General features: G+C 31.8%; 106 protein-coding genes (1 of these 106 only partly in view). 42 read left to right on the top strand and 64 right to left on the bottom strand.

Annotated features, from left to right (window positions below; all coding sequences use genetic code 11):
* Positions 1-62: 62 nt before the first annotated feature.
* From FUA26_RS13100 to FUA26_RS13070, 7 genes are all read right to left on the bottom strand, one after another.
* A complete protein-coding gene (locus FUA26_RS13100) occupies positions 63-704 on the bottom strand; it encodes an O-methyltransferase (RefSeq protein ID WP_147136964.1) in 642 nt (213 codons plus the stop codon).
* The gene (locus tag FUA26_RS13095) at positions 704-1789 is read right to left on the bottom strand and encodes an amidohydrolase family protein (protein ID WP_147136961.1); all 1086 of its coding nucleotides are present in this window, start codon (positions 1787-1789) and stop codon (positions 704-706) included. Before FUA26_RS13095 ends, FUA26_RS13100 begins: the two co-directional genes overlap by 1 nt.
* Positions 1790-1831: 42 nt before the next feature.
* Entirely contained in the window at positions 1832-2374 is a 543-nt protein-coding gene (locus FUA26_RS13090; RefSeq protein ID WP_147136958.1) for a 3-hydroxyanthranilate 3,4-dioxygenase, read from the bottom strand.
* 60 nt (positions 2375-2434) lie between these two features.
* Entirely contained in the window at positions 2435-3217 is a 783-nt protein-coding gene (locus FUA26_RS13085) for an SDR family oxidoreductase (protein WP_147136956.1), read from the bottom strand.
* Between the two features lie 6 nt (positions 3218-3223).
* Complete coding sequence (locus tag FUA26_RS13080; protein WP_147136953.1) at positions 3224-4624, bottom strand: FAD-dependent oxidoreductase; 1401 nt, start codon at positions 4622-4624, stop codon at positions 3224-3226.
* A 14-nt stretch (positions 4625-4638) separates the two neighbouring features.
* Positions 4639-5907: a kynureninase gene (gene kynU, locus FUA26_RS13075; RefSeq protein WP_147136950.1), complete on the bottom strand. Its 1269-nt coding sequence runs from the start codon at positions 5905-5907 to the stop codon at positions 4639-4641.
* A 241-nt stretch (positions 5908-6148) separates the two neighbouring features.
* Positions 6149-6796 carry a hypothetical protein gene (locus FUA26_RS13070; protein ID WP_147136948.1) on the bottom strand — a complete coding sequence of 216 codons (648 nt, stop codon included), beginning with the start codon at positions 6794-6796 and terminating at the stop codon, positions 6149-6151.
* A gap of 34 nt (positions 6797-6830) precedes the next feature.
* On the opposite strand from FUA26_RS13070, the gene FUA26_RS13065 reads away from it, so the two are divergent.
* Positions 6831-7631 carry a class I SAM-dependent methyltransferase gene (locus FUA26_RS13065; RefSeq protein WP_147136945.1) on the top strand — a complete coding sequence of 267 codons (801 nt, stop codon included), beginning with the start codon at positions 6831-6833 and terminating at the stop codon, positions 7629-7631.
* A 145-nt stretch (positions 7632-7776) separates the two neighbouring features.
* Entirely contained in the window at positions 7777-10044 is a 2268-nt protein-coding gene (locus FUA26_RS13060; RefSeq protein WP_147136942.1) for a PVC-type heme-binding CxxCH protein, read from the top strand.
* A gap of 3 nt (positions 10045-10047) precedes the next feature.
* Here the strand turns inward: FUA26_RS13060 and FUA26_RS13055 are convergent, their stop codons facing one another.
* The 4 genes from FUA26_RS13055 to FUA26_RS13040 all read right to left on the bottom strand — a co-directional run bounded on the left by FUA26_RS13055 (position 10048) and on the right by FUA26_RS13040 (position 13939).
* A complete protein-coding gene (locus FUA26_RS13055; protein WP_147136939.1) occupies positions 10048-11202 on the bottom strand; it encodes a right-handed parallel beta-helix repeat-containing protein in 1155 nt (384 codons plus the stop codon).
* Between the two features lie 82 nt (positions 11203-11284).
* Positions 11285-11944: a peptide-methionine (S)-S-oxide reductase MsrA gene (gene msrA / locus FUA26_RS13050; RefSeq protein WP_147136936.1), complete on the bottom strand. Its 660-nt coding sequence runs from the start codon at positions 11942-11944 to the stop codon at positions 11285-11287.
* Positions 11945-12061: 117 nt separating this feature from the next.
* On the bottom strand, positions 12062-12841 hold the full coding sequence (locus FUA26_RS13045) for a zinc ribbon domain-containing protein (RefSeq protein WP_147136933.1): 780 nt from the start codon (positions 12839-12841) through the stop codon (positions 12062-12064).
* A gap of 3 nt (positions 12842-12844) precedes the next feature.
* Complete coding sequence (locus FUA26_RS13040; RefSeq protein WP_147136930.1) at positions 12845-13939, bottom strand: Nif3-like dinuclear metal center hexameric protein; 1095 nt, start codon at positions 13937-13939, stop codon at positions 12845-12847.
* A 127-nt stretch (positions 13940-14066) separates the two neighbouring features.
* Here FUA26_RS13040 and lpxK point away from each other — a divergent pair, with 127 nt between their 5' ends.
* Positions 14067-15074, top strand: a complete 1008-nt coding sequence (lpxK, locus tag FUA26_RS13035; RefSeq protein WP_147136927.1) for a tetraacyldisaccharide 4'-kinase — start codon at positions 14067-14069, stop codon at positions 15072-15074.
* On the opposite strand, the gene FUA26_RS13030 is transcribed toward lpxK, so the two are convergent.
* Genes FUA26_RS13030 through FUA26_RS13000 form a run of 7 tightly spaced genes read right to left on the bottom strand, consistent with a single transcriptional unit; the run spans position 15061 to position 22383 of the window.
* A complete protein-coding gene (locus tag FUA26_RS13030) occupies positions 15061-17301 on the bottom strand; it encodes an ATP-binding protein (protein ID WP_147136924.1) in 2241 nt (746 codons plus the stop codon). The two genes, lpxK and FUA26_RS13030, sit on opposite strands and share 14 nt — an antisense overlap.
* A 29-nt stretch (positions 17302-17330) precedes the next feature.
* The gene (gene gap / locus FUA26_RS13025) at positions 17331-18347 is read right to left on the bottom strand and encodes a type I glyceraldehyde-3-phosphate dehydrogenase (protein WP_147136921.1); all 1017 of its coding nucleotides are present in this window, start codon (positions 18345-18347) and stop codon (positions 17331-17333) included.
* Between the two features lie 6 nt (positions 18348-18353).
* On the bottom strand, positions 18354-19232 hold the full coding sequence (gene lipA, locus FUA26_RS13020; protein WP_147136918.1) for a lipoyl synthase: 879 nt from the start codon (positions 19230-19232) through the stop codon (positions 18354-18356).
* A 49-nt stretch (positions 19233-19281) separates the two neighbouring features.
* The gene (locus tag FUA26_RS13015) at positions 19282-20523 is read right to left on the bottom strand and encodes an NRAMP family divalent metal transporter (RefSeq protein WP_147136915.1); all 1242 of its coding nucleotides are present in this window, start codon (positions 20521-20523) and stop codon (positions 19282-19284) included.
* Positions 20520-21068, bottom strand: coding sequence for an RNA polymerase sigma factor (locus FUA26_RS13010; RefSeq protein WP_147136912.1), 549 nt, complete (start codon positions 21066-21068; stop codon positions 20520-20522). The genes FUA26_RS13015 and FUA26_RS13010 overlap by 4 nt, the downstream gene beginning before the upstream one ends.
* A complete protein-coding gene (locus tag FUA26_RS13005; RefSeq protein ID WP_186826918.1) occupies positions 21059-22171 on the bottom strand; it encodes a glycosyltransferase in 1113 nt (370 codons plus the stop codon). Before FUA26_RS13005 ends, FUA26_RS13010 begins: the two co-directional genes overlap by 10 nt.
* An 8-nt stretch (positions 22172-22179) precedes the next feature.
* Entirely contained in the window at positions 22180-22383 is a 204-nt protein-coding gene (locus tag FUA26_RS13000; protein ID WP_147136909.1) for a membrane or secreted protein, read from the bottom strand.
* Between the two features lie 132 nt (positions 22384-22515).
* Here FUA26_RS13000 and FUA26_RS12995 point away from each other — a divergent pair, with 132 nt between their 5' ends.
* Entirely contained in the window at positions 22516-23349 is an 834-nt protein-coding gene (locus FUA26_RS12995; RefSeq protein ID WP_147136907.1) for a mechanosensitive ion channel family protein, read from the top strand.
* Between the two features lie 77 nt (positions 23350-23426).
* On the opposite strand, the gene FUA26_RS12990 is transcribed toward FUA26_RS12995, so the two are convergent.
* From FUA26_RS12990 to FUA26_RS12975, 4 genes are read right to left on the bottom strand one after another with little or no spacing between them, the layout of a single operon-like run.
* Entirely contained in the window at positions 23427-24215 is a 789-nt protein-coding gene (locus FUA26_RS12990) for an anti-sigma factor domain-containing protein (protein WP_147136905.1), read from the bottom strand.
* A 12-nt stretch (positions 24216-24227) separates the two neighbouring features.
* A complete protein-coding gene (locus FUA26_RS12985; RefSeq protein ID WP_147136902.1) occupies positions 24228-24758 on the bottom strand; it encodes an RNA polymerase sigma factor in 531 nt (176 codons plus the stop codon).
* A 55-nt stretch (positions 24759-24813) separates the two neighbouring features.
* Positions 24814-25827: a UDP-N-acetylmuramate dehydrogenase gene (gene murB / locus FUA26_RS12980; RefSeq protein WP_147136899.1), complete on the bottom strand. Its 1014-nt coding sequence runs from the start codon at positions 25825-25827 to the stop codon at positions 24814-24816.
* Positions 25827-27017: a pyridoxal phosphate-dependent aminotransferase gene (locus tag FUA26_RS12975; protein WP_147136896.1), complete on the bottom strand. Its 1191-nt coding sequence runs from the start codon at positions 27015-27017 to the stop codon at positions 25827-25829. The genes murB and FUA26_RS12975 overlap by 1 nt, the downstream gene beginning before the upstream one ends.
* A gap of 114 nt (positions 27018-27131) precedes the next feature.
* On the opposite strand from FUA26_RS12975, the gene FUA26_RS12970 reads away from it, so the two are divergent.
* A complete protein-coding gene (locus tag FUA26_RS12970) occupies positions 27132-28469 on the top strand; it encodes a PDZ domain-containing protein (RefSeq protein WP_147136893.1) in 1338 nt (445 codons plus the stop codon).
* Positions 28470-28524: 55 nt separating this feature from the next.
* Here the strand turns inward: FUA26_RS12970 and FUA26_RS12965 are convergent, their stop codons facing one another.
* Positions 28525-28956 carry a DUF1573 domain-containing protein gene (locus tag FUA26_RS12965; RefSeq protein WP_147136890.1) on the bottom strand — a complete coding sequence of 144 codons (432 nt, stop codon included), beginning with the start codon at positions 28954-28956 and terminating at the stop codon, positions 28525-28527.
* Positions 28957-29193: 237 nt separating this feature from the next.
* Here FUA26_RS12965 and FUA26_RS12960 point away from each other — a divergent pair, with 237 nt between their 5' ends.
* Entirely contained in the window at positions 29194-31830 is a 2637-nt protein-coding gene (locus FUA26_RS12960) for a valine--tRNA ligase (protein ID WP_147136887.1), read from the top strand.
* Positions 31831-31896: 66 nt separating this feature from the next.
* On the opposite strand, the gene FUA26_RS12955 is transcribed toward FUA26_RS12960, so the two are convergent.
* From FUA26_RS12955 to rsfS, 7 genes are all read right to left on the bottom strand, one after another.
* A complete protein-coding gene (locus tag FUA26_RS12955) occupies positions 31897-33033 on the bottom strand; it encodes a DUF6786 family protein (RefSeq protein ID WP_147136884.1) in 1137 nt (378 codons plus the stop codon).
* 16 nt (positions 33034-33049) lie between these two features.
* The gene (locus FUA26_RS12950; RefSeq protein WP_147136882.1) at positions 33050-33316 is read right to left on the bottom strand and encodes an acyl-CoA-binding protein; all 267 of its coding nucleotides are present in this window, start codon (positions 33314-33316) and stop codon (positions 33050-33052) included.
* Complete coding sequence (locus FUA26_RS12945) at positions 33317-33967, bottom strand: phosphatidylserine decarboxylase family protein (protein WP_147136879.1); 651 nt, start codon at positions 33965-33967, stop codon at positions 33317-33319.
* Positions 33957-34778, bottom strand: a complete 822-nt coding sequence (locus FUA26_RS12940; RefSeq protein WP_147136876.1) for a phosphatidate cytidylyltransferase — start codon at positions 34776-34778, stop codon at positions 33957-33959. The genes FUA26_RS12945 and FUA26_RS12940 overlap by 11 nt, the downstream gene beginning before the upstream one ends.
* Entirely contained in the window at positions 34779-35387 is a 609-nt protein-coding gene (locus FUA26_RS12935) for an LUD domain-containing protein (RefSeq protein WP_147136873.1), read from the bottom strand. It abuts the gene before it with no gap.
* A gap of 125 nt (positions 35388-35512) precedes the next feature.
* The gene (ftsH, locus tag FUA26_RS12930; protein WP_147136870.1) at positions 35513-37519 is read right to left on the bottom strand and encodes an ATP-dependent zinc metalloprotease FtsH; all 2007 of its coding nucleotides are present in this window, start codon (positions 37517-37519) and stop codon (positions 35513-35515) included.
* Positions 37520-37527: 8 nt separating this feature from the next.
* Complete coding sequence (rsfS, locus tag FUA26_RS12925; RefSeq protein WP_147136867.1) at positions 37528-37899, bottom strand: ribosome silencing factor; 372 nt, start codon at positions 37897-37899, stop codon at positions 37528-37530.
* Between the two features lie 92 nt (positions 37900-37991).
* On the opposite strand from rsfS, the gene FUA26_RS12920 reads away from it, so the two are divergent.
* The gene (locus FUA26_RS12920) at positions 37992-38723 is read left to right on the top strand and encodes a biotin--[acetyl-CoA-carboxylase] ligase (RefSeq protein WP_147136864.1); all 732 of its coding nucleotides are present in this window, start codon (positions 37992-37994) and stop codon (positions 38721-38723) included.
* On the opposite strand, the gene FUA26_RS12915 is transcribed toward FUA26_RS12920, so the two are convergent.
* Both FUA26_RS12915 and pyrE read right to left on the bottom strand, forming a co-directional pair.
* Positions 38720-39115, bottom strand: a complete 396-nt coding sequence (locus FUA26_RS12915) for an SRPBCC family protein (protein ID WP_147136861.1) — start codon at positions 39113-39115, stop codon at positions 38720-38722. The genes FUA26_RS12920 and FUA26_RS12915 overlap by 4 nt on opposite strands.
* A 29-nt stretch (positions 39116-39144) precedes the next feature.
* The gene (gene pyrE / locus FUA26_RS12910) at positions 39145-39789 is read right to left on the bottom strand and encodes an orotate phosphoribosyltransferase (protein ID WP_147136857.1); all 645 of its coding nucleotides are present in this window, start codon (positions 39787-39789) and stop codon (positions 39145-39147) included.
* Between the two features lie 131 nt (positions 39790-39920).
* On the opposite strand from pyrE, the gene FUA26_RS12905 reads away from it, so the two are divergent.
* The 3 genes from FUA26_RS12905 to FUA26_RS12895 all read left to right on the top strand — a co-directional run bounded on the left by FUA26_RS12905 (position 39921) and on the right by FUA26_RS12895 (position 42773).
* Entirely contained in the window at positions 39921-40505 is a 585-nt protein-coding gene (locus FUA26_RS12905; RefSeq protein WP_147136854.1) for an NUDIX hydrolase, read from the top strand.
* A 135-nt stretch (positions 40506-40640) separates the two neighbouring features.
* Positions 40641-41024: a hypothetical protein gene (locus FUA26_RS12900; protein WP_147136851.1), complete on the top strand. Its 384-nt coding sequence runs from the start codon at positions 40641-40643 to the stop codon at positions 41022-41024.
* 129 nt (positions 41025-41153) lie between these two features.
* Positions 41154-42773, top strand: a complete 1620-nt coding sequence (locus FUA26_RS12895) for a SulP family inorganic anion transporter (protein WP_147136850.1) — start codon at positions 41154-41156, stop codon at positions 42771-42773.
* 47 nt (positions 42774-42820) lie between these two features.
* On the opposite strand, the gene FUA26_RS12890 is transcribed toward FUA26_RS12895, so the two are convergent.
* Genes FUA26_RS12890 through FUA26_RS12875 form a run of 4 tightly spaced genes read right to left on the bottom strand, consistent with a single transcriptional unit; the run spans position 42821 to position 45453 of the window.
* Positions 42821-43267 carry a HEAT repeat domain-containing protein gene (locus FUA26_RS12890; RefSeq protein WP_147136847.1) on the bottom strand — a complete coding sequence of 149 codons (447 nt, stop codon included), beginning with the start codon at positions 43265-43267 and terminating at the stop codon, positions 42821-42823.
* A gap of 59 nt (positions 43268-43326) precedes the next feature.
* Positions 43327-43782: a pantetheine-phosphate adenylyltransferase gene (gene coaD, locus FUA26_RS12885; RefSeq protein ID WP_147136844.1), complete on the bottom strand. Its 456-nt coding sequence runs from the start codon at positions 43780-43782 to the stop codon at positions 43327-43329.
* A 31-nt stretch (positions 43783-43813) separates the two neighbouring features.
* On the bottom strand, positions 43814-44419 hold the full coding sequence (locus FUA26_RS12880) for a zinc-ribbon domain-containing protein (RefSeq protein ID WP_147136841.1): 606 nt from the start codon (positions 44417-44419) through the stop codon (positions 43814-43816).
* Positions 44420-44478: 59 nt separating this feature from the next.
* Complete coding sequence (locus tag FUA26_RS12875; RefSeq protein ID WP_147136838.1) at positions 44479-45453, bottom strand: D-alanine--D-alanine ligase; 975 nt, start codon at positions 45451-45453, stop codon at positions 44479-44481.
* Positions 45454-45583: 130 nt separating this feature from the next.
* Between FUA26_RS12875 and FUA26_RS12870 the strand changes: the two genes are divergently transcribed.
* Both FUA26_RS12870 and FUA26_RS12865 read left to right on the top strand, forming a co-directional pair.
* On the top strand, positions 45584-46144 hold the full coding sequence (locus FUA26_RS12870) for a PASTA domain-containing protein (RefSeq protein WP_147136835.1): 561 nt from the start codon (positions 45584-45586) through the stop codon (positions 46142-46144).
* 6 nt (positions 46145-46150) lie between these two features.
* Positions 46151-47185, top strand: coding sequence for an RluA family pseudouridine synthase (locus FUA26_RS12865; protein WP_147136833.1), 1035 nt, complete (start codon positions 46151-46153; stop codon positions 47183-47185).
* A 5-nt stretch (positions 47186-47190) separates the two neighbouring features.
* Here FUA26_RS12865 and FUA26_RS12860 read toward each other — a convergent pair whose 3' ends face one another.
* Positions 47191-48066 carry an AraC family transcriptional regulator gene (locus FUA26_RS12860; protein ID WP_147136830.1) on the bottom strand — a complete coding sequence of 292 codons (876 nt, stop codon included), beginning with the start codon at positions 48064-48066 and terminating at the stop codon, positions 47191-47193.
* Between the two features lie 116 nt (positions 48067-48182).
* Here FUA26_RS12860 and FUA26_RS12855 point away from each other — a divergent pair, with 116 nt between their 5' ends.
* The 7 genes from FUA26_RS12855 (at position 48183) to FUA26_RS12825 (ending at position 56526) form a co-directional block, all read left to right on the top strand.
* On the top strand, positions 48183-49085 hold the full coding sequence (locus FUA26_RS12855; RefSeq protein ID WP_147136827.1) for a carbohydrate kinase family protein: 903 nt from the start codon (positions 48183-48185) through the stop codon (positions 49083-49085).
* Between the two features lie 10 nt (positions 49086-49095).
* Positions 49096-50604 carry an L-fucose/L-arabinose isomerase family protein gene (locus FUA26_RS12850; protein WP_147136825.1) on the top strand — a complete coding sequence of 503 codons (1509 nt, stop codon included), beginning with the start codon at positions 49096-49098 and terminating at the stop codon, positions 50602-50604.
* On the top strand, positions 50588-51475 hold the full coding sequence (locus FUA26_RS12845; protein WP_147136822.1) for a class II fructose-bisphosphate aldolase: 888 nt from the start codon (positions 50588-50590) through the stop codon (positions 51473-51475). The genes FUA26_RS12850 and FUA26_RS12845 overlap by 17 nt, the downstream gene beginning before the upstream one ends.
* A 134-nt stretch (positions 51476-51609) precedes the next feature.
* Complete coding sequence (locus FUA26_RS12840) at positions 51610-52212, top strand: MCP four helix bundle domain-containing protein (protein WP_147136819.1); 603 nt, start codon at positions 51610-51612, stop codon at positions 52210-52212.
* Positions 52213-52314: 102 nt separating this feature from the next.
* Entirely contained in the window at positions 52315-53073 is a 759-nt protein-coding gene (gene yaaA, locus FUA26_RS12835) for a peroxide stress protein YaaA (protein ID WP_147136816.1), read from the top strand.
* A gap of 190 nt (positions 53074-53263) precedes the next feature.
* The gene (locus tag FUA26_RS12830; protein ID WP_147136813.1) at positions 53264-55774 is read left to right on the top strand and encodes a glycoside hydrolase family 2 protein; all 2511 of its coding nucleotides are present in this window, start codon (positions 53264-53266) and stop codon (positions 55772-55774) included.
* 71 nt (positions 55775-55845) lie between these two features.
* Positions 55846-56526: a uracil-DNA glycosylase family protein gene (locus FUA26_RS12825; protein ID WP_147136810.1), complete on the top strand. Its 681-nt coding sequence runs from the start codon at positions 55846-55848 to the stop codon at positions 56524-56526.
* Positions 56527-56530: 4 nt separating this feature from the next.
* Here FUA26_RS12825 and FUA26_RS12820 read toward each other — a convergent pair whose 3' ends face one another.
* From FUA26_RS12820 to FUA26_RS12810, 3 genes are all read right to left on the bottom strand, one after another.
* Positions 56531-56992 carry a RidA family protein gene (locus FUA26_RS12820; protein WP_147136807.1) on the bottom strand — a complete coding sequence of 154 codons (462 nt, stop codon included), beginning with the start codon at positions 56990-56992 and terminating at the stop codon, positions 56531-56533.
* 83 nt (positions 56993-57075) lie between these two features.
* Entirely contained in the window at positions 57076-57987 is a 912-nt protein-coding gene (locus FUA26_RS12815; RefSeq protein ID WP_147136804.1) for a 3-keto-disaccharide hydrolase, read from the bottom strand.
* Positions 57988-58069: 82 nt separating this feature from the next.
* Positions 58070-58723: a YceI family protein gene (locus FUA26_RS12810; RefSeq protein ID WP_147136801.1), complete on the bottom strand. Its 654-nt coding sequence runs from the start codon at positions 58721-58723 to the stop codon at positions 58070-58072.
* Positions 58724-58880: 157 nt separating this feature from the next.
* Here FUA26_RS12810 and FUA26_RS12805 point away from each other — a divergent pair, with 157 nt between their 5' ends.
* From FUA26_RS12805 to FUA26_RS12775, 7 genes are all read left to right on the top strand, one after another.
* Entirely contained in the window at positions 58881-59441 is a 561-nt protein-coding gene (locus tag FUA26_RS12805; RefSeq protein ID WP_147136798.1) for a nucleotide exchange factor GrpE, read from the top strand.
* Between the two features lie 9 nt (positions 59442-59450).
* Complete coding sequence (dnaJ, locus tag FUA26_RS12800) at positions 59451-60566, top strand: molecular chaperone DnaJ (protein WP_147136797.1); 1116 nt, start codon at positions 59451-59453, stop codon at positions 60564-60566.
* 298 nt (positions 60567-60864) lie between these two features.
* On the top strand, positions 60865-61794 hold the full coding sequence (locus FUA26_RS12795; RefSeq protein WP_147136794.1) for an ABC transporter ATP-binding protein: 930 nt from the start codon (positions 60865-60867) through the stop codon (positions 61792-61794).
* A 2-nt stretch (positions 61795-61796) separates the two neighbouring features.
* Positions 61797-63107, top strand: a complete 1311-nt coding sequence (locus FUA26_RS12790) for an ABC transporter permease (protein ID WP_147136791.1) — start codon at positions 61797-61799, stop codon at positions 63105-63107.
* A 2-nt stretch (positions 63108-63109) separates the two neighbouring features.
* The gene (locus FUA26_RS12785; protein WP_147136788.1) at positions 63110-63985 is read left to right on the top strand and encodes a mechanosensitive ion channel family protein; all 876 of its coding nucleotides are present in this window, start codon (positions 63110-63112) and stop codon (positions 63983-63985) included.
* A gap of 70 nt (positions 63986-64055) precedes the next feature.
* Positions 64056-64895, top strand: a complete 840-nt coding sequence (locus tag FUA26_RS12780; protein ID WP_246109137.1) for a DUF6268 family outer membrane beta-barrel protein — start codon at positions 64056-64058, stop codon at positions 64893-64895.
* A gap of 2 nt (positions 64896-64897) precedes the next feature.
* Complete coding sequence (locus FUA26_RS12775; RefSeq protein ID WP_147136785.1) at positions 64898-66061, top strand: sigma-54-dependent transcriptional regulator; 1164 nt, start codon at positions 64898-64900, stop codon at positions 66059-66061.
* Between the two features lie 76 nt (positions 66062-66137).
* Here the strand turns inward: FUA26_RS12775 and FUA26_RS12770 are convergent, their stop codons facing one another.
* Positions 66138-66896: a hypothetical protein gene (locus FUA26_RS12770; protein WP_147136782.1), complete on the bottom strand. Its 759-nt coding sequence runs from the start codon at positions 66894-66896 to the stop codon at positions 66138-66140.
* A gap of 122 nt (positions 66897-67018) precedes the next feature.
* On the opposite strand from FUA26_RS12770, the gene FUA26_RS12765 reads away from it, so the two are divergent.
* A complete protein-coding gene (locus tag FUA26_RS12765) occupies positions 67019-67870 on the top strand; it encodes a PPK2 family polyphosphate kinase (protein WP_147136779.1) in 852 nt (283 codons plus the stop codon).
* Complete coding sequence (locus tag FUA26_RS12760) at positions 67863-68429, top strand: hypothetical protein (protein WP_147136776.1); 567 nt, start codon at positions 67863-67865, stop codon at positions 68427-68429. The genes FUA26_RS12765 and FUA26_RS12760 overlap by 8 nt, the downstream gene beginning before the upstream one ends.
* On the opposite strand, the gene FUA26_RS12755 is transcribed toward FUA26_RS12760, so the two are convergent.
* The 3 genes from FUA26_RS12755 to lysA all read right to left on the bottom strand — a co-directional run bounded on the left by FUA26_RS12755 (position 68426) and on the right by lysA (position 72251).
* Positions 68426-69727, bottom strand: a complete 1302-nt coding sequence (locus tag FUA26_RS12755) for an APC family permease (protein ID WP_147136773.1) — start codon at positions 69725-69727, stop codon at positions 68426-68428. The genes FUA26_RS12760 and FUA26_RS12755 overlap by 4 nt on opposite strands.
* Before the next feature lie 12 nt (positions 69728-69739).
* Positions 69740-70921, bottom strand: a complete 1182-nt coding sequence (locus tag FUA26_RS12750; RefSeq protein ID WP_147136771.1) for a DUF1624 domain-containing protein — start codon at positions 70919-70921, stop codon at positions 69740-69742.
* A gap of 94 nt (positions 70922-71015) precedes the next feature.
* Positions 71016-72251 carry a diaminopimelate decarboxylase gene (gene lysA, locus FUA26_RS12745; protein WP_147136768.1) on the bottom strand — a complete coding sequence of 412 codons (1236 nt, stop codon included), beginning with the start codon at positions 72249-72251 and terminating at the stop codon, positions 71016-71018.
* 188 nt (positions 72252-72439) lie between these two features.
* On the opposite strand from lysA, the gene sucC reads away from it, so the two are divergent.
* Positions 72440-73630 carry an ADP-forming succinate--CoA ligase subunit beta gene (gene sucC, locus FUA26_RS12740; protein WP_147136765.1) on the top strand — a complete coding sequence of 397 codons (1191 nt, stop codon included), beginning with the start codon at positions 72440-72442 and terminating at the stop codon, positions 73628-73630.
* Between the two features lie 404 nt (positions 73631-74034).
* Positions 74035-74445 carry a TerB family tellurite resistance protein gene (locus FUA26_RS12735; protein ID WP_147136763.1) on the top strand — a complete coding sequence of 137 codons (411 nt, stop codon included), beginning with the start codon at positions 74035-74037 and terminating at the stop codon, positions 74443-74445.
* Positions 74446-74508: 63 nt separating this feature from the next.
* Here FUA26_RS12735 and uvrB read toward each other — a convergent pair whose 3' ends face one another.
* The 6 genes from uvrB to FUA26_RS12705 all read right to left on the bottom strand — a co-directional run bounded on the left by uvrB (position 74509) and on the right by FUA26_RS12705 (position 91976).
* Complete coding sequence (gene uvrB, locus FUA26_RS12730; protein WP_147136760.1) at positions 74509-76512, bottom strand: excinuclease ABC subunit UvrB; 2004 nt, start codon at positions 76510-76512, stop codon at positions 74509-74511.
* Between the two features lie 28 nt (positions 76513-76540).
* A complete protein-coding gene (locus tag FUA26_RS12725; protein WP_147136757.1) occupies positions 76541-82285 on the bottom strand; it encodes a T9SS type B sorting domain-containing protein in 5745 nt (1914 codons plus the stop codon).
* 158 nt (positions 82286-82443) lie between these two features.
* Positions 82444-87345, bottom strand: coding sequence for a T9SS type B sorting domain-containing protein (locus tag FUA26_RS12720; protein WP_147136754.1), 4902 nt, complete (start codon positions 87343-87345; stop codon positions 82444-82446).
* 148 nt (positions 87346-87493) lie between these two features.
* Positions 87494-90211, bottom strand: a complete 2718-nt coding sequence (locus FUA26_RS12715; RefSeq protein ID WP_147136751.1) for a T9SS type B sorting domain-containing protein — start codon at positions 90209-90211, stop codon at positions 87494-87496.
* A gap of 27 nt (positions 90212-90238) precedes the next feature.
* On the bottom strand, positions 90239-91063 hold the full coding sequence (locus FUA26_RS12710; protein ID WP_147136748.1) for an ABC transporter permease: 825 nt from the start codon (positions 91061-91063) through the stop codon (positions 90239-90241).
* A 1-nt stretch (position 91064) separates the two neighbouring features.
* Positions 91065-91976 carry an ABC transporter ATP-binding protein gene (locus FUA26_RS12705; protein WP_147136745.1) on the bottom strand — a complete coding sequence of 304 codons (912 nt, stop codon included), beginning with the start codon at positions 91974-91976 and terminating at the stop codon, positions 91065-91067.
* Between the two features lie 118 nt (positions 91977-92094).
* On the opposite strand from FUA26_RS12705, the gene FUA26_RS12700 reads away from it, so the two are divergent.
* Positions 92095-93159 carry a hypothetical protein gene (locus tag FUA26_RS12700; RefSeq protein WP_147136743.1) on the top strand — a complete coding sequence of 355 codons (1065 nt, stop codon included), beginning with the start codon at positions 92095-92097 and terminating at the stop codon, positions 93157-93159.
* Here the strand turns inward: FUA26_RS12700 and FUA26_RS12695 are convergent.
* From FUA26_RS12695 to FUA26_RS12670, 6 genes are all read right to left on the bottom strand, one after another.
* Positions 93156-93668, bottom strand: coding sequence for an IS1096 element passenger TnpR family protein (locus FUA26_RS12695; protein ID WP_147136740.1), 513 nt, complete (start codon positions 93666-93668; stop codon positions 93156-93158). The two genes, FUA26_RS12700 and FUA26_RS12695, sit on opposite strands and share 4 nt — an antisense overlap.
* 37 nt (positions 93669-93705) lie before the next feature.
* On the bottom strand, positions 93706-94728 hold the full coding sequence (locus FUA26_RS12690) for a COX15/CtaA family protein (protein ID WP_147136737.1): 1023 nt from the start codon (positions 94726-94728) through the stop codon (positions 93706-93708).
* A 27-nt stretch (positions 94729-94755) separates the two neighbouring features.
* On the bottom strand, positions 94756-96174 hold the full coding sequence (locus FUA26_RS12685; protein WP_147136734.1) for a CCA tRNA nucleotidyltransferase: 1419 nt from the start codon (positions 96172-96174) through the stop codon (positions 94756-94758).
* Positions 96175-96308: 134 nt separating this feature from the next.
* Positions 96309-96869, bottom strand: a complete 561-nt coding sequence (locus tag FUA26_RS12680) for an L-threonylcarbamoyladenylate synthase (RefSeq protein WP_147136731.1) — start codon at positions 96867-96869, stop codon at positions 96309-96311.
* Positions 96870-96875: 6 nt separating this feature from the next.
* The gene (locus FUA26_RS12675) at positions 96876-97829 is read right to left on the bottom strand and encodes a glycosyltransferase family 2 protein (RefSeq protein ID WP_147136728.1); all 954 of its coding nucleotides are present in this window, start codon (positions 97827-97829) and stop codon (positions 96876-96878) included.
* The gene (locus tag FUA26_RS12670) at positions 97808-98857 is read right to left on the bottom strand and encodes a glycosyltransferase (RefSeq protein WP_147136725.1); all 1050 of its coding nucleotides are present in this window, start codon (positions 98855-98857) and stop codon (positions 97808-97810) included. Before FUA26_RS12670 ends, FUA26_RS12675 begins: the two co-directional genes overlap by 22 nt.
* Before the next feature lie 89 nt (positions 98858-98946).
* Here FUA26_RS12670 and FUA26_RS12665 point away from each other — a divergent pair, with 89 nt between their 5' ends.
* The gene (locus FUA26_RS12665; protein ID WP_147136722.1) at positions 98947-99708 is read left to right on the top strand and encodes a lipopolysaccharide kinase InaA family protein; all 762 of its coding nucleotides are present in this window, start codon (positions 98947-98949) and stop codon (positions 99706-99708) included.
* Here the strand turns inward: FUA26_RS12665 and FUA26_RS12660 are convergent.
* A complete protein-coding gene (locus tag FUA26_RS12660; protein WP_147136719.1) occupies positions 99705-100466 on the bottom strand; it encodes a glycosyltransferase family 2 protein in 762 nt (253 codons plus the stop codon). The genes FUA26_RS12665 and FUA26_RS12660 overlap by 4 nt on opposite strands.
* A 145-nt stretch (positions 100467-100611) precedes the next feature.
* Here FUA26_RS12660 and FUA26_RS12655 point away from each other — a divergent pair, with 145 nt between their 5' ends.
* Positions 100612-101442, top strand: coding sequence for a glycosyltransferase family 2 protein (locus FUA26_RS12655; RefSeq protein ID WP_147136717.1), 831 nt, complete (start codon positions 100612-100614; stop codon positions 101440-101442).
* Here the strand turns inward: FUA26_RS12655 and FUA26_RS12650 are convergent.
* A complete protein-coding gene (locus FUA26_RS12650) occupies positions 101435-102499 on the bottom strand; it encodes a glycosyltransferase family 9 protein (protein ID WP_147136714.1) in 1065 nt (354 codons plus the stop codon). The genes FUA26_RS12655 and FUA26_RS12650 overlap by 8 nt on opposite strands.
* A gap of 83 nt (positions 102500-102582) precedes the next feature.
* Entirely contained in the window at positions 102583-103398 is an 816-nt protein-coding gene (locus FUA26_RS12645; protein ID WP_147136711.1) for a 2,3,4,5-tetrahydropyridine-2,6-dicarboxylate N-succinyltransferase, read from the bottom strand.
* A gap of 454 nt (positions 103399-103852) precedes the next feature.
* On the opposite strand from FUA26_RS12645, the gene FUA26_RS12640 reads away from it, so the two are divergent.
* The 8 genes from FUA26_RS12640 to FUA26_RS12605 all read left to right on the top strand — a co-directional run bounded on the left by FUA26_RS12640 (position 103853) and on the right by FUA26_RS12605 (position 109145).
* Positions 103853-104146, top strand: coding sequence for a hypothetical protein (locus tag FUA26_RS12640; protein ID WP_147136708.1), 294 nt, complete (start codon positions 103853-103855; stop codon positions 104144-104146).
* Between the two features lie 117 nt (positions 104147-104263).
* Positions 104264-104674 carry a Holliday junction resolvase RuvX gene (ruvX, locus tag FUA26_RS12635; protein ID WP_147136705.1) on the top strand — a complete coding sequence of 137 codons (411 nt, stop codon included), beginning with the start codon at positions 104264-104266 and terminating at the stop codon, positions 104672-104674.
* Between the two features lie 43 nt (positions 104675-104717).
* Positions 104718-105308: a peptide deformylase gene (gene def, locus FUA26_RS12630; RefSeq protein ID WP_147136702.1), complete on the top strand. Its 591-nt coding sequence runs from the start codon at positions 104718-104720 to the stop codon at positions 105306-105308.
* A 53-nt stretch (positions 105309-105361) separates the two neighbouring features.
* Positions 105362-105784, top strand: coding sequence for a DUF5606 family protein (locus FUA26_RS12625; RefSeq protein WP_147136699.1), 423 nt, complete (start codon positions 105362-105364; stop codon positions 105782-105784).
* Between the two features lie 103 nt (positions 105785-105887).
* On the top strand, positions 105888-106559 hold the full coding sequence (locus FUA26_RS12620) for a Crp/Fnr family transcriptional regulator (protein ID WP_147136696.1): 672 nt from the start codon (positions 105888-105890) through the stop codon (positions 106557-106559).
* A gap of 75 nt (positions 106560-106634) precedes the next feature.
* Positions 106635-107504, top strand: a complete 870-nt coding sequence (locus tag FUA26_RS12615; RefSeq protein ID WP_147136693.1) for an anti-sigma factor — start codon at positions 106635-106637, stop codon at positions 107502-107504.
* 100 nt (positions 107505-107604) lie between these two features.
* Entirely contained in the window at positions 107605-108180 is a 576-nt protein-coding gene (locus FUA26_RS12610) for a TlpA family protein disulfide reductase (protein WP_147136691.1), read from the top strand.
* Positions 108180-109145, top strand: a complete 966-nt coding sequence (locus FUA26_RS12605) for a D-2-hydroxyacid dehydrogenase (protein WP_147136689.1) — start codon at positions 108180-108182, stop codon at positions 109143-109145. Before FUA26_RS12610 ends, FUA26_RS12605 begins: the two co-directional genes overlap by 1 nt.
* Here the strand turns inward: FUA26_RS12605 and FUA26_RS12600 are convergent.
* The 5 genes from FUA26_RS12600 to FUA26_RS12580 are packed head-to-tail and all read right to left on the bottom strand — an operon-like array spanning position 109135 to position 113545.
* A complete protein-coding gene (locus tag FUA26_RS12600) occupies positions 109135-109830 on the bottom strand; it encodes a lycopene cyclase domain-containing protein (RefSeq protein ID WP_147136687.1) in 696 nt (231 codons plus the stop codon). The two genes, FUA26_RS12605 and FUA26_RS12600, sit on opposite strands and share 11 nt — an antisense overlap.
* Positions 109827-110282, bottom strand: a complete 456-nt coding sequence (locus tag FUA26_RS12595) for a sterol desaturase family protein (RefSeq protein WP_147136684.1) — start codon at positions 110280-110282, stop codon at positions 109827-109829. Before FUA26_RS12595 ends, FUA26_RS12600 begins: the two co-directional genes overlap by 4 nt.
* A 9-nt stretch (positions 110283-110291) precedes the next feature.
* Positions 110292-111131: a phytoene/squalene synthase family protein gene (locus tag FUA26_RS12590; RefSeq protein WP_147136681.1), complete on the bottom strand. Its 840-nt coding sequence runs from the start codon at positions 111129-111131 to the stop codon at positions 110292-110294.
* Entirely contained in the window at positions 111128-112597 is a 1470-nt protein-coding gene (locus FUA26_RS12585; RefSeq protein ID WP_147136679.1) for a phytoene desaturase family protein, read from the bottom strand. Before FUA26_RS12585 ends, FUA26_RS12590 begins: the two co-directional genes overlap by 4 nt.
* Positions 112598-112645: 48 nt before the next feature.
* Positions 112646-113545: a MerR family transcriptional regulator gene (locus tag FUA26_RS12580; protein ID WP_147136676.1), complete on the bottom strand. Its 900-nt coding sequence runs from the start codon at positions 113543-113545 to the stop codon at positions 112646-112648.
* A 224-nt stretch (positions 113546-113769) separates the two neighbouring features.
* Between FUA26_RS12580 and FUA26_RS12575 the strand changes: the two genes are divergently transcribed.
* Positions 113770-115343 carry the 5' portion of a tetratricopeptide repeat protein gene (locus tag FUA26_RS12575; protein ID WP_147136673.1) on the top strand. It continues 688 nt past the right edge of the window, so 1574 of the gene's 2262 nt are visible here — the first part of the coding sequence; its start codon is at positions 113770-113772; the stop codon falls past the right edge of the window.

Genomic DNA, 115343 nt, shown 5'->3' with positions numbered 1-115343 from the left:
GGGTCGGGCTTTTCGTTATATCTTTTTTATCGTACCTCAAAAAAAGGATGCCACTACAATCCCTAACGCTTACGGCTAATAGTTAAGCCATCTCTAATAGGCAAAATAACAGTATCTAATCTGGGGTCTTCCTTTAACAAGCTATTGTACTCTAATAACGCCTTGGTTGAAGTATCTTTAGCATCTAACGATTCAATAACCTTTCCACTCCAAAGCACATTATCAGATAAAATAACACCGCCACTATTTAATTTGTCAACAATAATATTGTAATAATTAGGGTAGTTATCCTTATCAGCATCAATAAAAATTAAATCAAACATAACATCCAACTCAGGAATAATATTTAAAGCATCACCCAAATGTTGCGTTATTTGGTTGCCGTAAACAGATTTATCAAAATATTTACGCTGAAAATCAAACAATTCCTCATTAACATCAATAGTGTGTAAAACACCATTTTTCTGCATGCCTTCAGCTAAACACAAAGCAGAATAGCCAGTATAGGTACCAATTTCTAAAATATTTTTAGGGTTTATAAGTTTAGAAATTATACTTAAAACCCGCCCCTGATAATGCCCACTAAGCATGCGTGGTTGTAAAACCTTTTGGTAAGTTTCTCTGTTTAATTGTTGTAGTAATTCAGGTTCATTTTCAGAGTGTGCAACTACATAATTGTCTAATTCTTCAGGTAAAAAGTGCATTAATTTAATATTCTATTTATAAGTTTTTGTTTTGCTGTAGTATCATCACCACAAAGCCATTGTAAAACGTTATCTTGCCAAATGGCATCATATTCATTTTGGTTTAAAATGTTACGTTCCATAGCTAAATCTAGTATTTTACCAGGGTATGATGATTGTTTGTGGCTTTCCATTTCACCAAGCGGATATGGGTCATCTAACCCCATAACAACCTGTTTGCTACCATGGTTTCGTATAAGTAATTCTAAACCACCTGTATCATGCACAAGTGTATCAAAAAATATATTTTTATGCCCAACGGCTTTTCTTGGGTGTTGTTTGCCTTCAAACAAATCGGGTCTGCCATCAAAACCTTGAATACGCCTGCCTAAATTTATTTGTGATAATTGGCTGCCGTGAGCAAAACAAGTACGCATATTAGGGTATTTTTCTTGGTAGCCGTTAAGGGTTAAAAAGTGGTAAGCATCTGCACATTGGGCAAGCATCCAAATAAGGTGAAAACGCCATGCGGTATTTTCTAAATTTATAAATTTTTCACCATCATAAGGATGAATTTCAACGGCTAAATTATATTTGTTGGCAAGTTCAAAAATAGGTTCGTTTTCTTCGTCATAAATACAACGCCATGTGCCAATAGTATCCATGTAATGTGTTGGTAGGCACAGTAAGCGTAAATTTAATTGTTCAACGCAACGCTCAATTTCCCAACAGGCACTTCGCAAAAAACCAGGGTGTACAACAAAACCACATGTAAATTTATTGGGGTAATCTTGCTGAATTCTAGCATTAAAATCATTTTGAAAACGTAAAGCTTTTTTCATTTCTTCTACCCGTAAACCATTGCCGTATAATTGTGATAAGTTAAGTACAACAGCGTGGTCTATTTTATTGCGTGCCATCCAATCTAACTTTTCATGCAGAAAAAAACTAGAATCTGTCACTGGCCTTTTCCAGCCTTTTTGTAACATGAATTTCTTATCTTTATCAACCCAAAAAATGCCTTTTTCACGCATGTAATCAGGTATTTCTTCGGGGTAAGGAAGTAAGTGCGAATGTCCGTTAATTCTAAGTTTACGTTGTGTCATTGTGGCTTATATTTACAAAAATTAAGCTAATACAATTTGTTTTTATTCAGAAGCTATTTTTTTAGGAGGCTCCATTACTGTTCCGCAATTATTACAAGTGCGTTTTTCTTCGCTACTATAAAATTTATCAAAAATTATAGGCATATCAACTTCAATATCATCAAGTTTAAACTTTTTTTTGTACAATAAATTACCACAGTTTTCGCAATACCATGCTAAAGCATCTTTCATTTTTTTTGTACGCGGATACTCAATAACCAAACCAACTGTGTTGGCCATTCGTTGCGGTGAGTGTGGTACTTTAGCAGGAAGTAAATAAATATCGCCTTCGTTTATGTGTACATCTTCGGGTTTGCCTTCGTTATTAATAATTTTGAGCACCATATTTCCTTCAACTTGATAGAAAAACTCGGGTGTTTCATTGTAATGATAATCTTTACGGTTGTTTGGGCCGCCAACAACCATAACTATATATTCGCCATCTTTCCAAACACATTTATTACCAACAGGCGGTTTTAAAAGATGTCTGTTTTCATCAATCCAAGCTTTAAAATTTATGGGTTTAACTAATTTACTTTTGCTCATTGTATACGTTTTTTAAAAGCGTTGTTTTAAAAATAAAGTGCTTATTATTTCTTTTTAAAGTTACAAACTTTTTGTTCTACCACCATCAACAGGAATGTTAATTCCGTTTATATAAGCAGCATTTTTACTTGCTAAAAATACAACGGCGTTAGCAACCTCTTCGGGTTTGGCAAAACGTTTTGCGGGTGTATAGTTTTTCATTATTTCTGCCATTGCTTCGGGTGATTTGTTTTCAATGTTTGCTTTGGTTTTTATAATATCGAAAAGTCTTTCTGTTTCTGTAAAACCAGGTAAAACATTATTAACGGTAATGCCGTAAGCAGCAACTTCAATAGATAGTGTTTTGCTCCAATTACCCACGGCGCCCCTAATGGTGTTGCTAACGCCCAACATAGGAATTGGTTCTTTAACAGAGGTTGAAATAATGTTTACAATTCTTCCAAAGCCTTCAGTTTTCATGAAGGGAATGGTGGCTTGTGCCAATACTTGGTTGCATTTAATGTGCATGTTGAAGGCTTTTTCAAATTCTGATAAACTAGCGTTTAAAATATCACCACTTTTTGGGCCACCAGTGTTATTTACCAATATATGAAACCCTTGGTTGTTGTTTATATAGCTGGTTATTTTGTGTTGTAACGCTTCCGGATTTTCAAAATCTGCTACAATATAATCATGAGCCCTTTGTTGAGGTAATTCTTTTAAAACGGCTTTAAGTTTTTTTTCATTTCGGGCAATTAATGTTATGCGTACGCCTTCATTAGCAAGTGCTATAGCAGTTGCTTTACCTATACCTTGTGTACTGCCACAAACAAGTGCGTGTTTGTTGTTTATATTTAAGTTCATGATGTTTTATGTTAAGCCTGCAATTTTATCTTCGTTTAAAATATTTTGGGTTTCTTGTTCTACTTTTTCTAAAACAGATTTTAAATTGTCTTGAGGTGAAATAGTTTTGTTTGAAAGTAAATTTAAAATAGCTTTGTCTTGCGCGCGCCCTTTTTTCATGGCTTCATTATAACCAATGGTGTCATTAAATGTTACCAAGCTATATTTTGAAGCGTATGCTTTTGGGAATGATTTTTCTAAAGCCATTTCTATTTTACGTTTATCTTTAAAAATAGGGTTAGCTACGTGGTCTCGCATTTCATAAAAATTATCAATAGCTAAATCTGCTATAGCATCGGTATCTTTTTTTCGGGCTTTTTCATAGGCTTTAAACGTAGCTTCCCAATTGCCTAAATTTTTATTTAAAATAGTATCAAAAACCACCACATCTTCAAAACTGGCATTCATTCCTTGCCCGTAAAATGGTACAATAGCATGTGCGGCATCGCCCATTAAGAGTGTGTTACCTTTGTAATGCCATGGCGAACATTTTATGGTGCCAAGGGCTGCGGTTGGGTTATTATTAAAATCATCTAACAAATTAGGCATTTGTGCGAGTGCATCAGGAAATTGTTTTTTGAAAAATTGTAATACTTTTTCATCTGTATTTAGATTGTTGAAGTTATATGTGCCTTCAGAATAGCTTAAAAACAGCGTTACTGTAAAGCTTCCATCTAAATTAGGCAATGCAATAAGCATAAAACTACCACGAGGCCATATGTGTAGTGCGTTTTTATGTAGTTTGTAATTACCATTTACTTTGGGTAAAATGCTTAATTCCTTATAACCGTGTGTTAAATAATCTTGCGAAAAACTGAATAGAAACTTTTTGCCTAAATAGTAGCTTTTTCTTAATACAGAACCAGCGCCATCAGTACCAATAATAACATCAGCATCTTCAATAAATTCAGCTTTAGTTTTGTAATCTTTAAAAAGCGCTGTAGTGTTTTCAAAATTTACCGAAACACATTTTTTATTAAAATGAATAGAAACGTTTTTGTGTTTTTCGGCTTCATTTAATAATAAAGCATTTAAATCTCCCCGAGAAATGGAATTGATGTATTCATGTGTTCTTCCGCTGTAATTAGATTGAAAGGTGTTGCCTTGCGCATCATGAATCATTCTGCCATGCATGGGTATACAAAGTTGTTTTACTTTTTCTTCTAACCCCACTAATTTTATGGCTTTGTTGCCACGGTTAGAAAAGGCTAAGTTTATTGAACGCCCTGCGCTGATATTAACTTTGCGTAAATCTGGTCTTTTTTCAAAAACAGTTACATTATAACCTCTTTGAGCAAGGCGTAGTGCAAGCAAAGAACCGCAAAGGCCTGCGCCAATTATAAGTACATTTTGTTGTTTTTCTTTCATGTTTTTATGCTAAATCAACTTAAAATGGCTTTTAGTTTTTCTACTAATTTATAAACATCTTGAAATGAATTATATAATGGTACTGGTGCACAGCGTATAACATCAGGCTCTCTCCAGTCACTAATTACACCTGCTTTAGTTAGTTTTTTATGTAGCGTTTTGTCTGCATTTTTTACTTGAATTGATAGTTGACAACCCCGTTCATTAGGGTTTTCTGGAGTTATAATGCGTATAACATCTTCACCTAAATTTTTTAGTAAAAACTCAAAATAGGCTGTTAGTTTTTTTGATTTTTCTAACAGTTTATCAAAACCAACGTTTTGAAACATATCTAATGATGCTTTTATGGCCGCCATTGATAAAATTGGTGGGTTGCTAAGTTGCCAACCTTCGGCACCTGGTAGTTGGTTAAATTCATCACGCATGGTAAAACGGGTTTGTTTGTTATGGCTCCACCAACCTGTAAACCGGTTTAAATTTGTGTTGTATGCATGCCTTTCATGAACAAAACAACCAGCTAAACTTCCGGGACCAGCATTTAAATATTTGTAGGTGCACCAAACAGCAAAATCTGCATTAGAATCGTGTAAATTTAAAGCAACATTTCCGGCACCATGAGCACAATCAAAACCTACTTTACAACCGTGCTTGTGGCCAAGTTTTGTAATACGTTTTAAATCAAAGTACTGGCCAGTGTAATAGTTAACGCCACCAATCATAATTAGGGCAATTTCATCACCTTGTTGGTTTAAAATGGCTTCTAAGTCTTCGTAACGTAGTAATTCTTCATTTTGTCTAGGTTTCCAAAGTACAAGTCCGTCTTTATGATTAAAACCATGATGACGTAATTGAGATTCTACAGCATATTTATCAGACGGAAAAGCATCACTTTCAATTAAAATTTTATAGCGTTTTTTTGTGGGTTTGTAAAATGATACCATCATTAAGTGTAGGTTAGTGGTTAAGGTGTTCATTACTACCACTTCAATAGGTTTAGCGCCAACTATATTAGCCATACTATTTGTTAAAAATTCATGGTATGGTAGCCATGGGTTTTTAGCCTCAAAATGGCCCTCAACCCCTAATGTAGCCCAATCTTGTAACTCTTGGTTAATGTATGCTTGCGTGGTTTTAGGTTGCAAGCCTAATGAGTTTCCTGTCATGTAAATAAGTGGGGTTCCGTTGTTGTTTTTAGGAATATGAAACTGATTTCTATAAGGTGCTAAGGCATCGTTTTTATCTAATTCTAAAGCAAAATTTAATCCTAGTTTGAATGCAGACAATTTGAAGAATTTAATGGTTTCTAACAAAAATAAGAATTAAATGAGGTTTTTAGAAACAATTGTTTTAATCATTTAAATAAGAATTTTAAGTGAAATAAAACTATAATAAAGGAAAAGCGCTTCAACCATTGATTGAAGCGCTATTGATATATATAGACGCAAATGCGGAAAATTATTTTATACTTTATTTACGTATTTGGTCTGTGTTTAGATGTTTTCCTTACAACCAAGTATTATTTTTTTAGTTATAAGTAATATTTATTTCAGATAGTTTTACAATAGGTTTACCATCATTTTTTGTGTGGTCCGTAGCTATTTTTATCCCGTTGAAATCTTGAAGATTTTCAAATGTATTGGTTAATGAAGGTTCAGGCGTATTTCCTTTTCTAAATATCCATTCTTTTATAATAAAATTGTTATCATAAAAAATATCATAAGCATCGCCAGGTGTGTAACCACCTTCATTTGAATACGTAATAGTTATTTTATTCATGCTAATATTACTAATTGGAGCAGTAGCTTCTACAGGTTTTGATATGGTTGCAGATGTATCCCAAACTAACTGAAACGGAATTAACAACCAGAATTTGTCGTTTATAAAAGCGCGGTCGGCTTTTTTAGCAATACTGTCCATAGATTTTCGGTTGTAATTAATGGTATCAGTATCTGTGGTTAGTTTAACATCATCAGTTTTAGGGTTCCAATTCCAAAGACGGTTTTTTCCAAATTTAAATTGAATTTCTTTAACAGCATCCCATTTTTCAAAACCATGAGCGTGAGCAATTTTTTCAGCAACCGATAGTTTTTTTACCTCAGTAGCTTTAGTTTCTTTTTGTTTGCAGGCAGCAAAAAGGGTGATTACGCATAAAATGAATATGTTTTTTTTCATATTTTTAAAGTTTTGGCAAAGATAAGGTTTAGTTATGAGTAAAAATCAACATTATTTTAATACAAATAAAAATACTTGGAACGAAAAGGTTAAAGTACATTCTAAAAGTAGTATGTATGATATGGAAGCTTTTAAAAAAGGAAAATCTTCATTAATGCCTTATGAATTGAAAGCTTTAGGAAATGTAAACGGGAAAACACTACTTCATTTACAATGTCATTTTGGACAAGACACCTTAAGTTGGAGTAGGTTAGGAGCCAAATGTACAGGAATTGATTTAAGTGACCAAGGTATAAAACTAGCCCAAAAGTTAAATGATGAACTAAAGCTTAATGCACAGTTTGTATGTTGTAATGTTTTAGAAACTTCGGCATTTGTAAAAGATACTTTTGATGTTGTTTTTACTAGTTATGGTGTTATAGGTTGGTTGCCAAACTTAAAAGTTTGGGGTGAAATGATTGCTGAAAAATTAAATAAAGGAGGTGTGTTTTATATGGTAGAATTTCATCCTATAGTTTGGATGTTTGATTATTTAGAAGAAACACCTTTAATGAAATACGGTTATATGCAAGATGAAGTTATTTATGAAGAGTATGAAGGTACTTATGCCAATGAAAACTCAAGTATGATAAGTAAAGAATACGCATGGAATCATGGTTTAGGCGAAGTTATTACAGCATTAACCAATGCAGGTTTGCATATTGATTATTTAAATGAACACTATGAAAGCCCCTATAACGTATTACCTAATTTAAAAGAAACCAACACAGGAATGTTTGAAGCAGAACACAAACTATATCCGCTTATTTTTGAACTAAAAGCAACAAAAATATAATGTTTGTATATGTTTTTAAAACTTAAAAAAACATTTATGCTATAATAGTGTTTGTTATTATCCTAAATACTAGTTAAAAAATTAGATATTGCATAAAAATTTTAAAATTTAAGGTTGCTCTAATTTTCGGGTAACACGTTTTTTTATGAAATTGATTAATGTATTAAGTAGCATTTTTAAAGCAGAGCTTTATTGTATTGTAATAGTTTTATTGATATATTCTTGTAAACCAAAAAACTTTGATGAACCCCAAATATCTCTTGATAATTATAAAATTGAAAGTGGATTTAAATTACAAGCTGTAGCCTCTGAACCATTTATAGAAGCTCCCGTAGCTATGGATTTTGATAATAAAGGCAGAATGTGGGTGGTTGAAATGAAAGGTTATATGCAAAACCTTAATGGAACTGGTGATGATTTACCAAACGGAACCATTTCTATTTTAGAAGATTTAGATAACGATGGTATTACAGACCATGCCAAAGTTTTTTTAGATAGCTTAGTTTTACCAAGAGCTATAGCACATGTTTACGGCGGACTTTTATATGCTGAACCTCCAAATTTATGGTTTGTAGATATAGAAAATGATATGCCCAAAAATAGAGTTTTGGTAGATTCATTATATTCTGATGGTGGAAATGTAGAGCACCAACCAAATGGGTTACTACTGCATATAGATAACTGGATTTATAATGCAAAGTCGCATTTTAAATACCAGCGTAAAAACAATAAATGGATAAAAAAACCAACAGCATTTAGGGGGCAATGGGGCATAACTAAAGATAATTTTGGTAGGCTATATTACAACACTAATTCGGTACAACTTTTAGGAGATTATGTATTGCCAAACACCCTTACTGAAAATCCATATTATAAACCCCAAGCAGGTTTAAATAACAAATTAACCCCAAACCAAAGGTTGTACCCATTGCACGCTACAGCTGTAAATCGGGGGTATGTTAAAGGCGTTTTAAGTGCCGATAGTTTGTTGTTAAACGTAACCTCGGCCTGCGGACCACTAATTTATAGAGGCAATAAATTTTCAAATGAATATAAACAAAATGCGTTTGTATGTGCTCCTGAAGCCAATATTGTTAAACGTAATATTTTAACTTTTGAAGCAGATAGCGTTACTGCAAAACAAGCTATTGAAGGCGAAGAATTTTTAGCTGCTACCGAAGAGGGTTTTAGGCCGGTAAATCTTAATAACGGTCCCGATGGTAATTTATACATTGTTGATATGCACCGAGGTATTATACAAGATAAAGCCTTTATGACACCCTATTTACGAAGTTTATTAGCCAAAAAACAATTAGATACTATTATAGGCATGGGGCGTATATTAAAAGTTTCAGCTGAAAATAGCCCCCAAACAACAGCCATTAATTTAGATGATTTAAATACCAAAACTTTGGTGAATTTGTTGAATAGTGATAATGGTTGGTTAAGAGATAGGGCACAACATATATTAATTTATAAAAATGATAAAGCTGCAATACCTTTATTAAAAAATATACTAAAAAATAATACAAATGAAATAGCTAACATACACGCATTATATACTTTACATGGGTTAAATGCTTTAAATTTTAACTATTTAAATAGTATTTTAAAAACTAGTAGTGTAAAAACAATTTGTCATACATTGGTTTTATTAAAAGCGTTTGCTTCAGAAATCCATATTTCAAAATTTAATGAAACACTCCAATATTTATTAACAAAAAATAATCCTGAAATTGATTTATACGCATTAAGTTCTCTAAAAAACTGGTTACAATTAAATACCCAAACATTTTTTCCGGTAGCACATAATATAGTTTCAAAATACAAAAACAATACAGTGTATTATGAAGCTTTAATAAACGGTTTAAGTGGTGTTGAAGCAGAGTATGTAAACTATATAAGCAGTAAAGAAGTTACACCAGGTTTAAAATCAATGTTAAATTTAGTAGTTGCAAATAGGGTAAACAAAAAGCAAAATGGTATTTATACTAGAAGAAAAACCTATACAGATTCTAGAACAGCAGGCTATATTACTTATAAAAATATGTGTGCAACATGCCATGGTTTTGATGGTGAAGGTATTGAAAGTTTAGCGCCTCCGTTAATGAATTCTGAATACATTACTGAAGCATCGGAAAAACGATTGGCTTTGGTGTTACTTCATGGTTTAACAGGGCCTGTTCACGTTAATGGTAAGTTGTATGAGCTTAGTACTACCATGCCAGGATTAGCAAATAATCCTGATTTTTCAGATGCCGATATTTTAAACATTATTAAATATTTAAAAAGTGCTTTTGCAGGAACTTCTGAAAAAATAACAATTGATGATTTAAAAAGTTTACGCAAACTAACCCCTGAAAATGGAGCTGTTTACACTGAAAAAGAGTTGGCAGATTTAATTGAAAATTAAAAATTAGTTTTTAATTAAAACATAGTTGGGCATTTCACTTTCAGAAATATCAATATATTTTTTACCATTAAAAAGTGCATTATTGTCAATTTTAAAAGTCATGGTTTTTTTTGTGGCAAATCCTGAAATAATTTTTTCTTCAGAATTTAAAACATTGTTGCCTTTAATTTTTAAAAATCCACGACCGTAGCCAATAGCAATAGCAGCTTGCTTACTATGTGTAATGGTGTTTCCATCTAAAGTAATATTACTAGAGCCAAAGTTTATTTTTTCTTCATTTGGTATTTTTCGCCCGTTACCATGCCCCGTATATCCTGTTGAAAAAATAATAATAGCATTACCAACATCATTTTTCATGGTGTTGTTTTTTATTAAAACATCACGGGTGTCATGCTCAATATGTACAGCTTGTGAGTATTTTTGTAAGCCACCATGCATATTGTTATTTTTAATTAAGGCGTTACGCGTATTGGCTAATGCAATATTAAAGCGGTCTGCCACATAAAAAGTGCAGTTTTTAATAACTATGTTTGCATGCTCAATTAAATCAGTATCAGCAAAAGCGTTATCAATACTTATCTGGTGGTCGCCTTCTTCAAAAGTACATGTGTTTACAATAAAGTTTTTTAGAATAACAGAATCAAAAGTTTGTAAACTGAACTTACAATTTTTAAAATACGTGTTTTCAACATTAACATTAGTAAAATTACCTCTAAAATCTATACCAGTATATTTACTGTTAGAGAAATAACAATCTTTAACAGAAATGTTAGAAAGTACTTTAGTTCCAGACTCAATTCTGATTAAATTAACGGCGTTTTCAAAAATTAAATTTTCAAAATGTGTGTCTCCAACTTTTAGTAGTATTAAATTACCTTTTTTTTCGGTTTTATAAAGTTTGAATTTTTTAGTTTTAGAATGTTTTTTTCCTTTGAAAGTGATGCCTTCTTTGTTTATAACAAAAGGTTTATCGTCATGTTTAAATTCAATATCAATATCAATTAAAATAACATCGCCTTTTTGCGCTTTGTTATAAGCTTTTTGAAGTTTCTCAGATGAAGTTCCGTTAAATGAAGATACCTTTAAAGTGTTTGCATAGGTTTTAAAACTAGCAGTTGCGAATACTAAAAGGATAATGATTTTATAGGTTGAATGCATACTTTAAATTTTATTTCAAAAATACATACAACCAAAAAAAGTAAAGGTTTCGTTTGAGTTTTAATTTAATACAAATGGATTTTTAATGCGATTCTTTTAATAATTCTTTAGGAAATTTAGCTTTAAACCTATTTAATCTTGGAATTGAAACATTTTGAATATAAGGGTGGTTAGGATGCAAGCGTTCATAGTTTTGATGGTAACCTTCAGCAACCCAAAATTTTTGAAACGGATATACTTCGGCAGCTATTTTAGCATTTAACTTTTTAGCCAAAGCTTCTTTTTTATTTAAAATAATTTGTTTTTGTTCTTCATTTTGATAAAAAATTATAGAACGGTATTGTGATCCCTTATCTGGGCCTTGACCGTTTACTTGTGTTACGTTTTGTGATGCAAAGTAAACATCAACTAGCGTTTCAAAACTCACTATATTTGGGTTGTAAATTATTTCAACAGCTTCGGCATGTCCTGTTCTACCGGTGTTACTAGCCTCATAGGTTGGGTTTTTTGTGTGGCCACCAGAATACCCTGAAATAGATTCTTCAACACCTTTAACACTTTCATAAATGGCCTCAACACACCAAAAACATCCGCTTGCAAAATAAGCTTTAGCTAAACCATTTTTAAGGGGTACTTCAACGGGTTTTGCATTAGTAATATTTTCTTGTTGCTTTTTTGTTTGAGCTGTATTTTGGCAGCTAAACAGTAATGTTATGGCAAATAGTGTTATAATGTTTTTCATAAAAAAGTTTTATTAATAAGACGTATAAAAATACAAAACCTTAATTATAATTTTGGTTTAAATAAAAAAAGCCTCCACTTTAAGTGAAGGCTCTCTTTAATTATATTTTAAAACAGATTAAAGTTTAGAAAATAACTTTTCCATTTTTTCTTTTTGCTCTTCGGCTAAAACAGCATCAACTAAAATTCTGCCACTGTGCTCATCTGTAATTACTTTTTTTCTAGAAGCAATTTCAACTTGTACTTGCGGTGGAATAGTGAAGAATGAACCGCCAGATGCGCCTCTTTCAATTGGCACAACTGCTAAACCGTTTTTTACACTGCCTCTAATTCTATCGTAAGCAGCTACTAAACGCTCATCAATTTGCTCTTTATAACTAGCAGATTTTTCAATTAAGGCTTGCTCTTCTTTTTCAGTTTCAGCTAAAATATCATTTAACTCACCTTTTTTGTGTTTTAAATGTGATTCACGTTCTTTTAAACGCTCTTTGGTTTCAGAAATAACTTCTTTTTTCTGTTCAATTTGCGCTTTAAATTCTTTAATGTGTTTTTCAGCTAACTGAATTTCTAATTCTTGAAACTCAACTTCTTTAGTTAAAGAGTTGTATTCTCTGTTATTTCTAACGTTTTTTTGTTGCTCAGAGTATTTTTTAATTAAAGCTTTAGATTCTTCAATTAAATTTTTCTTTGAAGTAATATCGTTATCAATTACTTCTAAACTAGCAACAAGTTTTTCTAATCTTATGTTTAGGCCAGCTACTTCATCTTCCAAATCACGAACTTCTAAGGGAAGTTCACCTCGTACATTTCTAATTTCGTCAATACGAGAATCAATTAATTGTAAATCGTATAAAGCTCTTAAACGCTCTTCTACAGTTACTTCTTTCTTTTTAGCCATACTTTAAAAATACTTAACAGGATTGGTATTGGTGTTTGATAAAACGACTGCAAAATTAGTAATTTTTTTTGTAAGATACGTTACTAAAAGGTTTTTTGTGAACTGTTCGCTTTCATAATGCCCAATATCGGCCAATAAAATGCTATTTTCAGCCGCAAAAAAGTCGTGATATTTTAAATCGGCAGTTACAAAGGCATCTGCTCCACAGGCTTTTGCTGCATTCATAGCAAAACTACCCGAACCCCCTAAAACAGCAACTTTTTTTATAGGTTTATTTAAAAAGTTTGAATGCCTTATAAAGCCGTTGTTCATGGTTGTTTTTAGGTGTTTTAAAAAGGCTTCTTCAGGCATAGGCGCTTCAAATTCTCCAATCATGCCCATGCCAATGTGCTGGTTTTTGTTTTCAATAGTTATAATTTCATAGGCTACTTCTTCATAACTATGTGTACTTTTAAGTGCTTTTATTATTTGGTTTTCTTGGTGTTTAGCAAAAATTACTGATACTTTAGTTTCGTTTTCGGTGTGTGTTTTACCAATATTACCAATAGTAGGGTTGGCATTTTTGTTAGCCTTGTATGTGCCGTAACCATCTGAATTAAAACTACAGTTACTATAATTACCAATACTACCAGCGCCAGCATTAAATAGTGCATTTCTTAAAGTTTCGGCTTCATCTTTTGGCACATAAGTAGTTAATTTTTTTATGGTTTTAGGCTGTGGAATAAGTATTTTTTTATTGGTTAAACCAATTTTATTACAAATAACATCATTTACGCCTTGTAAAGCATTATCAAGTGCTGTGTGTATTGCGTAAATAGCAATATTGTTTTGTATGGCTTTTAAAACAACGCGTTCTACATAGGTTTTACCAGTTATTTTTTTTAATCCTTTAAAAATAATAGGGTGGAAGCTTACAATTAAGTTACAACTATTAGCAATGGCCTCGTCAACAACAGTTTCTAAAGTATCTAGTGTAACTAAAACTCCCGTTAATTTTTCATTTTTATTGCCAACAAGTAGACCTACATTATCAAAATCTTCTGCATATGCTAATGGTGCAAGCGCTTCTAAATGGTTAATTACATCTTGAATAATCATAATATTTGCATGATTTCATTATTAAACAAATATAAAATATTTACTTTGCCTTAGTAAAGCAATAACTATTAAAGTTAGCCGCTTTGTTTTAATTGATAACTAAACAAATAATATAAACCTCAAATACATGAAAATAATTAGATACATTTTATTACCCATTGTACCTATTTATTATGTAATTACGTGGTTTAGAAATAAACTTTATGATTTTGGTTTGAAAACATCAACATCATATAACTTACCTATTATTTGTGTTGGTAACTTAAGTGTTGGTGGTACAGGAAAAACACCAATGATAGAATATTTAATTTCTATTTTGAAACATGATTTTACTGTAGCTACATTAAGCCGTGGTTATAAGCGTAAAACACAAGGCTTTGTTTTAGCAGATGATACTAGTAATGCTGAAACTATTGGCGATGAACCGTTTCAGTTTTTTAGTAAGTTTAAAAATGATGTTTTAGTAGCTGTTGATGCTAACCGCAATAATGGTATTAAAAATTTATTGCAGCAAAAGCCAAAGCCAAAACTAATTTTACTAGATGATGCTTTTCAGCATAGAAAAGTTAAAGCGGGTTTTAATATTTTGTTAACCACTTATGCTAACCCATATTTTAATGACATTGTTCTACCAACGGGTAATTTACGCGAACCTAAAAGTGGTGCTAAAAGAGCAAATATTATTATTGTAACTAAATGTCCGGATAACTTAACAGAAGCCACTAAACAACATTATTTAAATAAAATTAAGCCCAAGCCTTACCAAAAGGTGTTTTTTAGCGGTATTAATTATGCTAATGAGGTTTACACTAATACTAGTAGTAGAGCACTAGACAGTTTTAAGCAGTTTACTTTGGTTACAGGTATAGCAAACGCTAAGCCTTTAGTAGATTTTTTGAATAAAAAAGGCATGAATTTTAAACATTTAAATTTTAAAGATCATTATGATTTTACAAATGCAGATGTTGAAAATTTAAATAACGAAAGTATTATTATTACTACTGAAAAAGATTTTATGCGTTTAAAACAATATACAATTTTAAAAGATAAATTGTTTTATTTACCAATTACAGTTGCATTAAATGATGCTATTACGTTTAATAGTTTAATTACAAATTATATTAAGAAGCAGTAGCTGAAGTATCTTGTTTAGAAGCTAAGGCATTAAATAGTTTTTTCTCAAACTCTTCTTGCTTAAACGGTTTAGGAATTATATCAGTAAAACCAGCTTCTTCAAATTCTTGCATTTTGTCTTCAATGGTTACAGCTGTAAGGGCAAATATGGTAAGTTCTTTATCAAAGGTACGTACAATTTTTGTAGCCTCAATACCACTAATTCCTGGCATGTGTATATCCATTAAAATTATGTTATAGTTATTGGCTTTAATCATATCTACAGCATCTTCGCCATTATCAACAATATCACATTTTAAAGACATTTTAGTAAGTATTTTTTTAGTGATCATTTGGTTTATTTTATTGTCTTCAACCACTAAAATTTTAACTTTTGTAAGATCTAATTTTTCTTTTTTCTGTTCAAAGAAAGATTTTTTGTCTTCCTCTTCTTCTTTAACTTCAGTATATTCTAAAGGAATATCAAAGAAAAACGTGGTGCCTTCTCCTAATTCACTTTTTACATGAATTTCACCTTTTAAAATATCAATTAAACCTTTAACAATAGATAAACCTAAACCAGTACCGCCATATTTTCTATTAATTTGAATGGATCCTTGGTTGAAGCTTTCAAACATATTGTCTTGTTTTTCTTGGCTAATACCAATACCATTATCTTCAATCTCAAACCTTAGGGTGTACATTTTATCTTTTATTTCCATTTGATAAACCCTAATCCAAATATCACCATCTTTGGTAAATTTAATAGAGTTACCCACAAGATTTATGAGTATTTGAGAAATTTTAATTTGATCTGCAATAAAGTTTTCAGGTAAGTTTTTATCATACTCAAAGTGTACTTTTACATTATTATCTTCAGCAGAATTGTTAAGTGCTAAAATAATATTGTTTATTTTTTTCTTTAAGTTAAACGGCTCAGTTTCAAGTTCTACTTTATTGGCTTCAATTTTATTAATTTGAAGAATATCATTAATAAAGGTTAACAGATAGTCTCCTGAAAATTTTAACGATTTTAAATGCTGAATTTGCTCTGGTTTTGGGTCTTCCTCTAAAAGCATGTTACTTAAACCAGTTACGGCATAAAGCGGTGTACGTAGCTCATGTGTAACTGTTGATAAGAAGTTGGCTTTAGTTTTTGAGGCTAATTCAGCTTTTTCTTTAGCAATAATAAGTTCTCCATTTTTTTTGTGAAGCATATTATTGGTTTTAAGCCTTATGTTATTGTTTTTGTATAATGATAGTGTTAAGAGCGATAAAATTGTAATTAAAGCAACGCTTAAAATAGAAATTAAAGTTCTTACGCCATCATCTTCTTCTACTTCAAGTGCTTGCGCCTCTAACTCTTTAATTCTATCATTTTTTTCATTTAAAAGAAATTGAGCCTCTTGTACTTTTGTTGAGCTTATTCTTGTTAAATGTCTTATAGAATCTGATAGTGAAACATAGTTATTTAAGTAATTTCTAGATAATCTATAATTACCTATAGTATTATGTATGTTACTTATTGTTAAATACCCATTATTTAAAATTGATGTGTAATTATGTTTTTTTGCAATTTGTAAACCTTCATTTACTAATTGTAATGCCTTTTGGTTATCGCCTAACTTACTGTAGGAAATGGCATGATTTACAAGGCCATCACTTAAAATTTTACTATTGTTTGTTTTTTTAGCAATAGCTGTAGATTGCTCAATTAAAGATCTGGCTTTACTGTAGTTTTTTAAAGTAATATAAGTTTTGCCTTCTAATAGTAATGTTTCTGCAACCCCAATTTCATTATCTTCTTGCTCAAATAAGTTTTTAGCTGATTTAAAATAGTCTGTTGCTTGGTTGTAGTCATTTTTACTAACATAAACTTCGGCAAGTGCTTTGTATGCTTCAGCTAAATTAACATCATCTTTATTTTCACGATGTACTCTAACAGCTTCGTTTAAAGATTTTATGGCATTATCTTGCTCTTCAATTATTAATTGAAGTTTACCTATTATGGTATAAATAACCCCAATGCTTTTTCTATTTTTGTGTTTTTCAGCAAGGTTTAGGGCTTCATCTAAATTTTTTTGTGCTTCGCGATAATTGAACGTTTCTAAATGGTTATTAGCTTGTTCAATATGGTGATTAATGCTATTTTGTGCAAGTTCTGGGTCTTGCTCAATAGTTTTTTGAGACCAGCCAAAAACGCTTAATAACATTAATAAAGCGAGCGTATAATGCTTAAGTTGGGACATTTCAATTCATTATATATCAACAAATATAATTATTTTATCGATAAAACACACATTTTTTCCGATAAATTGCAAATTAAATCTACAATTCTTTTTGAATAGCCACTTTCATTATCATACCAACCAATTATTTTTACCATATTACCTATTACTGATGTCATTTGAGCATCAAAAATACATGAATGTGTGTTGCCAATAATATCTATTGATACTATTGGGTCTTCAGTATATTCTAAAATGCCTTTATAACTGTTCTCAGCGGCTTTTTTAAAAGCATCATTTATATCGTTTATAGTAACGGTTCTTTTTACATTAAATGTAATATCAGTTAATGAGCCATTAATAACAGGTACACGAATGCCACATCCACCAATAACATTTGATAGTGATGGGAAAATTTTTGTTAAAGCTTTAGCTGCTCCAGTTGTTGTTGGTACAATAGATTGGCCAGCAGCACGTGAGCGCCTTAAATCACGGTGTGGTTGATCATGCAAACTTTGGTCTGTTGTGTATGAGTGTACTGTGGTTATGTAGGCTTGGTCTATGCCACATAAATTATTTACAATATCAATCATTGGAGCCGCATTATTAGTGGTACACGATGCATTTGATATAATGGTTTCACTGCCATCAATTATTTGATCATTTACACCTAAAACAATAGTTTTTATATCATCTTCTAAAGGCGGAACACTTAAAATAACTTTTTTGGCACCGTTTGTTATATGATTTTGTAACTCTAATTTGGTTTTAAATTTTCCTGTAGATTCAATTACAAAATCTACATTATACGGTAGCCAGTTTATGTTTTTAGGATGTTTTTCTGCTAAAAGCGGAATGTGTGTGTTATTAACAATTATTCCATTTTCATCATGAGTAATTGTGCCATTAAAAATACCATGAATGCTATCATATTTTAATAAATGACTTAGCGTTTTAGCATTGGCCAAATCATTTATAGCCACAACTTTTATGGCATCATAGTTTTGAAGAAGTCTGAAAACGCGTCGGCCAATTCTACCAAAACCGTTAATTGCAACAGTAATCATTCTATTTTAATTAATGTGTTTTTGTGCTCTGTAAGAAGAGCGAACAAGCGCACTACTTTCTACATGGCGAAATCCTAAGCTTAATCCAATTTCTTCGTATTCTTTAAATTGATCCGGGTTTATAAATTGTTTTACAGGTAAATGTTTTTTACTTGGTTGAAGGTATTGCCCAATAGTAACTACATCAACATCATTTGCTTTTAAGTCATGTAATGTTTCAATAACTTCTTCTCTGGTTTCACCTAAACCAAGCATAATACCAGATTTTGTGCGTCTTTGTCCTGCTTGTTTTAAGTATTTAAGTACACCCATGCTTCGGTCATACTGAGCTTGTATACGCACTTCGCGCGTTAAACGTCTTACAGTTTCAATATTATGCGAAACTACTTCAGGGGCTACATCAACAATTCTATCAATATGTTGTTCAATACCTTGAAAATCTGGAATTAAAGTTTCCATAGTTGTTTCAGGGTTCATGCGTCTTACAGCTTTTACAGTTTCGGCCCACATAATGCTTCCCATATCTTTTAAATCATCTCTATCAACACTAGTTAAAACTGCGTGCTTAATTTTCATTAATTTAATAGAGCGTGCCACTTTTTCGGGTTCATCCCAATCAACGGTTTCTGGTCTGCCTGTTTTAACGCCACAAAAACCGCATGAACGGGTACAAATATTACCTAAAATCATGAAGGTAGCAGTACCTTCTCCCCAGCATTCACCCATATTAGGGCAACTACCAGAGGTACAAATGGTATTAAGTTTGTATTTGTCTACAAGACCTCTTAACTCTGTATATTTTTTACCTGTTGGAAGTTTAACACGTAACCATTTTGGTTTGGGTTGTCTTTCAGGTAGTATATTGGATAATGTTTCTTTTTGCATAGTAAAATAATGAAAAAGCAAAGATACGAAGTATTCTTTATAAAAAAGGCTATAAAGTAGTGAGATACCAAATGCTAAAACCTATTAAAAAGATAATACCACACCAGCTTAAAATACGTAAGCCTTTGTTTGGTTGCCATTTTTTTGGTGTGTGCTTACCTGTTATTAGTTTATAATTAATTATGGCATAAAATGGGGCTGTTATAAATGATAATACTGTAGCTATTTGAATTAACAAACCCATTTCTGAAGCTAAAAATAGAAAGATAAATATGGTGCCAATAAAAAGAAGCACAATCCAAAAATTATACATCTTTAAGGTTTTGTTTTTAAAGAGAAGCTGACTTGTTTTTGCCATTGTTCTGGGTGATGCATCTAAAGTTGTTAGTGTCGTGCTAAACATGGTTGTAAATGCTGCAATAGCAATGATAACATATGCCCAACTACCAAGCGTATTTGCATACATGTTTATTAACTGGCTAGCAAATTTACTAGCAGAATTACTAAATGTTTCGCCACTATTAAACATAACTAAAGCGCCTAAAAGTAAAAAGCCAATGCCTAAAATTAGTGTGCATATGTAGCCAACATTAAAATCAAATAATGCCAATTTCACGTTTACTTTACCAATTTCTTGTTCTTTTTCTATAGCCCAAAGTGATTGCCATACAGATACATCTAAAGGTGCTGGCATCCAGCCCATAAAAGCAATTAAAAACGTAATTTCTATAGTGTTTTTTGGTAAAACTTGGTTTAAAGAAATAGGTGTTGTTGTATTTAAGGCAAAAGTTACAGCAGCAATGGTACTTATGGTTAAAGTAATAATGATTAATTTCATTAACCTGTCTAACAATTTATATTTACCCACAATTAATAAAAACAAACAAAGTATTAAAATAATAACAGTCCAAATTTCAATACTTGTTATGGTTTTACTACCAACGTTAAAAGTTTTAAAATCTCCAAATAAATTAGATGCTAAACCTGCAGTAACAATGGTTACAGCTGTTTGAATGGTAAACATTGTAGCTATATTAATTATATAATACGCCATTAAAACGCTTTTGCCTAATTTTTTATAACCATCTAACAAACTTTCGCCGGTAGCGGCAACATAGCGTGGACCAAATTGAAAAAACGGATACTTAAATAGGTTTACAAGTACTAATGCCCAAAGTAAACCTAAGCCAAAATTGGCACCTGCTCTGGTTGATTGTACCAAATGCGAAACACCTATGGCGGCACCGGCAAATAAAATACCCGGACCTAAATTTTTAAGCTTAACAATCATGATGTTTTTTGAATAACCTCTGCAAGTAATTTTTTGGCACGCAATAATTTTACCTTCACATTATTAATAGGTTCATTAAGCTCTTGCGAAATTTCTTTATAACTTAACTCTTGAAAATAACGTAGGTTTATAACCTTTTGGTAATGTGGTTTTAATTTTTTTATATCCTTTAGAAGTTTTGCTAAATGTTGCTCTGTAATGAGTTTGTCTTCGGCAGAAGGAGATTCATCTAAAATTTGATAAACTGATTTGTCGTCATTTGAAATAACTTGCGAAATTGAAGTTTTCTTCTTTCTAATTAAATCAATATGAATGTTTTTTGAAATGGTTATTAGCCATGTTTTAAACGTGTAGTTTTCATCAAAAGTTTCTATTTTATCAAACGCTCTAGAAAAGGTTCTAATAGCAATATCTTCAGCATCATTTTCATTTTGAATGCGTTTAAGTTGAAATCCGTAAACATAATCCCAAAAATTATCAAGTAGAAAATTAAACGCTTTTTGGTCGTTAGCTTTAGCGCGTTTAATAGCTTCGTTTATTTCCAATGGTTAGGTTTTGAAATAAGATTGTTTATAAATATAGTTAATTGCATTGTAATTAAAAAAACTTCTAAAACTGGTAGTAAAAAAATAATATCATTTTCTAATAGTTTTTTTGCTGATGCACCATAAACAAAATACATAATTATTAACCTAATTAAAAAAAGCGCTAAAACTATTTGCCAATTGTAAGTAATTGCAAATAAAACGGTGGATAAAACCCAAAATAGTAGGGTACAAGTATATATTAAAGCTAGCAGTATTTTATGAATTATTTTATAATGCTTAGCGGTTGATATGTGTCTTCTTTTTTGTTTAAACCAGGCTTTAAAACTGGTTTTAGGTACAGATTTTGTAAAGCTTTCTTTGGTAAAACAAATAGCTGTATTTTTTTTTGTTGCCACTTGGTTTACAAATAAATCATCATCGCCAGAGCGCACTTTTATGTGGTTTATAAAACCATTGGCTTTAAAAAAAGCAGCTTTGGTATATGCTAAATTACGGCCAACACCCATGTATGGTATGCCAATTTTTTCAAATGAAAAGTACTGAATAGCTGTTATTAAAGTTTCAAACCTAATGAGTTTGTTTAAAAATGATTTTTTTATCCTTTTGTAAGCACCGTAGCCTAAAACAATTTGTGTATTTTCATTAAAATGAGCAGTCATTTCTTGTATCCAGTTGTTTGAAACCGGTTTGCAATCAGCATCTGTAAATAACAAATAATCATGTTTTGATGCTTTTATGCCTAAGGTGAGTGCGTATTTTTTGTTACCCCAAAAGGCTTCAACATTTTTTACATTTACAATTTTTATATTGTTATTTGTGTTTGCAAAATGTTCAATAACATCTAAAGTATCATCTTTTGAAGCGTCATTTATTAATACTATTTCAAAATCTGGATAATTTTGATTTATTACAGAAGGAAGAAATTGTTTTAAATTTTCAGCTTCGTTTTTAGCACAAATTATAACCGAAACCGGAAAGGTTTTTGGAGCGGTATTTTGTGTTTTTAAAAATGAAAACCTGCTAAAAATTAGCGTGTAGTATATAACTTGAATAGAAACTATGGCAATGAATGCATAGTAAATAACATCAAGTATTATCATATAATAAATTATGAGTGTTGAGGTTCGCTACAATCTGCGAATTGATCTGGAGTTTTACCACAAAAACCACAGGCTTCCCCGTCTTTGTTTAACATTGGGTTTTGGCTTGCACAAGTTCCGGCAAATTTACCATCTTTTTTTGCCCAAATTTTTATGGCTATACCTGCTACTGCTAATGCTAAAATAGCTGTTGTAATTAAAAAAAGTTTCATGCTTAAATTTTATACAAAGATACATATACTAAACAAACTATTATAACTTTTTTTGGTTTTGATTTTGTGACTTTAATGAAAATAAGTGTCAGATAATATATATACAAATTACTAACAATTAAATACATTATCATGGAACAAGTTTCAGAATCTTTACAAAGTTTTTTTTCATCTATATCTTCAGGTTTAGGTGATTGGGGATTAAAATTAATAGGAGCCATAGCAGCATTAATAATAGGGCTTTATGTTATTAGAATAGCAATGAAGGCCTTATCTAGGCTATTTGATTTAAAAAATATAGACGGTACTTTACAGCCTTTTTTACTAACTACCATTGGGTTTATTTTAAAACTATTGCTAATAATATCAATAGCAGGCATTGTTGGTGTGCCAATTGCATCATTTGCAGCTATTTTAGCTGGTGTTGGTGTTGCTATTGGAGCGGCATTTAATGGCTCTTTGGGGCATATAGCTTCAGGTATTATGCTATTAATTTTCAGACCTTTTAGGGTTGGAGATTTAATTAAAACAAATGGCGCTTTTGGTTTTGTAAAAGAAATATCAGTTTTTGTTACGGTTATTGAAACATTTCAAAACGAAACTGAAATTATACCAAACTCATCAATAACAGCTAATAAAATTACTAATTTAACTAAAGTAGGTAATTTACGTGTTGATATGCCTTTTGCTATTCGTTACGGTGCAGATATTAATAAAGCAAAACAAATAGTTTTAGAAGTATTAAATGGCGATAAAAATGTGCTAAAAGATGAAAGCTTAAAAGCAAGAGTTGCCGTAAATAATTTAGGAGAAAACAGTGTTGAACTTTTAGCGTTACCGTACGTTAAGTGTGAAAATTATTGGGATGTTTACTGGGATACTCGTCAAAATATTGTTGAAGCTTTAGGTAAGGCTAATTATGAAGCACCACTACCACAACGTGTTGTTACTATGGTTAATAAGTAATTAAATACTTGTTTTTATCTATAAAAAAAGGTTGTTTTAAAATAAACAACCTTTTTTATTTAATAATATTTAAGCTTTTATTGCAAACTAATTTCGGCAACTTCGTTTTCTAACGATGCTATTTTGTTACCACCTTTATTTTCAATAGTAATTTTTAAAGCTAAAGCATTTTCAGCATATGGTATAGACATTAACTTTCTGTCCGTTTCATTTAAAATGCCCAAGTTTACCATTTTATCTTGTACTTCGGCCCAAATTTGGTAGCATTGTTCTTCAGGTAATTCTGGTAATGATACCACATCAATCATTGATGTTTTTTCTTTTGGGTTAATGTAAGCAACTGTTTTTAAATCTTTAGCACGCTCATTGCCGTTAATAATGTATTTTGCCGTTTCAGGGTTGTTAAGTTTTAACAATTGGCGCATTACATCATCTAAAGCTTTACGGTTTTTTTCAATATCACCTCTTAAATCAAAAATTTCTTCATCAACTACAACGGTGTCTTGTTTTAGTTTTTGTGTTTGATCATAAAAGTAAATAGATGTACCTGCAAAAATAAAAGCCGCAATACTAGCAGCAATACTAAATTTATACCATTTTTTGTATTTGCTGGTACTATTTAGTTTAATAACAGGTGTATCATCAAGTTCATCTAAAATATTATTTAAAATATGTTTAGGAGCCTCTACAGCATTAGTTTTTGCAATTATTTCTAAGTTGTGCTGTAAGGTGTTATACGCATTCTGTACTTCTGGATATCGTTCAATGTAAGACTCAACCATTTCCGTATTGGCAGGAGTAGTTTCACCTATTAGATATTTTTCTAAAAGGCCAGAATTTAAGAATGTAGCAATCTTTTCATTCATGACTTTCTTTAGTTAAGGGTTGTAAATTTTTTTTAATTCTCGTAATCCTATTTTTAATCTAGATTTTATAGTACCCAACGGAATATTTAATTCATCGCTGGCCTCTTGCTGTGTCATGCCCTCAAAAAACAGGGCATTTATTACAATTTGATATTTTTCGTCAAGAGTGCCTAAGTGTTTTTTTAAGTCTAAAACATCTTGATTTATGCTATCAGCTGTAAAAGTATATACGACAGAAGTTTCAATTTGGACTTCATTGCCACTTTTGTTTTTTACAGATCTAATTTTATCAATTGCAGTATTGTAAGCAATTCTATATAACCAAGTAAAAAGTTTGGCTTTACTGGCATCATATTTCTTGGCATAACGCCAAATTTTAACAAAACTTTCCTGAAGCACATCTTGTGCTGTTTCGTCATCAGATATTACCTTTTTAATAACACCAAACAGCGCATCGGCATAGTTTTCGTAAAGTAAAGAAATAGCTTTTTTGTTGCCTGCTTTAAGTAGAGACACTATTTCCTTTTCAATAGGTGATGTCAAGATATATAATGTTTATTAATAGTTAATTTTACCAAAGGTAACATTTAGTTTTAAATTATAATATGTTTACTTCGGCTTCAATTGAAATATCAAATAATCGTTTTACTGTTTCTTGTATAATTTTTGATAATTTTAAAATATCATTACCCTTGGCATTACCGTAATTTACAAGTACCAATGCTTGGTTTTTGTGCACGCCATAATTGCCAAAACGTTTACCTTTAAAACCAGCTTGCTCAATAAGCCAACCAGCAGGTACTTTTACGTGAGTGTTTGATACTGGGTAACTAGGTATATTTTCAAAATTATGTTTTAGTGTATTATAATGTGTTACCGAAATGACAGGGTTTTTAAAAAAACTCCCGCTATTACCTATAATTTTTGGGTTTGGTAATTTGCTTTCGCGAATAGAAATTACAGCTTTTGAAACATCTTGAATGGTTGGGTTTGTAACACCCATGTTTTCAAGTGCTGAAGTTATTGCACCGTAATTTGTATTTAGTGTATGCTTTTGTTTAGTTAGTTTAAATGTTACGCTGGTAATTACATGTTTACCTTTTTCTTCTTGTTTGAAAACAGAATTACGGTAACCAAAATTACAGTCTTCTTTTTTAAAAACTTTTAAGGTTTGGTTTTTAATAGATATGGTTTCGCAAGAAACAAAAACATCTTTTAATTCAACCCCATATGCACCTATGTTTTGTATGGGGGCAGTGCCAACATGACCTGGTATTAATGACAGGTTTTCAATACCACCATAATTGTTATTTAGGCACCAAAGTACAAACTCATGCCAGTTAGTGCCTGCATTTGCTTTTACGGTAACAAAATTAGCATCTTCACAAACTACTTCAATGCCTTGTATGTTTACATGAATTACTAAGCCATTAAAATTTTGGGTTAATAGCATGTTGCTACCACCACCAAGTAACAATTTGTTTGGGTAATTTTCTTGTTTTAAAACATGTATAAGCTCGTTTGTATTTGAAACAGCTGTAAAGTGTTTTGCTTTTACATCAATACCAAACGTGTTATAAGGTTTTAAAGATATGTTTTGTTTTATGTGCACTAGTTGTTGTAAACTTTTAAAGCTTGTTTAATTATATTTACAGCTTTTACTAAACTTCTTCTGTTAAGTACGTAAGCAATTCTAATTTGGTTTTTACCAAGTCCTGCCGATGAGTAAAAACCACTAGCAGGCGCTACCATAACCGTTTCGTTATCAACATCAAAATGTTCTAAAAGCCATTGGGCAAAATGATCAGAATCTTTTACGGGCAATTCAGCAATACAATAAAAGGCACCTTTTGGTGTAGATACCCTAACACCTTCAATTTTATGCAATTCTTCAATAAGTGTGTTGCGCCTATTAATATATTTATTTTTTACATCTTCAAAATAACTTTGCGGTGTGCCTAAAGCGGCTTCACTTGCTATTTGCGCGTAAGTTGGCGGACTCAATCTTGCTTGTGCAAATTTTAAAACGGTATGCCTAACGGTTTCATTACGTGTTACTAAGCAGCCAACTCTGGCGCCACACATACTGTAACGTTTTGATACCGAATCTATCATGATAGTATGTTCATCTAAATCTTCAAGTTCTAAAATAGAGTAATGCGAATCTCCATCATAGGTAAACTCACGATACACTTCATCTGAAATTAAAAATAAATCATGACGCTTAACAATATCGGCCAATTGCTTAATTTCTTTTTCAGAATATAAACAACCGGTTGGGTTGCCTGGGTTACAAATCATTATAGCCTTAGTTTTAGGCGTAATTAATTTCTCAAATTCTTCAATAGCCGGAAGCGCAAAATTATCATCAATATTAGAAACAATTGGCACAACTTTTACACTTGCAGAGGTTGCAAAAGCTATATAGTTTGCGTAAAAAGGTTCGCAAATAATTACTTCGTCATCAACATCCATAATACTACCAAAAATAAAGGCAATAGCTTCACTGGCTCCAGTAGTAACAACAATATCTTGGTTGGTAATTTTAATGTTATGTTGGCCGTAATAGTTGGCTAATTTATTTCTATAAGTTTCAGAACCTTCAGAACGTGAGTACGATAAAATTTCAACATCATTTTCTTTTACAGCCTTTAAGGCAACTTCTGGCGTTTTAATATCAGGTTGCCCAATATTAAGGTGATATATATGTTTACCGTTTTTTATAGCTTTTTCAGCAAACGGCACGAGTTTTCTAATAGGCGATTCTGGCATTAACTGCCCTTTTTTAGATATTTTTGGCATCTAATTTTAAATTTAGTGTGCAAATTTGAGAAATTTTTATTAAAAAGAAGGCGTAAACTAACAGACTATTTAAAAGATTTGTAAATTGATAATATAATTAATATGCAACTTTTAATGAAAAAGCGCTTAGTTTTTTTCTGTTTATTTTCTGTTTTAGCTTTAAGTTCATTTGCTCAAAGTAAGTTTGTTATTCAAAATAAAAAGCAATCTGATAAAATAGACTTCAAATTAATACATAACTTAATGGTAGTGCCTGTTCAAGTTAATGGTGTGGCGTTATCATTTATTTTAGACACTGGCGTTAGTAAACCTATAATTTTTAATTTTTTAAATGGAGCCGATACTTTAAAAGTAAAAAATACTGAAACACTTTTTTTACGAGGTTTAGGTGATGGTGAACCGGTTGAAGCGTTAAAATCTTCCAATAATATTTTTAAAATAGGTGAGGCTATAAATATTAACCAGCACCTGTATGCAATTTTTGGTTTAGATATTAATTTTGCTCCAAGACTTGGCATACCAATTCATGGTATTATAGGGTTAGATTTATTTAAAGATTTTATTGTTGAAATAAATTACAGAGCCAAATATATTAGGTTGCATGAGCCTAACGTATACAAGTATAAAACATGCAAAAAGTGCGAGCGTTTTAATTTAGAGTTTTATAATGATAAGCCATATATTAATGCTCATGTAAATATTCAAAATAAAAAAATACCTGTTAAACTTTTAATAGATTCTGGTGGAAGCGATAGCTTATGGTTGTTTGAAGATGATGCTATTGGTATACAATCTGGCAATGCTTTTTTTAGAGATTTTTTAGGTCATGGTTTAAGTGGTAGTGTTTACGGTAAACGTACTAAGGTTGATACTTTTTATTTGAAAAATTTTAAATTAAAACATGCAAATGTAGCCTATCCTGATGCTACATCAATAGCTTTTGCTAAACGTGTAAAAGAAAGAAATGGTAGTATTGCTGGTAATATTTTAAAGCGCTTTAATGTTATTGTAGATTATAAAAACTCATTATTAACACTTAAAAAAAATGCTAATTTTAAAGATGAATTTAGGTATAATAACAGTGGTATAGAGTTAGCTCATAGCGGTGTTAGGTTTGTTAAAGAATATGATAACACTACTTTTAAACCCAATGAAAATAGAGGTTTAAGTAAAGCTAGTGATGGTGTTAATGTGGTTTTAGATAGAACTTACCGTATGGCATTAAAACCTGCTTATGCTATTGTTGAGCTTCGTGAAAATTCGCCAGCTAAAAAAGCAGGCTTACAAAAAGGTGATGTAATTTTAACTATTAATGGTAAAACTACACACCAATTAAAATTGCAACAAATAATGCATATGTTTTATGGTAATATAGGTAAACTTATAAAATTAAAAGTTGAAAGAGGAAATACTGTTTTAAGTTTTAATTTTAGGCTAGAAAAGCCATATTAATAAAAAAGGCCTAAACAATACGTTTAAGCCTTTAATTTATAATGTAGTGTGGCAATTAATTTTGCACAATGCTTTTGTTTGTTTTCTGTAATACACTAGCTTTGTTGGCTTTAGAGTCTACTACTAAACCTTTAATTTTTAATGCAACAGTTGGCGTATCAGCGTTTGAAATTACCGTAATAGTTTTTCTAATAGGGTTTACTCTATTGGTATCATACTTCACTTTAATTTCACCTGTTTTACCTGGCATAATTGGGTCTTTTGGTTTTGATGGAATAGTACATCCGCAAGATGATTTAACATCGGTAATTATAAGAGGCGCATCTCCTGTATTTGTAAATTCAAAAACGCGCACACCATCAGCGCCTTTTTCTATAGTGCCATAATCAATAGTGTCTGTTTTAAACTTAATTTTAGCTACTTTGTCTTGGGCATTAACAGATAAACTGATTAACCCGATAAATAAAATTGTAATTAATTGTTTCATTACGTTACGTTTTTAATTCTTTGGTAAACATAGATACTTTATCCATAATAAGCAAAATTATTAGATGAAATACAACTATATTAACATATTTAACTTCATTAAATGTACGTATTACTTTTCTGGTTTTGGTTATTACAATGTTAAAAATATAAGTTCTTTCAAATAGAACATAATAGTTTTCACAGAAAAAGAAATATAAGTACTTTTGCCAATTATTATTCAAAAACTATTCCAAACATGAGTATTCCATCAAAATACGATGCAAAACAGGTAGAAAATAAGTGGTACAGCTACTGGATGAAACATAATTATTTTCATTCAACACCAGATGAAAGAGAGCCGTATACTATTGTTATTCCGCCACCAAACGTTACAGGAGTACTACATATGGGACATATGTTGAATAATACCATTCAAGATGTATTAATACGTCGTGCCCGTTTACAAGGTAAAAACGCCTGTTGGGTTCCAGGTACAGATCACGCATCTATTGCTACCGAAGCCAAAGTAGTTGCCAAATTAAAAGCAGAAGGCATAGATAAAAACGATTTAACTAGAGACGAGTTTTTAAAACACGCTTGGGATTGGACGCATGAATACGGTGGTGTAATTCTTGAGCAATTAAAAAAACTAGGTTGCTCTTGCGATTGGGATCGTACCAAGTTTACTATGGATGACGATATGAGTGAAGCCGTAATAAAAGTGTTTGTTGATTTATATAACAAAGGACTTATTTATCGCGGTTACCGTATGGTAAATTGGGATCCAGAAGCAAAAACTACTTTATCTGATGAAGAGGTTGAATATGTAGATAAGCAAGGTAAATTATACCACATAAAATATAAAATTGAAGGTAGCGACGATACGTTAACCATTGCTACAACACGCCCTGAAACTATTTTAGGCGATTCGGCAATTTGTATCAATCCAGCAGACGAGCGTCATTTCAATTTAAAAGGAAAAAAAGCCATTGTGCCTATTTGTAATCGCGTGATTCCTATTATTGAAGATGATTATGTTGATGTTGAATTTGGTACTGGTTGTTTAAAAGTAACGCCAGCACATGATGAAAACGATAAGGTTTTAGGCGATAAGCATAACCTTGAGGTAATTGATATTTTTAACGAAGATGCTTCTTTAAACAGTTACGGTTTACATTACGAAGGAAAAGATCGTTTTGAAGTTAGAAAAGAAATTGTAAAAGAGCTTGAAAGTTTAGGTTTAATTGAAAAAATAGAAGACCATAATAACCGTGTTGGAATTTCAGAACGTACCAAAGCCATTATAGAACCACGATTAAGCGACCAATGGTTCTTAAAAATGGAAGAATTGGTAAAACCGGCAATAGAAGCTGTTTTAGGTGAAAACGCCGATATAAAACTATTCCCAAAAAAGTTTGAAAACACCTATCGTCACTGGATGGAAAACATCCGTGATTGGAATATTTCGCGCCAATTACTTTGGGGACAACAAATTCCTGCGTTTTATTATGGAGACGGAAAAGAAGATTTTGTAGTTGCTGAAACTCTTGAGCAAGCTGTCAAGCTTGCGCAAGAAAAGACTAACAACCAACAACTAACAACTAACGACTTACGTCAAGAAACCGATGCATTAGACACATGGTTCTCATCATGGTTATGGCCAATGTCGGTTTTTGATGGTATTCGCAATCCAGAAAACGAAGAAATTAAATACTATTACCCAACAAACGACTTGGTAACAGGTCCGGATATTTTGTTCTTTTGGGTAGCACGTATGATAATTGCTGGTTACGAGTATAAAGATGAAAAACCTTTCCAGAATGTATATTTAACAGGATTGGTACGCGATAAGCAACGTCGTAAAATGAGTAAATCTTTAGGAAACTCACCAGACGCCTTAAAGCTTATTGAAGAATACAGTGCAGATGGTGTTCGTGTTGGGTTACTATTAAGCAGCGCAGCAGGAAACGATTTATTGTTTGACGAATCGTTATGCCAACAAGGAAAAGGTTTCGGTAACAAAATCTGGAATGCCTACCGTTTAGTTGATGGTTGGGAAGTTTCGGAAAGCATTGAACAACCAGAGGTAAGTAAGATTGCAATAGAATGGTACGAATCTAAATTCCAAAAATCATTAATTGAGATTGAAGACCACTTTAGTAAATACCGTTTAAGCGATGCGTTAATGGCAATTTACAAGTTAATTTACGACGATTTTTGTGGTTGGTTACTAGAAATGGTAAAACCAGCATACCAGCAACCAATTGATGCTAAAACGTACAACGCAATTATTTCAATTTTTGAAGATAACTTAAAAATTGTACATCCGTTTATGCCATTTTTAACAGAAGATTTATGGCATTACATAAAAGAACGTACGCCAGAAGACGCGTTAATTGTAGCGAGTTGGCCAACAGCAAAAGCAATAAACGAAACCTTGATTTCAGAATTTGATTTTGCTTCAGAAGTGATTTCAGGTATTCGTACTATTAGAAAAGAAAAGAACATTGCGTTTAAGGATGCGATTGGATTTTCGGTAATAAATAACGAAAAATCATCTACTACGTTTGATGCGATTATCCAAAAAATGGGTAATCTAGAAGCTATTGAATATGTAGATGAAGCTGTTGAAGGCGCATTAACCTTTAGAGTGAAATCTAACGAATATTTTGTGCCAATGGTTGGCGCTATCGATGTTGAAGCCGAAATAAAAAAGTTAACCGAAGAGTTAAACTACACCGAAGGATTTTTAAAATCGGTGCAGAAAAAACTATCAAACGAGCGTTTTGTAAATAATGCACCAGAGCAAGTAGTAGCTTCAGAAAAGAAAAAAGAAGCTGATGCATTGGCTAAAATTGAAACATTAAAGGCTAGTTTGGCTAGTTTAAAGTAAAATATTAATACTTGTTCTTTTTATAAAAATTAAAAAGAACAAGTATTTAGTGTTTTTATAGCTATGTTAAAACTTTGCGCTATTCAAATCAAAACCAAGTAATTTTTTACTCAACTTATTTAATGTGTTTTTTGAAGCGTTAAAATGATAAACACGTTGCCAGTGCGTAGTAGTTTCATTTGGTTTTAAAACTTTTAAAGGCGCATTGCTTTCAAGCTCAAAAAAATCTGCACCATTGTTGTAAATAGGAATAGCTTCGCCTTTATAAGGTGTGTCTTGAATACTAACCTGTGAATTTGAGTATAAACTATCAGTTTCTTTTTTATATTGAATAATAGTTAGTTTATTGTTCAGTTTTGAATAGCAGCCATAAACAGCTGGTGCAAACTGTGGTGGTATACCAATTTTACTTCGGTATTGTCCGTCGGTTTTAAATAAAGCAGTGTTGTTTTTTACAATAAAACGTGTACTGTCAATAGGTGCTAAGTAGGTTAAAACATTATGTTTCGTCCCGTTGTTTTTAAGTGGTATAATAACTACTGAATCATCTCCCGGATACATACCAGCGCTCCATAAACCTGCTAAACCTGTGTGTTTTTTCCAAGTAACAGTATCAATATTTTTCAATGTGTGTTTAGTTTCAAAAGCCACAAATTTAGTGGAGTTATCAACTTCAATATTTAAATTTTTTTGAATGTTTTCTTTTGAAAGGATGCTTATATTTCGGTTAATTTCAATATTAAATGTAGTACCTATATAATTAGTAAGTTGCATTGTTTTATATAATTCAACGTTACTATTGCTTTTGTAAATTACTTTGTAGGGTTCAGCATCTATAGTTGCAGGTACTTTCCAGTTGTCATCATGAAGTGGTTGTATTTGCTGAAAATAAAATGAAAATTGAGAACCTAAAGGACCAATCCAAAGGCGTTCTTCGCCGCCAATACTTTTGGTTGTATCAGTAAGGGCATTTTCGTTAATCCACCCGTTACTTAAACCTTCTATGTTGTTATAAGAACTGGTTAAAATTCTGCCTTGGTAAAAAGGTGAGACTAAAACTCTTGAGTCTCCGCTGTTATTGGTTAATTCAAAAGCAGTTTTATTATTAAAAAGTGTACAGTAATATTGGTAGTTTTTTTTAGGAATATTTTTGCTACAGCCAACTATAAAAAAGCTTAAAACTAAATATAAAAAGTGTTTCATTGTAGCTTTTTTTGTGTTATTCTCTGTATAAAAAGTACTTATTAACCAAATCAATATAGGCTTCTTTGGCTTCGGTTTCAGTAATGTTTTTTGCTTGAAATAGGGCGTTTGTTTTAAAAGCATTTATTAAAGCTTCTCTGCTTCGGGGTTTGCCATAATCATTCGTTGCCTTTTTGTAGTAGGCGTATAATTTTAAAAGCGTATCAGCAGGAAAAGGCTCTTTGTGAGCGTTAACTCTAGCTACTGCTTCTTCAAATGCTTTATCTAAATCTTCGTTCGTCATTTATGCTTCTGCTATAACAGTTTCGCCGCCTTTAACTTTTTGGTTTAATTGTACTTTTATATTAGTATCTAAGGGTAAAAATAAGTCAACTCTAGAGCCAAATTTTATAAAACCAGCATCTGCTCCTTGTACAGCGGTATCATTAACTTTTGCATAATTTACAATGCGTTTAGCTAATGCACCAGCAATTTGTCTGTATAATACTTTTCCGTAAGATGGGTTTTCAACAACAATAGTAGTACGTTCATTTTCTTCGCTAGCTTTTGGATGCCATGCTACTAAATATTTACCGGGGTGATATTTACTAAAAAGTACTTTGCCGCCAATAGGGTAGCGGGTTACATGAACATTTATGGGCGACATAAATACGCTTACTTGCAAGCGTTTTTCATTAAAATATTCTTTTTCAAATACTTCTTCAATTACTACTACTTTTCCATCTACTGGAGATATTACTTGTGCTTCATTTTGAACTGTATGCCGTTTTGGATTTCTAAAAAACTGTAGAATTAATATTAAAAATATAAGTAAAACAACTAGTGTTAATGTGCGTAACCAGCTTATTGTTATGAAGCTATCTGTTAATAAAAATAATGCAATAACAATAACAAAAGTTGTTAGTATAATTTTATGTCCTTCTTTATGAAACATAGTTTAAAATGCTTAAAAATGAATAAATAAATGGTGCTGCAAATATGATACTATCTAGCCTATCAAACAAGCCACCATGACCTGGCATGATTGAACCACTATCTTTAACACCAGCTTGTCTTTTAAATTTAGATTCTATTAAATCTCCTAAAGTGCCAAAAACACTAACTATAACACTTAAAATTAGCCAGTTAGTAAAATTTAGTGTTTGTGTAAAGTTAGCAATAAAATAACTAGCAACACAAGCAAAAAATAAACCGCCTAAAAAGCCTTCAACTGTTTTCTTTGGTGAAATTTTTGAGAAAAGCTTTTGTTTGCCTAAGTTTTTACCAACTATATAAGCAAAGGAATCATTTACCCAAATAAGTATAAAAGCTCCTAATAATATATTGGCATTGTAGTTTTTTTGATAGTTTGCTATTAAATTTAAAAAAACAAAAGCGCTAGTAATGTAAAAGGTTGTAAGTATAAAACGTTTGGTTGAAAATAATGGAATGGTTTTTTCTGAAAACAAATCTTTTATTAAAAACAATTGAACAAATATGGTTAAAACCATTAGTATTTGTGTGGCCTCATCTAAACCAAAGCGTGTATTTAGTATTAGTTTCCAGTATACAAATACAAAGTACATTATTACAAAAATAATAAAAGGGATGATGCTTTTAAGTTGAATGAGTTTTTTAAATTCGGCTAATGTTATAAGTCCAAAAACAAAAAATAAAATTATTAAAGCATGCTTATTTTGCATACAGCCAATAAGTAAACCAATATATACGAGGCCTGAAAGCCCTCTGGTAAGCATTTCTTTCATTTATAAATCTTCTAAAAGTAGTAAGTATAAATTTTTTGCGCTACTGCCGTAACTTAAAAAGTCTTTTTCTTCGCTAGATTTAAAATGCTTGATGGTTGTAATGTTGGTTGGAATTTTTTGACGGTTTTTTGATTTTATACCTCGTAATCCTTCACCAATATTTTCAACAATTTGGCTTGTAGTAGCAAAAACTACAAAGTTAAAAGGGAGTTCGGGTAGTTTTTTTTCAAATATTTGTTTTGATGAAATAAGTAAAGAACCATCATTGGCAATTAGATTTTCGCAAGTGGTTAGAAAAAATTCAGATTCACTAATTAATCTTGATGCATTAATGCTAGAGTTTTTAAACTTATCAGTTAATTGCTCATCTAACAGTAATACTTTTTTTTGTTGCCATTTATTCTCTTCAATTATAAGATCTAGGTTTTCATAAACTTCATTTAAATCTTCACAATACAAGAATTTGCCACCATTAGCTTTAAAATTTATTGTAAACCTTTCGTCTATTGGTAGCTTAACTTCTGGCATGTATTTGCCTCTTTCATCAGATTTTAGTTCTTCTGAGGTTTTTTCAGATTTAGAACCAAAAAGTTTTCTAAAAAGACTCATTTAGTAGTAGCTATTAACCTAATCTTATTGTTGAAAATCAAATATAAAAAAACTTAAAATAACCTTAAGGTTATTTTAAGTTTTTTAGTAAAAGCATAACAAAAATACTAAAATTTAGCTGCTTTTTACGAATTTTCTTTTGTTTCTGAACTGTCTTGGTTTTGTTCAGGAGTTTCAACGTTCTTTTTTTCGTCTGTTTTTACAATGGCTTCTTCTTTCTCAAAAGCACGCTTACCAAAAATACGTTCTAAGTTATCTTTAAAAATAACTTCTTTTGTTAATAGTTCTTCGGCAAGTTCTGTGAGTTTATCTTTATTATCTTCAAGCAATTTAATGGCGCGTTCATATTGCTTCTCAATAATATCCGAAATTTCTTTATCAATTAATTCGGCTGTTTGCTCACTGTAAGGTTTAGAGAAACCGTATTCACTTTGCCCGCTAGAATCATAATAGGTTAAGTTTCCAATTTTATCACTTAAACCGTAAATGGTTACCATGGCACGGGCTTGCTTGGTTACTTTTTCTAAATCACTTAAAGCACCTGTAGATATTTTGTTGAAAATAACTTTTTCTGCGGCTCTACCACCAAGTGCAGCACACATTTCGTCTAGCATTTGTTCTGGACGAACAATTAAGCGTTCTTCGGGTAAATACCATGCGGCACCTAATGAACGGCCTCTAGGTACAATAGTTACTTTAATTAATGGTGCAGCGTGTTCAAGCATCCAGCTAACAACTGCATGACCAGCTTCATGGAATGCAACGGCGCGTTTTTCACTAGGTGTAATTATTTTGTTTTTCTTTTCTAAACCACCAATAATTCTATCAACAGCATCAAGAAAATCTTGTTTATCAACTTCTTTTTTGCCATTTCTAGCTGCAATTAATGCTGCTTCGTTACATACGTTTGCAATATCGGCACCTGAAAAACCTGGTGTTTGTTTTGATAAAAAGTCAGTATCTAAATCTTTTGATTTTTTTAACGGACGTAAGTGAACTTCAAAAATTTCTTTACGTTCTCTCACATCAGGTAAATCAACAAAAATTTGTCTGTCAAATCTTCCGGCACGCATTAATGCTTTATCTAAAATATCGGCTCTATTGGTTGCTGCAAGTACAATAACGTTGGTATTTGTGCCAAAACCATCCATTTCAGTTAATAATTGGTTTAGGGTGTTTTCGCGTTCGTCATTACTTCCAGACATGGCGTTTTTACCTCTTGCACGACCAATAGCGTCAATTTCATCAATAAATATAATTGAAGGCGATTTTTCTTTAGCTTGTTTAAATAAATCGCGCACGCGCGATGCACCTACACCAACAAACATTTCAACAAAATCTGAACCTGAAAGTGAGAAGAAAGGAACTTTAGCTTCACCAGCTACAGCTTTTGCTAATAATGTTTTACCTGTTCCTGGAGGGCCAACTAGTAATGCACCTTTTGGTATTTTACCACCTAAAGTGGTGTATTTTTCAGGAAATTTTAAGAAATCTACAATTTCTTGAACTTCTTCTTTTGCGCCTTCTAAACCAGCCACGTCTTTAAATGTGGTTTTAACTTCGGTATTTTGGTCAAAAAGTTTAGCTCTAGATTTTCCTATATTAAAAATTTGACCACCTGCGCCACCACCAGCACCGCCAGACATTCTTCGCATTATAAAAATCCAAACACCAATAAGTAATAAAAAAGGTAATAAACCAATAAGTAAATTACCTATGGTATCAGTTTCAGTATCAAACTCAATAACTGGTTTGGTGTCTAAATTTTTTATAGTGTCATTAAGTTTGTTTTCAAAGTTTTGAAGATCGCCAAACTCAAATTTGTAATTAGGTATTCTGGTAACCGATGGAATAAACGGTTGTTGTTTAGAGTTTTTGTGTATGTCTTTACCTTCGGCATCTTTGGTTAAATATACGCGTGCAACTCGGGTGTTTTTTACAATATCTATTTTTTCAACATCGCCATTGGCTAAATATTTAAAAAAATCTGAAGTTGTAGTTTTAGAGCCACCATTGCTTGATGTGTCTCCAAAAAATTGAAACCCTAAAAATAGGGCTAGTAAAATACCGTAAATCCAATACGGGCTAAACTTTGGCTTTTTATCTTTGTTGTTCTTTTTATCGTTTGCCATGTGTTTTCTTAATAACTTGTTTCTATTACTGTTGTTTTAGCGTCTCCCCAAAGGCTTTCTATATCATAATATTCTCTAACATGCTTTTGGAAAACATGCACAACAACATTAACATAGTCTATTAAAACCCATTCGGCATTGTCTTCACCTTCAACATGCCAAGGTTTGTCTTTAAGTTCTTTGCTTACCTTTTTTTGTACGGAGTTTACTATGGCGTTTACTTGTGTGTTAGAAGTACCTTCACAAATTATAAAGTAATCACAAACAGTGTTTTCAATTTCTCTTAAGTCTAAAATATTTATTTCTTTACCTTTAACATCTTCAATTCCGCTTAAAATTACAGATATTAATTGGTCTGCGCTTATTTTTTCTTTCGCCATTAAATTTATTTAATTTGTACAAAGTTATTATTTTTTAGTTTTTAAAGCTCTAAAAAAATCATAAGATTTGCTAGTATATTTATTACATTTTTATGCATATAATCAAACTTAGTGCCACCAATTCTACAAATAGCTATTTGCGTAGCTTAATTGCAGATGAAAATTTAAACGATTTTACTGCTGTTATTACCCAAAACCAAACTAGCGGACGTGGGCAAATGGGAACAGTTTGGAATGCTGAGGCTGGAAAAAACCTTACGTTTAGTGTGTTTAAAGACATTAGTGGTTTTTATTTAGAGCATCCTTTTTACATAAGTATGGTAGCTGCTTTGGCTTTAATTAAAACGCTAAACTTTTTTGGAATACCTAAAATTAGTGTAAAATGGCCTAACGACATTTTGTCAGAAAACAAAAAAATATGTGGTGTTTTAATTGAAAATGTCATAAAAAATAATAAAATGACGGCTTCAATTATAGGTATGGGCTTAAATGTAAACCAAACTGAATTTGAAAATTTACCCAAAGCATCATCATTAAAAATTATAACCGGACGTGTTTTTAGCATTGATGAGGTTGCTATTACAATAATTAATAATTTGAAGTTTTATTTTGAATTTTTAAAAGCGGGCAACACTGCAATTATAAAAAATGAATATGTTAATTATTTATTTAGAAAAAATAAACCTTCAACATTTTTAGATGCTGAAGGTTGTATGTTTTCTGGTTTTATTAAAGGTGTTACAAATACAGGAAACCTAAAGGTGTTGTTGGAAAATAATATTGTAAAAACCTTTGATTTAAAAGAAATTCAATTGTTGTATTAAATAGCTTTTGGAATGCTTGTGGCAAGGGTTTCAATAAATTTACTTATTGGGCCTTTTATCATCATTGCCATCATTGGGTTAAAATTGCCATCAAATTTTAATTGTACTTCACTGGCATTGTTGCCAGTTTCTATAATATGACCAATTAGTGAAAAATCTATTTTTCCGCCTGCAGCACCTAATACAATTTTGTTTGGTGGTACAACTTCTTTCTTTTTTAATATAATTTCGGGCATGCCTTTTAGGGCAAATAAAAACTTATCGTCTTCTAAAACTTCAAACTTACTAATGTTTTCAGGCATTAAAGATTCAAAGTTTTTTACATCAGATAAAAAATTGAAAACGTCTTCAGGAGACTTTTCTACGTTTATTTTTGGAGATTCTAAATTCATTTATAAGTATTTTAATTACAACTAGTGTATCAAATAGCGTTCCATTCACTTGGGTTACTATTCCATTCAGCTAATGTTTTTAGTTGTTTTTCGGTAATATAATTGGTGTCTAGTGCTTGTTCAAGCAAGCTTTCGTAGTTGCTTAAGGTTTGAAGCATAAGGTTTTTGTTCTCAAAATTTTTGGTAGCCACTTCAAAACCATAGGTAAATATAGCTATCATGCCTTTAACATTTATACCTGCATTTTTTAATGCGGTAACAGCGTTTAAACTACTTTTGCCTGTGCTTATTAAATCTTCAACCACCACAACATTTTGGCCTTTTTCAATAAAGCCTTCAATTTGGTTTTTACGGCCATGGCCTTTAGCATCGGGCCTTACATAAATAAAAGGCAAGCCTAAATACTCGGCAACTAGCATGCCAATACCAATGGCGCCAGTGGCTACACCCGCAATAGCATCGGGTTTGCCGTATTGCTTTTCAATTTGTTTTGCCATGGTTTCTCTAACATAATTTCTAATGGCAGGAAACGATAGAATTATGCGGTTATCACAGTAAATAGGTGATTTCCATCCAGATGCCCATGTGAAGGGCTCTTTAGGGCTGAGTTTTATAGCGTTTACTTGTAATAAAACTTCAGCAGTTTTTTTGGCTGTATCTTTATTAAAAATCATGTGCCAAAAATACAGATTAATTTCGTTTTTATGTAAGAGGAATATTGTTAAGCCAAATATTTTTTTCAACAATTATAGGTTTGTAACTAAAAATGATATTTTTACCAATAGTTAAACACCAAATAATATTTATGTATAAAATTTTTGTTGGAGATAAGCCTATAATTTTAACCACTGAAGTAGCACAAGAAACTTATTTTAAAAATTATTTGTTAGATACTGTAAACATTGGTAAAGTAATTAAAGAACTTACAAAAACAGATTTAAATGAGGTTAGACTTATTCATAAAAATAAAGAAAAATTGCTTAGTAAGTTTTTAAAAAAATTACCTAATGTTGTAGCTGGTGGTGGCAAAGTATATAATACAGAAGGCAATGTTTTATTTATTTATAGAAATGATAAGTGGGATTTACCTAAAGGAAAAGCAGAATCAAATGAAACTATAGAACAAACCTCAATTAGAGAAGTTGAAGAAGAAACCGGCGTAAAAGGTTTACAAATAACAAAACCCCTACAAACAACCTACCATATTTTTAAGCGTAACGGTAAACATAAAATAAAAGTAACCTATTGGTTTGAAATGCAAACTAACTTTAATGGTAATTTATATCCGCAAGAAAAAGAGGGTATTACAAAAGTAGTTTGGTTAAATAACGAAGAAGCTAAAGAAGCGTTATCAAATTCATACGCTAATATTAAAGCGTTAGTTGAGTAAGTTTTTTTTACTAAAAAAATAAAAACGTTGCAAAGTTTTTAAAAAAAGTGTTAACTTTAATTTTATTAATAGCAATATCTCGGTTTTTGTATGTAAATACTTAAAACTGGTCTCTCCATAAAAAACCAATAAACAATGAAAGAGCACAAACTCTCTTTTGGAACAATTTTAATATTAAAACCTAACTTAGCCGAAGTAATTATTGATGAAGGTATTGTAATGAATGAAGTAATGGTAGATTTATACCATGATTTTTTACTAAGCCATTTAGAAGCACCGTTTTCATTAATAATAAACAAAAAAAATTCTTACACATATACTTTTGAAGCCCAAAAAATAATAGCTAGCTTACCACAAATACACTCCATGGCTGTTTTAGTTGGAAGTAGTGGAGCATTAATGTCTACAGAAACATTGATTAAAATTAATGAAGCTAGTGATTGGAATATTAAATTATTTAGAACTAGGCCTGAGGCCTTAGAGTGGATTGAAAGTCATCATGAGTATTCACTTACTTAAAGTGTGGTTTCTATCTAATAAAATGCTAATATTATTTACTAAAACGTTTTAGTGTTTATCAGTCATTAATAAATGATAAATAACTTGTTGCTTGCGCTTTTAAACTTAAATTTGTGCAAAATTTAAGGTATGACAGATTTTATAAGAAAGCGTACAAAAAATGCTAAAAACGATATTTTAAGTGGCGCAACTGTGGCATTAGCTTTAGTGCCAGAAGCTGTAGCATTTGCATTTGTAGCAGGTGTAGATCCATTAGTTGGTTTGTATGCAGCTTTTATGATTGGTTTAATAACATCAATATTTGGTGGCCGCCCAGGTATGATTAGTGGTGCAACAGGTGCTTTAGCCGTTGTAATGGTAAGCTTGGTTGCCGAAGGTAATGCCATGGGTGCTGAAAGTGAAAATTTAGGACTTTACTATTTATTTGCTACCGTTATTTTAATGGGAGTAATTCAAATTTTAGCTGGTGTTTTTAAACTTGGTAAGTTTGTAAGGCTTATTCCGCACCCTGTTATGATGGGTTTTGTTAATGGTTTGGCTATTGTTATATTTTTAGCACAATTAAAAATGTTTAAAGATGTTGATGGAAACTTTTTTACTGGTGCAAAAATGTATACCATGGTGGCTTTAGTAGGCTTAACCATGCTAATAATGTTTACATTACCTAAATTTAAAATAACAAAAAAATTGCCTGAAGCCCTTATAGGTATTTTAGTAGTATCAGCAATTGTTATTTTTGGAAATTTAGATGTAGCAACCGTAGGTAGTTTTATTAGAGATGGCGGTGGCGAAGGTTTAAAAGGTGGTTTACCACAGTTTCAGTTTGATATTTTTAATAAAATACCATTTAATATACAAACCTTAAAATTTATTGGGCCTTATGCTGTTATTTTGGCAGCAATTGGCTTAATAGAGTCTTTAATGACTTTAAATTTGGTTGATGAATTAACCGAAACTCGCGGAAATGCCAACAAAGAATGTATGGCACAAGGTGGAGCAAATATAGTTACTGGCTTATTTGGTGGTATGGGTGGTTGTGCCATGATTGGGCAATCTATTATCAATATAAAAGGAGGCGGACGTGGCAGGCTATCAGGTATTGTGGCTGCTGTATTATTGTTAGTATTTATATTGTTTGCATCAACATACATTGAGCAAATACCAATTGCTGCATTGGTTGGTGTTATGTTTATGGTTGTAGTAGGAACATTTGCATGGAGTAGTTTTAGAATATTAAGAAAAATACCCGTAAGTGACGCTATTGTATTAATAGCAGTATCATTAATTACCGTATGGAAAGATTTAGCAGTTGCTGTTATTGCAGGTGTTATTATTAGTGCATTAGTGTTTTCATGGGAAAATGCAAAACGCATTAGAGCACGTAAACGAATAAAGGAAGACGGAACCAAAGTATACGAAATTTGGGGCCCATTATTTTTTGGTTCAATTAAAGCGTTTAACGAAAAATTTGATGCCAAAAATGATCCTGATACTATTGAAATAGATTTTGTTGAATCTAGAGTAACTGATCATTCGGCTATTGAAGCTATTTTTAATTTAGTAAATAAATATGAAGCTGAAGGAAAATCAATAAAGCTAAAGCATTTAAGTGAAGATAGTAAAGAGCTTCTTTATAAATCTAGCCCTAAATTTAGGGAAGTTATTGTTGAGGCTATTGATGATCCTAGATATCATTTAGCAGCTAATCCTGAAAAGTTTACCAAATCACTTTCAGAGTATAAACTATAAAAAAAATGCCTTTTGTTTTCAAAAGGCATTTTTTTTATAGTAAAAGTTTATCCGATAGGTTTTTTTAATAGCTCTTTAACGCGGTCAAATGATTTTTTGCTGGCACGCTCCCAACGGTAAATAGTGTTTTTTTTGCCTCTATTGGCTTCTTGTTTTGCTTTCTTTTCTTGTTGTGTTTTTACCCAATGAAATCGTTTTTTTATAATCAAAGACATTAAATTATCATTGTAAGCAATGTTTTCTAAAGCATTTAATGCAGCAATTGATACATTTTGTACTTTATCATTTATAGCGTGTAATAAAATAGGTGCAGATGATTTTAAACCTAGACAGCCAAGGGCAATGGCAGCAAGTTTTCTAGTTTTATAATTGCCTTTTTTTAAACAAAATTCTAACCTGTTAACATAACCTTTATTTTGCCAAACATGTATACTTTTTTGTTTGGGTTGTATAATATTTAGTTTAAAAAAATAATACGTTATGTGGTGTAGCATTTTATAAGTATTCTTGCTTTATAAGTACTAAATACTTTAAAAATGTTACAATTTTTGGGTTATTTTACTCTAACGCTATTAGGTACAAGTTTGGTGTAATCGCCATTGTTTCTAATAACATCGCGTACTATTGATGATGAAATGTATGAGGTGTTAGCAGCTGTTAATAAAAATACGGTTTCAATAGTTGCTAAATTTCTATTGGTATGCGCAATAGCTTTTTCAAACTCAAAATCGGCCGGATTTCTTAGGCCTCTTAAAATAAAATCGGCATTAATTTCTTTGCAAAAATCAACTGTTAAACCTTCATAGGTAACAACTTTTACCTTGGGTTCATTGGCAAAGGCATTTTCTATAAAGGCTTTGCGTTCTTCTAAAGTAAACATGTATTTTTTATCGGCATTAATACCAATAGCTACAACAAGTTCATCAAAAAGTGTTACACCTCTGGTTATAATATCAAAATGTCCTAAGGTTAACGGATCAAATGATCCTGGAAATATAGCGCGTTTCATTTTTGCTTGTTTTTAAAGCTAATATTTATGTTTAGTGTCTGTTTATGTTGTATATAACATTATCATTATATAGTACAACAATTTCTAATCTAGATAAATTTTCGGTGGTATCATTGTAATTACTAGCTTTATCAATTTTAGAAATCCCTGTGCGTTTATCAACTAAATAATCATTATAAACTACGCGTATGCTATCTCTAGACACGTTAATAACTTTCATGGTTGAAAAATTGCCCGAATCAGGATCTTTGTATGAATAAATATCGCCAATAGCGGGTTCTTTTATAAACACCACTTCGTCTTCTTTATGTTTAGCGTTTGAGTAGCTAAAATAACCAACAGCAAGCAGTATAATTGCTAAACCTGTAAAGTGCCACAACGGCGTGCCTTTATGTTTAACAAGTTCAAACTTATGTTTTATTTGTTGCGGTAGTTCTTTTAGTTTAAACGTTTTTTTACAGTGGTTGCACTCTACAATATTTGTTTTTCCAATAGGAAAAATAGGAATCCAATAAATGTAAAAGTATTTACCAAAAATACCATAATTCATTGATGTTTGGTTTTGGCAATTTGGGCATGTTACATGGTTTATTTGACCATTTTTTAATCGTGAAGCTTTTGTACCGTAAAAAATCATTTTAGTTGGTTGTGGTTAGTACTCAAATATAAGTAAATATAATATAAAGATTGTACGAATTATTTTAAAGCTTCTTCAATGGCATTGTCAAATAAATTGGCAAGCGTAATACCAGCTACGGCAGCTTGTTGCGGTAGTATGCTTTCTTTAGTTAAGCCAGGTACGGTATTTATTTCTAGTAAATGGGGTTCGCCATCTTTAAAAATATATTCACTTCTAGAAAAACCAGTCATTTTTAAAACATCATATACTTTAGCCGCTAAAACGGTTACTTTGTTTTCTTGGTCTTTAGTGAGTCTTGCAGGTGTTATTTCTTGAGATTTTCCTAGGTATTTTGCTTCATAATCAAAAAAATCATTTTCACTAACAATTTCTGTTATGGGCAGTACTTTGGTTTTGCCTTTATAGTTAATTACGCCTACAGATACTTCGGTGCCATCTAAAAATTGTTCAATTATAATTTCGTCATCTTCCTTAAAAGCCACATTAATGGCGTTTTGTAATTCTTCTTTTTTGTGCACTTTTGAAACCCCAAAACTACTACCAGCTTTATTGGCTTTTACAAAGCAAGGTAAACCTACTTTTTCAATTATAGCCTCTTCATTAATAACATCACCTAAATTTAAGTAATATGATTGCGCTGTTTTAATACCATAGGGCTTTAAAATGCTTAAACAATCGCGCTTGTTAAAGGTAATTGCTGCTTGGTACATACCACAACTTGTATGTGGAATACCCAAAAGCTCAAAATAGGCTTGCATATAGCCGTTTTCGCCAGGGGCACCATGAATGGCATTAAAAACACAATTAAACTTTAATGTTGTGTTGTTAACAGTGGTGGTAAAATTATTTTTATCAATAGGAAATTCATTATCATTAGCATCAACATACACCCATTTATCTTTAAAAATATGAATGCGGTAGGCGTTATATTTGTCTTTGTTTAATGTGTTGTAAACAACGTTTCCGCTTTTTAATGAGATTTGATATTCACTAGAATATCCGCCCATAATAATGGCAATATTTTTTTTCATTTAAGTAAGTTAAGTGTACGTCTAAAACTAGTAATATGTCGTATTTAATTTTATAAGCTAAAATATCATATAAATTGCAAAAGAAAAAGCAGTTCTGTTTTTATATATTTGCGTATTCAAAATTCTGTTCATGAGTATCATTAAATTTTTAGTAAGTAAAGCTTTTTTTAAGCAAGTATTATTAGCTGTAGTAGCTGTAGTTGTGTTATGTTACATTATGTTGTTATGGTTAAAAAGCTATACAAATCATGGCGATTTTGAAACAGTACCAGATTTAAAAGGAAAATCTATAAGTGTGGCTCAAATGGAGTTGAAAGACAATGATTTGGTAATGCAAATACAAGATTCGTCTAATTACAATCCAGATTATCCAAAGTTTTCAGTTATAGAGCAAGATCCGGTAGCCGGTGCTCAAGTAAAAGAAAACAGAAAAATATATATTACTTTAAATCCTTCGGGCTACAGAAAAATTGAAGTGCCAGATTTAAGAGAGCGTACTTTTAGGCAAGCAAAACCAAATTTAGAAGCTTTAGAGTTTGTTGTTGGAAAAATTACTTATGAAGACAACATTGGTAAAGATTTGGTTTTGAAAATGTATTATAAAGGCGATTTACTAAAGCCAGGTGATAAATTGCCAAAAACCTCAGTAATAGATTTGGTTTTAGGTAATGGTAACAGACCAAGCAATTAGTTTTTAATGGAAGATTACACACCACAGTTACCTGAAGACGATAACTTACATGAACATTATGCATTTACTGTTGGTAAAGGGCAAACACCTTTGCGCGTAGATAAATACTTGATGAATTTTATTGAAAATGCTACCCGAAACAAAATTCAAGCAGCGGCAAAAAACGGTAATATTTTTGTAAACGGATTACCTGTAAAATCAAATTACAAGGTAAAGCCCAATGATGCTATAAAAGTAATGTTTGAACACCCAACTTACGAAGGTTTACTAGTTGGAGAAAACATACCTTTAGATGTTGTTTATGAAGATGATGAGCTTTTGGTAGTAAACAAGCCTGCGGGCATGGTGGTGCATCCTGGGCATGGTAATTATGCTGGCACATTAATAAACGCACTTATTTATAGGTTTGATAATTTACCCAATAACTCTAGTGATAGGCCTGGTTTGGTACATAGAATAGATAAAGATACAAGCGGACTTTTAGTGGTTGCTAAAACGGAACATGCTATGAATTATTTATCAAATCAGTTTGCTGAAAAAACAAGCGAGCGTGAATATGTAGCGCTAGTTTGGGGTAATGTTGAAGCTGATGAAGGAACCGTTGAAGGTAACATAGGAAGGCATCCTAAAAACAGGCTACAAAACACTGTTTTTTTAGGTGATGAAGCTGATAAAGGAAAACCAGCCGTAACCCATTATAAAGTTTTAGAGCGTTTAGGGTATGTAACACTAATATCGTGTAAATTAGAAACAGGGCGTACACATCAAATACGTGTACACATGAAGCATATTGGGCACACCTTATTTAATGATGAACGTTACGGTGGCGAAAAAATATTAAAAGGCACAACATTTACCAAATACAAACAGTTTGTAGATAACTGTTTTAAAGTGTTGCCAAGGCAAGCCTTACACGCTAAAACATTAGGTTTTGAACACCCTAAAACAGGCGAGTTTATGCGTTTTACTTCTGAAGTTCCTGATGATATTCAACAATGTGTTGAAAAGTGGAGAAGCTATTCAAAGCATCAAGAACTATAGTTGTTTTACTCAATAAATGGGTGTACAGATTTAAAAATACTTTTTCGGTATTCATAAGGTGTTATTTGCATATACTTTTTAAATTGCCTGTGGAAAAAAGACATGTTTTCATAGCCGCATTTATAACTAATATCAGTTAGTTTGTCATTAGTCTCTTGAAGAAGAATGCAGGTTTTTCTAATTCTAAATTCGTTTAAATAGTTTGTAAAGCTTCTGTTAAATTGTTTTTTGAAAAATTTGCAGAAGGCTCCAACTGATAAATGCGTAACATTAGCAACATCATCAAGTACTATTTTTTTATGATAATTTTGCTCTAAATAATCTAAAACTGCCTTTGTTCTAAAATCTGTTTTTTCTGAAAACTGAAAAGTATTTCCTTCAACAGATAAAAGTTTAATAGTTTCACAGTGAGATAAATCGGTTAAAATATCAAGAAAATATATAAGCTTTTTATCGGCAGGTAAATTCAATAAAGTTTGCATGTTTTTGCCAATAGTTTCACTAAATATTGTGTTTGTAAACTTAATGCCAGCACTAGCAATTTTTAGCATTTTTTTTAAAGCTTTAAGTTCTGTATTAATATCAATAAACTTACTTAATATACATGCTTTCCATTGTATACAAATAGATTTAACACCATTACTGTAATTAGTTTGGTTTGTCCAACAATGCGGTGTGTTACTGCCAATTAAAACTAAATCTCCAGCAAAAAAATTATCAATACTATTGCCAACATGCCTAATGCCGCTGCCTTTTAAAATGTAGGTAAGCTCAAACTCAGCATGGTAGTGCCAAGGTGTGGTAAATGTTTTTTCTTCAAATATAAAAGCCAATACCGAACTGTTAACATCATGCGTAATGTGCTCTAATTTAGGTTTCATATGTTTAGCTTTTATAAATTACTTCAAATTTAATTAAAATAGTACATGTTTTGATGAATTTTATATTTAAAATAATTCTATATCACTAATATCTTTGAGGTATTAAAACATACGTTATGAAAGTATTGTGTAGTGGTTTAAATGTTGTAGATCTTTTGGTTTCTGTTACTTCAGATATTAAAATAGGTTATAAAAACGAAACAGAAGGCATTAAGATACAAGGAGGTGCTCCTGCTGGAAATGCCTCGTGTGCATTAGCGTCATTAGGTTTTGAAACCTATTTTTTAGGCTATTTAGGTGATAATCCTTTAAGTACAGTAGCACAAAGTGAATTGAAAAGATTTGGTGTTAAAGAAGACTTTTTATTTTTTAGAAAAGAGGCGTCTCCAGCTGTAGCTATTGTTCAAATTGATAAAAAAGGTGAACGTACGGTTTTATATTCTACAGAAAATTATATACCATTTTCATTTTTAGATATTGATGAAGATCAAATAGCGGGCTTTGATTTAATATTAGTTGATGGCTATGATACCGAAATTAATTTACACCTTTTGCGTTTAGCTAAACGTTTTGGAATACCTACTGTTTTAGATATGGAGTCTGGTAATTTAGAGGTCATGCAACAAATGTTAAAATTGAGTACACATCCAATTTTGCCTCTTGAATGTGCGCAAAATATTACAGGTGAAAAAACAGCCGAGGCCTGTTTAAAATCATTACAAGATTTCACAACAGGACAAGTTGTTATAACCGATGGTGCAAACGGTGCATTTACACTAAAAAACAATATGGTGTTACATCAGCCATCTTTTAAAGTAAAGGTAGTAGATACAACAGGCTGTGGCGATGCCTTTCATGCGGCTTATGCAGCTGCATTACTAAAAGGTTTGTCTTTAGAAGATAGACTTATATATGCAAGTTTTTACGCATCAGAAGTCGCAAAATATTTTGGTGGGCGTACTTGTTTACCAACCTCAGAGTTTATGCAACAAAATGCACCAATTTTAGTAACAAACTAAACTATTTAACATGGAATTATTAAACAATATATCAGTAAAAAATGGCATAGTTAGTCATTTGTTTGAAAAAGCCATAACACCAGCTCAACCATCATATATATCAAAAATTGCATTGGTTGGTATTGGGTTAGAAGAACATTTTGATTGGCAATCTATACTTTCAAATTACAAGAAAGCCAAGGCCAGTTTGAAGCAAGTGTTACCAACTAGTAAATTTGAACTTATAGCAGCAAGCCAACCATTACAAACTAAAGACGAAATACATGATTGGTTGCAAAGTATGCATGCTAAAAATATTGATGGACTAATTATTTATCAAGCGTCATTTATAGCAGGCGATTTAGCTGCAACTCTAGCACGTTGGTTAAATCAAAATGTTATACCAGTACTAAGTTGGTCGCATGATGAGGTTACAGGTGGTCGTTTATCAAACAATCGTTTGTGCGGGCAAAATTTCTTATTAAATATTTTTAATTCGTGTGGTGTTAAATATTCGTGGTTGTTTGAATCTCCTGATAATGCCGATTTTGAAGGTAATGTTTTGAAATTTGCAAAATCTGTTTACACAATTGCATCAATAAATCAAAAGGCAGTTGGCATGATTGGTGGTTTTAGAGTGCCAGGTTTTTATGATTGTGAATTAAATGAACTTGCACTATTAAATCGGTTTGGAGTAAAGGTAGATAGGATTGATTTTCAAACTATTTGGCAGCACGGTAAAAAATTTTCTAACACTACTATTTTTGAAATAAAAGAAGAATTGCTTCATCATCCTTTGTGTAAGTTTAATAATGTAACTGATGAGCAAATTGAAAAATCTATTCGACTATCTTTAGCTGTTGCAGATTATGCAAGAATTAATGACTATTTAGGCATTGGTTTAAAAAACTGGCCAGAATTGTTTGATCACTACGGAATTGCTGGCGATGGTGCCGGTGCATTAATTCAAGATTTAGGAATTCCTGTTGCTGATGAATCTGATATGGGTGCACTTTTAACCATGGTGCTTATTAATCAATTAAGTTTTGGTGAAGGTATTCCAACATTGGTAGATTTATCGTTAGTAAACAAAGAAAAAAATCAAATTGGTTTTTGGCATTGCGGTGGCGCACCAACAAAATTAATAAAAGAAGAAACAGGTTATGAAGTTAGAAATCATAGCATTTTAGAGAATTTTGATGAAGACAGTAGCGTAGGGATGTTATTAGAGTTTTTACACAAAGAAGGCCCTGTAACTATAGCTAAATATCAGTACCCTGATGCTTCAAGGGTGCTAGTTTGGGAAGGTGATATAAAAGCATCTGAAATGGTATTTAGAGGTAGTTATGCCGAAGTAGCACCACTTAAAAATTCTGCAAGTAATATTTTAAGCACAGTATTAAATAATGGATTAGATCATCATTGGATTATTGGAAGAGGCTATTTACAAAAAGATTTAAATGAGCTAAACCACTGGCTAAACATTACAAATATTAATATTGAACAAAGCAAAAATCAGTTATATGGACACAGTAATTAAACAACTACCTAAGGTTATATATAACAAGCAGTATAATAGTTTAAAAGACTTATTTATTGATTACCGTAACACACAGCGTTGCTTACCTGCATTCAATGTAAACGATAATTACGATTTGAAAGCGGTAGTAGAATCTGCTAATGAAATGGATACAAACGTTATGGTAATGACCTATCCGCCAGTAGCAGAACTTAATACGCCCGAGGTGTTTCGTTCATTAGTTGATGGCTTTAAAAAACATGCAAAAAATAATGTATACTTACATTTAGACCATAGTACATCTGTAGATTTATGTAAGCGCGCCATTGATGCCGGATATGATTCTGTAATGATTGATGGTTCGCAAGTATCATTACAAGAAAATATTAATATGACCAATCAAGTGGTAGATTATGCAAAATCTGCAGGCGTGGTTGTTGAGGCCGAAATAGGAAAAATTATGGGACGGGGTGTAAAAGTGCAATGTGATGATGATTTTTTGGCTAGCGTAGCCCATGTAAAACAGTTATATGATGAAACAGGTGTAGATATTATTGCTGTTGGTATTGGTACAGCGCATGGTTTTACGCCCACAGAACCCAAAATTCATTTTAAAAGACTACAAGAAATTGCTACTGCAGTAACCGCACCATTAGTATTACACGGTGGTACAGGCATTCCTGATGCAGATATACAAAAATCTATAAAAATGGGTATGAGTAAAATAAACATTGGTACCATTGTGCACACTACATACATGAAATATGCTTTAAAAGAAATTTTAAAAGCAGGTGATAGTGCCTATCCTCCATTTATTATGAAGGCAGTATTACCAAAAATTAAAGCCGTAGTAAAAAATAGATTGCAAGCTGTAAATTATCACAAAAGCTAAGTTTTAATAATTATTTTTAGTAATTGTTTTTGTTTAACAGAAGAAAGCCCACCTTATAGTGTTAAAGGTGGGCTTTTTTATGGATTTATTTTTTTTAATATTTATTTTTATACGGTAACTAAACTAAAAAAAGAATGACCGTATACAATAAAATAAAATGGATTTTAGGAATCTTAATAGTATTTGTACTAATTGTAATTACCAATTTGGTAGACAGAAATAACTTTGTAAGAGTAAGAGATTCTGTTGTAACAATTTATGAAGATAGGCTTGTTGTGAAAGGGCTTATTTTTGATATGGCATCTACTATGCATCAAAAAGAAGTAGCTGCTATTGTAACAGATTCCTCTTTTTTTAAAACTAAAAATTCTACATTAAATACAGCATTTAATGATCATATTCAAGCTTATGAAACTACTAAGTTAACAACCAAAGAAGATAAAGAGTTTAACAGTTTGAAAGCTAATTTTACACAATTACAAGCAGCTGAAAAAGCTTATGTAAATTCCGGTTTTCAAACTAATAATAAAGTATTGTCTTCTATTTCTAGCATAAAAAGTAACCTGCAAAGTTTATCAAAAATCCAGTTGCAAGAAGGTGGCAGGCAAATGGCAATAAGCCAAAAAGCTATTGATACTGTAGAGCTTTTTACACAAATGGAAATATATTTATTAGTGTTTTTGGCATTGGTTGTACAAATAATAATTTTATACAACCCCAAAAAAGAAGGTAAATAGTTCAACATAAATTTACCTTATAATTACATTGCAAATAATTTTAAGTTCAGTTTTAATCACTTAATAAGTAATTGTAATTTTGATGTTCAAATAAAAAAATCTATGAAATTAGTTATATCTCCAGCCAAATCACTTGATTTTGAAACCCAATTACCTACAAATAAGCATACTGAAGCTATTTTTTTAAAAGAAGCTGAGCGTTTAAATAAAGAACTTAAAAAAAAATCGGCTAAAAGTCTATCAAAGCTTATGAGTATTTCTGATGCTTTAGGTCAGTTAAATTATGAGCGTAATCAATCATGGAGTCTGCCTTTTTCTAAAGACAATGCAAGACCTGCTATTTATGCTTTTAGTGGCGATGTTTATAAAGGTTTAGATGCCTATACCATTCCAGAAGAAAAGTTAAATACCTTACAAAGTACAGTAAGAATACTTTCTGGTTTATATGGGCTATTAAAACCAACCAATTTAATACAACCTTACCGTTTAGAAATGGGCACAAAAATGCCTGTAGGAAACAAAAAGAACTTATATGAATTTTGGAAAAAACCAATAACCGAAGCTTTAAATAACGAATTAGCAGATAATGAGCTATTTTTAAACTTAGCTAGTAATGAATATTTTAAAGCTGTTGATACTAAAGCATTAAAAGTTCCTGTTGTTACAGCTAATTTTAAAGATTTTAAAAACGGACAATATAAAGTTATTTCCTTTTACGCCAAGGCAGCACGCGGTATGATGGCCCGTTACATAGTTGATACCAACGCACAAACTATTGACGATATAAAAGGGTTTAATTACGAAGGCTATGGTTTTAGCGAAGACATGTCAACCAATAATGATTTGGTTTTTATACGATAATTTTTTTTCTATTAAATATATACAGCCACCAAGTTTTGGTGGCTTTTTTTTGCCTGTACAGTTTGTGTTAGTTTAATAAAGGGTATTGTGTAGTTTTTGTATATGAAAATATTATTTATATATGATTTTAATCATAGGTATTTAACACTAATAATATTAGTTTTGGTTATCAAATATAAACTTTAACAATATGAATGTGTTAACTAAAAAAAATCTATTAACATTACTAATATTAACTGTAACGTTAACTTTTGCACAACCCAATACTATTATTTCTCATACTGAAAACAGTCAGTTAATTAGAGATCTTAGCGGTGTAAAATGGAAGATGAAAATGATGTTGCCCGGTGAAGGTGAAAAAAAAGGATTACATCAAATTGCGCCAGAAGATATAGAAACATTAGTTTGGAACCACGCTACCGTTCCGGGTGATGTATATACAGATTTATGGAAAGCGGGTGTGATAGAAGATCCATATTTTGGAAGAAATAGTACAAAAGCACAGTGGGTACAGCAGTATGAGTGGTGGTATTCGCATCAATTTCATGTAAGCGAATCTTTAGATAATAAAGTAATTAAAATAGTTTTTGAAGGTGTAGATTATGCTTGTAGTGTCTGGCTTAATGGGCATTATTTAGGTAGGCACGAAGGTGCATTTTCAGGCTTTTCGTTTGATGTAACAAAGTATTTGCGTGTATCAAATAAACGTTTAGAAAGCGCAAACATGCTAATGGTAAAGCTAGATGCGCCCCCACAAGTAAACGCATTAGTTGCCGGTAAAAAAACACCTTGGTTTGGCGATTACTGGAGAGATATAGCACCCTTTGGTATTCACCGAAAAGTAAAAATGGTATCAACTGGTACGGTGCGTTTTGATGATGTATATGCTAATACAAAAATTAATAAAAACAAATCAGCAAATGTATCATTAGAGCTTACTGTAGAAAACACAGAGCCTGTACCAAAAAACATGAATTTTGTAGCAACAATACAAGGAAAAAACTTTTCATCCAATGTTAAAACTATAAAATTTGATGCGGTAATAAACCCTGGAAAACACAAAATTAAACAGGATATTTTAATAAAAGACCCTAAACTTTGGTGGCCATGGGATATGGGTAAACCAAATTTATATAAAGTTAGAGTTTCATTAAAAGAAGGCAACATAAATCATGATTTTAACGAAACTACTTTTGGTATTAGAGAAGTAACCTCTCAATGGAATCCAGGATTTAAAAAAGGGGTAGACGTTAGTTTTCCAAGATCAACATACATAAATGGTAAATTCCATTTTATTCGTTCAGCATGTTGGGGTGGGCCACCAGATATTTTTGTAGGCAGAACAAATTTAAGTGAATACAAAAAACTTATCCAATTAGCGAAAGATGCTAACATGAATAATATTAGAATTTTTGGTTGGCATCCGCCAGAAATTCCAGAGTTTTATGAGTATTGTAATGAAATGGGTATTACGGTTTGGCAAGATATAATACCTTTGGGTACAGGTAATATTCCAAATGATGAAAAATTATTAGGTGAAATTTTAAATGAAGGTGTTCGTGTTATAAAAGAACGAAGAAATCATCCATCTTTAATAATGATGGAAGGTGGTGAAGAAATGCTCTTGAGAACTAGAGATGCTCATTTTGGTAGAGCATTTTTAGAGCGTTTAGGTGATTCATTACAAGCTTATGCAAATTTACCATATGTGCCAGATTCACCATTAACCTGTGAAGTGTCAAGAGAAGCTGGTTTTAAACCCAAAGAAGCGCATCATGCATTACGATATTTTTACAGTATGGGTAATAATTTGCATGAAGATTGGTTACAAACTTTAGAGTACCCAATAATTCCTGAATTTGCAATAACATCAGTGCCTTCTGTTGAGAGTTTAAAAAAGTTTATTCCGGAAGATGAACTATGGACACCTGGTTTAAGCTGGGGGCATCATTGGGCAGATTTGGTGCGTTTACGCATGCAAAATTGGGATGTTTTTGGAGATGAAATGACAGGGTCTTTAGAGGAGTTTGTAAATGCATCACAAGATACCCAGGGCATTATTTTTCAAAACGGAATTGAGTATTTTAGAAGGCAAAAACCAAATTTAAGTGGTATAGCTTTGTGTCATTTTATAACATATTGGCCAGATATGAAATGGGGTATAGTTGATAATTATCAAAAGCCAAAACGATCATACAATTTTGTGAAAAAGGCATATCAACCGTTATTAATTAATTTAGCTTTTACAAAGCGCAGGTGGTCTAAAAACGAGGCTTTTAAAGGAGAGTTGTGGGTGGTTAATGATTTGTTTGAAGATTTTAAAAACTGTACTGTAACTATAATTTTTAAAGATGAAACTGGTAAAAAATTACAAGAAGAAACATTTAATATAGATACAGTAAAAGCCAATAGTGCTTCAAAATTTAAAAATATAACGGCCAATGTTTTAAACAAAGTTAATAAACGCTTTTTTGTGAACTTAGAGTTAAAAAATACTAATGGCGTGGTGGTATCAAAAAATGATTATTTCTTTTTAATTGGTAATCAAAAAGAGGCTACTAAAAAGTTTAATGCTTGGGGTAAAGAACGTCAAAAATTAGAAGCAGAATATGGTTACCCAAACTACTATCGTTTCTATGATGATCATACAAATGAAACATATCAAACTAAAACCCAAACACCCAAAGCTAGAGGTTTTTAAGATAAAAGTAATAGATACGTAATATTTAAAATAAGGAAAAAATTTGTGTATATTCATGCTAAATTAATGGCATGTTTATACACAAACACCCTTACAAACCATTTATAAAAAACAATACACAAAAGTTAATTGTAGGTACGTTGCCTCCACCAAGATTTTCAACAGGTGAATTGCTTGAGAAAGATGTAGATTTTTGTTACGGTAGTTACTACAACTCCTTATGGCTGTATATTGATAAAATTCATAATTTAAATTTATGTTATAATAATTCAAAAGAAGCCATTGAGCAGCGTAAGCATTATTTAATAACAAATAAAATTGGGGTTTGTGATATTGTTGAAAGTTGTGAACGTGAAAAAATCGATGCTTCCGATTTAGGTATGACCAACATTAAACTTCGAGATGTTATCGGTTATATAAAACAATTCCCTAGTGTAGATACTATTCTGTTCACTGGCGGAAATAGTAAAAATGGTCCTGAATATTTTTTTAGAAAACATTTAAAAGATTATAATTTAAAATTGAAGTTGGTGAACAAAGAGGTACCAAAAATTCATCAGTTTATAATGCCTGCTACAACGGGGCAGACTGCTGAAAGCAAACGCCTAATTAAAACCGTATCATTAACATCGGCTTCGGGTAGTGCCAATAGGGCTATAGGTAGCATGCCATTGTATAAACATTTAAAAGCAAAAAATCCTGAATTTTCAACATTCGATTTTAGATTGATGCAGTATCAAGCGTTTTTTTAAACAATTATTTTGTTTTTATGGTGAAAGATGCAGTAAGCCCAACGCTAAAATTTCTAGGAAGCTTATGAACACCAAAAATAGCTCTCGCATGTTTTCCTTTTTCTCCTAAAACATTTAAAAATAAATCTGAAGCGCCATTAACCACTTCGGGCGATTCATCCCAGTGGTCAGCACATTGAAAATAAGCATCAATATGGTTTAAGCCAATAATGTTTTCAAAACCAATATTTTTATCAACTTGCGCCAACACATTTAATGCACAAAGTTGCATAGCGTTATAACCTTCTTCTGTAGAAATATCATCACCTAAGCGGCCTTGGTGTTTAAAAACATCATTTAAAATAGGAAACTGAATGGCAATGTAAGCTATTTTGTTTCTAATATTTACAGATACGTAGCTACCACCTGGTGTTGATGCATTTGGTAGTGTTAAGCCAAGTGTTTTTAGTTTTTCTTTTATGCGCATTGGTGTTATATTGTAATGTGAAAATAACTAGGTTTTCTTAGTTAAAAAAAAAACTGAAAGTATTTAAAATAAATAGTGCTTAATTAATACTCGCAACTTTCGGGTTTGTTTTTTACGTAGTAACTTTTGTAGTTTTTAGCTTTTTTATCCATGCAACCACAAAGGTCTAGTAGTTTTAAGTTTTTAAAATCAATAGGGCTACTTTCGGCTTGTAAAGCAATGTAACCTTTGGTTAAAATATGGCCTTTTTTAGCAATCCAGTTATTTTTAGTTTCAATAATTTGTGCCTTATCCCAATCTTTGCCCGCTTGTTTTTCTGAAATAAAACCACCATTTACTTGCGGTTTTTCAAAACGTAACACATTAGTATTATTAATAATAAATTCCATGTATTCACCACCCATAACTGTAGCATCAACATGCACCCATTGGTCTCCGTGATATGTTTTTGATGATGATTTAATACAATGATCAAAATTAATTGTGTCATTCATAACCACAGCAGTTCCGGGTGTGCAAACATTAGCAGTGGTTCTGTCTGCTTCTCCTAAGCCACCAAGTAATTGCAATTCAACTGAAACCGGAAAGGTTTGCCCAATTTCGTTACTAGCAGCCGATTGTGAGTGTAACATAACACCACTGTTCCTAACATTCCAATGTGATCCGCCTTCAATCTGTTCGCCAACAAACCTGTAATCAAAACTTAATTTGTAGTATGAAAACGGTGTTTTGTAATACATATGTCCAAACTTACCATTAAAATTAGTGTAATTGTCATAGCGCACACGTATCATGCTATCTTGTGCTACAAAGGTGTTTTTGTAATTGTCATTTAACTGGTGTCCTGCAAATTTAATTTCCCAATTACTAAAATCTTTACCGTTAAAAAGTTGTATCCAATTTTCAGTATTAGGGTTATTAGTGGTTTCAGTATTGGTTTTGCATGAAATAAAAAATACAATTGTACAAGTTAATAATGTTAAGGTGTGTTTCATAGTGGTTTAGTTGATTAAATAAAAAAGCCACCTAAAAATAATTAAATAATTTTAGGTGGCTTGGTATTTTTTAAAAGCTATATTATTTAGTAGCTTTTACTGTAACTTGCAATTCAATATCATCATTAATAAACTTATCGCCTAAGTTGTCAAAAAACGATTTTGAACCATATTTCACATCCCATTTAGAGCGGTCAATAGTAAAGGTTTCACTAGTTAATGTTAAACCGTTGTTTGCTGTATTTATAGTAACAGGAATTGTAATATTGTTAGTTTTTTCTTTTAAAGTTAAATTACCAGAAAGCATTGTTTTGCCTTCAGTTTCAGTAACACCTGTAATTTCAAAAGTGGCATTTGGGTATTTTTCAACATCAAAAAAATCAGCATTTTTAAGGTGTCCAGCTAATTTGCCGTTACCTTCGTCTTCTGCAGGAATATCTAAAACAACAATAGAATTCATATCAATAGTAAAAGTACCGCTAGCAATTTTACCATCGGTAAGCTCAAATGAACCATTGCTTATGTTTATAGTACCATCATGCGAGCCTGTTGGTTTGTAACCTTTCCAAGCAATTGAAGATTCTGCAGTGTTTACAGTATAAGTGTCTGATGCTACTTCGGCAACAGCAGCTTCTTCAGCAGCTTTTGTTTCAGCCTCTTTAGCTTTGTCTTTACAACTAAAAGCCGTTAATGTTAAAACAGCTAGTGCGCAAATAGATAAAATGTGTTTTTTCATTTGTAAGATTTTTGTTTAACTAGTGTAAAGTTAGTTAAATGATACCAAACCATATCATAAAAAAAATTAAAAATATTTTAATGACATTTTGACATTTTTATAATAATGGCAGTACTTTTGCCAACCAAATATATACTTACATAAATAACATGTAACAATGAGCAACAAAGAAAAAAATACAGATATAGAACAAGAGCAAGTAGATGCTACACAAACTGAAACGGTTGAAAAAGAAGAAAGTAAAGCACAACCTGAAAACGAGTTAACAGTTGAAGAAAAATTACAAGAAGAAGTAAAACAAGAAAAAGATAAGTTTTTACGCCTATTTGCAGAATTTGAAAATTATAAAAAGCGCACATCAAAAGAGCGTTTAGATTTATTTAAAACAGCCAATGAAGAAGTTATGGTAGCGCTTTTACCAATTGTTGATGATTTTGAGCGTGCCTTAACACACATTGAAGAAGATAAAGAAGCCGAAGAATTACGTAAAGGCGTTGTATTAATTTACCAAAAAATGCTATCTACTTTAGAGCAAAAAGGATTAAAAGCAATAACCGTTGAAAAAGGCGAAGTTTTTAATGCTGATGCACACGAAGCTGTGACGCAAATACCTGCGCCAACTGATGATTTAAAAGGAAAAATTATTGACGTTATAGAAAAAGGATATAAGTTAGGCGAAAAGGTAATTAGGTTTCCTAAAGTAGTTATAGGGCAATAAAATAGAAACATGGCAAAAAGAGATTATTACGAAGTATTAGGCATAAGTAAAGGCGCAAGTGCTGCCGAAATTAAAAAAGCTTACCGCAAAAAAGCAATTGAGTTTCACCCTGACAAAAATCCGGATGACAAAGATGCCGAGGCTAAGTTTAAAGAAGCAGCCGAAGCATATGAGGTTTTAAGTGATGCCGATAAAAAAGCACGTTATGACCAATTTGGGCACCAAGCATTTGAAAATGGCGGTGGCTTTGGTGGCGGCGGCATGAATATGGACGACATCTTTAGCCAATTTGGTGATATTTTTGGTGGTGCCTTTGGTGGTGGTTTCTCAGGTTTTGGCGGTGGCGGCGGCCAACGCAGAGTTAAAGGTAGTAACCTTAGAATTAGGGTAAAGCTTACTTTAGAAGAAATTGCCAACGGCGTTGAAAAGAAAATAAAAGTAAAACGTAAAGTACAAGCACCGGGTACAACATACAAAACATGTACAACATGTAATGGTACAGGGCAAGTTACACGTATAGCAAACACTATTTTAGGTAGAATGCAAACATCATCACCATGTAATGTTTGTGGTGGTGCAGGTGAAATTATTGATAAAAAACCTGCCGATGCTGATGCTCAAGGTTTAAGAATAGTTGAAGAAACCGTAGCTATTAAAATTCCTGCAGGCGTTGTAGAAGGCATGCAATTAAAAGTTTCTGGTAAAGGAAATGAAGCTCCAGGAAATGGTATTGCTGGTGATATTTTAGTGGTTATTGAAGAAGAACCACACGATAAGTTACAACGCGAAGGCGATAATTTGCATTATGATTTATATGTAAGTTTCCCCGATGCAGTTTTAGGTACATCAAAAGAAATTGATACCGTTACAGGTAAAGTTCGTATTAAAGTTGAAGCAGGTGTACAGTCTGGTAAAATTTTACGCTTACGCGGAAAAGGAATACCAAGTATTAACGGTTATGGTAAAGGAGATTTGTTAGTACACGTAAATGTTTGGACACCAAAAACGCTAAACAAACAACAAAAAGAGTTTTTTGAAAGTATGCGTGAAGACGAACATTTTGACCCAAAACCCGAAAAATCTGATAAATCTTTCTTTGAGAAAGTTAAAGATATGTTTTCATAAAACAAACACATATTTCTATAGCCAAAATACATTAATTACTGGCATTTAAACCATTAAATTATAAGTTATATGCCATAATTGTAAAAAGTATTGAAAAAAGAATTATATTTGAACTATCACTAATTTATATTAGTGGTAATTTTTCTTTTTCATAGCAATTTTTTTCCCATCCTTAATTTTTTTAAGGGTGGGTTTTGTTTTTACAGCTATTAATTTCTTCTTATTTATTATAGTTATTGCCAAAACTGTAATGCAAACTTTTTATATTTACAATCTATCACTACAGATAAATTAAAATATGAGTAACTTATTAGAAGTTAACCAAGTTTCAAAAAGTTTTGGAGATTATAAAGCACTCAATAATGTATCGCTTAACGTACCTAAAGGTAGTATTTTTGGGCTTTTAGGGCCTAATGGTGCAGGTAAAACAACCTTAATTCGTATTATAAATCAAATAACCATGCCCGATGCAGGCATAGTACATTTAGATGGTGTGCCCTTAAATGCTTCGCATATAAAAGATATTGGTTACTTGCCCGAAGAACGAGGTTTGTATAAATCAATGAAAGTAGGTGAGCAAGCCCTATACTTGGCACAATTAAAAGGCTTGAGTAAAACCGAGGCAAAAAAACGATTAAAATATTGGTTTGATAGATTGGAAATAGGCGATTGGTGGAACAAAAAAATCCAAGAACTATCAAAAGGAATGGCACAAAAAATACAATTTGTTGTAACCGTGCTCCATAACCCTAAATTGTTAATTTTTGATGAGCCTTTTTCAGGGTTTGACCCCATAAACGCTAATTTAATTAAAGACGAAATTTTAAACTTACGAGATAACGGTGCCACTGTAATTTTTTCAACACACCGTATGGAATCTGTTGAAGAGTTATGTGATGATATTGCCCTTATAAACAAATCTAATAAGTTAATAGAAGGTAAACTTATTGATATTAAAAGGCAGTATAAAACCAATACCTTTGAGGTTGGTTTAGAAGCAGAAAATAAAGAAAAATTACAAGCGGTATTGGCTGATAAATTTAGTATTTCTAGCGCTAATTTTAAGTCGTTAAACAACGATTTAAAACTTAATATAAAACTTTCAGAAAATGAAAAAGCCCAAGATTTAATAGCTTTTTTAAATAACCAAGCCTACATAAATCATTTTGTTGAGGTTATACCTAGCGCAAATGATATTTTTATTCAAACGGTACAGAACAATAGTTAAAAATGAATCATTTATCACTAATTATAAAACGCGAGTATTTAACTAAGGTTAAAAATAAATCATTTATTGTAATGACTATTTTGAGTCCTGTAATAATGATAGCGTTAATTGCTGTAATTGCCTATTTAACCAATTTAAACAATGAAAAAGTTAGAACCATTTCAGTGTTAGATGAATCTGGTTTGGTAAAAGAAATATTTCAAAATACAGCGCAAACACATTATGATGTTTTAGATAATGTGTCATTAGCCGTTGCTAAAGAAATTGTAAGTAGTACATCAAATTACGGCTTGCTTCACATTGAAAAAATAAACAGTTTAAACGAAGTATCTAAGCATATAAAATTTTATTCTGAAGAATCGCCATCACTTTCAGTTATTTCAGATTTAGAACGAAAATTAGAAAAAAAATTAACCCATTTAAAGTTAAAAGAAGCCGGTTTAAATGTGGCACAAATTAAAGCTTCAAAAGTACGTATTAATATTGGGCAAGAAAATTTCACAGGCCAAGAATCATCAAAAATAGATAGTGTTATTAAACTTGTTTTTGGTTGTGCTGCAGGGTATTTGCTTTTTATGTTCATTATAATTTATGGTAACATGATAATGCGTAGCGTAATTGAAGAAAAAACTAGCCGTATTATTGAAGTTATAATATCATCAGTAAAGCCAGTACAATTAATGTTAGGTAAAATTATAGGCACATCTTTAGCCGGAATAACACAGTTTGTTATTTGGGTAGTTTTTGGTGGTGTTTTAATGACAATTGTATCATTAGTTTTAGGTATAAATTTAATGGAGGCTACACCACAGCAAGAGGTTGTGGCTATGGCTACACAAGGTAGTGATGCTATGTTTTATTTTGAATCGTTTAAACAAGCCTTAAACCATATGCCATTAATAAATTTAATTGTAGCATTTGTGTTTTTCTTTATTGGTGGTTATTTATTGTACAGTTCATTATACGCTGCTATTGGTGCAGCTGTTGATAATGAAACTGATACACAGCAGTTTATGTTACCTATTTTAATGCCGTTAATTTTGGCAGTTTATATTGGTATTTTTACGGTAATTGAAGATCCGCACGGAACCGTATCTACTGTTTTTTCGTATATTCCATTAACATCACCAGTTGTTATGCTTATGCGTATACCATTTGGTGTACCTATTTGGCAACAGTTGCTAGCATTACTAATTTTAATTGGTTCATTTATGTTTACTGTATGGTTTGCAGCAAAAATTTACAGAGTTGGTATTTTAATGTACGGTAAAAAACCAAGTTATAAAGAGTTAATTAAATGGCTTAAATATTAAATATGCCTCAAAGTTTAGAACATATTGAAGAGTCTATTGCACAAAGTTCGTTATGGACATCAATTAAAAATTTTTTAAATCTACATATAGATTTCACTGATAAAATAAGCGTATCTATTTTAGATTTTTTAATAGTTATAACTGTAATTTTTTTAACAACCATTGTTTTGCGTGTGTTGTTAAGGCTTATTACACGCAATTTACCGCAAGATGATAAAACAAAATTTAATGTAGTTTACGGTTATTTTAGGTGGCTTATTTATATAATTATTTTACTTATAACCTTGCACTCTGTTGGTGTAAATGTTACAGCAGTATTTGCTGCATCGGCAGCCTTATTAATAGGTATTGGTTTAGCGCTGCAAACGCTATTTCAAGATATAATTTCGGGTGTTTTTATATTAATAGACCAAAGCGTACATGTAGGCGATATTATTGAAATTGATGGCAAAGTAGGACGTGTTGAAGAAATAAAATTACGCACAACCAGAGCTGTAACCATAGATAATAAGGTGCTTGTAATACCAAATCATTTGTATTTAGAAAACAGTTTGTTTAACTGGACACAAAATGGTACTACAACCCGAGAGTCTGTAAATGTTGGTGTGGCTTATGGTAGTGATGTGCAACTGGTTAAAAAACTGTTATTACAAGCGGCAAGTACGCATCCTGATGTAATTAGTGAACCCGAACCAAGTGTTATTTTTACAGATTTTGGTGATAGCGCTCTAAATTTTAAACTAGTTTTTACTTTAAATGATAGTTTTAAAGCTACATTTCCTAAAAGTGATATTCGTTTTGAAATTGATAAATTGTTTAGAGCGCACAATATAAGCATACCATTTCCACAAAGAGATATTCATATTATTAATAAATAAAATCAATATTATTTTTCACAACACACAAAAAACAATAAAGCAAAATGGCATAGCAACTGTGTTTCTGTGCTTGTTTTTTCAAATATGTACTGCCCAATTAACAGATTTGGCACGTTTAGAGTATTCGTTTATACCTAAAAGTAAATCGCCCAATCAGTACACAAAAATTAAAGCGCTTTTTAACTATCCTGTAAAGTTAAAGCCGCATACATATTTAGTTTTAGGAGCAGAATACAATAATATTTTTTTAAATATTGAAGCAGATTATCCTTTTGATACCTCGGCATTAAGCACCATTCATGTTATAGATTTAAACGTGGGTTATACCTTTAAATGGAATGATAATTGGCGTTTGGGTATTAAATTTAATCCCAGAATAGCCTCTACATTAACAAAATCACTCACATCAGATGATTATTTTATAAATGGAGGTATTTATACGGTTAATGATCGTACTAAAGACACATCCTTAAAGCGCCCGTACAGGTTAGTGTTAGGGTTAACATATAATGCCACAACAGGGTTGCCATTTCCGTTACCATTTGTTAGTTACTACAGAGAAATTAATACCCATTGGAGTTTTAATTTAGGCGTACCAAAATCTAACTTAAAATATGCAATAAATACCCAAAATAAAGTACAAAATTTTGTAGGTTTAGATGGGTATTTGGCACATTTACAAGGCGGTATTAATGTAAATGGTCAAAATGCAAACAACGTATCTCTGTCTGTAATTGTGGGTGGTTTAGGCTATGAATATTTGTTTACAAAACATTTGGTAGGGTATTTGTATACTGGCTATACATTTAGATTAAATAATGTATTACGAAATGATAATAGAGATGAAATTTTTAAATTAGACGATGTAAATGCATTTTATTTAAGAACTGGTCTCAAATTTAAAATATAATTATGTCAAGAATATTAATAATAGAAGACGAAGCCGCTATAAGGCGTGTATTAGTTAAAATACTATCAGAAGAAAGTGATACGTATACGGTTGAAGAAGCTGAAGATGGTTTAGCTGGTATTGAAAAAGTAAAAAATGATGATTATGATTTAATACTTTGCGATATTAAAATGCCTAAAATGGATGGTGTTGAAGTATTAGAAGCCGTTAAAAAAATAAAACCAGAAATTCCTATGGTAATGATTTCTGGTCATGGTGATTTAGATACCGCTGTAAACACGATGCGCTTAGGAGCTTTTGATTATATATCAAAACCACCAGATTTAAATAGGTTGCTAAACACTGTACGTAATGCTTTAGACAGAAAAGAACTTGTTGTTGAAAATAAAATTTTAAAGAAAAAGGTTAGCAAAAAATACGAAATGGTAGGCGAAAGTGCTGCAATTTCACAAATTAAAGAAATTATAGAAAAAGTAGCACCAACTGATGCACGTGTTTTAATTACTGGCCCCAACGGTACGGGTAAAGAAATTGTGGCGCATTGGTTGCACGAAAAAAGTGATAGAGCTAAAGCTAATATGATTGAAGTAAATTGTGCTGCAATACCAAGTGAACTTATTGAAAGTGAGTTGTTTGGTCATGTTAAAGGAGCTTTTACTAGTGCAAACAAAGACAGAGCTGGTAAGTTTGAAGCTGCAAATGGCGGTACTATTTTTTTAGATGAAATAGGAGATATGAGCTTATCAGCTCAAGCAAAAGTACTTAGAGCATTACAAGAAAATAAAATACAGCGTGTTGGTAGCGATAAAGATATTAAAGTGAATGTACGCGTAATAGCGGCTACCAATAAAGATTTGAAAAAGGAAATTGCCGATGGTAAATTTCGTGAAGATTTGTATCATAGATTAGCTGTTATTTTAATTAAAGTGCCAGCATTAAATGATAGACGCGATGATATTCCGTTGTTAATAAACCATTTTACTGATAAAATTGCTAGTGAACAAGGAACCGCTAAAAAAACATTTTCAGATAAAGCTATTAAATTACTTCAAGATTATGACTGGACAGGAAATATACGTGAATTACGTAACGTTATTGAGCGTTTAATAATTCTTGGTGGCAGTCAAGTAAGCGAAGAAGATGTTAAACTTTTCGCTGCCAAATAAACAAACTTAAAGTGTTTGAAAATTAGTAATCTTTTTTAGTATTAACTATGCTGTTTCTAATTTTCAAACATCTTTTTTAAATACCATCCAATTCTGCTAAATAGTTTTGCGTAACTTTTTTAGTGTTTTCAATAAAGTAGGCTTTAATATCTTCGGTGTTTTTTTGCAATAAATTGGTGTTGTTTACTGTATCAAAACTTAATGAAGCACCACTGCCAAATGCTTTTAAAAGATTATTGTAAGTTTCAATATTTAAAATAAGTGCTTTGTTATATTTGTTTATAAGCGCTTCTTTTTCTAATGTTACAGCTTTTGCCTTTTGAGCCGCTAATTGCTTTGCTATTTCTGCTTCTTTTTGCTTTAAAGCTAATTGTTGTTGTTCTAAACGCGCTTGTTCAGCTTGTAAATCATCAATAGCATTTGTAGCATCACTAGTGTTAGCTACACTTGTAGTTTGCTCAACATAATTATTGGCTGTAAATTGGTTTAAAGCTGTAATACTATTTTGTGCAATTTCCTTGGCTCTTTTAACAAAAAAGCGGCCATCTTCAAAAGTTTCTTGAGTTTCAACTTTAGCCAGTAAATCGGCAGCATCTATAGCTAAATTGTAAGCACTTTCGCATCCACAGTTTTTTAAATTTTCTTGCGCTTTAATAAAAGATTTTAATGATCTGTCTGCATAATATTTTAAATGATCTATGTTGTTAGACTCATAAGAATCTTTCACATTTGAATATGCATAAATTAAATTAGAGTCGGCTTCAGTACAATAATCTTGCGCTATGGCTAAATTAAAAGCAAAAAAGCTTAATAGAAAAAAGATAGTTTTTTTCATAGTTAATTTGGGGTTGATTAGTAATTGTAGGTGTTTCAAAAATATCAAAAACATATTTAACAAGCTTGCATTTCATCGAAATTATGGTTTTACTATATTTATAAAGAATTTAAACGTTAACTATGGAAGCATATAAAGTAACTTCAAACATTACATTACATAACAGGCCAACAAAAGTTGTAATTGATGATGCTGAGAAAGAACTTAGAAAGGTTAGAAAAAAATTAGGCAAACTACAAGATACACTTTACGCACACGGTAAATATGCTGTATTAGTGTGTTTACAAGGAATGGATACCGCCGGAAAAGACAGTTTAATTAGAGAGGTTTTTAAAGATTTTAATGCACGCGGTGTTGTGGTGCACAGTTTTAAAACACCTACAAGTTTAGAGCTTAAGCATGATTATTTATGGCGTCATTACATTGCGCTTCCGGCAAGAGGAAAATTTGGTGTTTTTAACCGTACGCATTATGAAAACGTATTAGTTACAAAAGTGCATCCGGAGTATATTTTAGGTGAAAATATACCTCATATTAATAGTGTTGATGATATTGATGATGATTTTTGGAATACACGATTTGATCAAATAAATGATTTTGAAAAACACATAGCCCAAAATGGTACTATTATTTTTAAATTCTTTTTGCACCTATCAAAAAGTGAACAGAAATACCGTTTGTTAAGGCGTTTAAATAAACCCGAAAAAAATTGGAAATTTTCACCCGGCGATTTAGAAGAACGTAAACTTTGGGACCATTATCAGGCGTGTTATGAAACCGCTATTAATAAAACATCAAAACCACACGCACCGTGGTACACTATACCTGCTGATGATAAACCATCTGCAAGATTAATTGTAGCGCAAACGCTGCTTGATACATTAAAAGCCTACACTGATATTAAAGAGCCTGAAATAGGTGATGATGTAAAAAACAATATTGAACATTACAAACAACAATTACAAAATGAGTAAATACACAATTACTTTTTTAATAGTTTTATGTTTTACTAGTGCAATTAGTTTTTCGCAAAGCGAAACAGACAAACTACCTTTTTATGAAATAGATGATTACCCAGAAACTTACAATGCTAATTTACTAGTGGCACGTATGATTGATGGTTTAGGTTTTAGGTATTATTGGGCTACCGAAGGTTTAACTCCTGAAGATTTAGCTTACAAACCAAGTGAAAGCGGACGTACAGCACAAGAAACAATTAGTCATTTATACGGATTATCAAAATTTATAAGAAATGCTATTTTAGAAGATAATAAAGACGATACAGAAACGACTTCAGATTTTTTAGCATTACGAAAACAAACACTACTTAATTTAAAATTAGTATCTGATGTGTTTAAAAATACAGAAGAAACGTTTAGTTTTGAAGCTACATCAGTACCATTTTGGAATATTATAAACGGCCCAATTGCCGATGCTTTATGGCATTGTGGGCAAGTGGTAATGTTACGAAGAGCGTCTGGAAACCCGTTTAATTCTAAAGTAAGTGTTTTTAGAGGTAAAGTATCCAATTAATTAAGTTTTTCTTTTAATAAAAACCTAATTAAAACATAAATAACAGATAAAACAGCTAGCATAGATAAAGTAGTAATAAGTTCGGTTTTGGGTATGTTTGTTAAAAAATAAATTATTAAACATGCCGATAGAATAGGCACAGTTATACCTCCAGGAATTTTAAAACCTTTGCTTTCTGTTTTATTTGTTAAACGTAATTTTATTACTGATAATGTAACGCCTAAATAGGCTAACAACATAGCGCTACTAGCTATTACAGCTAGTTTTGTAAAGTTACCAGTTGCAGCAATTGTAAAAGCTATAAATGCGTAGGCAACAATAGCATTAGCAGGTGTTGTAAATACTTTATGAATTTTTGATAGAAATGGTATTGGCAGTACTTTGTCTCGGGCTAAAGCATATAAAATTCTTGGGTTGTTAAGTATAGCACCACTCATGTAGCCAAACATTGAAACCATAGCGCCAAAAAATAAAAGATTAAAGCCAACAGCACCCAGTGCTACTTTAGCAGTTTCGGCAAGCGGTGTAGCTTTAAAACTTGGTAGCGTGCTACCCAAAACACCTTGGCAAACACTTTGTATTAAAATGTAAATTAACACCACAAATGTTATACTTATTAAAATGGCTTTAGGTACTGTTTTTATAGGTTTTTTTACTTCTCCACCAACAACTAAACCAGTTTCGGCACCTTGAAATGCAAAAAATAAAATAAGTGATGTTTGCCCAATTGTAGTTAAACTAGGCATGTTTTCAATAACTAAATTTTCGGAGTTTACACCTTTCCAACCTAAAGTAACAAGTATAAGTAGCGGAATTAATTTTGCCAAAGTATTAAATTTTACAAGGCCAATGCCTTGTTTTAAACCAAAAACGTTTATGGTAGCAAACCCAAAAAAAATAATGAATAATAAAAGTAAACGTACCCATGCATCAGCAAAAATAGGATAGGTTGTGGCAAGCATACTTACAAGTGCGTTTGATACAGCTGCATCAGCAAATAAAGTTCCGCAGATAATAAAAATACCACCAAGAAATCCGGGATATTTACCAAAAGCTGTTTCAATATAAGAATAAGGCCCTCCTGTAATTGTAACTTTACTACCAGCTTCAGCAAAACAAAGCATTACAAGTCCTACTAAAATACCACAAGCAATAAAAGCAATGATGCTAGAAGCGCCCATTTTTGAGGCTATTACTGCTGGTAATGCAAATATACCGGCGCCAATTATAACATTAATTATATTAGCTGATAAGCCAAAAACACCAATACTGCGTTTTAATCCTTCATCTTGTTTCATAAAGCCTTCATTTTATAAATAACTTAGCCACCACTTTTGTTTATTATTGGCTTTGTAAATCATATATTTTTTACTTGGAAAATATAGCAGTGCAATTACGGCAATCCAAACTAAGTAAACAACAAATAATGAGTAGCCGTAGTTGGCTAGTTTAGCATTCATAAAAACATCTTTGGTTAGTATCATATCTTGCCAATTTCCGCCAAAAATAATCATACCAATTATTGCTAAAACGTGAATTAATAAAACATGCAAGAAATAGTAAAATAGGGGTACACGACCAAATACCAAAAAGAAATTAGTGCATTTATTTTTTACATTTTCAATAACATATAAAAATAAAAGTGCTGGCCCCATGGTTATAAGTAAATATGCTAATGATGGCGGATATTTTGTTATTTTAAAAAAAGCCATTATGCTTTTTGAAGTGGTGTTTTGTGGTGTCCATGGAGTTAAATCACCATAAACGTTTAATCCGCGTAATAAAAAAAATGCTCCAATTGCTGTTAGCCCAATAATTATTAAATATTTTTTTCTGAGTTTTGGGTTGAAGTTTTTTTTGTATAATGTGCCAAAACAATAACCAAGACTTATTAAACCAAACCAAGGAATTATAGGATAGGCAAAAGCAAAAAACTTGTTGCCAATTGGTATAAATTGTTGCTGGTGCAGTATGTACCAAACAATAGCTTTAAAGCTTGTACCTTGCATTGTAATACCATCTAAAGCGTTATGCCCAATTACTATAATAGTACCAATGGCTAATATATATTTAATAGGTAAATATACTGTAACCGATAATAAAATAAAGCATAAACCAATAGCCCAAATTACTTGTAGAATTATAAAACCATAAGAAACATCAAACTTCCAAAAAAAATTATTTACAATAATTGATAAAAATATAAGCCAGAAACCCCGTGTAATTAGAAATTTAAATAAGTTCTTTTTTGTTGTTTTTTGCCCATATAAAAAGGCTGAAGTACCTGCCAAAAAAATAAAAACAGGGGCGCAGTAGTGGGTAATAAATCTGGTAAAAAATAAAATGGGAGTAGTGGTTTCTAAATCTGTTGGGTTTGAAAAAAATGAGCCGTAATGAAAATAATCTCTAACATGATCTAGAGCCATTAAAACCATAACAAAACCTCTTAAAATATCTATAGATTCTATTCTGCTTGTTTTTGTTTTTTCCACGTTGTATGATTTTTATGTATTGAAATATAGTGTTTTATAAATAAAAAATGCCCAACAAGTGTTGAGCATTTTTTAACTAAGATTTAAACATGATTTATTTAACCAATTCTTTTTTATTTTTTTGGGTGAAATCTACTTCAATTTGATTTCGTGTAATATCTTCAAACGTTTCTCTTTTTCTAATTAAATGCGCTTTGTTATTGTACCATAAAACTTCTGCTGGCCTAAACCTAGAGTTGTAATTGCTTGCCATTGAAAAGCAATAAGCTCCTGCATTTTTAAAACAAAGTACATCACCTTCATTAATTTCATTTATACGGCGGTTGCTACCAAAAGTGTCAGTTTCACATATATAACCAACAACAGTATAAAAACGCTCTTTACCGTTAGGGTTAGAAATGTTTACAATATCATGATGCGAGCCATAAAACATGGGGCGAATTAAGTGGTTTAAACCAGAATCTATTTGAGCAAAAACCGTTGAGGTTGTTTGTTTAACAGCATTAACTTTTACTAAAAAGCTTCCCGCTTCACTAACTAAAAATTTACCAGGCTCAAAGGCAAGTGTTAAATCTTTACCGTATTCTTTACAAAACTCATTAAACCTTGCGCTTAATTTTTTACCAAGTTCTTCAATATTAGTTTCAATATCGCCTGCTTTGTATGGTACTTTAAAACCAGAACCAAAATCAATAAAATCTAAATTTTTAAATTGTTTAGCGGTTTCAAATAAAATTTCACTGGCGTATAAAAATACTTCAATATCTAAAATATCACTACCAGTATGCATGTGTATACCATTAATAGTCATTTTAGTGTTTTCAACAATACGTAAAATATGTGGTATTTGATGAATTGAAATTCCAAATTTAGAATCTATATGCCCTACAGAAATATTACTGTTTCCGCCTGCCATTACGTGTGGGTTTATACGAATACAAACAGGTGTTTTGGGGTATTTAGTACCAAATTGTTCTAATATTGAAAGGTTATCAATATTAATTTTTACACCAAGTTTTGCAGCAGCTTCAATTTCATCTAAAGCTACACCATTAGGTGTATAAATAATTTGATCTGGACTAAAACCAGCAGCTAAACCTAGCTGAACTTCTTGTATGGAAACGGTATCAATGCCAGAGCCTAAGCTGTTTAAAAGTTTTAAAATAGAAATGTTAGACAGTGCTTTAACTGCATAACTAATTTTTAAACTTTTAACACTTTTAAAAGCATTTGTAAGTCTTTTGTACTGATTTTCAATTTTTTCAGCATCATAAACATACACTGGGCTACCAAAATCTTGCGCTATTTTAAGCAATTGATTTTCCGTCATAATTCTAAATTTTTGCCAAAGATATTTTATTCAATCGAAAAAAAAATAAATAACTAAAAAATTAGTAAAATTAAACATTGTGTTAATTATTTAACATGTTAAAAATAAAATACGTTTTAGTAATCAAATATTAGGGTAAGTTATAGCTATTATTTACATTTGCTTTTCTTAAAAACATTGAGCAAATTATGAATCTACACGAATATCAAGGCAAAGAGATTTTAAGCAGTTTTGGCGTACGTATCCAACGTGGTATAGTTGCCCAAAATGCTCAGGAAGCAGTAACTGCAGCAAAACAATTAACCGATGAAACCGGAACCAGTTGGCACGTAATTAAAGCACAAGTGCATGCTGGCGGGCGTGGTAAAGGTGGCGGTGTAAAACTTGCTAAAAATTTAGAAGAAGTTGAAACATTAGCTGGCCAAATAATAGGAATGAACCTTATAACCCCGCAAACATCTGCTGAAGGAAAAAAAGTGCACCAAGTACTAGTTGCTGAAGATGTTTATTACCCAGGCGAAAGTGAAACAGAAGAGTATTACATGTCTGTTTTATTAAATAGAGGTACAGGTAGAAATATGATAATGTATTCTACTGAAGGTGGTATGGATATTGAAACTGTGGCCGAAGAAACCCCACATTTAATTTTTACTGAAGAAATTGATCCTGCTGTTGGTTTATTGCCTTTCCAAGCAAGACGTATTGCCTTTAACTTAGGTTTAAGCGGTACAGCTTTTAAAGAAATGACCAAATTTGTAATGGCGCTTTATACGGCTTATGTAAAGTCTGATTCTTCATTATTCGAAATAAATCCTGTTTTAAAAACTAGTGATAACAAAATTTTAGCAGTTGATGCTAAAGTAACTATTGATGATAATGCGTTATACCGCCATAAAGATTATGAAGCATTAAGAGATTTACGTGAAGAAAACCCAATTGAGGTTGAAGCCAAAGAAGTTGGCTTAAACTATGTAGATTTAGATGGTAACGTAGGTTGTATGGTTAACGGTGCTGGTTTAGCAATGGGAACCATGGATTTAATTAAGCAAGCCGGTGGAGAGCCTGCTAACTTTTTAGATGTTGGTGGAACTGCCGATGCTGCACGTGTTGAAGCTGCATTTAAAATTATTTTAAAAGACCCAGCTGTAAAAGCTATTTTAATTAATATTTTTGGAGGTATTGTACGTTGTGATCGTGTGGCACAAGGTGTTATTGATGCTTATAAAAATATGGGCAATATTGAAGTGCCAATTATTGTACGTTTACAAGGTACTAATGCAGATATTGCTAAAGAGTTAATTGATAATTCTGGTTTAGCTGTTTTAAGTGCTACTGAATTTCAAGAAGCTGCAGATAAAGTACAAGAGGTTTTAGCATAAGTGTAAAACTTTACAAATAATAAAAAAAAGAGCAACTTTTAAGTTGCTCTTTTTTTATGGATGCATTTCATCGATTTTGAAATTTTAGTTTTCATAAATTGACGTTTTACGGTAATACCGTAAAGCCTTTTTTTAATATAGTTTATATTTTCTATTTTAAGTAATTGTTAATTTGTTCAAGTGTTTGTATTTCAGTTGTTTACGTTGTTTTTTTAAGATTGTGGTTACTGATTTTGGTTTTGTTAAAGTGTCTGTTTTTTAGTTGAGTAGTTTAGCTCGTAGTTGAAATATAAAAAATACACGATTAACAGTATGCTGTTTTTCGATAAGCTACAATATAATTACGATAACAACTTTACTCTTATGCGTAAATTTATATTGTAATTAATTAATCCCTATAGAAAATGATTAACAGAGTTGAAAAATTAAGTCTGCTCTCCGAAATGATTGCTTTTGCAAAGTATGATAAGGATATACAAGAACTAGAATATAATTTTTTACTAGGTGTAGCTAAGCAATTAGGTATTTCTAGAGAAGATTTTGAGTATTTAATAGAGCACCCCGTAAATTATACACACTTAAAATCGCATAGTGAGCGCATTGTTCAGTTTCACAGATTAGTGCTATTAATGAATATAGAACAAGAAGAAGGTGAAGAAACCAGAAAAGGTGTAATTAAACTTTATAACTTTGGTTTGCGCATGGGTTTAAGTCATGAGTCTATATCAAAAGTGTTATACCTAATGGAAAGTTTTCCAAATAAAATTGTACCACCAGACGTATTAATAGATATTTTTAAAACGCAGTATAATTAAAAATACGCTAAGTATTTTAATTATATTAAAAATTTAAAGATTGGTTTTAGAAAAGCTAAAAGTTTAAACTTTTAGCTTTTCTAGTTTTTCTTGGTAAGCTTTTATTTCATCACGTAGTTTAGCTGCTACAATAAAATCTAAAGCTTTAGCAGCCTCTTCCATTTGCTTACGTGTTTCTTTTATTTTTTTCTCTAATTGAGGTTTGCTTAAGTAAGCGCTTTCGGGTTCAGCAGCTTTAAGTGCATCCATTTCGTATTTATAGGTGCTTACAGAATTTTTAGCCAACGCATTATCTAAACTTTTATTTAAAGCTCTTGGTTTTACATTGTTTTTAGTATTGTAAGCAATTTGTTTTTCGCGTCTGTAATTAGTTTCATCAATAGTTTTTTGCATGCTATTTGTAATTTTATCAGCATACATAATAGCTTTACCATTAATATTTCTTGCAGCTCTACCAACGGTTTGAGTTAATGATCTTGTTGAACGTAAAAACCCTTCTTTGTCAGCATCTAAAATGGCTACTAAAGATACTTCGGGTAAATCTAAACCTTCACGTAAAAGGTTTACACCAACTAAAACATCAAAAAGCCCTTTTCGTAAATCTTGCATAATTTCAACGCGTTCTAATGTGTCAACATCACTGTGTATGTATCTGCATCTAATTTGAATACGCTCTAAATATTTAGTAAGTTCTTCAGCCATACGTTTTGTAAGTGTGGTTACTAGCGTACGTTCATCTTTTTCAACACGCTGTTGAATTTCTTCAATTAAATCATCAATTTGATTTAAACTAGGGCGCACTTCAATTATAGGGTCTAATAATCCTGTTGGCCTAATTACCTGCTCAACATATACGCCATCGGTTTTTTGCAACTCATAATCAGCAGGTGTTGCAGATACGTAAATGACTTGATTTTGTAGTGCTTCAAACTCATCAAACTTTAACGGGCGGTTATCCATTGCAGCTGGTAGCCTAAAGCCATATTCTACTAAATTTTCTTTTCGGCTTCTATCGCCACCATACATAGCATGTACCTGTGAAATGGTTACGTGACTTTCATCAACTACCATTAAATAATCATCAGGAAAATAATCTAATAAACAGAAAGGGCGCGTTCCGGGAGCACGACCATCAAGGTAGCGCGAGTAGTTTTCAATACCAGAACAATACCCAAGTTCTCTAATCATTTCTAAATCAAACTCTGTACGCTCTTTTAGGCGTTTAGCTTCTAAATGTTTACCAATTTCTTTAAAATAATCGTGTTGTTTTACCAAATCATCCTGTATATCTTTTATGGCATTTTGAAGTATTTCAGGTGATGTTACAAACATATTTGCCGGATAAATGTTTAAACGGTCATATTTTTCAATAATCTGGTTTGTTTGAATATCAAACGCTTCAATCTCTTCAATTTCATCACCAAAGAAATGTATTCTGAAAGCATTATCAGCATAACTCGGGAAAATATCTACAGTGTCACCTTTTATCCTGAAATTTCCATGGTTAAAATCGCTTTCGGTTCTAGAGTATAAACTTTGAACTAGCCTATGTAGTAGTTTGGTTCTAGAAATTTCTTGATCGCGTTCAATTGAAATTACGTTTTTTTGAAATTCAATGGGGTTACCAATACCATACAAACATGAAACTGATGCAACTACAAGAACATCACGCCTGCCTGAAAGCAGTGATGATGTGGTACTTAAACGCATTTTTTCAATTTCTTCGTTTATTGAAAGGTCTTTTTCAATGTAAACACCCGAAACCGGAATGTAAGCTTCTGGTTGGTAATAATCATAATAAGACACAAAATACTCAACAGCATTATTTGGAAAAAACTGTTTAAACTCAGAGTATAGTTGCGCTGCCAAAGTTTTGTTGTGTGCTAAAACTAGGGTAGGGCGTTGCACTTCTTGTATTACATTGGCAACAGTAAATGTTTTACCAGATCCTGTTACACCTAAAAGTGTCTGGTATTTTTCGTTATTTATAATACCATCTTTTAATTGTTTAATTGCAGATGGTTGATCTCCTGTTGGAGCAAATTCAGATTCAATTTTAAACAGCATAATGCAAAATTACGCAAAATAACTGTGCTTATCGTTTTAAAGTAAAGTGTCCTGAAAAAACTCTGCCATCTTCTAAAAATACTTTAAACCAGTAATCATCCGTTGGTAAAATATTACCTCTAGAGGTGCCATCCCAACCTTCTTCTAGTGTTGAAATTTGTTTTAGAAGTTTACCATACCTATCAAAAATTAAAATAGTGCTATTGTTTTGAAAAGTATCATTAACGCCAATAATTTTCCATTCATCATTAAAACCATCATTATTTGGTGTAAAAAACTTCATGTAACCAAGTACCGAAATGTTTAAAGTTCTATAACCACATCCATTTTTATCATTTATATAAATAGTATAAAATCCAGGTTTTACATTGTTAAATACGGGCTCATCTTGGTATACTAAAATAGAAGTGCCTGTTTCAACCAAAGCAAATTCATAATTACCTTGCCCTAAATTTGTAGTGTTAATGGTAACGCTATTGTTGTTTTCTGTAAAATCAATAATTGTAACATCATTTGTAGTTATAGTTGCTAATTCTGATGCGTTTACAAAAATGTTTCTAGTTCTGCTGCAACCTGTTCCGTTGGTTTTTGTTAATATTACATGGTAAGTGCCTGGTGTAGAAACCTCAATAGTTGGTGTGGTTTGTGGTAATAATTGGTTGGTTGTTGTACCGTCTATACTAGTCCAACGCCATTCATAAGTGAAAGTTTCTGTTATGTTAGCTTCAATAGGATCTAATTCAACAGTAAAGGTTGGGTCTGAGGTGCAAACAATTAGTGGAGATTCTACTATAAAATCAGGTAATGGGTTAACAATAAGTTGTATGGTTGTTGTGCTGGAGCATAATGTATTTACAGGGTTTACAACTCGTGCAGTTATATTTTGAGTACCTGAAATTAAAGGGTTTGGTAATGTAGGACTATTGGTTATAAGAATGCCATTTTCATCTTCATAATCAAAAAATATGTTCATGTTGGTTTGAGTACCTAAAATAACACTGGCAAAACCCGATGTATCAAAAGCATAAAGGCCATCAAAATCAAAATCGCCAGCGTCACCATCGCAAACAACAACTGGGGCTATGGGGTCTGCAATTACGGGTTGTTCATCAACAATAAAATCTATTGTAGTTTCGTCAAAACAAGCGCCATCAGGGTCTTGGGTTGTGTTATTGGTAACTCTAACTGTTATAGTTTGTGTTTCTGTTAAAAAGAAAGGTTGAATTGGGCTTGTAACCATGGTGCCGTTATTGTATTGTAACGGATTGCCAGAGGTGTCAAAATAAGAAATGGTTACACTTGCAGGATCTTGGCCATTAAGAATATTGACTTCTAAGTTTGATGTGTCAAATGAATAATTAACAACTGTATCAGTAGTATCAATATCACAGGCTCTATTAAAAACTACAGGGTTTGCAATAGGTAATGCTTCAACAATTAAAAGGTTTGTAAGCTCTTGTAAACCTAAGCAGTTATTGCCTAAATTGCTTTTAACACGTACCCAAATAGTTTGCATATTGGGTGAAATGGTATTTTGATGATTAGAAATATCAGCTATTTCATTGGTTTCTAATTCAGCGTCTTGTAATGATTCATAGAAATGAACAGTTACGTTAAATGTTGAAAAAATAGTGTTAGAAATATAGTCTCTAATATGAGAAAAATCAAAGGTTGAAATACCGTCTCTATCATCAACACCATCATCACATTGATATATTGAATTTGGGTTGTAGGCACTTAAAGCAGCACTAGACGGACTTACATTTAAGGTTAGCGGTACGGTGCGGTAACAACCATTAGGGTTTTCAACTCTAATCCAAACAGTTTCAGGTGTAAATCCTGGCGCATCTTGGTAACTTTCAGGGCTTATAATTGGGTTGGTTGCATTTTGCGCATCGGTTTGGTTTAAGTAATATGAAAATGACAAGTTTTCGGTTGAGTAATTAGGGTTTATGTCATTTTTTATACTATCTAAAGTTAAGTTGAAAAACGCTTGACCATCATTTGAAGCATCATCACATTGCGTATACGGGTTTGGTGTGTTTGCATTTGGTAGCGTATATACTTCAATATTAAATGTAGTATCAGCATAACAGGCTGCATTAGCATTATTTGTAACTCTAACATAAATAGTTTGGCTATTAGGTGTCATACTATCAAAACTATTAGGGTTTGTAATTTCAATAATGTGTGCAGCATCAATAAAATATCTTATAGAAAAATTTGTAGCACTTTGGCCATTTAAAATTTCGGTTTCTTTTTGAGTTAAATCAAAGGTTTTTAAACCATCAGCATCTGTACCAACCGATGTATCATCACATGCTTGTAAAGGTGTTACAGATAACGATGGGAAAGGACTTTCAAAAACTTCTAAATTAAAACTACTGGTAGCATAACAATTTACATTGCTGTTATTTTCTACACGAGCGTAAATAGTGGTGTTTCCACTTTCAAAAGGACTTGTAATTGCATTTGTATTAGTATCAGCATCTGCTTGTGTTTCATGATAGGTAATTGTAAAGTTTGCATTGCTGTTAATACTGCTGTTTTGCAACGTTAAGTTAAAAGGCATAGTACCGTTATTATCATCATCACATAACTGCATATTGGCCGCTGTATTGGCTACCGGCATTTCATTTACAGTTATAGTTATATCAGTTGTGTAAATACCACAACTATTACCAGCCCTATTTAAAAACGCTCTAAAAATTGAATTGTTTATACTTAAAGGTGCATTTGTAATATTTAAATTGAATGTGTTTACACCTGAAAATGTGGCATTGTTAGTTAAAGCTGCCCAAGTAGTTCCATTATCGGTTGAAAACTCCCATTGAATAGTTTCGGCATCAGCCGATACTAAAGGAATAGTGAAGTTTGAATTTTCGCAAATTACAGCAGCTGATAAGTGATTATCAATAGTAATAGGAGCAAAGGTTAAATAATCGGCATTTGGTAGTGTGTAACCATCTGTTGCATTTGTAACCAATCCGTTAGCATTAACAGTTACTGTAACATCGCCTAAATAATCGTCGTTATTAGCATCAGAAAAACCAGCTTCAATAACATCGCTACAGCCATCGCCATCACTATCTGCATCAATGTATGAAAATATAGTATCTGCATCAAAATCATTTAAAGTATAACCTATGGTATTACTATCGGGTGATGTTTCGGCGGCATCTGCCCAACCATTAATACCATATGTTGGGCCATCTTCAACACCATCAAAATTAGTGTCAGATAGTGTGCCTAATTGCCCAGTTTCAACTAAATCTGAAATGCCATCGTTATCACTATCTAAATCATAAAAATCCATAACGCCATCATTATCAGTGTCAATAGGTGCTGGAAAAAAGTCGAAAACATCATCTAATCCATCATTATTAACATCATTTCCAGATGGTGTTACAATGGAGCCAGAACGCTCAATAATATCAGGAATACCGTCATTATCACTATCTAAATCTAATTCATCTTTAATACCATCATTATCGTTATCATTTTTAAAACATGTAAGCGATATGTTAGCAGAAAAAGTAGAGGCTGTATTTATATTTTGAAGTTGATGTTTGAATGAAAAACCGTTAACACTATTTGCAAAAAAATGAAATGGTGTGTTGCCATTGGCCGCAGGGTTTATTCTGAAATGAATTTCAGAGCCTGAAAGTTGTGTGATACCCGTTTCAAAAAGGCCATCAAAATTTGAATCAATTAAAAGACGGTTATCAGGATCAACAACCGTAATATTTTTATTAGCAGGTGCTATGCTCACAATAAAAATTTCACCATCGGTTGGTGTGTTGGTTATTGATGATTCTGTGAGTTTCACATTTACTGGTTCTGTAAAATTTATGGTGTAATTACTCTCTGCATTGGCTGCATTACCAACGGTGCTTGTAAAATTACCTGTATTATCGCCTATAATTACGTTGGTATTTCCTGAACTGCTTGTGCTTGTATAGTTGCCAGTGGCAATACTGCTGCTTGTTGTATTGTCTTGAAACACTAAAATAGGATTGTTGGTATTTTGAATGTTTAGCGTTACATTACCCCTAGACTCTACACAGTTTTCAATACCATCATTATCATTATCAATATCAATATTATCAATAATACCATCATTATCAATATCATCAGGACAAATGCTTACAGGAACTTCAACAGATTCTAAAACATCACCAGTACAGGTTATTTCACCAATAAGTTTATATTTTCCGGGTATTGTTGGAGTAATTGAAGGCACGTTAGATGATACTATTTGAAAACCAGAGCCATCATCAAACCACCACTCATAACTATCAAAGCTTTGGGTATTGGCAGCTTCTAAAGTTATATTTGGAATACAATTACCAAGCGTTGCAAATTGAGCATCAAAATTAATTTCGGGGTTGGTAGGAAAACCCGAGTAAAAACTACCCGAAGTAGCGGCACCATTAACATTAAAGTATGCTACGTAAAGTTCATCATCACCTTGCACAGATACATTGCCCGTTAAACCAGTTACTTTGTAAGTTACATAATCTGGTTTGCCTGTAACGGCACTTGGCCCAACTGTAGAAAAGTTTGATAGCGCTAAATTATTTACTGTAACTGTGGCACCTGTTTTTGTAACTATTGAAACACCACCGCTAAAGTTTGTGCCTCCAATTTCATTAATATTAGCAATATTGTTTATGTTTCCTCTGGTTTCACAACTTAATGGTGGTACAAAAAACATACCTTGGTTTGCTTCACTGGAAGCGCCAACACCTTGATACATAAAGGTATCGTTTGAGGTTTCTACGTATAAATTATCGTTTGTTGTAAAATTATTGCCTTCAATAACATAGTATTCGCCAGCATTAATAGTGGCTATTGGGGCATTGCCATTTATGCTTATAGACGTGTTGTTGGTATGTGCTACAACTAATACGTTTTCATAGGCGTTTAAACCATTGCCTTTTACAAAAATGTATTCATTACCAATTTTTGATAAACCAGCAATTTGGTCTATGCCGTAGTCTCGTCCGCCTCCAGCATCAAAACTACCGTTTGTAGAACCACAATTAACAACAATGGGTTTGTCTGCATTAACAAGGCAGCCAATTAAGCCATCCATAAGGTTGTTTCCTGTGAGGCCATTTTCAAAAATATTAATAGCTAAAACATAACTTTCACCTTCATTTAAATTAATGTTTACGGGTAAAGTGCCAGTGTAATTTTTTATGATTAATCCTGCAGGAAGGTCATCAAAAGTAACACTTGTATTGTCTTCAGTGGCCATTACAGATACAAAACTAAGGTAATTATCTTGCGGGTTGGCACTGGTGTAAGTACCAATTCTAAAGGTAGTATCTGGGGCAGAAAGCCCTTTGCTTACTAGCGCACCTGCTTGAGCACCACCACCAGCAAGCATTCTTACAGATACGTATATTGGTGCTTCGGCTTCAATAATATAGCCTTTATTGTTAAATACTGTGCTTGTGGTGTTTGATGGTACAAATAATTGTGTTGAACCAGAGCCAATGTTAACTGTTTGCGGATTAGCATTTGATACGGTTCCTGTAATGTAATTTGTAGTTGGTTGACCAACAGGAATAATGGTATATGGTACTAAAGAATTTGTTGGTGTTGATATGTATATGAACTGCCCTTCAGGGTTTGCATTACCAAAAGCAGCACTTGTTAATGGCGGAATATAATGCGTTTTACTTAATTGAGCATATGTGTGCGAAGCAAAACATAGCACTAGTAGAAGCAGTAAATTTCTAAAGAAAACATAGCTTTGTTGCATTATGAATATGGTGGTTTAGTTGTTGATTGTTAGCTAGTTTTATAAAAAAAACTAACGTCTAAAATAAACGATTTAATTTATTTTAGACGTTATTATAGTATAAAGGTTTAAAACTTTTAGATGAAAAGTAGTAAAAGTAGAATGATTTGAGGGTTTTATTAACGTTTTAATGCAAAATGACCTTTTACAGTGAACGCTTCACCTTCATGAAGTACATCTGCAGAAAACCAATAATCATCAGCAGGCATATTATTTCCGTTAAAAGTTCCATCCCAACCAACCGATGTATGTGGTAGTGTTTTTATTAATTTTCCGTGACGATTGTATATGTATACAATAGTTCCGGGTATTTCTTCAATTCCCACAATATGCCAAGTATCATTAAAACTATCATTATTTGGTGTAAAATACTTAGGCACATCAATAACAACTACAGTTCTTGTAGCATCAGTACAACCGTTTAAATCTCTAATAGTTACAAGGTGTGGGCCGTAAGTAACGTTTTCAAAAATATTTGATGTTTGTGGTTCGCCGTCATCTAAAATATAAATATAGTCTCCTATACCGCTAACATTAACGGTTATGCTGTTGGGGTCTGCAAAATTAACCGTTGTAGTAAAGTTTATATCGGCTTCTTGAGATTCTATAACTGTAAAGGAATGTGTGTACTCACAATCATCTCCAATAAAATTTGGGGTTGTAACACTTACCCAATAATTACCAATTTGCGAAGGATTGGTTAATATTATTTGCGGCGTAGTTGCACCTGTTGACCATTGATATGTGTCTGAATCATTACCTGTATAGGCGTCAATTACAAGTGGCAAGTTGTTAATGCATAATGGTACAACATCATCAATAGGAATTACGGGTAATGGGTTAACGCGTGTTGAAAAGTTAGTAACATCAAAACAGCCTGTTGCGTTATCTTCAACCCTTGCATAAATAACCTCACCGTTAAAGGCAGCATGCATAATACTTAAGGGGTTTTGGTTGTTTTGGGCATCAGTATTTGTTGTGAAATAAGTTACCGTATAATTGTTGCCGTTTTGAGAACCTAAAATGGTGTTAGCTGTAGTTGAAAGATTAAATTCAAAAAAGCCATCAAAATCATCATCACAAGCTACCAAATCGGGTGTTGTATTTGCAACTGGGTTGGGGTTTACTTGTAAGTTAAACGAGGTTACAATAGCACAGCCTGTACTTATGGTTGTTACTCTTACAAACAATGTTTGAAAGTTAGCTGTGTAGTTGTAATTTGTATTTATAGGGTTTGCGTTTGCTGTAGCATCTGGTTCATTATTATGGTATGAAATGGTTACTGTATTTACATCATTAACAAGTAATGGATTAACTTGGAGTAAATCATAAAAATTGGTGTCATTGTCACAAATTTCAATGGTGCCAACGTTGTTTGTGCTTGGTGGTAAGTTAACAACTAATTCTTGCGAAATAACGCTGTAACAACCTGTTAAACTATTTACAACTTTAATATATACAGTTTGTGAAGCAGAATTAAAGTTGGTAGGGTTTGAAATGGCGTTGGTGTTATCAAAACCATCATTAGGATTAATGTCGTTAAAATTTTCAAAATAATAAACCTCTAAATCATCTGTGATTCTGTCACGCATTTCATAATCGGCATCTTCAAGGTTAAATGAAGTAATACCGTCGTAATCAGCATCACAAGCAACCAAAGGGCCTGAAACTTCAGAAATGTCAGGAGCAGCAATAATATTCATGCCTAATGGTTCAACCACATGGCAGAAAGAATCTTCACTTTCAATTCTAATATAAATTGTTTGCGGGTTTTGGGTATTTGTATATGTGCCTCCTAAGGGGTTTGTATTAGTGTCTGCATCATTAAATGTAGTATGAAATGATATATTTAAATTATCAGGTGAACCCGATGCAATTTCGGTACGTTTAGCATTTAAATCAAACACATGGGTGCCATCATTTGAAATATCATCACAGACTAAAAAATCTACAATTGGATTGTAAATAGGCTCAGGAGATACTTGAATAGTCATAGAAGACGTTGCAAAACAGGTGCCAGCACTAGCGGTTAAGTTTTCAACTCTAATGTAAATGGTTTGCGGACTTGAGGTGTTTTGGTAAACATTATTTTTATCAATAGCGTTGGCTAAATTACCGTTTAAAGCATCATTTTGGTTTTCAAAATAATACACTTCTTTTCCTGTTTGCCCATTGAGCACGTTTACATCCATATCAGATAGAATAAAATCGGCTACAGTGGTACCTGTTTCTTCGCAAATTTGAAAATCTAAATCACTAGGAATAATAGGCAGTGTGTTTACGTAAACATCAATAGGTGTAATATTAAAACAGCCAGATACAGCATACTCTAAACGTGTATAAATGGTTTGTGTTTCAGCATTAAAATTAGTAGGGTTTGTAATGGCATTGGTGCTATTAAATGCATCGTTTTCAGTGGTGAAGAAATTTATATCAATACCATTGGTATTAGTAATCATTTCGGGTATTTTATCTTCTAGATTAATAGTGAAAAAACCATCTTGATCATCATCGCAAATAACAAATGGTGATGGTGGTGTTGTATCTGGTGCAACCACTACTTCAATATCAAAAGGGTTTACAGTTGAACAGCCAGAATTATCATTTTCAATTCTTGCGTATAAAGTTTCAACTGAGTTGGTGTTTGTATAAAAATCTGGCAACGCATTGGTGTTATTTTCAGCATCAGAATTTGAGCCAAAATAGGTAACCGTAAAATTAGTGTTACTGTTGGTAATCATATCATCAAGCGAATGTAAATCTATGCTAACAATACCATCACCATCAGTATCACAATAGGGTATTGGGTCCACCGATTCAAACATTAAAATTGGGTTAACCAACAAGGTTATTTCGGCTGTATCAACGCAGCCAGAGTTAGTGTCTTCTAGCCTAATGTAAAGTGTAGTAGGGCTTAAAGCAGGGTATGGAGATCCCTTATCAATGGCATTGGTGTTATTGTTTAAATTGTCTTCGGTTTCAAAAAATGTTACGGTAATAGGGTTTGGTAAATCGTTGTTTATAAATGTTTCAACAATATTAAGGTTGAAATTTAATGTGTCGTTTTGGTCATCGTTTACATCGCAAAGTGCAAAATCGCCTGTGTCAGTTCCTGTTAGTAATAAATTTGTATGGGCTTCAATAAGTGTTATAGAGGCGCACCCTGTATTATTGTCTTCAACTCTAACATAAATATTTCTTGAACCCGGTTCACCTGCAGGATTGGTGTATTCATAATTTGTTGGGTCTGCAATAGGATTTGTATCTGTTTCAGCATCGGTAAAACTTTCATGGTATGAAACAGTTATGTTTGTTAAACCACCTAAAATATCGTTTATAGCCTGTGTTAAATCAAAATCTGCATTGCCATCGTGGTCAGTGTCACAAGCATCAAGAAACTGGGTGTCTCTATTAATTATGGGGCTTGTGGTCATGTTAACAGTTAGGGTTGTGGTGTTAAAACACCCTGTGTTAACATTTACAATTCTAACATACACGGTATCTGTGGGTGTATTGGTGTTTACATAAGAACCTGGAATGGGGTTACTACCCGTTGAAGCATCTAAAGCATTGTAATGGTATGAAACCATGAAATTGCTGTTGCCTCCTGAAATTTCACTGTCTTTAACTGTTAAATCAATTACAGTGTAACCATCGGGTGTGTCATCACTATCACAAACTTCTAAAGGTGTTGGTGGTGTAGCGTTTGGAGCTTCGTTTACAATTAAATTGAAGGTTGTATAAGCAAAACAATCCGTATCGGTATCATCAATTCTAACAAAAATAGCTTGCGGATTTGATGTGTTTGAAATTGGAGCATTAATGGCCCCTACATTGCTTCGGGCATCTGTTTCAGAAAAGTGATATGAAAACGTGTAATTAGTAAACGGAATATTTGCAATTAACTCAGCGTTTTTTGTTGATAAATCAAAAGTTTCAGTGCCATCACCACTGCTGTCATCACACATTTGATAATCTGTAATAGGGTTTATGGGTTCTTCACTGTTTAATACAATGTTTATTTCATCTTCTTCAATACAATTATTGGCATTTAAAAGTACGCTTACTTCAACTCTGTAATTTCCATCTTGTATGGCGTTAAGAGTTGGGTTTGTTTCGCCAGCTATTTCGGTATTATTTAAAAACCATCGGTATGTTGCAGATGCGTTTTCAATATCGGCATCTAAAATTACCGAACTTGCACAGGTTTCAATATCTTCACCTAAGTCTAAAATTTCAAAGCTATTACCTTCAATAAACACAGCCGAATCAAAGGTGCCATCACGTTGGTCTGCAATAATTAATTTTACGTGATACTGCACGTAAGGAACAATAGTTTCGGCAGCTGTAAGTACTGTTGTTCTTCCGTTGTAGTTGGTGTCTCCGGCATTGTAAACATCAAAATATTCTTCGTTTTCTGGTGGGCAAACACCAAATATTTCATTGTGAACTGTGGTAGAATTTACAGGTTGATTAGTGCCCGGAACTACCGCTATATTTCGGTACGGATTGCTTGTGCCAGCTTCTCTTATTAAGAATACAAAATTATCTGAAATTTGACAGGGGTTTATATCAAAATACTCTTCAGAAGCATATAAATAATTAAATTGAAATTGGCTAGAGGTTGATGTGAAATCAAACTCAATAGATGTGGCATTTAGTGTATTATTTATACCTAAAGCGGTTTCAATATCGGGGTCTGTACCCCAAGTTGTTGAGCCTTCGCTAAGGGTTGGTGTACGCTCACTATTACCGCCTGAATTGGCACTACCTGTAGCCAGCATAATACCATTTTCAAACGGGAAATTTGAAGCACCACGCTCAAAATAGGCGTAACTTGGAAACCCTGATGCGCTTCCGTTTACAGATGATGTTATGTTGGTAATTTCAACACAACCATCAACAAAATTATCTTCTATTAATTGCTGAACTCCTACAGAGCTATCTACAGAGATTTGTTGCGAAAAGACCACACTGCAACTGCAAATGAAGGTTAAAATGAATATATATAGAAATCTCATAGATGTAGGTTTTTCTTCTGTCAATTTTTTTGGGCAATATATAGCTTAGTATGAGTAAGTTATATATTGGCGAAAATTATGCCTTTTTCAGATGAAACGCAAAGAAAACACGATTAAATGCGTTATTTTTTGTTAATAGGTTGTTAAACTAGTATTTTAATGTGAAATGATTTTTGAAAATTCTACCATCTTGTAAGGTTATTGAAAACCAGTAATCATCGGCCGGTAATTTATTGCCATTAAAATATCCATCCCAACCATTGCTAAGTGGATTAAGTTGTTTTACAAGTTTACCATATCTGTCAAAAATTTGAATTTTAGTATTAGGTTGAAACATATCATTCACACCATATATTTGCCAAGTGTCATTTTTTCCATCATTATTGGGCGTGAAAAATTTAGGAAAACCTATAACGCTTACTTTTTGTGGTGGTGTTGCTCCACAATTATTTTTGGTATCAATTACAGATATGGTATAAATACCGGGTTTTACATTCTCAAAAATATTACTGCTTTGGTAAGGTGCGTACACTACGTTGTTTTCATCTAATAACCTGTATTCGTAACTTCCTTCACCAGAAACTATAACAGTTATAGTGTTATTTACAGATGCATCTTTAATATTAATAGCATCAATTGTTGCAATGTTAGATGGTAAAACTTTTACAACTCTAGTTTTTGAACACATATTGGCATTTGTAACAATAACTTCATAATCTCCTGGTTGGTTAATATCAATACTATAACTGTTTTCTCCGGTAGACCATTGGTATGTGTAATTACTTGTGTTGCCAACTAAAATACCAGCGTTAATGGTAATTTTTTTTGGGTATGTGTTTAGGCAGTAGTGTGTTGTGTATTCAGTTTCAATATTAGGTAATACATTAACAACTAGTTGTATTTGGCTTATGCCATAGCAATTATTGTCATTTTCGGTTCTAGCATAAATTGTTTGATTGTAGGCAATGGTGTTGGTAAAACTATTGTTAAGTGCATTTATTTCTAAAAGTGCATTATTATAGGTTTCATAGTAAGAAATATTTAACCCTGTAGGAAGCCCATTAATAATAGCAGTTTCGGCGTTTTTTAGGTTGAAATTGTAAAAGCCATCTTCAAAACCATCATCATCGCAAACTGTAAGTGTGGTATTGTTGGCATCAGTAATACTAACGCTTAAGGTAAGTTCAGATACACTGAAACATTGTGTTTTATCTTCAATGACTTCAACAAAAATGGTTTGCGGATTTGATGTATTTGTAAAATCTGCGCCATCAATTTCATTAGTTCGTGCGGCATCTGTAAAAAACTTTGTAGTTACGGTAGTGCTACCACCTGTAATGTTTGGTATTGCCTGGTTTAAATTAAAGCGTGTTATACCATCTGTTACACCATCTTCATCGCATTGTAGTAAGCTATGATTAAATGCTGATGGGTTTGGATTTATTAAAACAAATGCGTCACCTTCAATAGCACAGTCTCCATTATTAGGATCAATGTATACTTTGTAAAATCCAGATTTTGAAACTTCTAAATCAAAATCGGTTTCAGGTAAGGGTGTGTCATCAACCGTCCAAGTATAGGTAGCACCAGGAATTTCAGTTGAAGTTAATGTATAGGTGTCACCATCGCAGAGGTTGAGGTTTGTAGCGCTTTCACCGTTTTTAATAATATCAATTTGTTTATTGAAAAAAGAAGCGATGAATGGCGGTAGCCCTTGAGAAGATTGATTAGCACCCAAGTTTACGGCGTTGTGTTGGTATAAACTACCAGCGCCAACAACATTGGGGTTGTTTATAACGCCTAAATATGATAACCCTTTTGTGTAAGTAGCGCTTAAAGCTCTGTAAATTTTTCCGTTAGGGCCTAATTGTAAACCACCTCTGTATAAATTTCTATCATCTAAAATTACTTGCGAAGCTTGTACATTAGGTGCAGCTAAATTAAATTGCGCTAATACAGATGTGTGGTTTGCAGGGTCTTCATTTCTTGCTTGATTATCAAAGTCAAAAAAGTTATTATAAGCATGCACATACAGCAGATTACTATTTGGTGAAAACTCAATACCATACGGAAATGGACTTTCAGTACTGTTTATTGTTAAATATGATAGGTTTGAAGCTTTCCCTGTAAAGGCATCAAAATCTAAAATTTGTAAGCCATCGGCAGTATTTGCAACGGCCATTTTAGTGCCATCGGGTGAGAGTTTTAAATAACCGCGCCTATCATTAATAGCTATTGGAAAGGTAGATTTTACAGATGTTGTGTTTACACCAGCATTACTTACTTCAAAGGCATGAAACGTATTGTATGAATTAGGCGAGCCATCTTCTGAGGCCAGCGTTATTACCCATATAGATTTAGTTATGCAGTCTTTTAAAACAGCAGTTAATTTTTCTGAACAATGATTTAATAAATTCACATTTTTTTGTGTAACTGCACCTAAACCACCATTAAGTGAAATATCTACAGTTGAATAATTAAAGCCATTATCAGGGTCGGTTCCAATAGTTGTATCTACTGTAAAAATATAGTAAATATTAGGGTCGTTTGGTTTTGGTACAATAATAGCCGATTGTGTGCTTGAATTATCACCAAACAAGCCAAAGCCATTTTGCATAGCTACGTGGTTTTTATTCCAAACGGTAGAACCATCAGTATAAAAAAGTAAATTTCCTAAATCGTCTGATATTGAAGAGCAACCTTCATTGGTAAACAACATGCCATTATTTACAGCTGTTAGCGTATTGTTTGCTAAATTAAATTTAACACCTGCACCATAACCAAAATACCAATTAGCTGCTTGCCTTTGAGCATAAATGTTTGAAAAACAGCAAACAGCAAAAAATATTAAAAGCGTTTTTTTCATTAGTGGTAGCAAATGCTACCAAATATATTATAAATCGCGCTTTTTTAATAATCTATACGATAAAAAGATAAATAAGGCTGTCCAAGCTAAAACTATAAGTATTTCGTATGAATGTGCTCCATAATCATAAGCTAAATTAGCTTTATCAGGAAATTTTGTCATGGCTATTCTTTGAAACGGTTGGTCTATGAGTTTATACATAGATTTTAAAGGGAAAAAGTTTTGAATTTTCTCTGCTACATCTGTGTCTAATTTCCAAGCTAAAAGCCCAAAAATAATCCATTCAACAATAAATAAAATAAACAAAAAGGCTAGGGCAAAGGCAGAACGTTTTACCAGCATACCAAAAAATAAGCATAAGCTAAAAAAGCCAACAAGTTTTACAAAATAAGCTATTATAAATTCGGTTTCTTTTATAATAATTGAAAACTCATTGTAGCTTGAGTAATAAAGCCCAATGCAAAGCGATATTAAAAAAATTAGTACTGTTGAAACTAATGAAAAAAATACTATTGTATAGAATTTTGATAGTATGAATTCCTTTTTACTTAGGCCATCAATTAAGTTTTGTTTTATGGTTTTGTTGCTGTATTCATTACCAATCATGCTTACCACAACAATAGCAAAAAAGAATTTGAATTGCGATGAAAAAAATGTGGTTAAATGCCATATAATAGGAAAATTAAATATGCCTAATTCACCTAATTCTAAAGTAAAAAAGCCAAAAACATTAATTTTGAAAGACGATAGAAGAATTACAAAAAATGGTAAAATAAACGATACAAAAATGAGTATTTTACTGGTTTTATTTAGCAGAAGCTTTTGTAGCTCTAAATTTAATAATCTAAACATGTTATTGGTTTTGTTTGTTGAGGTTGTCGGTTAGTTTTAAAAATTGTTCTTCTAAACTTTCTTTACGTTGTACTAAATGGGTAAGAATTATACCTTTTTCAAAAAGTAGTTTATTAAAGGTGTCAGATTTAATAGGTTCGGTTAAAAAAGCAGTTACCAAATCACCTTCAACTTTAATATTTCCAAAAGCATTATGGTTTTCTAAAAGGGTAATTAATTCACTTTGGTTGTTACATTTAAGTTCAAAAAAACCATGGCTAGAAATCATTTCATCAACACTGCCGGCATATAACTTTACGCCATTTCTTAAAACAACTACGTGCGAGCATACTTTTTCAACTTCATCTAATAAATGCGAAGCCAATAAAATTGTGGTGCCTTGGGCTGCAATTTGCTTAATAATTTCTCTAATTTGATGAATGCCTTGAGGATCTAATCCGTTAGTGGGTTCATCTAGAATTAAAATTTCGGGGTCGTTTAAAAGGGCAGAGGCAATGGCTAAGCGTTGTTTCATTCCTAAAGAAAACGTTTTAAACTTACTATGTTTGCGTTTTAATAAACCAACAATTTCAAGTTTTTCGTCAATTTTACTATAATTAACACCTTTAATTTTGCATACTAGTTTTAAGTTTTCATACCCAGACATGTACGGGTAAAAGTTAGGGCGCTCAATAATAGCACCAACCTTTTTTAAAGCATTATGTGTTGTTGTGTTACCATCAAACCAATGGAAATTGCCCGATGTTTTATTTACCACATTTAAAACAATGCCTAGAGTGGTAGATTTTCCGCTTCCGTTTGGTCCTAAAATACCATAAACGTTACCTTTTTTTATAGTAAATGAAAGGTTGTTTACAGCGGTTAATTGGCCAAATTTTTTGGTAAGATTGTTAATAGTAAGAATAGATTCCAAAATAGTAAAACTTTTTTGCTAGTAACTTAGCAATGGTTAGTTATATGGGTAAGACGAGCCTGTTTATATTTTGTTACATACATACTAAAAAACCTTTAAAATTAGTAACTTTACACGTATGGAGGATTTAAAAATATCAAAAAAGAAACCGTCTTACACCATAAGCGAAAAACTTAGTAATTACCTTGCTGAGTATAATAGAAATAGTGAAATACCCATTTTTTATGATGATTTATTGCGTTTTCAAGGTTCTATTGTTGTGTATGACAAAGATGATAATGATACGCTTTGGGTACGTGTGTATTATAACGATTATGAAAGGGAAGAAATTGAAATGTCTTTAAAAAAGGTATATGCTATTTTACATTCTGATGGTAATGAAGATGCACACCCATTTTTAAAAGTTGATGCTATAGATTTTTGCACCTTCGGAAATTCAAAACCCTTCAGAATAAAAATACGAAATGTTTTAAATGATAATTTTACCTACTTCTACGTTAAAAAAGCCGATGCATCCAGAGTTTACGGTTTAGAGTTAGAGCATATGCTATCACCATCAAACTTAAACTTTTTGGTGTATAAAAATACCTTAATTGAAGAGCATATTTCTGGCATACCTGGTGATGTTTTTATAAAAACCATATTGCCTAATTGTAGCAAATCTGAAAAAGCACAAATAGCAAAAGAGTTTGTTAAATTTAATGAGCGATGTATGATTAGGTTGTTAGGTGATATGCGCTCATATAATTACGTAATTACACCAACCCATGATTTTGATCATGTAGTGTATAAAATTAGAGCCATAGATTTTGATCAGCAATCATACGAAGGTAAATTTAATATTTACAGGCCACAGTTTTTTAAAGAGAATTTTGAAATGGTTCAAATGGTATCTAACACATTAAAAAAGTTATCAATTAATCAATACAAAACTGAAGAGCGTTCAATTTTAGTTAAAAGAATGAAAAGTTTTAATGATAGAATTGCACATTTAATTTCATGTATGACAGAAGACACCATATCAAAAGTTGAAAATATAGATATGCTTAAAAAAGATATTTATAAATATTCTAGAGATAAAAAGTTTTTAAAATGTAAATCTATGGGGCAAATTTTAAAATGCGGACTAGAATTTTTAACAACAAACTATGAGAATGTAAACCCTTTAAAAATAAGGGTTTAGTTCCAGTTTTCGTCAAAATCTAATTCGTCATAATCATCCACGTCAAAATCGTCTTCAAACTCATTAAAATTATCCTCATTATCAGCTTCAAACATGCGGTCTGGGGCTGTGTCTGGTATTTGTCCGTGAACAAACATTAAGTTAGGATAATCTGTTCCTTCAACAACATCAACAATTTCAGCTAGTTCCACATAAAATGTCCACATGCTTAAAAAATCATATACATAAATAAGCTTAGGTTGTGCTTCGTGTACAACATCATTAATAGCGGTTTCATTCATTAAACGTGCGCCACCAGTATCACTTAAATCAAATAATGATATTTCTTCACCTTGATCCCATTGGTCATTACTTAGGTAAAATGAGGCCATTTCGCTACCATCAAAACCAAAAGATTGGGTAATTATGTTGTGTAAATCTTCAAGAGAATCTGTTTCTCTAATTTCTAAATCACGAAAAATATCTTCTTCTGTATCGTTGTCAAGTATTACTCTAAACCTGTAAATCATTATAAAAAATTATAGTGCAAAGTTACGTTTTTTTACCTTATTTGCTAAATCTGTGTAATGTAAAAGTAATAGCACTTAACAAGAAAAAGGCCCCAACTTGGTGCGCTACACCTAACCACACTGGTACTTGTAACATTATGGTTAATACGCCTAATAAAAATTGAAAAAATACAATAGCTAAAAGGCTGTTTATAGCACGGTTTTGGGGTAAGGTTAATATTAGTTTTCTAGATTTTACATAAATAGCAACAATAAAAGCAACCACAATGTAAGCTAAACAGCGGTGTACAAATTGTACGCCACTTTTGCCTTCAATAAAGTTTTTGTATAGCGGATTTTGCTCAATATAAACCGTAGGATGCATAAATTTACCTTCGCTCATCATTGGCCAATGGTTGTGAATAAAACCTGCATCTAAACCGGCAACAAAAGCACCATAAATTATTTGAATAATGAGAATTACAAAGCTAAAACGGATAAAGTTTCTAAATGCAATATTTATGTCTTTTTTGTTAGGATATATCAAATCTAAAGCTACCCAAAATGTGTATGCAAACGTTAAAAATGCTGTGGTTAAATGAGCTGCAAGCCTGTAATGACTAACATCTGGGTTATCAACTAAACCGCTTTTAACCATGTACCAGCCTAAAAAACCTTGAAATGCCCCCATACAAAGTAGTATAATGCATTTTTTTATGGTTGGTTTTGTAAGTTGTTTTCTAATTAAAAAGTATACAAAAGGTATAAAAAATACCAAGCCAATAAAGCGGCCAATTACACGGTGTAACCACTCCCAGAAATAAATATCTTTAAAATCTTGAAGATTGAAGTGGTTATTTAATTTTTTATATTCTGGATATTGCTTGTAAAGATTAAAAGCTTCTTGCCACTCTGTTTCATTCATGGGCGGAATTGTGCCCGATATTAATTTGTAGTTTGAAATAGATAAACCTGAATGCGTTAGTCTTGTAATGCCACCAACAACTACCATTATAAATATTAAAAAACAGCCTGTTAATAGCCAGTAAATAACCTTTTTGTTGTCTTTTTCTTTTGCCACAGCTTAAAAAATTTAGTTTAATAAAATCTAATATTTAACCTCTAACCCCAGTTTTTTGCCTTTTTCTAGCATTAATTTATGGGCAGCTTCGTATTCATTTGGTATATCTCCTTCTAAAATAGCTTCTTTAATAAATTCTTTTATAACACCAATTTCTTTTGATGGTTTTAAGTTGAAGGTTTTCATGATTTCTTCACCAGAAATAGGTGGTTGAAAATTTCTAACATGATCTCGGGCTTCAACTTCAACAATTTTATCTCTAACTATTTTGAAGTTATTATGATATTTTTTGAATTTTTTTGGGTTTTTTGTGGTAATATCAGCTTCACAAAGCGTCATTAAATCTTCAACATAATCGCCTGCATCAAAAACCAAGCGCCTTACGGCAGAATCTGTAACTATATCTTGGGCTAATACAATGGGGCGTGAGCTCATAAACACCATTTTTTGAACAAATTTCATTTTATCATTCAATGGCATTTTTAAACGTTTAAACAGTTTAAATACCATTTTTGAGCCTTCAAACTCATGCCCATGAAACGTCCATCCAATTTTTTTATGAAACTTTTTTGTGGGCGCTTTACCAATATCATGTAAAAGTGCGGCCCAACGTAGCCAAAGGTTATTGGTGTTTTGGGCAATGTTGTCAACTACTTCAAGTGTGTGGTAAAAATTATCTTTATGGCGTTGGCCTTCAATATCTTCAACGCCTTTTAATGCTGTTAATTCTGGTAAAATAATGTTTAAAAGCCCCGTTTTTTCTAATAATAAAAAGCCTATGGATGGTTTTGGGCTTTCTAATATTTTATTGAGTTCAACAACTATGCGCTCTTTAGTTATTATTTTTATTCTTGAAGCGTTACGTGTAATGGCTTGTAAGCTTTCGTGTTCTATGGTAAAGTTTAATTGTGTTGCAAACCTTATAGCGCGCATCATTCGTAATGGATCATCGCTGTAAGTAATATCCGGATTTAAAGGTGTTTTAATTAATTTTTGTGATAAATGCGTAACGCCTTCAAACGGGTCTAACATATTGCCAAAGTGTGCTTTGTTTAAATTTAATGCTAAGGCGTTTATGGTAAAATCTCTTCGGTTTTGGTCGTCTTTAAGTGTACCGTTTTCTACAATAGGGTTTCGGCTATCTTCAGTGTATGATTCTTTTCTGGCACCAACAAATTCAATTTCAATATCATCATGCCTAAGCATTGCGGTGCCGTAGGTTTTAAAAATTTGTACCTTAGGTTTGTTGGGTAGCATTTTAGCTACTTGTTTGGCTAGGTTTATACCACTGCCAATGGCAACAACATCAATATCTTTGGCGCTACCGCGTTGTAATAAATAATCGCGTACAAAGCCACCAATAACGTATGCTTCAACGTTAAGTGTGCTAGCAGCTTGTGAAATTATTTTAAATAATGGGTGTTTTAATGCTTCTTTATGGTTCATTTTCTGCCACAAATTCACGTTTGTTTTGCAAAACAATACGTTTATGGTTCAATAAAACTTCATGTTTTTGAGAATTAAAATATAAATATTAAAACGCAAAAAATTATATTTTTTTAAGTGTTATAAGTTTGAAATTATTCTCTAATTATTTTAACAACACCATTGTTGCTTAGTTTAATTATTGATGAAGGTTTATTGCAAATTTTATCTTTTTGCAAATTTACGACATAGTCTACTCCTTTTAAAATATCAGGACTTATTTCTTTAAATGATTTTGGTGTTGGTTGCCCACTAATATTAGCCGATGTTGATACAATGGCACCATTAAGTCTTCTTGATAACCAGAAACAGAAATCATCGTCAGGAATTCTTATGGCTATGCTACCATCATTAGCTATTAAATTTTGTGCTAAATTTTGTGCCTCATCATAAATAATAGTGGTTGGTTTGTTGGCAATTTCAATAATACTTTGGGCCGCAAAGGGTATTTGCTTTACGTATTTACCAAGCATTCTGTCATCAGCCACCAAACAAATAAGGGCTTTGCTATCTTCACGTTGTTTTAAGTTGTATACTTTTTTTACAGCATAGGGGTTTGTAGCATCGCAACCAATGCCCCAAACAGTATCTGTTGGGTATAAAATTATACCGCCTTCTTTTAAAACTTTTAGTGCGTTGTTAATTTCGGTTTGCATGGTAGTTTAATCTATAAAATTAATTTTTTGTTTGTGTTTTAAAGATTTTGATATAGGTGCACCAGCTAAAAGAGTTAGCCATAATTTCCAATATTTTGGTTTAATTATAGATGTTAAAAAGTATCTTACAATAAAGTAGCTATTAAGTATTTTTTTTGATAGCCAGCCATAATGTTTTTCAGTGTGATAAAGTAAGGCTATTTTTTGTTCAATTTTTATGGCTATATTTCTATTTATACTGGCACTTTTATAATGTATATATTCAGTTTGAGGTACTAAATAGTTATATTTTTTTAGTGTTTTTAATAGTCTTAGGCTAAGGTCTGATTCTTCGTAGTATAAAAATAAGTTAGTATCAAACCCTCCAACAGTATTAAAATATTTAGCATTTATAAACATAAAAGAGCCTTGAACGTATTGTACCTTAATTGGATTTTTATATGTTTTTTTTCTGTTTAAATATGTTTTTGGAAATAAAAATTCTAATGTAGCCCGTTTTAAAATTTCGCGCTGTAATGACGAAAAATGATCAATTGTAGCTCTAAAATTTTTGTGCTCATCAAGCATTTGAGGAGAACAAATAGCTGCATCGGGTGTAGATTCCATAAACTTTTTTAGTACGACTAAACAATTTGGAGTAACTTGTAAGGTATCGTTGTTTATAAAGGCATAGTATTTACAATTTTTTGCGTGTTGAACACCAAGCATATTTCCACCACCAAACCCCGTATTAAACTTACTCCTTACAAGCGTTATTAATTGTGAGTTTAGGGTATTTAATTGTTTTTTTAAAGTTTTATAATCTTCTGGTTTCGAATTATTATCTACAACAATAACTTCAAATGTTAAGCTATTTTCATTATGAGATTCTAAAATAGATTTTACGGCATTGAATGTAAATTGAGATGTGTTGTAGTTTATAATAATACAGCTAACATCTACTTTAGTATTGGTTTCCATCTATTTGAAATGTTTTTAAGCGAATATTGTTTTGATACCTCAATATTATGAAGCGACATATTATTGTTGAACCCCTTATTAATTACTTTGGTTAACGTATTAGCAACGTTACCTTCATTAAAAATATAGCCAACTTTATCTGTTATAATTTCTTTTGGCCCAGAGTGGTTACTGGCAATTGGAATTAAACCAAGTGACATGGCTTCAATAATTATAATACCAAAAAGTTCTTCCCACGTTTTAGTTTTTTTAGAGTTTAATAATACATACTCATGTGTTTTAAAAACATTTATGAGCGTTGGTTTATGGTATATTGGCTCATGGTAATGTATATTTTGGTATTTTTTAGCGTAGTGTATTACGTTGTTTTTTAGTTTTCCGTCTCCAACAATTGTAAGATAAGCTTTAGGATTTTGTTTAAAAAAATCTAAAATTTCAATAATACCTTTTTGCGGTAACAACCTACCAACATATATAAAACTATTTGTTTTTTTTGGTGTGTTTGTATTATTGTAAAAAACACTGTTGTTAGAGTGGTATACAATACTAATTTTATTATTGTTAATGTTATAATTAGTTAAAAGTTCTTGTTTACTTTTATTTGTAACTGCAAAAATGTGCTTTACTTTGTGTTCTAAAAAAAACTGCCAATGTTTAAAAGTTTTTGGATTGTTTTTTTTGTATTTAGGATGAAAAGTTTTGTTCCAACATGTCCATGATGTATGATAGTAAACATCATGCTTTTTTAAGAATTTTAAAATAGTAATTAGTTTACTGTCAAAAGGAGCTATACCTAAAACTATTTTTTTATTCTTAGTAAATAACAAAGAAATAAAAAACACTATGTTTTTTAATTGTTTAAAAAACAAGCTAAAATTACCCCTAGTAACAGCTTTAAAAAGTTTACTAAATATTGAAAATTCTCTGTGTTTTAACGCTATATTATTTTGTTTCAACAAATAATCTAAAGCTACATAATGACCTTTAGCACCGTTTTTATGAAGAATATATACTACTTTTTCAGACATTATAATAACTACACCTAATTAAGCACAAATATATACAACTTAAATTTATAATTTTACACCAAAGTATTAAACCACAAACATTACTTATTTTGCAAAAACAAATAAATGCAGACTTTGAGTTAAGTGCAGATTTTTTAGATAATATTATTTTAAATTTTGATACCGAAGGTGAGGATTTTGGTAACCAAGATAGAAATTCTTTAAAACTCTTTAAGTCAAATAATGGTATGTGTTTAAATGTGAAATCGTTTAAAGTACCTAATGCTATTAACCAAGTAGCTTATAAGTTTTTTAGAAAAAGTAAAGCACAACGCTCATTTGAATATGCCAATAAACTTAAAGAGTTAGAGGTTGGAACGCCACAACCTATTGCATATTATGAGTTTACAACAGCTTTTTTGTTTAAAAAAAGTTATTATATAAGTGAGCAACAACCATGTGATTTAACATACAGAGAGTTAACAACCAATTTAAATTACAAAAATCATGAGACTATTTTACGTGCATTTACTAGGTTTACTTTTAATTTGCATGAAAAAAATATTCATTTTTTAGATCATTCACCAGGTAATACGCTCATTGAAATAAATAATGGAAACTATAAATTTTATTTGGTTGATTTAAACCGTATGGAATTTAAAAAACTAGATTTTGAAACACGAGTTAAAAACTTTTCAAAATTAACAGTGCATAAATCTATGATTGAAATAATGAGTGATGAGTATGCCAAATGTATTGGTGCTAGTTATGATAAGGTGTTTGATGTTATGTGGCAAACTACTCAGGCATTTCAAGAAAAATATCATCGTAAAAAAAGACTTAAAAAGAAATTGAAATTCTGGAAAACCTAACGGTTGTTTTTAATAAGTTGTCTAAGTTTAGCATATTTTAAAAAACGAGTATTAGCGGTTTCTACAGAAATAAAAAAGCCATTAAAACCATCTAAAAAGCCAAGTTTTAAAATATATGATTGAAAAAATGCCCAAGTAGGGTTAATTATAATTTTATACAAAGGTGCTTTTTTGCCTAGTTTATAATAAGCCTCGGCAGAAATGGTTGTAAACACTTCAACTTTACTGTTTAGTTCAGCGTAAGTGTTGTAATTCCAATGTAAAATATCACCTTTTAAAAAGCCTGTTTTGTTATTTTTATCAGTTAATGTAATTCTGTCATGTGGATTAATGCCTGCCCATTTAGCCTTTCTTCTATCAAAAACACGTAATTTTTTATCAGGATACCAAGTGGTGTGTTTAATCCACTGTCCGCAAAAACAATTGAATCTGTTACTGTAATAACCATCAAATTGCCAATTAGATTTTACGTTTAATATTGATGTTTGTAGTTTTTCAGAAAGCGCCTCATCACCATCAAGTGATACTATGTAGTTATGTTTTGCTTGCGCAATAGCAAAGTTTTTTTGTTCAATGTAGCCTAAAAATTTTTGCTCAATAAATCTAACCTTATATTTTTCACAAATAGCTTTCGTTTTATCTGTTGAAAAAGAATCTACTACAACAATTTCATCAACAACAGGTAATAATGATTTTAGGCATTTTTCAATATTACGTTCTTCATTAAAAGTTATTATTACTCCAGAAAGCTTTATCATTTCTTAAAAAAATTAAAAGTATAAAAGTACATATTTTACAACCATTGAAAAAAATAACTAATAGGTTAAAATGTTTTTTTGAATTTGAATGTGTACTATTTACGTATATTTGCAACTATTAATTTTTACAAGAAAACACCTTAAAATGGCATTGCCTAAAATTACAGTTATTATAGCTACTTATAATAAAACCGATTGGTTAGAGAAGGTTTTATTTGGTTACAGCACGCAAACGTACAATGATTTTGATATTATTATTGCTGATGATGGCTCTACTAATGAAACCAAAGAACTTATTGATAAGTTTAAGCAAAATTATCCGGTAGAAATAACCCACGCGTGGCATGAAGATAAAGGGTACAGACGCCAAAAAATATTAAATGAAGCTATTGTAATGGCTAAAAATGAGTATATATTATTTACTGATGGCGATTGTATACCTCGTGAAGATTTTGTTGAAACGCATGCAAAATATGCTGAAAAAGGATACTTCTTATCAGGTGGATATTGTAAACTTCCTATGGATATTAGTGAGGCAATTGCTGAAAATGACATAAAATCTAAACGCTGTTTTGAAGTTTCTTGGTTAAAAACTCAAGGTACTCTTAATTGGAAAAATAAGCTGAAATTATCTGCAAAAAATGGTTATGCCAACCTAATGGATAGTATTACACCTACAGGAGCTACCTTTAATAACTGTAACTCTTCTGCTTGGAAAACCGATTTAATTGCTATTAACGGTTATGATGAGCGTATGCAATACGGCGGCCCAGATAGAGAGTTGGGTGAGCGTTTGGTAAATAACGGTATTAAAACTAAACAAATTAGATACAAAGCTATTTGTTTGCATTTAGACCACGCACGAGGTTACAAAACACAAGAATCTTTAGATAGAAATTTAGCTATTAGAGCTAAGGTGAAAAAAGAAAATATTAAATGGACACCTTACGGAATTAAAAAAGATGCTGTTAGTTAGCTTTTAAAAATACGTTTAAAGCATCATTAAAAAGCGAAGGTTTAAGTTTTGTATACAATGCTGCGGCTTCTGTTTTAAGTTGTTTAGGGTGTTCTACATTTTTGTAATATTCAGTATGGTAGTCATTTAAATGAACAGAAACGTGCTTTTTTCCATCGTCAAACATGTTCCATGCTTCTTTTTTAATCCAAGGAGAAAATATAGTAAATGTTGGTATATTTAAAGCTTTAGCCATATTTATAGCGCCGCCTTCATTACCTATTAATGCATTGCAATGCGATGTTATGGCTAAAAATTGGCGTAAGCTTTTTCCAAATACATCAAAATAAATTTGTTTTTTGGTGCTAGGTGAGCAAAAATTAAATATGGCTTTCGCCTCGGTTATTTGCTTGGGTATATAATTAAATAATAGTTGCGCATTTGGTTGCTGCTCTACAATGTTATTTATAACCTTTGCCATATATTCAAAAGGGTAAGTTTTGCTACTGCCGCTTCCTAAAACACCAATCATGTACAGTGGTTTTTGCAAATCAATACTGTTATTTAATAAAAATTGTTTTGCTTGGTCTTTTTCGGTGTTTGTTAAATAAATTTTAGGCTTTACTATGTGTGAAGCGTTAATATTTAATGGCGCTAATAGTTGCAACCTGTTTTCAATGGCTAAACCAGCATTAGTTTTTGTAGTTGTGGCGTCTTTAAAAGTATGTGTATAGATAATTGATGTATACTTTTTGTGCTTTGAAATTTTTGTTTTTGCTTTTGAAAATAGAGTAATTAAATTACTTGATAATTTTGAATACACATCAATAACAACATCATATTTTTCTTTTTGTAATTGTTTAGCAAACACATAAAGTTTTTGTTTGCTTTTTTCATGTTCAGGTGTGAAAAACTTAAAAACATCAATAAAATGATTGTTTTCAACAACAGGATAAGTATGCGAGTTTATTACATAGTGTAATTCTGCATTAGGATATTGTTGTTTAATAGCTTCAAATAAAATACTTGTAGCTAAAACATCTCCTATCATTTTTTGTTGAATAATTAAAACCTTCATAACGCTTTTAAATTACAAATAAAAAATTCCAAACTCCGTGAAGTTTCAGGAATTTGGAATTTTTAATATATAAGTTTTTTCAATTAAACAGCTACTTCGTTATCACGTAAAGCATCATTTAATGATGTTTTTTTATCGGTACTTTCTTTTCGTTTTCCAATAATCAAGGCACAAGGTACTTGATATTCGCCAGCAGCAAATTTTTTGGTGTAACTACCAGGAATTACTACCGATCTAGCAGGTACTTTACCTTTCATTTCAACAGGTTCATTACCAGTAACATCAATAATTTTAGTACTCATAGTTAAAACAACACCGGCACCTAAAACAGCTTCTTTTTCAACGTGTACACCTTCAACAACAATGCAACGTGAGCCTACAAAAACATTATCTTCAATAATAACAGGTGCAGCTTGTAATGGTTCTAAAACGCCACCAATACCAACACCGCCAGATAAGTGTACATTTTTTCCAATTTGTGCACAACTACCAACAGTAGCCCATGTATCAACCATAGTACCTTCATCTACATAAGCACCAATATTTACATAACTAGGCATTAAAATAGTACCCGCAGATATGTAAGCGCCGTGTCTTGCAACTGCATGCGGAACCACACGTATACCTTTTTCTGCATAACCAGTTTTTAAAGGTATTTTATCATGAAATTCTAACGGGCCAGCTTCAATAGTTTCCATTTTTTGAATTGGAAAATACAGTACAACGCCTTTTTTTACCCATTCATTTACTTGCCAACCACCTTCAATAGGTTCTGCAACACGTAATTTACCTTTATCTAGCAAATCAATTACAGTTCTAATTGCTGTTGTTGTTCTTTCTTCTTTTAATAAATCTCTATTGTCCCAAGCTGCTTCAATTATTTGTTGTAATTCAGTCATCAGTATTTAAATTTTTGGCTAAAGTACACGATTATTTTTTCAATTAAAAACTACAAAAACATAAATAAAACATTTGTTAAGTATAGCGTTGTTTTGTGTTATTAAATGTAAATATTTGATGTTTTTTTTAGTAATAAATCATGTTTTACAAGAAAAAATAGCTTAAAAAAAGTAAGCTTAAAATGATACGATAACATGATAAAAAGCATGCTTTTTATCTGGTATTGCATGTGTTTTATAGTAGTAAAAAAACAAAATATGCTTTTAAATGCTTAAAACGTCAGGTTAAGTGTTGTGTAATGGTTTTTTAATCGGTAAAAAACTGCGTTTTGTCAGTTAATCGGCTGTTCTGTACACATTTTCTAATAAACGAATTTTCAAGCTTCTACAACTAATTTTTTGCATTTCAACTTTACTCTCAACCTATATTTGACCCAACAAAACAACACAAACAATGAATACAAAATTTTACATTTTTTTAGTTTTAGTTTTAGGATTCTCTTTTGCAAACGCACAAAGCACTGATAAAACTTCTGTAGAAACTGTAAAAACTGTTGTAGTTTCAAAAGAAACTAAAGAGGTTGTAAATAAAGCTACTAGCACTGAAAATGTGTTAATTAGTGAAGAAGCATTAAAAGAAACAATAGCCGCTACTGCCAGTGATATAAGAACTTATTTCAACAGAGAAAGAAATGTTGACAACATTAAATTATTGTTCCCTAAATTAAACAAGGCAATAAAAGCTTAAACTCTCAAACTCTCAAACTCTCAAAAGTTTTTTAATAAGTAGGTTAAATATAAAAAGACTGCCGTAAAAGGCGGTCTTTTTACTTTAAATAGCACTACTTTTGTGTAAAATATATATATGGCTAGAATTTTAGCAATAGACTACGGAACAAAAAGAACAGGTATTGCAGTAACCGATGAACTTCAAATTATAGCATCGGGTTTAACAACAGTTAATACCAAAGAGTTAATACCTTTTTTAAAAAAATACACTGCCACAGAAGCTGTAGAGCTTTTTTTAATTGGAGAGCCCAAGCAAATGGATAATACAGCTTCAGAAAGTGAAGTACATATTCAAAAGTTTATAGATACTTTATTAAAAGAAATTCCGCAAATAGAAATAAAAAGAGTTGACGAACGGTTTACATCTAAAATGGCATTTCAAACTATGATAGATAGTGGTTTGAAAAAAAAACAACGCCAAAACAAAGCGCTTGTTGATGAAATTAGTGCCACCCTTATACTGCAAAGTTATTTGTATTCTAAATAAAATAGTATTCGTACTTTTGCACAATTATTAGCAATATAAAATTATGATTTTACCAATAGTTGCCTACGGTGACCCCGTTTTAAAAAAGAAAGCTAAAGATATAACCCTAGATTACCCTAAACTAGATACGCTTTTAGAAAATATGTTTGAAACCATGTACGGAGCCTACGGTGTTGGTTTAGCGGCGCCTCAAATAGGGTTGCCAATTCGTTTGTTTTTGGTTGATACAGCTCCTTTTGCTGAAGATGAAGATTTAACTGCCGAAGAACAAAACCAATTAAAAGATTTTAAAAAAGTATTTATAAATGCCAAAATTTTAGAAGAAGAAGGTGATGAGTGGGCATTTACCGAAGGCTGCTTAAGCATACCTGATGTTAGAGAAGATGTGTTTAGAAAACCACAAATTACCCTAGAATATTTTGATGAAAATTTTAAAAAACACACCCAAAAATTTGATGGTTTAATAGCGCGTGTTATTCAGCATGAGTATGACCATATTGAAGGTGTGTTGTTTACAGATAAACTATCTAGCCTAAAAAAGCGTTTAATAAAAGGAAAACTAAATAATATATCTAAAGGAAAAATAAATATAGATTATAGAATGCGTTTTCCAGACCAAAAAAAGAAACGATAATATTTGCAATACAGCTATAAACGCATGATATTTGCGCCTTTCAAAAAAATAATATGAGTTTAGAAAAAGTACTTTCAATTTCAGGAAAACCAGGATTATATAAGCTTGTAACACAAACCCGTGGTGGTTTTGTAGCAGAATCTTTAATTGATAAAAAACGTTTGTCAATAGGGCTTCAAAACAATGTAAGTGTATTAAGTGAAATAGCTATTTATACCTTAGCTGAAGAAGTACCTTTAGTAGAGGTTTTCAAAAAAATTAAAGAAAAAGAAAACGGTAATCAAACATCAGTAAAACCAAAAGATAGTAAAGATAAACTAGAAGAATACTTCTTTGAAGTTTTACCAGATTATGATGAAGATAGAGTATATGCCAGTGATATTAAAAAAGTAATACAGTGGTATAACTTACTACAACAACATGATATGCTTGGGTTGTTAGATGATGATGCTACAACGCAAGATGAAGAAGAATAAATAGCAACCTCCTTTTTTAAGGAGGTTTTTTTATACCCAATTGTAAGGTTAGCAGTTGTAACACCGACACATATTGTACTAACAAAAACAATTTATCTTTAATATGAAATCGCTTTGGTTTTTTGATGACGTAAACCTATTTAAGGTATTATGTCCGCATAAATTTAAAGCCTATAAAGGGCATCACGATTTTGATTGTTATAAAAAACAAGACTATATTTATTTTGAAGAAGACTCTGCCAACAAAGTATATTTAATAGAAAAAGGCAAAGTAAAAATAGGCTATTACAATGAAGATGGTAATGAGGTAGTAAAAGCTATTTTAACCCGTGGCGAACTTTTTGGTGAAACCGCTATTTTAGGCGAAGATAAAAGAGCAGAGTTTGCACAATCTGTTGATAATACAACCAGTATTTGTCCTGTTGGTGTTGAAACCATGCACGGTTTAATGCGAGATAACCAAACCTTCAGTTTAAAAATTTACAAACTCATTGGCTTCAAATTAAAACGTTTAGAAAGGCGTTTACAAATTTTATTATTCAAAGATGCAAAAACAAGATTAGTAGAGTTTTTAGATGAGTTGTGTACAGATTATGGTTACGATTGTGAAAAAACTGGCGATAAAGTAATACATCACCCATACACACAAAGAGACATAGCCTCATTAATAGGCACATCAAGGCCCACATTAAACATACTTTTAAATGAGCTAAAAGAAGAAAATGTTATAGAATTTGGCCGTAAAGAAATAAGAATTCATAAAAAAATTGCTTAGTGTTAGGTAGCTAACATTTTAAAAACGCATTACAATATACTTTTGGAGTATTAAATAATTTTAAAACATATTGTGATGATAAAAAAAGTATTCCTAGCAGTTTTTGCGTTAAGCATTTTAACAGTTTCATGTAGTGATGATGATAACCCAGTAACAACCTCAAGATTAACACTAGACCTTGACGGATTAGAAGCATTAGGACCAGATTATGTTTACGAAGGTTGGTTAATTGTTGATGGCAACCCAGTATCAACAGGTACATTTTCTTCAGTAAGTTTTCCGCAGTCATTTACTGTAAATAGAGCACAGTTAGATGCTGCAACAACATTTGTTTTAAGTATTGAACCCGCCGTAGATCCAGACCCAGCCCCCGCAGAAACAAAAATTTTAGCAGGCGATTTTTCAGGAAATTCTGCCAACGTAAATTCAAATGGTATTGTAGCAGATTTTGCCTCGGCTAGCGGAAAATATATTTTAGCTACACCTACAGATACTGATGATACAAACGAAGAAAGTGGTGTTTGGTTTTTAGATAACTCAAGCGGTTCTGCAGTTGCAGGTTTAAGTTTACCAACATTAACCGATGGTTGGAAATACGAAGGTTGGGTAGTTATTAACGGTACACCAATTTCAACTGGAACATTTTTAACAGCAAATACAGCCGATGACAATGCAGCCACTTCGCCATATAAAGGAAATGATAATAATGGACCAGCATATCCTGGTGAAGATTATTTACAAAATGCACCTGCAGGTTTAACATTTCCAACAGATTTAAAAGAAAAAACTATTGTAATTTCTGTAGAACCTAGCCCAGATAATAGCACAGCACCTTTTACATTAAAGCCATTGGCACATGTAGTACCAGCCAATGCCATGAACCATACAACTATTGCAATGGGTGATGGCCCTGTAAAAAGTTTAACAGGTACCGTAAGCAGATAAGTAAATTTATCTATGAGAAAGATAAATTGTTTTTTTTAGATTTGAAGCATGGTTAATTTAAACCATGCTTCTTTTTTATACCCTTTAGAAATTGTAGCCTATGGCGTTAAAGAAACCAAAATACAAAGACTTAATCTTTTTAGTTATTGTGGCACTTTTTTTTATTCCACAAACACGAAAACCTATTCAAATTTTCGTTAATAAAGGGTTAGCATTAATAAGTCCTTCAACTATAAATTCTGAAAAACAAAAAGCTATACCAAGCTATAATTTAATATTAAAGGATGAAAATGGTACTATTTTTAATTTTGAAACCACAAAAGGCAAGATAGTTTTGGTTAATTTTTGGGCTACTTGGTGCCCGCCATGTATTGCAGAAATGACTAGTATGCAAAAACTTTATAAAGATTATAAAGATAAAGTCACCTTTGTTTTTGTTTCAGATGAATCTTTTAATGTTGTAAATCCGTTTTTAGAAAAAAATAATTATACTTTTAAGGTTTACCAGCCCGTTACAAATTATAACAATATTTTTAAGGTAAGTAGTATTCCTAAAACCTTTTTAATAAACCAAAAAGGTAATGTAATAATTGAAAAAACAGGCGCTGCTAATTGGAATAGTAATTCAGTTAGAAACACCATTAATAGTTTATTAGCAACCAAAAACAAAATATAGTGGATATAGTAGTTTTAGATGGGTACACTTTAAACCCGGGCGATTTAAGTTGGAATGCCATTTCAGAATATGGAAACTTAAAAGTTTATGACAGAACACCGTATGATACCAAAAAAATAATTGAAGCTATTGGTAATGCGCAAATAGTTTATACCAATAAAACACCATTACCTAAAGCAGTTTTAGAAAACGTACCATGGGTTAAATTTATAGGTGTTTTAGCAACAGGTTATAATGTTGTTGATGTTGAGGTTGCCAAACAGCTAGGTATTACAGTTACAAATGTACCTGCTTACAGTACACAATCTGTAGCACAATTTACTATGGCCTTACTACTAGAAATGTGTCATCATGTAGGCAATCATAGTAATGCTGTTTTTAATGGAGATTGGGTAAAGTCTGAAGATTTTTGTTTTTGGAATTCACCACTAATTGAATTACACGGAAAAACATTAGGCATTATAGGTTTTGGTCAAATAGGACAAGCAGTTGCTAAAGTAGCACAAGCTTTCGGACTCAATATTTTGGTAAACACTAGAACTGTTAAGCCAGATTTTGAGAGTGATACATTACAGTTTACAGATTTAGATACGCTTTTTAAAAAATCAGATATCATAAGTTTACATTGCCCGCTTTTTGAGAGTACAAAGGGCATTATAAATTCAAGTAATATTGAAAAGATGAAAGATGGTGTGAAAATTATAAACACAGCAAGAGGTGGTTTAATTGTTGAAAAAGATTTAGTAAAGGCACTCAACTCAGGCAAAGTTTCGGGTGCAGCATTAGATGTTGTTTCTGCTGAACCTATGGCAAAAAATAATGCGTTACTAAAAGCAAAAAACTGTATTATAACGCCACATATAGCATGGGCACCAAAAGAAGCACGCGCACGTTTAATGCAAACTACAGTAAATAATTTAGAGGCATTTTTAAACGGGAAGCCTATTAATGTTGTTAATTTATAACCTTTTTTTGAGGTTTAAAGTACTGCATTAACACTAAAGGAATTAGTATTATTGAAAATGCATAAACACTATCTTCAACAGGTATTGTAAAAAGTCTGAAATTTAAATTTTGGTTATTATTATACCAAACAACTTCGTTTTCAATAAAACTTCCAGTTAAAATACCATTCACAATAAAAAAAGGAATGAGCATTACCAAAAACGTTAGGTAAAACTTGCTTAACAATTGGGTGTGTTTTTTTACAGTAAAAATTATTAAACCCAATGCAACTGTAAAATTAATTAGTGTATACCATTTGTTGTAATTGTATATTATAATGATAGCAAATACAAGTGCTAAAAAATAACTTATTAATTTAGTAACACCGCGCTTAAGTTGCATGTTAGGAAAGTAATACAAAAGCGCATAGTGTGTAAAAACACAAGCATACGGAATACAAATAAAAAATAACCACTCTTCAATTGGTAAATTAAAAAATGTAATACCTAAAAAGTAAGTATTGTTAAAACCCCAAAAGCCTTTAACTGTAAAAATAATATCCCATGGAATAAATATAAGCATTGATAAAAACAAGCTTATAAATAAAGGTTTCCAGAGTTTGTAAAATTTTAATTTTGGGTGAAAGCTAAATAAAAACGGAATACTTAAAGACCCTAAGTTTAAAAGTAGGTATAAGTAATTCATTTATAATTTTTGAAATATTTAAACGGTACTAACAGCATACCAAAACATTCACCATCATCTTTTCCAAGGTGTTTATGGTGCATTTTATGAGCTCTTCTTACGCCTTTAGCATACCAATTATTAGCATTTCTAAATAGTTTAAAACGCTGGTGTATAAATATATCATGCACAATAAAATAAGCTAAACCATACACAAAAATGCCAACACCTATAGGTAAACCAATCCATAAAATATTGTATTTCCAAAGTAAAAAGAAACCAATACTCACTACGGCGTAAAATATAAAAAAGAAGTCATTACGCTCAAACCAACTATCATGGTCTTTTTTGTGATGATCTCTATGTAAACTCCACAAAAACCCGTGCATTATGTATTTATGTGTAAACCACGCCATAAATTCCATGAAGCAAAAGGTGCTTAAAAAAACTAATATCCATAAAAATGTTTGCATACCTATAAATTACAATAAATTTAATTGATATTTTACATAACTACGCATTAAAAGTTCAATTTTTTTAGGATTAGAAACTCTAATTCTAGTGTTTTTAATTTGTAAAGCGGGTGTTTTTTGTAGTTTTTTTAGTAATTGATTGTAATACCTATAAGCTGTAAACACACCAAATTTGGCTTCAATAGGTAATTGCTTTATACCACTTAAGCCTTTAGCAAAATCAGCTTCAATATCATTTATAATATCTTGTTTAGAAGCTTCACTTAAGTTGTGTAAATCTGCATTAGGGAAATAGCTTCGGTTTAGTTCGTCAAAATCAGCTTTTAAATCTCTTAGAAAATTCACTTTTTGAAAAGCAGAGCCTAAAGCCATAGCGGTATCTTTTAAATCTTCATATTTTTTCTCATCACCTTTTACAAATACTTTTAAGCACATTAGCCCAACTACATCGGCTGATCCGTATATGTAATCTTTATATTCTTGTGTGGTTAAGTAGTTGGTTTTATGCAAATCTAAACGCATACTTTTCATAAACGCATCAACCAAAGCTTTGTCTATATTATACTTATGGTATGTGTACTGAAATGCATTTAAAATTGGGTTTAAGCTTATTTTTTGCGTTAATGCTTTTTCTAAATCTTCAGTAAGTTTATCAAAAAGTTCCTGCTTGTTGTAATCATGGAATGAATCTACAATTTCATCGGCAAGCCTAACAAAACCATAGATATTATAAATGTCATTTCTTATAGAATTAGCTAACATTTTGGTAGCCATAGAAAACGATGTACTGTATGTTTTAGTAACCGATTTACTGCAGTTGTACGATACAGTGTCAAATAATTGTTTCATGATAATGGATGGTGTTTAGTTATTAATTCTGATACCAGTTTACCTGAAATTAATGAAGGCGGTACGCCTGGTCCGGGTACTGTTAATTGTCCTGTAAAATAAAGGTTACTAACCTTTTTACTTTTTAATTTTGGTCTTAAAAAAGCAGTTTGTAATAACGTATTTGCCATACCGTAGGCATTGCCTTTGTAAGAATTATAGTCGTTTATAAAATCATTTACACAAAAGGACTTCTTAAAAATGATGTCATCAGCCACTTTTTGTGATGTTAGCTTCTCAAATCTAGTGATTATTTTTGAGAAATAGGTGTCTCTAATAACTCTATTGTCTTCAATACCAGGTGCTAATGGAATTAAAAAAATGCCAGCTTCTTTATCTTTAGGCGCGGTACTATCGTCTGTTTTACTAGGAAAACTAGCATAAAATAGAGGGGCTTCAGGCCATTTAGGATTATCATAAATAGCATTAGCATGTGTATCAAAATGTACATCAAAAAATAAAGTGTGATGCTCTACATTTTTTAGCTTTTTATTAAAACCAACGTAAAAAAGTAATGACGATGGGGCAAATGTTTTTTTGCTCCAATAGGTTTCAGTGTATTGTCTGAAAGGTTTATCTAAAAGTGTTTCTGTATGATGATAATCGGCACCACTTAGCACAATATCAGCTATATATTCATTTCCGTTAGACAAAATGCCAGTGGTTTTTTTGTTACTTACTATAATTTTGTCAACCGGGTTTTCTGTTTTAATAGTCACACCAAGTTCTTTAGCCAATTGCTCCATAGCTAAAATAACTTGATACATACCTTTTTTGGGGTGAAATGTGCCAAGACCAAAATCGGCATAATTCATAAAGTTGTAAAACGAAGGTGTGTTGCTTGGTTTAGCGCCTAAAAATAATACTGGGAATTCTAAAATTTGTACTAATTTATCATTTTTAAAAGCTTTTCTAACATCACTTTTAACACTGCTAAAAAACTGATTTAATCTTTTAATAGTTGTTAATGAAACAAGCTCTAAAGGAGAAACACCAGGGTTGTATACCAAGTCTTTAATGGCAATATTGTAGTTGTCTTTTGCTTTATTTATGAATTTTTTAAGCTGAATAGAGCTACCTTTTTCAATGGTTTCAAATGTGGCACAAATTTTTTCTAAAGTATCCTCAATGGTTACATAATCATTTTTACCAAAATAAACGCTGTATGCAGGATTGAGTTTGTCTAGTTGATAATAATCGGATGGTTTTTTATTAAAATCGGAAAAAAAGCGTTCAAACACATCGGGCATCCAATACCAAGTAGGACCTATGTCAAAGGTGAAACCATCTTTTTTGTATTGTCTAGCTCTGCCTCCAATAGTTTTGTTTTTTTCAAAAATTGTAACATTGTAACCCGCCTTAGCTAAATAACATGCAGCTGATAAAGAGGAGAAACCTGAACCTAATATTAAAACTGTTTTCTTCATATTTGTTTAACAAATATAAAAAAAAGTTTAACAAAAAGTGTTTTTAGATTATAAATTATGAATTAAATCTTCAATACTTTTATAAATAACTGTGTTTTCAGGCAGTTTAAGGTTGGTTAAGTTGTTAAGTCTTGGGCCTAATAAGAATAGTTCGTTACTGGTGTTTTTTAGAAGTAAATTGCTAAAATCATCAATATAACTTGGTATTTTTTCAATTTCAGGATTTACAGTAAAGTAAGTAATAAAGGTAATATTTGTAAAAAATTCAAGTACACTTTTTAAGCTTTCGGCAGGAACACTTTCACCTAAAAAAATAGTGTGGAAACCTTTGCTTCGTAATTGGTAATTTATAAAAAGTAGGCCAATATCATGTATTTCGTTATCAGGTAAAAATAAAATGTATGTTTTAGAGTCTGGTTTGGGTTCTAAACTTTGTAACCTTTCAATATTAAGTAAAATTTTCTGTTTTATGTGTACTGACAGAAAATGCTCATGTGCGGGTGTTATGGTGTTGGTTTGCCATAAAAGTCCAATTTCAGTTAGTAAAGGCCTAAAAACTGTATAAAAAATATCACTAAAAGTTTTATTTTCAATAAGGTTATTGTAAGTGTTGTAAAACAAAACTTGGTCAAAATTTATCATAGCCATTTTAAAGGCATTTATGGCATGATCTTCAACCTTAGCACGCGATGCTATTTCTCTAACTTTTACAGGTATTTCTTCATCGGTTAATTTCGCAATTTTAGAAACTTTGTAACCATTGTTGTTTAAAAATGAAATATTTAAAAGCTTTTGTAAGCTGGTAATACTATATGTTCTAATATTTGTATCAGTTCTATCAGGTGCAAGTAGGTTGTAGCGCTTCTCCCAAATTCTAATGGTGTGCGCCTTTATGCCCGTTAAGTTTTCTAGGTCTTTAATACTAAAGTTTACTTGAATATTATTCATTAATAATTCTTAGTTGTTTATTAAAAACTAACAAATGTTAAACAAAAGTAATAATTTGTTTCAAATTTTCATAGAAAAAGTTTTATAAAACCATATTTATAGTTATTTAAACCATTTATTGTTTTAATAAATAATGATAGCTTTAAATAAATAGCGTTCTTTGTTTTACCATAAGTAAACCGTATTTTTGAAACCCAATTTGCTATTTTTTGCACTAATAAACTATGCTTGTAAATTCTTTTTATTTCAAGATTAAAACCAGTAATTTTTTTGTTTACTTGGTTGTTCTTTCTCTGTCATTTTCATGTAATAATAAAAAACAGCAATATGTTGAGGCTAAAAAAGACGATATATTCATATCTGCCAATGTAATACCAGATTCACATTTTTTAGGAGATAAAGCTTGCGCTGAATGCCATAAAGATGAAGTTAAAGATTGGAAAGGATCTCACCACGATAAAGCAATGCAAATTGCTACAGAAGCAACTGTTTTAGGTAATTTTAATGATGCTACATTTAAAAGCCAAGGTGTTATTTCAAAGTTTTTTAAAAAAGAGGGTAATTATTATGTAAACACTGAAGGGCCCGATGGTAAAAATCACAATTATAAAATAGAATATACCTTTGGTTTAACACCTTTGCAACAGTACATTGTAAAATTTCCAAATGGGCATTACCAGTGTTTAAGAACTGCTTGGGATACTGAGAAACAAAAATGGTTTGATTTGTATCCAGATTTTAAAGTAGTGCACTCAGAGTGGTTACATTGGTCTAGAGGTGGTTTAAATTGGAACAACATGTGTGCCGATTGCCACTCTACCAACGTTAGAAAAAACTACACACAAGAAAACCATAGCTACAATACTAAATACGCTATTATAAATGTAAATTGTGAAGCTTGCCATGGCCCCGGAAAAGCCCATGTTGAAGAGGCTAAAAAACAAGGTGATAAATATGTAGCCACCGATGGTATGTGGATGACAAGCAAAACACAACCTAAAGAATTAGTTGATCAATGCGCCAGATGCCACATGCGAAGAGAACAATATTCTTCAAATTTTAATTTTGAAGGTACTATGCTAGATCATTACTTTCCGCAGGTGTTAACAAACGGATTGTATTATCCTGATGGTCAAATTCAAGACGAAGTGTACGTATATGGCTCCTTTGTTCAAAGTAAAATGTATCATAATGATGTAACTTGCACAAACTGCCACAATCCACATTCATTAAAACTTAAATTTGAAGGGAATAATTTGTGTTTGCAATGCCATGAAAAGCCTAAGTATGATACGCCATCGCACCACTTTCATCAAGCAAATACTGATGGTGCACAATGTATAAATTGCCATATGGATGGAAAAATTTATATGGGTAATGATTACCGAAGAGATCATAGCTTTAGAATACCAAGGCCAGATCAAAGCTTAAAATACGGCACGCCAAATGCCTGTACCAGATGCCATACAGATAAAACCGATACCTGGGCTTGGGAGCAATACAAAAAACAATATGGAGAACCAGAAAAAAATCACTTTTCAGATTTGTTAGCTCCAGGTTTTACAGGTGAAGAAGATGGTTACCATAGCTTACTTACATTAGCAAAAGACACTGTTTATCCTGAGTTGGCAAGGGCATCAGCCGTTAGTAACATGACACAGTATTATAACAATGATGTTATTGATAATATGCTGCAGTTTTTAAAAGATGATTCACCCATAGTTAGAGGTGCAACCATTGATGCTTTAGGTGAAATAACTAACCAAGACTACGCAAAATATTTTATTCCGTTGCTAAA

The organism is Seonamhaeicola algicola (assembly GCF_007997385.1).
In the GTDB taxonomy this organism is placed as follows: domain Bacteria; phylum Bacteroidota; class Bacteroidia; order Flavobacteriales; family Flavobacteriaceae; genus Seonamhaeicola; species Seonamhaeicola algicola.
Note: the sequence above shows the minus strand (reverse complement) of the source record. Positions and strands in the feature narration are given on the sequence as shown.

What these genes read in the sequence shown, in the direction of transcription:
- FUA26_RS12900 (WP_147136851.1), top strand. Translation starts at nt 40,641, where the DNA reads ATGAAAGAGCACAAACTCTCTTTTGGAACAATTTTAATATTAAAACCT.
- FUA26_RS12700 (WP_147136743.1), top strand. Translation starts at nt 92,095, where the DNA reads ATGGAGGATTTAAAAATATCAAAAAAGAAACCGTCTTACACCATAAGC.
- FUA26_RS13000 (WP_147136909.1), bottom strand. Translation starts at nt 22,383, where the DNA reads ATGAAACTTTTTTTAATTACAACAGCTATTTTAGCATTAGCAGTAGCA.
- FUA26_RS13055 (WP_147136939.1), bottom strand. Translation starts at nt 11,202, where the DNA reads ATGCATTCAACCTATAAAATCATTATCCTTTTAGTATTCGCAACTGCT.
- yaaA (WP_147136816.1), top strand. Translation starts at nt 52,315, where the DNA reads ATGAAATTAGTTATATCTCCAGCCAAATCACTTGATTTTGAAACCCAA.
- FUA26_RS12825 (WP_147136810.1), top strand. Translation starts at nt 55,846, where the DNA reads ATGTTTATACACAAACACCCTTACAAACCATTTATAAAAAACAATACA.
- FUA26_RS13085 (WP_147136956.1), bottom strand. Translation starts at nt 3,217, where the DNA reads ATGAACTTAAATATAAACAACAAACACGCACTTGTTTGTGGCAGTACA.
- FUA26_RS13015 (WP_147136915.1), bottom strand. Translation starts at nt 20,523, where the DNA reads ATGATTGTTAAGCTTAAAAATTTAGGTCCGGGTATTTTATTTGCCGGT.
- FUA26_RS12955 (WP_147136884.1), bottom strand. Translation starts at nt 33,033, where the DNA reads ATGAAACACTTTTTATATTTAGTTTTAAGCTTTTTTATAGTTGGCTGT.
- FUA26_RS12970 (WP_147136893.1), top strand. Translation starts at nt 27,132, where the DNA reads ATGAAAAAGCGCTTAGTTTTTTTCTGTTTATTTTCTGTTTTAGCTTTA.
- FUA26_RS12860 (WP_147136830.1), bottom strand. Translation starts at nt 48,066, where the DNA reads ATGAAACCTAAATTAGAGCACATTACGCATGATGTTAACAGTTCGGTA.
- FUA26_RS12975 (WP_147136896.1), bottom strand. Translation starts at nt 27,017, where the DNA reads ATGCCAAAAATATCTAAAAAAGGGCAGTTAATGCCAGAATCGCCTATT.
- FUA26_RS12785 (WP_147136788.1), top strand. Translation starts at nt 63,110, where the DNA reads ATGCCTCAAAGTTTAGAACATATTGAAGAGTCTATTGCACAAAGTTCG.
- FUA26_RS13005 (WP_186826918.1), bottom strand. Translation starts at nt 22,171, where the DNA reads ATGATAATACTTGATGTTATTTACTATGCATTCATTGCCATAGTTTCT.
- FUA26_RS12950 (WP_147136882.1), bottom strand. Translation starts at nt 33,316, where the DNA reads ATGACGAACGAAGATTTAGATAAAGCATTTGAAGAAGCAGTAGCTAGA.
- sucC (WP_147136765.1), top strand. Translation starts at nt 72,440, where the DNA reads ATGAATCTACACGAATATCAAGGCAAAGAGATTTTAAGCAGTTTTGGC.
- lpxK (WP_147136927.1), top strand. Translation starts at nt 14,067, where the DNA reads ATGAAAATAATTAGATACATTTTATTACCCATTGTACCTATTTATTAT.
- gap (WP_147136921.1), bottom strand. Translation starts at nt 18,347, where the DNA reads ATGATTACTGTTGCAATTAACGGTTTTGGTAGAATTGGCCGACGCGTT.
- FUA26_RS12890 (WP_147136847.1), bottom strand. Translation starts at nt 43,267, where the DNA reads ATGCTACACCACATAACGTATTATTTTTTTAAACTAAATATTATACAA.
- FUA26_RS13030 (WP_147136924.1), bottom strand. Translation starts at nt 17,301, where the DNA reads ATGTCCCAACTTAAGCATTATACGCTCGCTTTATTAATGTTATTAAGC.
- FUA26_RS12600 (WP_147136687.1), bottom strand. Translation starts at nt 109,830, where the DNA reads ATGAATTACTTATACCTACTTTTAAACTTAGGGTCTTTAAGTATTCCG.
- FUA26_RS12610 (WP_147136691.1), top strand. Translation starts at nt 107,605, where the DNA reads ATGGCGTTAAAGAAACCAAAATACAAAGACTTAATCTTTTTAGTTATT.
- FUA26_RS12760 (WP_147136776.1), top strand. Translation starts at nt 67,863, where the DNA reads ATGAGTAAATACACAATTACTTTTTTAATAGTTTTATGTTTTACTAGT.
- FUA26_RS12920 (WP_147136864.1), top strand. Translation starts at nt 37,992, where the DNA reads ATGCATATAATCAAACTTAGTGCCACCAATTCTACAAATAGCTATTTG.
- FUA26_RS13065 (WP_147136945.1), top strand. Translation starts at nt 6,831, where the DNA reads ATGAGTAAAAATCAACATTATTTTAATACAAATAAAAATACTTGGAAC.
- FUA26_RS12790 (WP_147136791.1), top strand. Translation starts at nt 61,797, where the DNA reads ATGAATCATTTATCACTAATTATAAAACGCGAGTATTTAACTAAGGTT.
- dnaJ (WP_147136797.1), top strand. Translation starts at nt 59,451, where the DNA reads ATGGCAAAAAGAGATTATTACGAAGTATTAGGCATAAGTAAAGGCGCA.
- FUA26_RS13045 (WP_147136933.1), bottom strand. Translation starts at nt 12,841, where the DNA reads ATGGCTAAAAAGAAAGAAGTAACTGTAGAAGAGCGTTTAAGAGCTTTA.
- FUA26_RS12725 (WP_147136757.1), bottom strand. Translation starts at nt 82,285, where the DNA reads ATGCAACAAAGCTATGTTTTCTTTAGAAATTTACTGCTTCTACTAGTG.
- FUA26_RS12765 (WP_147136779.1), top strand. Translation starts at nt 67,019, where the DNA reads ATGGAAGCATATAAAGTAACTTCAAACATTACATTACATAACAGGCCA.
- FUA26_RS12695 (WP_147136740.1), bottom strand. Translation starts at nt 93,668, where the DNA reads ATGATTTACAGGTTTAGAGTAATACTTGACAACGATACAGAAGAAGAT.
- FUA26_RS12880 (WP_147136841.1), bottom strand. Translation starts at nt 44,419, where the DNA reads ATGATTTTTTACGGTACAAAAGCTTCACGATTAAAAAATGGTCAAATA.
- FUA26_RS12620 (WP_147136696.1), top strand. Translation starts at nt 105,888, where the DNA reads ATGAAATCGCTTTGGTTTTTTGATGACGTAAACCTATTTAAGGTATTA.
- FUA26_RS12640 (WP_147136708.1), top strand. Translation starts at nt 103,853, where the DNA reads ATGAATACAAAATTTTACATTTTTTTAGTTTTAGTTTTAGGATTCTCT.
- FUA26_RS12715 (WP_147136751.1), bottom strand. Translation starts at nt 90,211, where the DNA reads ATGAAAAAAACGCTTTTAATATTTTTTGCTGTTTGCTGTTTTTCAAAC.
- pyrE (WP_147136857.1), bottom strand. Translation starts at nt 39,789, where the DNA reads ATGATTTTTAATAAAGATACAGCCAAAAAAACTGCTGAAGTTTTATTA.
- FUA26_RS12685 (WP_147136734.1), bottom strand. Translation starts at nt 96,174, where the DNA reads ATGAACCATAAAGAAGCATTAAAACACCCATTATTTAAAATAATTTCA.
- FUA26_RS12875 (WP_147136838.1), bottom strand. Translation starts at nt 45,453, where the DNA reads ATGAAAAAAAATATTGCCATTATTATGGGCGGATATTCTAGTGAATAT.
- FUA26_RS12990 (WP_147136905.1), bottom strand. Translation starts at nt 24,215, where the DNA reads ATGAATGAAAAGATTGCTACATTCTTAAATTCTGGCCTTTTAGAAAAA.
- rsfS (WP_147136867.1), bottom strand. Translation starts at nt 37,899, where the DNA reads ATGGCGAAAGAAAAAATAAGCGCAGACCAATTAATATCTGTAATTTTA.
- FUA26_RS12945 (WP_147136879.1), bottom strand. Translation starts at nt 33,967, where the DNA reads ATGTTTCATAAAGAAGGACATAAAATTATACTAACAACTTTTGTTATT.
- FUA26_RS12855 (WP_147136827.1), top strand. Translation starts at nt 48,183, where the DNA reads ATGAAAGTATTGTGTAGTGGTTTAAATGTTGTAGATCTTTTGGTTTCT.
- FUA26_RS12830 (WP_147136813.1), top strand. Translation starts at nt 53,264, where the DNA reads ATGAATGTGTTAACTAAAAAAAATCTATTAACATTACTAATATTAACT.
- FUA26_RS12580 (WP_147136676.1), bottom strand. Translation starts at nt 113,545, where the DNA reads ATGAATAATATTCAAGTAAACTTTAGTATTAAAGACCTAGAAAACTTA.
- FUA26_RS12865 (WP_147136833.1), top strand. Translation starts at nt 46,151, where the DNA reads ATGGAAGATTACACACCACAGTTACCTGAAGACGATAACTTACATGAA.
- coaD (WP_147136844.1), bottom strand. Translation starts at nt 43,782, where the DNA reads ATGAAACGCGCTATATTTCCAGGATCATTTGATCCGTTAACCTTAGGA.
- FUA26_RS12960 (WP_147136887.1), top strand. Translation starts at nt 29,194, where the DNA reads ATGAGTATTCCATCAAAATACGATGCAAAACAGGTAGAAAATAAGTGG.
- FUA26_RS12625 (WP_147136699.1), top strand. Translation starts at nt 105,362, where the DNA reads ATGAGTTTAGAAAAAGTACTTTCAATTTCAGGAAAACCAGGATTATAT.
- FUA26_RS12735 (WP_147136763.1), top strand. Translation starts at nt 74,035, where the DNA reads ATGATTAACAGAGTTGAAAAATTAAGTCTGCTCTCCGAAATGATTGCT.
- FUA26_RS12660 (WP_147136719.1), bottom strand. Translation starts at nt 100,466, where the DNA reads ATGATAAAGCTTTCTGGAGTAATAATAACTTTTAATGAAGAACGTAAT.
- FUA26_RS12810 (WP_147136801.1), bottom strand. Translation starts at nt 58,723, where the DNA reads ATGAAAAAACACATTTTATCTATTTGCGCACTAGCTGTTTTAACATTA.
- FUA26_RS12815 (WP_147136804.1), bottom strand. Translation starts at nt 57,987, where the DNA reads ATGAAACACACCTTAACATTATTAACTTGTACAATTGTATTTTTTATT.
- FUA26_RS12795 (WP_147136794.1), top strand. Translation starts at nt 60,865, where the DNA reads ATGAGTAACTTATTAGAAGTTAACCAAGTTTCAAAAAGTTTTGGAGAT.
- FUA26_RS12655 (WP_147136717.1), top strand. Translation starts at nt 100,612, where the DNA reads ATGGCATTGCCTAAAATTACAGTTATTATAGCTACTTATAATAAAACC.
- FUA26_RS12915 (WP_147136861.1), bottom strand. Translation starts at nt 39,115, where the DNA reads ATGAATTTAGAATCTCCAAAAATAAACGTAGAAAAGTCTCCTGAAGAC.
- ftsH (WP_147136870.1), bottom strand. Translation starts at nt 37,519, where the DNA reads ATGGCAAACGATAAAAAGAACAACAAAGATAAAAAGCCAAAGTTTAGC.
- FUA26_RS12775 (WP_147136785.1), top strand. Translation starts at nt 64,898, where the DNA reads ATGTCAAGAATATTAATAATAGAAGACGAAGCCGCTATAAGGCGTGTA.
- FUA26_RS12870 (WP_147136835.1), top strand. Translation starts at nt 45,584, where the DNA reads ATGAGTATCATTAAATTTTTAGTAAGTAAAGCTTTTTTTAAGCAAGTA.
- msrA (WP_147136936.1), bottom strand. Translation starts at nt 11,944, where the DNA reads ATGAAAAACATTATAACACTATTTGCCATAACATTACTGTTTAGCTGC.
- FUA26_RS12840 (WP_147136819.1), top strand. Translation starts at nt 51,610, where the DNA reads ATGACCGTATACAATAAAATAAAATGGATTTTAGGAATCTTAATAGTA.
- FUA26_RS12770 (WP_147136782.1), bottom strand. Translation starts at nt 66,896, where the DNA reads ATGAAAAAAACTATCTTTTTTCTATTAAGCTTTTTTGCTTTTAATTTA.
- FUA26_RS12650 (WP_147136714.1), bottom strand. Translation starts at nt 102,499, where the DNA reads ATGAAGGTTTTAATTATTCAACAAAAAATGATAGGAGATGTTTTAGCT.
- FUA26_RS12595 (WP_147136684.1), bottom strand. Translation starts at nt 110,282, where the DNA reads ATGCAAACATTTTTATGGATATTAGTTTTTTTAAGCACCTTTTGCTTC.
- FUA26_RS12965 (WP_147136890.1), bottom strand. Translation starts at nt 28,956, where the DNA reads ATGAAACAATTAATTACAATTTTATTTATCGGGTTAATCAGTTTATCT.
- FUA26_RS12895 (WP_147136850.1), top strand. Translation starts at nt 41,154, where the DNA reads ATGACAGATTTTATAAGAAAGCGTACAAAAAATGCTAAAAACGATATT.
- FUA26_RS13060 (WP_147136942.1), top strand. Translation starts at nt 7,777, where the DNA reads ATGAAATTGATTAATGTATTAAGTAGCATTTTTAAAGCAGAGCTTTAT.
- FUA26_RS12820 (WP_147136807.1), bottom strand. Translation starts at nt 56,992, where the DNA reads ATGCGCATAAAAGAAAAACTAAAAACACTTGGCTTAACACTACCAAAT.
- FUA26_RS12615 (WP_147136693.1), top strand. Translation starts at nt 106,635, where the DNA reads ATGATAAAAAAAGTATTCCTAGCAGTTTTTGCGTTAAGCATTTTAACA.
- FUA26_RS13080 (WP_147136953.1), bottom strand. Translation starts at nt 4,624, where the DNA reads ATGAAAGAAAAACAACAAAATGTACTTATAATTGGCGCAGGCCTTTGC.
- FUA26_RS12805 (WP_147136798.1), top strand. Translation starts at nt 58,881, where the DNA reads ATGAGCAACAAAGAAAAAAATACAGATATAGAACAAGAGCAAGTAGAT.
- FUA26_RS12720 (WP_147136754.1), bottom strand. Translation starts at nt 87,345, where the DNA reads ATGAGATTTCTATATATATTCATTTTAACCTTCATTTGCAGTTGCAGT.
- uvrB (WP_147136760.1), bottom strand. Translation starts at nt 76,512, where the DNA reads ATGCTGTTTAAAATTGAATCTGAATTTGCTCCAACAGGAGATCAACCA.
- FUA26_RS13070 (WP_147136948.1), bottom strand. Translation starts at nt 6,796, where the DNA reads ATGAAAAAAAACATATTCATTTTATGCGTAATCACCCTTTTTGCTGCC.
- FUA26_RS12905 (WP_147136854.1), top strand. Translation starts at nt 39,921, where the DNA reads ATGTATAAAATTTTTGTTGGAGATAAGCCTATAATTTTAACCACTGAA.
- FUA26_RS13100 (WP_147136964.1), bottom strand. Translation starts at nt 704, where the DNA reads ATGCACTTTTTACCTGAAGAATTAGACAATTATGTAGTTGCACACTCT.
- FUA26_RS13090 (WP_147136958.1), bottom strand. Translation starts at nt 2,374, where the DNA reads ATGAGCAAAAGTAAATTAGTTAAACCCATAAATTTTAAAGCTTGGATT.
- FUA26_RS12845 (WP_147136822.1), top strand. Translation starts at nt 50,588, where the DNA reads ATGGACACAGTAATTAAACAACTACCTAAGGTTATATATAACAAGCAG.
- FUA26_RS12675 (WP_147136728.1), bottom strand. Translation starts at nt 97,829, where the DNA reads ATGGAAACCAATACTAAAGTAGATGTTAGCTGTATTATTATAAACTAC.
- def (WP_147136702.1), top strand. Translation starts at nt 104,718, where the DNA reads ATGATTTTACCAATAGTTGCCTACGGTGACCCCGTTTTAAAAAAGAAA.
- FUA26_RS12755 (WP_147136773.1), bottom strand. Translation starts at nt 69,727, where the DNA reads ATGAAACAAGATGAAGGATTAAAACGCAGTATTGGTGTTTTTGGCTTA.
- FUA26_RS12710 (WP_147136748.1), bottom strand. Translation starts at nt 91,063, where the DNA reads ATGTTTAGATTATTAAATTTAGAGCTACAAAAGCTTCTGCTAAATAAA.
- lysA (WP_147136768.1), bottom strand. Translation starts at nt 72,251, where the DNA reads ATGACGGAAAATCAATTGCTTAAAATAGCGCAAGATTTTGGTAGCCCA.
- FUA26_RS12585 (WP_147136679.1), bottom strand. Translation starts at nt 112,597, where the DNA reads ATGAAGAAAACAGTTTTAATATTAGGTTCAGGTTTCTCCTCTTTATCA.
- FUA26_RS12850 (WP_147136825.1), top strand. Translation starts at nt 49,096, where the DNA reads ATGGAATTATTAAACAATATATCAGTAAAAAATGGCATAGTTAGTCAT.
- ruvX (WP_147136705.1), top strand. Translation starts at nt 104,264, where the DNA reads ATGGCTAGAATTTTAGCAATAGACTACGGAACAAAAAGAACAGGTATT.
- FUA26_RS12680 (WP_147136731.1), bottom strand. Translation starts at nt 96,869, where the DNA reads ATGCAAACCGAAATTAACAACGCACTAAAAGTTTTAAAAGAAGGCGGT.
- FUA26_RS13040 (WP_147136930.1), bottom strand. Translation starts at nt 13,939, where the DNA reads ATGATTATTCAAGATGTAATTAACCATTTAGAAGCGCTTGCACCATTA.
- FUA26_RS13095 (WP_147136961.1), bottom strand. Translation starts at nt 1,789, where the DNA reads ATGACACAACGTAAACTTAGAATTAACGGACATTCGCACTTACTTCCT.
- FUA26_RS12995 (WP_147136907.1), top strand. Translation starts at nt 22,516, where the DNA reads ATGGAACAAGTTTCAGAATCTTTACAAAGTTTTTTTTCATCTATATCT.
- FUA26_RS12935 (WP_147136873.1), bottom strand. Translation starts at nt 35,387, where the DNA reads ATGAGTCTTTTTAGAAAACTTTTTGGTTCTAAATCTGAAAAAACCTCA.
- FUA26_RS12645 (WP_147136711.1), bottom strand. Translation starts at nt 103,398, where the DNA reads ATGACTGAATTACAACAAATAATTGAAGCAGCTTGGGACAATAGAGAT.
- FUA26_RS12590 (WP_147136681.1), bottom strand. Translation starts at nt 111,131, where the DNA reads ATGAAACAATTATTTGACACTGTATCGTACAACTGCAGTAAATCGGTT.
- FUA26_RS12940 (WP_147136876.1), bottom strand. Translation starts at nt 34,778, where the DNA reads ATGAAAGAAATGCTTACCAGAGGGCTTTCAGGCCTCGTATATATTGGT.
- lipA (WP_147136918.1), bottom strand. Translation starts at nt 19,232, where the DNA reads ATGCAAAAAGAAACATTATCCAATATACTACCTGAAAGACAACCCAAA.
- FUA26_RS12670 (WP_147136725.1), bottom strand. Translation starts at nt 98,857, where the DNA reads ATGTCTGAAAAAGTAGTATATATTCTTCATAAAAACGGTGCTAAAGGT.